Origin of the sequence: Streptomyces camponoticapitis (assembly GCF_014646115.1) — a bacterium.
GTDB lineage: Bacteria > Actinomycetota > Actinomycetes > Streptomycetales > Streptomycetaceae > Streptomyces > Streptomyces camponoticapitis.
The window spans coordinates 313,572-425,204 of record NZ_BMMV01000002.1; the positions used below are offsets into that span (position 1 = coordinate 313,572).

Consider the following 111,633-nt stretch of genomic DNA (forward strand, 5'->3'; position numbering starts at 1 on the left):
GAACGGCCCTCTCCCACGTGCCCTCGTAACCCAGCAGATCCGCGACCGCGTCGCACGTCCGCGGGTACGCGGCGAGCAGCGCGGCACCCGCGCCCGTACCGGCGCCTTTGCCGTCGGCGCGGGCCGACCGTGGCGCGGCTCCCGCGTCCGGTGACTCCCGCCAGGGCGGCACCCATGCGTCCAGCGCCGCGAGCCGGCCGGGGAAGACGCGTCCCGCCTCCCGGATCAGCAGCGGTGCCAGATCGGCGCCGTCGGACCGCAACGTGCCGATCAGGGTCGGCAGCCACGGCAGCAGCACCGGATCCGGCAGCCGTGCGAAGGCGTTGGACACCGCCTCCACGACGAAGTCCGCCAGCTGTGGGACGGGCTCCAGCGCGTGCAGGAACCCGCTGAGATAGCGCGGGTAGGCGGGCACCACCAGAGGGTTGCCGAGCAGTTCGTCGCACCGCGAACGCAACCGCGCCCGGGACAGCTGACCGAGCTGCACCTGAGCCGCCCACAGCAGCGCCAGCTTGGCCGGCTCCCGCGGATGCGACTGCGCGAACGCGAGCTCCAGCTGTGTCCGGTCGCAGCCGAGCGACAGCGCCAGACTCTCCATGCCGAACAGGAACCCCAGGGTCGCGGCCACCTGCCGGACCGTCGCGTCCTCGTCGGTGAACGCCGTCGGCAACAGGGTGCAGTAGTGCGCGTAACCCGTCTTGACGAAGGACTCGATCCATGGCGGCAGCACCGGCTCACTGGTCCGGTAGTACGCCAGCAGCCGGCGCACCCGGCGCAGCACCTCCGGCGCCCCGTCGACACCGCGCTCGGTCGCCAGCACCTCCAGGGCGCGCGTGCCCAGTTCGTCGGCGAGGCGGCGGCTGCGCAGATACAGTGTCGCGTCCTCCACCGCCTCCAGGACCGCCGCCGCGGTCGCCTGCGGGTCGTACGCCCGGCGCCGCAGACGCTGCTCCAGGACCTGCTCGATGCTGACGCCCTCGTAACCGAGCTCGATCAACGCCCGCTGATGCGTGCCCAGCGCCAGGTCCCACGACTCCTGGATGGGCTGCTCGCCGAGCCGTCGTTCGCCCATGATCGCCCGCGCGGCGCCCCACGGCAGCAGATGGCGCAGCATCCACAGCACGTCGGAGCACCGCCCCAGCTCCGGATTCGCCGCCATGTCCAGCAACGCCCGCTGCACACCGCGCTGTTGGAGCTTGAGGTTCAGCGGCGCGAGCCGGTCGTGGACATCACGCGCCAGCGGCGGCAGGGCGTCGTACCCGACCTGTCCGATCCGGTCGCCGCCCATCATGATCTCGACGATGCGACGCACGTCGCGCCGGCCCGGCACCTTGTCCTTCTCGATGCAGGTGATCGCCGCGTCCTGGAAGTCGTACGGCGTCGGCCTGGCCCGGTCGCGCATACCGGCCAGCAGGATCGACGTCTCGAACACGGCGACAGCGTCTGCGGTGGAGGCGAGATAGCCGTTGCGGCGCGCCGCGCGGACGATCTCCACGGACCAGCCGAGCAGTTCGGCCTCGTCCAGCGGATCGAGGACCGGCGCGCGCCGCAGGAAACCGGACAGCTTGTCCGAGAGGGCGTCCGCGATCCCGGGGACGGCCGGGACCTCGGTCTTCGCGGGTTTCGCCGCAGCCTTCTTCGCACCCGCCTGTCCCACGAGCCGGAACGGCTGGACCCGGGTGCGTTTGAGGTTCTTCGCCCACTGGGTCGCCGCGATGGACACCGAGCCGGCCGCGAGACCGAACTGGGCCTCGATGGCGGCATGGCTGGAGGGGATCAGGCCGTGCTGCCACACGCTCGCACTCGGCGGGCTGATCTCGAAGGTGTCGGCGCCGTCGACCCCGAACTCCGCGACCCTGCTGGCCGCGTGGAACGCGCCGCAGACATAGAGACAGTCCCCGGGATCGGTGCCGGACGCGGCGAGATGCTCGCGCATCCTGGTCCACATGTAGCGCTCGCGGTCCTCGTCCACCCGGACCCGGTCCTCCTTGCCGGGTGCCAGCCGCCGGAAGAGACTGCCGATCAGCAGCATGACCTGCCGGTAGGTGTCGTGATCGCTGTCGCCGAGCGGCAGCTCGACGTACTGATGCCACCACTCCGACCAGTGCCGCACCCGGCCGTGGCGCAGCAGATGCTCCTCCAACTCGGCGAAGCGCGGTCGAAGGTCGCCGATCTCCACGCCGACCGCGTCGCCGTGCAGCCCCGCCTCCTCCTCGGCCCCCGGGCCCGGCGGATCTTCGGATTCCGCCGACTCGGTCCCGGTCGCCTGCCACTGGAACACATGGTCCGAGGACCGGTCGACCAGGACCAGTTCCACGCCGGGGGTGTCCAGCGCGTAGGCGATCGCCTGATACTCGGCCGACGCCTCGGTGATCGGTGCGACGACCGACAGCGGCGCCCAGCCGGCGGGGAAGCCGTCGACCTCGCTCGCGAACGCCTGGACCGCCACCGGGAGACGGCAGTTGCGCAGCTCGGACAGGAGCGGAGCCATGTCCTCGCACAGCTCCAGATACACGACCTTCGGCCGCTTCTCCCGCAGCCGCCGGGCCATGGCGATCGCCGAGGCCGGTGAGTGGTGGCAGACGGGGAAGATCTCCAGCGGTTCGCGCACCGCGCGGTCGACGTCGTCCACGATGCCCAGGAGGATGCCCTCCAGCGCCTCAGGCCCGTCTGCCAGTGATGTGGCCGCCTCCCGCAACTGCGTGCGCAGTGCCTCGAAGGCCGCCCCCTCCCGCACCGCGCTCATGAGAGGGTCGCGATCGCGTCCCGGCCGCCCTCCAGGAACTCCGGCCAGGACCCGCCCTTTTCCTTGCTGCGCGGCTCCACGACACCGTGCAGGTACTTGTTGAGGATGGCCAGGTCCTCGGGCTCGCGCCGGGCCAGCGATCCCACGAGCGAGGAGGCGAGGGCTCGGGCCGTCAGCTCGCGCTCGCCGAAGAAGTTGCTGTGCAGGATCGCGTCCTCCAGTACGCCGATCTGCTCGGCGCTCGACAGCGCCGACTCCAGCTTCTCGTCGTCGCTGCCCGCGGCGGCCGCGGAGGCGCGCAGATCGGCGAAGCTCTGGAGCAGTACGTCCAGCAGAGTGGGCGGCACGTCCAGTTCGATCTGGTGACGGCGCAGCAGTTCCTCCGTACGGAAGCGGACGATCTCCGCCTCGCTCTTCCTGTTCGTCACCACCGGGATACGGACGAAGTTGAACCGGCGCTTGAGCGCCGAGGACAGGTCGTTGACGCCCCGGTCACGGCTGTTGGCGGTGGCGATGACGGAGAATCCGGGCTTGGCGAAGACGATGCTGTCGCTGTCCAGCTCGGGGACCGAGATGTACTTCTCCGACAGGATCGAGATCAGGGCGTCCTGGACGTCGCTCGTGGAGCGGGTGAGCTCCTCGAACCGGCCGATCGCACCGGTCTCCATCGCCGTCATGATCGGCGAGGGGATCATCGACTCGCGCGACTGGCCCTTGGCGATCACCATCGACACGTTCCACGAATACTTGATGTGGTCCTCGGTGGTGCCGGCCGTGCCCTGCACCACCAGGGTCGAGCTGCGGCATATCGCGGCGGACAGCAGCTCGGCGAGCCAGCTCTTCCCCGTCCCCGGATCACCGATCAGCAGCAGACCGCGGTCGGACGCCAGTGTGACGACGGCGCGCTCGACCAGGCTGCGGTCGCCGAACCACTTCTGCGGGATCTCCCGGTCGAGACCGTCGGAACGCTCGGACCCCAGGATGAACAGACGGACCATCTTGGGGGAAAGGCGCCAGGAGAACGGCTTGGGACCGTCGTCGACCGACTCCAGCCAGTCCAGCTCCTCGGCGTACTTGATCTCGGCGGGGGCGCGCAACAGGTCAGACATGACGGGGCCTTTCTAAGCGAGAAACGTCTTGAGTTCGTGGACGAGCTTGCGTATGTGACCGGAGATCACCGGTGTGCCGAGCGCCTTGAACCGCTCCCGGAACCAGGGGTTGACCTCCTGGCGGCCGGAGCTGGTCACCGAGCCGACCGGAATGAACTTCACCCCGGACCGGTGGACCGCCTCGATGCCCTCGAACAACGGCTGGGAGCGGCCGAATTCGTAGAAGTCCGAGATCCACACCATCACCGTGTCGCGGGGATCGGTGATCTTCGGGAGCGCCATCGCCATCGCGACGGGACCGTCGTTGCCGCCGCCGAGATTGGTGCGGAGCAGCGACTCGAACGGGTCGTGCACCCATGGAGTCAGGTCGATCGCACGGGTGTCGTAGGCGATCAGATGGACGTCCACCTTCGGCAGCCCGGCGAAGATCGAGGCCAGAATCGTGCAGTTGACCATCGAGTCGGTCATGGAACCCGACTGGTCGACCACCACGATCAGCCGCTGGGGCGTCGTCTTGCGCGCGGTGTGGCGGTAGAAGAGGCGGTCGACATAGAGCCGTTCCTCCTCGGGGCTCCAGTTGGTGAGGTTCTTCCAGATCGTGCGGTCGAGGTCGAGGTTGCGGAACACCCGCTTGGGCGGCACCGAGCGGTCCAGGGCGCCGACCGAGGCCTTCTCCACCTGCGTACGCAGCACCTCGGCGACCTCGTCGACGAAGCGCCTGATGAGCGCCTTCGCGTTGGCCAGGGCCACGCCGGACAGATTGTTCTTGTCGCGCAGCAACTGCTCGATCAGCGACATGCTCGGGGTGAGCCGCGCCGCGAGTTCGGGGTCGGCGAGCACCTCACGCAGGTGCATCCGCCTGACCAGGTCCGCTTCGATGGCGCCCAGTTCCGGACCGATCGTCGGGATCAGCCGGCTCAGGTCGGGTGTCGTACCGCCTCCGGAGGCGTACGGGCTGTCGCCGCGACCCGCGCCGCCCTGTGTGGAGCGGCCTCCACGCAGCGCGCCGGGCTCACAGCCCAGGGCGCGCTCCAGCCAGCCCGCGTCGGACTGCCACCGCGAGAGCTGGTCGGCGGTGACCGTGCCCGAGCCGGACCCGTAGACGTTCAGCAGCACCTTGGACACCAGCGCCGCGCGCCGTACCTCGGCGGGGCGATCACGTGTGTCGGCGCCCTCGGGCTCCGTGCCGGCGGGCTCGGGGGCGGGCACCATCAGACCGTCGAACTCGGCGGCCAGCTCGGGGTGGCGCTGTACGGTCGAGCCCACCGAGACCTTCGGGTCCAGCAGGGCCGAAGGCAGCCCGATGTCCTCGACGACGGCGAGGCTCGCCGACTCCAGCGCCGCCTGCTCCTCGGGATCGAAGAGCTGGGCGAGGAGTCGCCAGTACAGGACCTGGCGGCGGTTGTCGTGCGAACTCGCGCCGGTGTTGTCTCCGGTCATTTCCGCAACAGCCTTCCCGCCCGCTCGCGCAGCATCGTCCCGGCGTCGGTGGCGGCCTTCTCCGCCCTGGCACCGGCCTTGTCCGTCGTACCGCCGGCCCAGGCCCCGGCGTGGATCGCGGTGAGCTTCTTCCGTACGGTCGTCTCGACGGCGAGCGGCTGGAGGGTGAACTCCCCGGCGTCCCAGCGGAGCAGTCCGATGCACGCCCGCGACACGGCGACGGCCTCGGGGGTGAGCGGTCCGGCCGTCGGAATACGGTCGGTGTCCACGGCCAGGCGGTGGTCGGCGACCGTGAACGTCAGCCCGTCGTCGTCCTGTTGAGAGCTGTAGCCCTCCAGGAAGACCGGTGCCGCGATCCGCGCGGGATGCCGGTCCAGCGGCGCGGTCGCGGAGACCGAGGCGGTGGACAGCGCGACGCGGGCGGTGGCGAAGGCGTCGGCGGGCGCGCCCGCGCGTGCCCGCGCGTCGCTCCAGACCAGGTCGCCCTCGGCGGTGACGGGCATGTCGCTGAGGTCCATCGAGCGGCCTTCGCTCACGGCGGCCAGGAGAGACATGTGCGGTCGCAGGAGCTGCCACAGGCCGGCACCGACGATCGTGTCGGGCTTCGGCACCGACACGCATCCGCGCACGAGGCGTGACGCGCCACCGTCCGCGGGCTCGAAGACCGCGTGGACCTGGGCCTGTACGGCGGTCGCGTGCTCCTGCACGTCGACGCCCAGGGGCAGGAGCCGGCCCGAGACCATACCGGTCACGGGAACACCGGCCGCACCCGGAACCGTCAGCACCATCGCCCGCGACCACAGGTCGGCCCAGCGTCGTACCGGCACGCGCTCCAGCGCGGAGCCCGGGCAGGAGGCGGCGAGTTCGGCGGCGAAGCCGTCGAGCAGCGTCGCCAGACGGCGCAGGTCCGGGTCCGGCAGCATCGCGGAGACGACAGCCGCCGAGCCGGAGACCACCTCGTGATCGATGCCCTGCCAGCCGCAGCGCGCCAGGTCGGCCAGCCAGGAACGGGCGGCCACGAGCAGGTTCGCCGGGTGGGGTTCGGGCGGCTCCGGGACGCTTTCCCCGGCGTGTGACCGGCCGGTCGCCGCCTCGACGCGTTCCATGAGCGCGTCGTGGACGGAGCCGACCAGGGCGGTGCGGGCGGCGGCGAGGGCGACGAAGTGGTCCTCGCTCGCGGCACCGGCCGCCGCCTTCTCGGCCGCCTCGGCGACTCTGCCGGCCAGCGGCGTCCCCGCGACGGCGTCGGCCAGCTCGGTCAGACCGGCGGCCTGGACGGCGTGGGGACGGAGCAGGCCGACGACCAGAGCCCGGTCGAAGGCGTCGACGGCCGCCAGGGCCTCGTCGAGCCCAGCGACGGACTCGGTGAGCAGGTCGACGCGCATCACGCCACCGCCCTGGTGGGCGGGAACCACTGCATCTCCGGCACCGGCGCGGTGGTCGGGGCGAGCTCCAGATACGCGAGGTGACGCAGGAACCGGCTGAAGACGGAAGCCGCTGCCGCGTTGTCTCCTCGTGGTGGGCCGGTGGCGATCATGGCCACGGCGAGGGCGTCCTCGGTCGTCCCCCAGACGTCGGTGTCGAGCCGGAGGTAGCGGGCGACACGCTCGGGGCCGTACTGGAGTGCCGCCTCGTCGATCAGGGTCCGGATGTGTCTGCAGAAGCTGCCGCGCGCGCCGCCGCAGGGACGGTTGTTGTTGGTGCTGCACGCGAACGCGAATGTGCCGGCCGCGACGGACGAGACGTAGACCCGCTCGATGTCCGATCCACTGGACACCACACCCTGCACGCGTCCGTCGGCCAGCTCGACGAACGGGACCTTGGCGAGCTTGCGCGGCCGTGCGGGTGGGACCACCCGTGCCGTGCTCGACCTCTCCCAATCCGACACCGCACCATCTCCTTTTCCGCAGGGGGGACTTGGGGTCTGTTGTCTGGATCAGGCCCCGGGCGCCGCCAGAACGGCGGAACACGGATGAACCTACTGGCGGCCACTGACAACGGTGATCATGCGTCCACAGGGCGCGGGGGACAGGGGCCTCCCAGGACGGATCAGGACGGTCCGAGGCGGGGGCGCGAGGGTGTACCGGAGGGGCGTCGCCGGAGCCGATCGCGGATGACGACACGGGCGGTAGTACTTCCTGTGCGCCGCCAGGGTTGACCTTCAACCGCCCCGCGGACGCTGTTCCTCACGAGGGCTCGACGAGCCGCTCCGTGTGCAACTTCCGGTAGGCGGTCGGGGTCACCCCCACTTCCCGCCGGAAGATGCTCCGAAAGTTCGCGGCCGTACCGAAACCCGTCGCGCCGGCGATCCTCTCCACCGACCAGTCGGACTCCTCAAGAAGCCTTCGCGCACCGGTCAGCCTCTGGCGTGTGACCCAGTGCATGGGAGGCATGCCTGTCTCACGGGCGAAACGGCGGATGAAGGTTCTGCGGGAAAGCAGGCTGTGGTCCGCCATCTGCTGGACCGTGATCGGCGAACCGATATTGCTGATCACCCATTCCCGTGTCGCCCGCAGATCGGCGCGCGAAGGGCTGAGCGTGTCCGCGTACCGCGGCTCGTTCGCGGTACGGGCGGGAGAGACGACGACGTCCTTCGCCACCTCGTCGGCGACAGCCTCACCGAAATCGGCCTGGACGACATGCAGACACACATCCAGTCCCGCGCCGGCGCCCGCCGACGTAAGAATTGCCCCGTCCTCGACGAACAATCGATTCTCGACGACATCGACCCCGGGGTGCAACGTCCGAAGGAGATCGGTATATTTCCAATAGGTCGTCGCGGTCTTCCCGTTCAGCATTCCGCCGGCCGCCAGCGCGAAAACACCCGTACAGACGGCGACGATACGGGCACCTCGCTCGACGGAAGCCCTCAGTGCCTTGACATAGGATTCCGGGATGGGGAGACGCGGGTCCTCATAACCAGGAATCAGGACGATATCGGCGCGCTCCATGTCGGCGAGCGAATGGGTCGGCCTGATGTCGGCCGCGACATCGACGTACGGCGAGCTGTCGCTCGAACCGCCGGAGGATTCGAAGTCGTCATCTCCGCACACAATGACCTGATAGCCGGCGTGCTGACCGAAAACATGCGCGGGAATGCTGACGTCCAGCGCGTACAGCCGCGGCACCGCGAGGATCGCGACAACTATCTTGGCATCTCCGGACGGCAATTACGCTCCCTCGTCTCCGCGTTCCGTGTCCAGAGTAGCCCACGCGCGGGGCCACAAGACCGGTGCCGGTCGGCACGATCCTTGCTGTAAGTGGCACGGCCAAGTCTGGCCCTCGCGGACCAGTCGCCCTACCGTTTTGAAGGAACTCACCTTTCGATGATCGGAGCGTCATGAGCAATGCCAACGCCAACAAGGTTGAAAGTTTCGGAGTCCCGTGGGAGGAGAGTTACGGATACGCTCAGGCGGTCAAGCGCGGCGACACCATTTACCTCTCGGGCCAGGTGGCCCACAACGGCGCAGAATTCGTCGCCCCCGCGCCGGTCGGTGACGACGGACTGGTCACTGATTTCACCAACATGGGCGAGCAGTTGCGCCAGTGCTATGCGAACGCCGCTGAGTTGCTGGGGCGTTTCGGCGCATCGCTGGACGACGTGGTCGACGAGGTCCTGTATGTCCTGGACGCCGACGCGGGCAACGCCGCCGCGGGCCCGGTCCGCAAGGAAGCCTACGGCCGCCCGGACCCACAGGTGGCGAGCACGATGATCGGCACTCCTCGGCTGGCCTTTCCGGAGCTGCTGGTCGAGGTGAAGTTCATCGCCCGGGTCTGAGCCGGATCCCCGTCCGGACCCGTGCCCGTCACGGGGGCCGGCCGAGGACCCGGGCTTGTCAGTGGTGGCTGGGATGCTGCCGTGATGGACGAACTGATACGGCGGCGGGTGTACGGCGCCGACCACGACGACCCCGACCCCGGGCCACGACCCGGCCGCGTGTACCGGGAGCTGTGCGCGGGCCCGTTGGACGGGCTGCTGCTCGACGTGACCGGCTGGACGGACGAGGAGCTGGGCACGGGCGCGATGCTGGTCACGGAGATCGGGGCGTACGGCCCGGGCGGCCGCGCCGGCTACGGGCCGCGCGCCGGTGATCCGCGGCGATGGGACTGGGAGGGCGACAGCCCGTGAGGGTGATCGGCGGGTCCTCGGCCCGGGAGGAAGCCGTGGGGGCCACGGGCCGAGGGTGGTTCAGAGCACCGGCTTCCCCGCCTCGACACGGCGTAGCACCGGGGTCAGACGGTCCAGGTCGGGGCCGGTCTGGATCTGCCGTTCGTCCCACCACGTGGCGCCCGCGTCGTGCAGCGGCCCGATCACGTCCTTGGCCTTGGCGGCGTTCGGGGGCGTGACACCGCCGAGCACGAACTCGAAGGGCCGCTCGGCCCCGGCCGCCGTACGCTGCTCCCGGACGTAGCCGACCATCTCCCGTACCTCCGCCGTGTCCGGCACATGACCATGCCGGGCGGTCTCGAAGAGCGGCACCGCGCCGTCCCACCGCGCCGCACGCCGCATGGGCGCACGACGTGGCCAGAAACCGCCGATCCACACCGGCGGGCGCGGCCGCCGCACGGTGGCGGGCAGCAGCGTCACGTCCCGGACCTCGTAGTGGGCACCCCGGTGGTTCACCGGCGCGCCGGACCAGAAGCGTTCCAACAGGTCCAGCCCCTCGTCCAGCCGCTCGCCGAGCCGGCGCGGCTCGGCGGCGTCGCCGAAGCTGCGGTACTCGTCCTCCACCGGACCGCCCAGGCCCGCGGCGAAGATCACCCTGCCGCCGCTGAGGTGGTCCAACGTGGCCACCTGGCGGGCGAGTTGCTGCGGAAGGTAACGGGGGACGGGCGTCAGGAGCGTGCCCAGCCGGATCCGCGAAGTCGCCAGGGCGGCCGCGGTCAGCAGCATCCAGGGATCCCCGAAGGGACGCCCCTGGTGGTAACGGTGCAGCACGTGGTCCCAGACGAAGAGCCCGTCCCAGCCGGCCTCTTCGGCGGCTGCCGCCACGGTCGCGACGTTACGGGGGTCGGCGAAGTCGCCGAAGTTGGGGATGTTGACGGAGAAGCGCATTCCCGCAGGATGCGCAGTCGGCGGTGAAGGCGCAACGGGATTCGGATCCGGACGGCGTCGGCTCATCGTCCGGATCCGTGCCGCGGCGCGGGGCCCGGCAAAAGCTGCGTGGGGCCCCGAGCAGTGGTTGTGTGGAGATGCGGCGTGGGACAGCGCCCTTCGACGGATCGACGGTTCTCGATCGGGAATCGAGGGAGCAATGACTGAGACATCCGAAAGCCGGCGCGGCCAGGGCAGCGGCACCTACGACGTGGTCGTGCTGGGTGCCGGTCCCGTCGGACAGAACATCACCGATCGCGCCCGTGCCGCCGGTCTGACCGTGGCCGTCGTGGAGCGTGAGCTCGTCGGCGGCGAGTGTTCCTACTGGGCCTGCGTTCCCAGCAAGGCCCTCCTGCGGCCGGTGATCGCCGTCTCCGACGCCCGCCGCGTCGACGGCGCCCGGCAGGCCGTCACCGGTGCGATCGACACGGGCCAGGTCTTCGCCCGGCGTAACCGGTACGTCACCGACTGGGACGACACCGGGCAGGCCGAGGGGGTCAAGTCCAGCGGCGCCGACCTCTTCCGGGGCCACGGCCGCATCGACGGCCCCCGGCGTGTCACGGTCACCCGCGACGACGGCGCGCACCTCACCCTCACCGCCCGGCACGCGGTCGCCGTCGCCACCGGCAGCCGGCCCACCGTGCCCGACATCCCCGGCATCCGGGAGGCCCGGCCCTGGACGAACCGGCAGGGTACGGACTCCGGCGTCGTGCCCGCCCGGCTGGCCATCCTCGGGGGCGGCGGGGTCGGAGTCGAGATGGCCACCCTCTGGCAGGGGCTGGGCTCCCGGGTCACCCTGCTGGCCCGCCGTCGCCTCATCCCCCGCATGGAACCCTTCGCGGGCGAACTGGTCGCGGGCAGTCTCAGCGACGCGGGGGTCGACGTACGGACCGGCGTTGTGCCCACTGCGGTGCGCCGGCCGGATCCCGGCGGGCCCGTGACGCTCACCCTCGACGACGGCGGTGAACTGGAGGCGGACGAGGTCATGTTGGCCACCGGCCGTACCCCCAACACCGACGACATCGGCCTCGACACGGTCGGCCTCACCCCCGGCGCCTGGCTGGACGTGGACACCACCTGTCTGGTCCACGGCGCCGAAGGCGAGTGGCTGTACGCCCTCGGCGACGTCAACCACCGCGCCCTCCTCACCCACCAGGGCAAATACCAGGGCCGGACGGCGGGCGACGCCATCGGGGCCCGCGCCGCAGGCCGCCCTCTGGACGACGCCCCGTGGGGCGACCACGCGACAACCGCCGACCAGCACGCCGTCCCGCAGGTCTTCTTCACCGACCCCGAAGCCGCCGCGGTCGGTCTGACCGCCCAGCAGGCGGCCGACGCCGGTCACCGGATCAAGACCGTCGACCTCGACTTCGACGCCGCCCAGGGCGCCAACCTCTACGCCGACGGCTACCAGGGCCACGCCCGGATGGTGGTCGACCTCGACCGGGACGTCCTGCTCGGCGTCACCTTCGTCGGCCCGGGGGTCAGCGAACTGCTCCACTCGGCGACCGTCGCCGTCGCCGGAGAGGTCCCGCTCAAGCGGCTGAGGCACGCCATCGCCTGCTTCCCGACGGTCAGCGAGATCTGGCTCTTCCTCCTCGCCGCCCACCAGCGCGAACGCGACTGAGCCGCCCCGACGGGACGCACCTCCTGAGAGCCGCCCGGGCGACACTCTCGCTACGATCGCCGACGTGTGCGCAAACATCGTGGTCGCCGAAGACGACGTGAAACAGTCCGAACTGGTGCGCCGTTATCTGGAGCACGAAGGGCATACGGTCACGGTCGTCGGGGACGGCCGTACGGCTCTTGAGGAGGTACGCCGCGGGGAATCCGATCTGCTGGTCCTCGACGTGATGATGCCGCGGACCGACGGCCTCGACGTGGTACGGATCCTGCGCGCCGAGTCCCGTGACGTACTGGTGCTGATGCTGACGGCCCGCAGCACCGAGGACGATCTGCTGCTCGGTCTTGATCTGGGTGCGGACGACTACATGACGAAGCCGTTCAGCCCGCGGGAGTTGACGGCTCGCGTACGTACCCTCCTGCGCCGCAACAGACGCTCCGGCGTCGGCCCGGCGCCGGCGCCCGCCGCTGCCTCCGCCGACGAGGCGCTGTCGGTGGGCACGCTCAGGATCGACCCCGCCCGGCACGAGGTGTCGGTCGGGGAGACGCCGGTTGAGTGCACCCCCGGCGAGTTCCGCATCCTCACCGCGATGGCCATGGAGCCCGACCGGGTCTTCACCCGGCAGCGGCTCCTGGAGGAACTGCACGGCTTCGACAAGTACATCAGCGATCGCACGGTGGACGTGCACATCATGAATCTGCGCAAGAAGATCGAGCACGCGCCACGGCGGCCGACCCGGCTGCTGACGGTGTTCGGCGTCGGCTACAAACTGACGGACCCCGCGAAGAACGTACGCCATGCCCGGCCCTGAACAGCCGCGGCCACCGCGCCGGTCGCAGCGCCTACGGCTACGGGGCCGGCCGCGCCTGCCGCTGCGCAGGAGTCTGCTCGGCAGGCTGCTGACCGTGTCCGTGCTGGTGGCCTCGTGCTCGGTCGCCGCCACCGCCTGGCTCGCGGTCCAGACGACCTCCGGGGCGATACGCCAGGAGCAGGGGCAGGATCTCAGCTCCGACGCGAAGATCTACGACACGCTGCTGGAGTACGCCGCGACGCACCCCGGTTGGGAGGGCGTCGAGGACACGGTGCGGGAACTGGCCGCCAAGTCCGAACGCCGGATCGCCCTGACGACCGAGGACCGGCGCCTCCTCTTCGACTCCGCGGAGTCCTCCGCCGCCACTCCGGCCGTCCCGCCTCTTCCGGCCCAGGCCTCGGCGGTGGTCGACCCGCTCTCCGTCGACACCGTGCTGGTGCCCGAGGCCATATCCGCCGGTGCGGACCGTGTCGATCCACGGGCCGTTGGCCCCTTCCTGCTGCCCGCGGCGGAACGCGCCGAACTGCGTAAGAGCACCGCCGAGCACGTCGCGTGCCTGAGCGCGGTGGGTATCGCCGCCGACGTGGTCGAGAGCCCCAGCGGGCGGCCCCGTGTCGAGTTCGTCAGCAACGACACCGACCGCTCCCTGGAACTCAAGTGCCTGGCAGGCGAGTCGGGCACCACCCCGACCGAGAAGAAGGCCCTCGACGAACTCGACGAACTGGCCGACGCCTGTCTGAAACGCCAGGGGCGTACGGGAGTGACGCTGAATCTGGACCTGTCCTGGGACCGGGGGCACGACCAGCCCGCTTTCCCCGAGCCGAATCCCGGCACGGGCAGCGGCGTCGGCGTCGGCGAGACGGAGGCCGAACTGTCGGCCGCCGAGAAGATGGCGGCCGACAAGAAGAGGGCGGCGGAGATCGCGGCGGGTCCCAAGGGCCGGGTCGCCGGAGCCCATGACAGCGCGTACGACCGGGCCATCGCCTCCTGCGTCGGCAGCGCCCGCCGCGAGCAGCTCACGGCCTATGTCGCCGCGCCCGCGATGCTGTTCATCGAGGGCACCGGCGCCGTCAGCGTGCCCGGCTTCGACCTCTCACCCGCGAACACGGCACGCATCGTCGGCGTCACGGCCCTCGTCCTGGCTCTCACCGTAGGCGCCTCGGTGATCGCCGGAACCCGGCTCGTACGGCCCCTGCACGCGCTCACCGGCGCCGCGCAGCGGATGCGCGACGGCTTGGACTCGGCGCCGGTGCCGGTCGGCCCGGACAACGAGATCGGACGGCTGACCGCCGCCTTCAACGACATGGCCGTACACCGCGCCCGGCTGGAGGAGCAGCGCAAGGTGATGGTCAGCGATGTCGCCCACGAGCTGCGTACGCCGCTGAGCAACATCCGCGGCTGGCTGGAGGCGGCACAGGACGGACTGGCCGATCCCGACCCGGCGTTCGTCTCCTCGCTCCTGGAGGAGGCGGTCCAGCTCCAGCACATCATCGACGACCTCCAGGACCTCGGCGCGGCGGACGCGGGCGCTCTGCGTCTGCATCCGGAGTCCGTGAACGCCGACGAACTCCTCAGCCAGGTGGCGGCGGCGTACCAGGGCCCGGCGGAGACGGCCGGGGTCACCCTCACGGTTGCCCCCGCGGGGCCGGGCGGACCCGGGCCGTCGCTGTACGCCGATCCCGTTCGGCTGCGCCAGGCCGTCAGCAATCTCGTCTCCAACGCGGTGCGTCACACACCGTCCGGGGGCCGGGTGACGTTGCGTTCGTACGTGACCGGTTCCGGTTCCGGGGACGGGGACGGGGTGGCGCTGGAGGTGGCCGACACCGGCGCGGGTATCCCCGCGGAGGACGTTCCGCATGTGTTCGACCGCTTCTGGCGGGCGGAGAAGTCGCGGAACCGGAGTACCGGCGGCAGCGGCCTGGGCCTGGCGATCGTGCTCAAGCTCGCCGAGGCGCAGGGCGGGACGGCGGAGGTGGTCAGCACGGAGGGGCAGGGATCGGTCTTCACCCTGCGGCTGCCGGCGGCGTCCCCGGACGGCCCTGCCGCCGAGGAGAGCGGGGAGACCGAGGTGGGCGACGAGGGCACCGGCGGACCCTGATGCGATCGACATGACGCTCTGACAGCTTCTTCACAGGTTGGCGCCAGCCTGGAGCCCTGCCCGGAACCTGAGGCGATTCAGCGCCCGGGTACCACCGAGTTCGGGCTGGAACTGGAGCCATACATGTCACATCGTCACCGCCTGGGTCTCGCCGTACTGCCCGCCGTCGTGGCCGGCGCGATGTTCGTCCCGGTCTCCGCGGCCGTCGCCTCCGAAGCGGCCCGGACGCCGGTCATGTCGGCGGCCGACGAGCCGCCCACCGACGAGACGGCGGACGCGAAGAAGACCGCCGAGCAGAAGAAGGCGGCGGACGAGAAGAAGGCCGCGGAGCAGAAGAAGGCCGCGGAGCAGAAGAAGGCCCAGGCCGCGAAGGAGGGCGGGCTCTCCGCCGAGGAGAAGATGAAGGAGGATGCCGCGAAGAAGGCCGCGGCAGGCGAGAAGGCCGTCCCGCGTGGCGGCGTGGCCGCGGGCGAGGCCCCGGCCGGAGACAGCGGAACGACCACCCTCGTCGGCTCGGCCGCCGGAGCGCTGCTGCTCGCGGGCGCCGGCACCTTCGTGGTGCGCCGCCGCTCCGCCGGGCGGCGCGAAGTCTGACCCGGCACGACGTGGCGCCGTCCTTGCCGGGCGGCGCCACCTCGTAAGTACGAGGGGTTGGTGCCCGCCCGGGGCCCCTACGGCGACCGCTGACGCCGGCCGCTCATCCGGCCTGAGCCGATCACAGGCCCCTGACCCTCCCGGTCCTGTTCTGGAGCCCGCTGTGCCCCCTGCCCGCCTCGCCCGCTATGTCCCCGTGGTCCCCGTGGTCCTCACCGTGCTGACCGGCTGCTCGCCCGCGCCGGGCACGGCTCCCGACGACCCGGCCACCGGCAGCGGAGCCCGCGACCGTACCGCCGTCGGCACCCATTCGCCCGGTGACCGAGCGGCAGTTGGACGACCCGCGGCTCCGGTGGAGGTCCGGATCCCCTCCATCGGCGTGAGGAGTTCCCTGCTGGAGCTCGGTCTCAACACCGACGGCACGGTCGAAGTGCCGCCGCCCGACAAGGGCATGACCGCCGGCTGGTACACCGGCGGCGCCGCGCCCGGTGAGGCAGGCGCGGCCGTGATCATCGGCCACAACGACACACGGTTCGGCAAGGCTGTCTTCCACGACCTCAGAAAGGTCGCCAAGGGCGCGGACGTCGTGGTCCGCAACAGCCTGGGGGAGTCCATGCGATTCACCGTCACGGGCTCCGAGAGTGTCAGCAAGGACTCCTTTCCCACCGACAAGGTCTACGGCCCGACACGGGACCACGCCCTGCGACTGATCACCTGCGACGGCGACTTCGACGCCGAGGGCCACCCGGTGAACAACCTGATCGTCTACGCGACGCTGGACTGACACCCCACTCCGAAGCCCCCAGGGAGGCGCTGCCCGCCGTGGACGCCGGCCGGCTCGGGGTCCCCGGTCAGTCGGACACGATGTGGACGATCGCCGTACCGTTCTCGCCGGTCGCCGCCTGGATCACCACGGCGTCGGGCTGCTTGCCCGGCCGTTCGGCCTCACCGAGTCCGCCGCACGAGTTTCCGCTGCCGGTGGTACGGAGGACGGTGATGCATCCTTGCCCCGGACCGGTCGCGCCGCCCTCGGACCGGCCGTTGCCGGACTTCACCGTGTACTCGACCCTGTTCTTGCCGATCTCGGTCACCGACAGGGTCGCCTCACCGCCCGGACCCTTGAACGGGAACGTCACCGGCTCGGACACCGCGATCTCGCAGTCGCCGTCCTTACAGGCACCGACATCGCTCCCGTCCGCCGCCGAAACCGACGGCTTCGCGGGGGAGGGCCGGGCGGAAGGGGACTTCGAGGTCTGTTGCCCGGGCGGGGGAGCCGTGTCGGCCCCGCCCGCCCCATCGGTCTTGTCGGAGCCGCCGCACCCGGCCACCGTCAGAGCTGCCAGCGTGGCGAGCGCGACGCCCGTTCCCCACCGTTTCGCGCGTTGTCCTCGGGGCCTTCGGGTCGATGTGGTCGCGGCCATGGTCTTTCCCCCGTGTTCCGGTGTGCTGTGGTGCTGTGCTCGGCGGTCAGCGTCCAGGGTTCCCAGTCGTCACCCTCGTCACGCACCGTACCGGCCGCGAAGGCGCTGACGGGGGCGGTCCGGCAACGGCACCGAGCGCGTCCGGCGCACGCCGGGCACGCGCCCGTATCGGGGCGCGCCGTCTCCACCTCTCCCGGCCTCCACCTCTCCGTCGCACCGAGGGAACCGTACGGAGGAACTAGCCTGGTGCCATGGCGTACACACGCTGGGAGATCTAGTGGATGTCGATCTGCGCAAGCTGCGCTACTTCGTGGTCGTCGCCGAGGAACTGCACTTCGGCCGGGCCGCGGAGCGGCTGCACATCACCCAACCGGTGCTCTCCCGCCAGATCCGCGCCCTGGAGCACGAGCTGCGCGCGCGGCTGTTCGACAGGAACAAGCAGTCCACCGAGCTGACGGCCGCCGGTCGCCAGCTGCTGGAGGACGCCGGACCTCTGCTCGCCTCGGCCCAGGCCCTCACCCTCCGTGTGCGGCGGGCCGCCCACGAGGCGTCGACGTTCACGGTCGGCTTCATGCCCGGCATCACCGTGACCGGCCCCGTGCGGGCCTTCTCCGACCGGCATCCCGAGCTGACCGTGAAGGTGGTGCGCACCTCCTGGGGAGACCAGGTCCAAGCGGTGCACGAGGGGCTCATCGACGTGAGCTTCGTACGGTTGCCCGTCGACCATCGTGGTCTGACCCTGCGCCCGCTCTTCAAGGAACCCCGCGTCGCCGTCCTTCCCGCGCACCACCGTCTGGCCGGCAAGGAGTCCATCGGTATCGCGGACCTGGCCACCGAACGGCTGCTGCAGGATCCCGACGCCGTCCCCGAGTGGCGTGACCTCCCCGACCGCCTCGGCGTCGACGGCTCCGCACCCGCCTTCCGGAGCGTCGAGGAGAAGCTGGAACGCGTCGCGACAACCGGGGGCGTGATCGTCCTTCCCCTGTCGACCGCGGCGTACTACACCCATACCGATGTGGCCCATGTGCCCATCGACGACATCGGACCCAACGAGGTGTGCCTCGCCTGGAGCACCCACCGGAACTCCCCGCTGATGCCGGAGTTCGCCGAGATCGCCGCCACCCGGCACTGATGTCCTGAGGGCATCACCGATGGCGAAAGAGGTCTTGGACGCGGCGGGCGGCCCAGGTCCAGGGTGGAATCAGCGGCGGACCTCCCGCCACCATCCGAAAGGACCGTGAGGACGATGAAGGTCTTCATCACAGGCGGGTCCGGCTACCTCGGCCGCCCCACCATCCAGGCCCTGACCCGGCACGGCATCGAGGTGACGGCGCTGGCGCGCAGCGAGCGCTCCGCGCGCACCGTGGCCGAACTGGGCGCCACCCCCGTTCGCGGGACGCTGTCGGACACCGGTATCCTCCGGCAGGCGGCCCGCGAGGCCGACGGAGTGATCCACCAGGGAGTGGACTACGCCGAGGACACCGCCGACATCGACCGCGCGGCCGCGGCGGCACTGCAGGACGGGGCGGGAAGCCGCCCGTATGTGCACACCGGCGGGGCGTGGGTGTACGGCGACACGGACGGCGTCGCGGACGAGGACACCCCGATGAGCCCGCCACCCATCACCACTTGGCGGCTGGAGAACGAGAAGCGCGTACTCGCCCGTGCCGGGACCGGGGAGCGCCCGGTGGTCGTGATGCCAGGACTGGTCTACGGCCGTTCCGGCGGGCTGTCGCAGATGTACTTCGTCGAGCCGGGGCGGGCCGCCGGAGCCGTGCCCTCCATCGGGGACGGCTCCAACCACTGGGCCATCGTCCACGTCGACGACATCGCCGAGCTGTACGTCCTGGCGCTGAACGCCCCGGCGGGTTCCGTCTACATCGGCGCCGGCGGCCAGAACCCCCTGCTGGCGGACATCGCCCAAGCACTCAGCCAGGCCGCCGGCTGCCCGGGGAGGATCGAACCGCTGACCATCGAGGAGGCCGTGCGGCGGATGGGCCCGATCGCCGAGGCGTTCGCGCTCGACCAGCGGCTCTCCGGCGACCGGGCCCGCCGCGAGCTGGGCTGGGTACCCACGCGTCGCGACGCCCTGACCGACATCGCCCGGGGCACCTGAACCATCGGGACCTCCCCGGCGGCCCCTCAGCCCTTGTCGGGCGCGGTTCACGCGGGCGTCAGTGCGCGCGGCGCTTGCGTGGGGAGGTGCCCGACGCCAGGGGAGAGCGCGCCAGTTCGATGCAGCCGGCCGTGATGAGGGCGACCGCGAGGAGTGCCGGCAGCAGCCACCAGCCGGTGCGTACGCTCTCGCCGTACAGCGTCACCCCGTAGACGATGCTGATCAGCGCGTCGCCGAGCGTCAGCATCGGCTGCGACGCGACGAGGGACCCTGCCTGGAGGGCGTTCTGGAGGAGGAAGAGCGCACCGACTCCGGCGACGCCGGTGGCGTACAGCTGCCAGGAGGCGAAGAACGCGCCGATCCCCGCACCTTCCTCAAGGCTGGCCACGGCGTCCTTGAGAAGCGCGGCGGTCAGGGCGTACGCGCAGGCGGCGGCGAGTCCCAGCAGCGCGGCGCGCGTGTTCCTCCGCGTCCTGAGCGCGGCGGCGATCACCAGTGCCTCGAAGATCCCGGTGATGACCAGAGCCGGGAGCCAGGAGAAACCCTGCACGGTCTCGGTGCCGCCCGTGGGCGCGGCCGCGCCGAGTCCGAGCGCCAGACCGATGGTCACCGCGGCCACGCCCATCCAGGCGCTGAGCACCAGCCGGGTGCGGAAGGCGTAGCTCGCGATCAGCAGGGTCAGGGGCAGCTCGATGACGAAGATCGGCTGTACGACGGCGATGGGCCCGGTCGCGAGCGCCACCCCCTGGCAGATCGCGGCCACGATCACCAGCCCGATACCGGCGAGCCAGACGCGCTTGCGGAGCAGATGCCCGATGAGCGACAGCCGCATGGCGTCGGAGTCGGGCAGGGTGGAGGCGGCGCGCCGCTGGAGCACGGCGGCGCAGGCGTTGCTGATCGATGTCAGCACGGCGAAGAGGACACTGATCACCGGCCCATCATGCGGGCGGCGGGCGCCGGGGCTGCTCTCATCGCGGGCGATGCGGCCGCGCGGGGGCCGAACGGGTGAACGGCCGGGCGCCGACAGCGGCCCCGTCGCCGGGGGACCCGCGGCGTACGTCCGCCGCAGGCCCCCGACGCAGCTCTCGTCGACTGTCCGCCGGACAGGGCTTAGCTGACCGTGAATGCGGGGGAAGCCCCCGTGAACGGCGTGATCTTTCCGAGGAGGTTCTTCGAGTCGCCGTGGTGGACGATCCGGTAGGTACCGGGAGTGGTGTCCGCGCCGATGTCCCAGGTGATGGTGGCCTTCGACGTGCCGGTGAGACCGTTGATACGCGTCCACCGGTATGTGGTCCGCCAGTCGCCGTCGTCCAGCGTCCGCACCCATTTCCCGTTGACCAGCCTCTGTACCTCCAAGAAGGTGCCACCCCGGCGGACGTTGTTTTTCGGATGCCCGGTGGCGAACTCGACCGTCGCGGTCCGGCCGCGGGCGTACGACGGGTCCGGCGGGGTCATCACACCGCCGAACGCGGTACCGGGGGGCGGATTGTCGTAGACCACACCGGTCTGGAAGTTGAACTGCCGCCCCGACTCGTCCGGCGGCGCCGTGCCGCGGTCGAGCTCGCTGCCGTCGCGCAGGGACGCGGCGACCCGTGCGTACTCCTGCTGATAGGCGGGCAGCGTGTAGCGGCCGTAGAGGGTGGAGCCGCCCTCGTACTGCTGGCTGTCGTACTCCTCCGGTGTCGTCACGTACTGGCTGTAGGAGTTGGCGTACCCCTGGAGCAGCACCCGGTCGAGCGGGACACCGAGCTGCTCCGCGACGGTACGGCGGACACGGAGGCCGGAGGCGATGGTGAACTCGCCCGGGCCCGCGACGAGATGGAGCTCGCCGATCTTCATGATCTGCAGGGGCAGGATCTTCGGGGTGACCGGATGGACGTTGCTCAGCAGGCCCGTCGGGACCAGGCTCGCCTTCGGGTACTGGCAGGTCGCCAGCCAGGACGGGGTGTCGACGTGCAGCGCGTCGATGATGGAGGCGATCGGCGTGCGTGTGCCCTCGTTGAAGCCGGGAATCGCCGGACCGTCCTCGACGCTGCCCGCGAGCGTGGACGCGCCCACGACGGCGGGACAGGTGCGGTGCTCCTGCCCGTCCGGGGTGTACGCCCCGTCCACCGTCACGTTCTCCATGTCGACGTACGCGAGCCGTGAGTCGACACCGCCGCTGATCGGCTCCGCGGACCGGTAGATCGTGCGGGCCTTGTCGAGCTGGCGTTCGCCGATGATGCGCGCGTTCTCGAACTCGTCCTCGGTCGGGCCGGATCCCGGCTTCAGGTTGAGGTTGGGGGACATGTCGCCGGCGTTGGTGTTGGGGAAGGCGGCGACGAACCCGGGTGTGTTGTCGAGATAGCGCACACCCTCCAGGTCGTGCTCCCAGGAGTAGGAGGCGTAGCCCTTGTTGTCCGGGCTGATGAGCGTGTTCTTGTTGGTGATCGAGGTGTTGTGGGTGGCGAACCAGCTGATCGCGCCGGCTTCCTTGTCGCCCTGCCGGAACCGCAGCACGGTCATGGCGGGGTCGACGGCTCCGGGGAACGCGGCCCGGTCGGCCGCCGGATTGCGGTCGAAGGCGGTACGGGAACGGTTGACGCTGGCGTTGGTGAGCGTGCCCGTGCCCAGGCTGATGGTGCCGGGCTTCAGGTCCTCGTGCGCCTTGACGACGGACTCGACCATGCCGTCGACGATGGCCCGGTAGGTGCCGCTCTGGAAGCCGAGAACGGAGAGGTTGTACGCGACGTCGTGCGAGTAGCCACCGGGCCCCGAGTGGGTGTGGGTGGCGGACAGCAGCACGTTCTCTTCGCCGTAGAGGCTGCCGTAACGCTCCTTCAGGCGTGAGATGACGCCCTGCCGCACGGACTGGAAGACCATCGCCAGGTCGGCGTTGACGTACACGACGCGCTTCCCGGTCGCCGGGTCGGCGACGACGAACGCGCGCGACCGCAGGCGCTGGTGGATGCCGGAGGTCTTCTGGTCGAAGCTCGAATATCCCATCATCCCGGTCTCGGCGGCCTCGCCGGTGACGTCGGCGATGCCGCGCCCGACGAGGTACTCCCCGTCGGCGGCCGCGCCGGCGGAGGCGAGGGCCGGGGGAGGAGCGGTGAACGAGGCGGCTCCCAGGGCCGCGACGACGGCCAATATGGCGACTCTGCTTCTGGAGCGACGGGGGGTGGGGGGTGACATTGAACCTCCTGGGCGGGAGTACGACGGGAGTACGACGGGACGCCCGACCCGGGTCGGCGGGCCGGGAACGGTGCCCCGACGGTAGAGGCGGGCGCACTGCCGCGCATAGATCTCTACCGGCCAGTACACGGAAATCGCGGGACGGGCGGGCCGGTCGGAAACCGGGTGCCGACCGCCGGGGCTGTGGTGTGTGATCGGAGGTATGGCAATTGGGCTGTACAAGCCGGGAGTCGACGGGCTGAGCGAGGCCGTGGGAGCGCTGCGGGAGTGGCAGTACGACGGGGCGCCGATGCAACTGCATCCGGGCGACCTGGGCTGGTTCTGGCGGGCGGGCGCGGAGGCGACCGCCGCGGCGGTCAGGACCTGGAGCCGGGACGGAGAGACCCTCGCCGTCGGGCTGCTCGACGGCCCCGGGCTCCTGCGGCTGACGATCGCGCCGGACGCCCGGCGGGACGAGGAGCTGGCACGCCGGCTGGCTGAGGACGTGACCTCGCCGGAGCGCGCGGTCCTGCCCCGGGGGAGGGCGAACATCGAGGCGCCGGTGGGCGCGCTCGTACACGACCTGCTGTTCGAGGCCGGCTGGCAGGCCGACGAGCCGTGGACACCGCTGCGCCGCGACCTCACGGAGCCGGTGGATGACCCGCACGCGCGGATCGAGGTGGTCGGGCCGGAGCAGGCGCATGTGTTCGCCGCCGTCCACCGGGGAGCTTTCGACGGATCGAGGTTCACCGACGAGCGCTGGCACGCGATGGCGACCGGATTGCCGTACGCCGACGCCCGGTGTCTGATCGCGTACGACGACCGGGGCAACGCGGTGGCGGGGGTGACGGTGTGGTCGGCCGGCCCGGGGAGGCCCGGGTTGCTCGAACCGATGGGTGTGCACCGGGACCATCGCCGCCGCGGCTACGGCGAGGCGATCTCCGTCGCCGCGGCGTCCGCGCTCCGGAGACTGGGCTCGTCGAGCGCGCTCGTCTGCACCCCGAGCTCCAACGCGGGCGCTGTCGCCACTTACCAGGCGGCCGGCTTCCAGCGATGCGCCGAGGTTCGGGACCTGTACCGGGACGCCTAGGGCGTGTGGTGAAAGTCCCGTCTGCCCCACGGCGCCTGTCACGGCACCTCGACTCGTTGTCGGACTCGTCCAAGAACGTCCAGCCCCTCCGGCAAGACGCGCGGCGTTCCCCGGAGGCGGCGGGGCAACGCTTCCTGGCCACCGGGGAGTTCACATGGATGTCCACCCCTCAGATCCCGATCTCACTCCTCCGTCGGCCCGTGCCTCGCGACGGAGACCGTGTCCGGAGTCGCAGCCGAGGTCAGGCGTGGTGCTGGTGGCAGGGGTGTGTGCCGGGGGCGTGCCTCGAACGCCTCGATGACATAGGCCGCGAAGCGCCGGGAAGCCGCGACCTGCGCCTCGGCGGACGAGGCACGGATCCCCTTGTTGGCCATGAGCATCAGGATGAGATCGTCCAGCACGAAGTCCGCACGCAGGCGCCCCGCCTCTCTGGCTCGCCGGGCCAGCTCCGCCACGGCCCTGACCGTGTACTCGCGGCCCCCGGCGACTTCGGAGGCCCCCGGAAAGGCCGACAGGAACGCCTCCGTGAAGCCCCTGTCCCGTGCGTGCAGCTCGCAGATCCTCTCGATCACCAGACACAGGCCCTGCCACGGGTCAGGCGCGGCGGACCCCTCGTCGACGATGGTTCGGCACGCGCGCAGCTGGTCGGCGAAGGCAGCGGCGACGAGGTCCTGGCGGGCGGGGAAGCGGCGGTACACGGTGGCGGGCCCCACCCCGGCGCGCCGGGCGATCTTCCGCGTGGGCACGTTCAGGCCCTCGGCGGAGAGCAGCTCCCTCGCCGCGCCGAGGATGCGCTCGCGGTTGTCCAGCGCGTCCGCGCGCAGAGTCCGAGACATTCGGCGGTCATCGCTCTCACTTCGCTCAACCGGACGCGTGCGTCCGCTTACGGTTCCAGCCTAGATCCCCTGGAGGCGACATGAAAGCAATCGTGATCAAGGCGTACGGAGGGCCCGAAGGCCTGGCGGTCGTCGAGCTGCCCGCACCCGAACCCGCCCCGGGACAGGTGCTCATCTCCACGGAGGCCGCGGGCGTCGGCGGCGTGGACACGATGATCCGCAGCGGCGCCCTGGCCGACTACGGTTTCGCGGAGAGGCATGTGCCGGGCGGCGAGGTGGCCGGTGTCGTCACCGCGGTCGGCGAGGGGGTCGAGATGTCCTGGATCGGCCAACGCGTGTGGGCGCCCACGGGCAACGGCGGCGGGTACGCGGAACAGGCCGTCGCCCCGGCCCAGGAGATCGTCGCTCTGCCCGCCGAGCTGTCCGCCGTCGACGCGGTCACCCTCGGCAGCGCGGGTGCCGTGGCGCACTTCGGGCTCGCGCACGCCCGGTTCGCGCCCGGCGAAACGGTCCTGGTACGCGGCGCGGCCGGCAGCCTCGGCATCATGACGGTCCAGCTGGCAGCCCGCGACGGCGCAGCGGCTGTGGCGGTCACCACGTCGTCGCCCGCGCGTGGTGAGCGCCTGCGCCGCCTGGGCGCGACGCACGTGCTGGACCGCCTGGGCATGGGCACGGCGGACGACACCCCCTCGGCCTACGACGTCATCATCGACGTCGCGGCCGGCGAGAACATGCCGGCGTTCTTCGACCGGCTCAACCCCGGCGGACGCCTGGTCGCCGTCGGCGCCGTAGCGGGCCGGCCGCCCGCGACCTTCGGGGCCGGGCTCATGGCCGCGTTCCAGAAATCGCTGACCTTCTCCACCTTCAGCGCGGCCACCGTCCCCCCGGAGGAACTGCGTGCCGTACGCGGTGAGCACTTCGCCGCCGCGGGCCGCGGTGACCTGAAGGCGGTGGTCCACGACGTTCTCCCGCTGGACCGGGCCGCGCTGGCTCATCACGAGATGGATGCCGGTGAGGTCTTCGGCCGGATCGTGCTGACCCCGTAACGCGGGGCCAGTACGCCTCCCCGGGTCGGTTCGGCCACGTCGGGGGAATGGTGTATGCAGGAGGTATGCGTAGCTGGTCCGGGTTTACGGCTTTGAGGCCCCCTCCGATGGCGGGTGGGGCCCTGATTCTTGTGCCGCTGGCCATCGTCGTCGCGGTGCCTGTGATCGACATCTGGCTGCCCCGGAACCTTCACGTCGCGCCGCTGCTCGTCGTCGCGCCGACCTTCACCGCGGCGTTCGGCGGGCCCCGGCTCGTGGCGGCCATCGGGGGCCTTGCGGTGCTGTCCCAGATCGTCGCGGGTCTGGAAAGACAGGCGCTGGGCGATGAACGCGTCGTGCTGGAGATCGTCTCGCTGGTTGTCGTCTCGGTGCTCGTCACCCTCTTCTGTTATCTGCGCGAACGGCACCAGCGCCAGTTGGTCAGGGCCCAACTGGTCTCCGAGACAACCCAGTTGGCCCTGCTGCGGCCGTTGCCGCCGCACGCGGGGCCGCTCCGGATCGCGAGCGAGTACTGCTCGGCGGAGCCCGACAGCCGCATCGGGGGAGACCTGTTCGCGGTCACCCGCACCGAGCACTCGACGCGCTTCCTCATCGGTGATGTCCGGGGCAAGGGACTCACCTCCCTCAACGGCACGTCGATCATGCTCGGCGCATTCCGGGCAACGGCCCACCGGCAGGCGCCGCTGCCGGAGCTGGCCGCGTATCTGGAGGGCAGCGTCCACTGGGGTCTCTCGGAACTCGACCACGCGCAGGACGAGAGCGGCGAATGGTTCGTCACGGCGCTGCTGGTGGACATCCCGGACGACGAGCAGGCGGTCCACGTGCTCAACATGGGACACCCGCCGCCGCTGTTGATCCACGAGGCGGCAGCGACACCCCTCCTGGTCCGCAAACCATCGCCGCCCCTGGGACTCGGCGGGCTCGGCGAGGCGTCCTACGAGGAGGAGACCTTCCCCTTCCCCCGGGGCGACTCTCTGCTCCTCTACACCGACGGGGTCTCGGAGGCGCGGGACCGCGAGGGCAACTTCTACCCACTCGCCGACAGCGCGGCGGTGGCCGGGCGCTCGGCCGTCCGGTCGAACGGAGGCCCCTCCGCCCTGCTCAAGCACCTGTTGGACGACCTGCTCGCGTACGCGGGCGGCGAGCTGGGCGACGACATGGCGATGATCGCCGTCTCCTGGGGCGAACCGGGAGGCCCCGAGGACGTCCCACCGCCCGCCGACACCTGACCACGCACGCACTGGCGGTACGGGTTCCCCGTACGGTTCACCCAGCGCCGTACTCTCGCCGAAGAACACCACTGGCGCGCGGGCCGGCCGGGCGCGGATCAGCCGCCCGGGAGGGTGTACCCCGAGGTGATGTTCAGCGTCGTCGCGAAGGTCAGGTACATCAGCCACAGACCGGTGATCGTGTGGAAGAACCCCTGACCCCACTCGCCCGCGGTCGCCAGCGTCCCCCGGGTCCCACCCTGCCGGGGCCTGTCGAACGGCAGGCTGGTGAAGAACTTGGTGACGTACACACCGGTGAGGCCGGTGAAGAGCAGACCGACCGGCCAGGCCCCGGCGCTGTAGAAGACCACCATGCCCAGCACCGACAGGATGACGAAGGCCACGCACATACCGGCATCCGTCTTCACCCCGGTCCGCTGGAAACGGTTCCAGCCCAGCGCGAACCAGTGAATGCCGTACGCGCTGAACGCCAGCGCCGCCATGAACAGCGCCTTGTCGTGGAACACCTGGAACCAGGTGAGCCCGACGAAGAGATAGATCCCGGCGAGCAACTGGCACAGGCCGGGCATGAAGATTCCCCATACGCCCATCGCCCGGTCGACATCGGCATTCCGCCGCGGAGCGCGGAGCAGCTCCTGCGGACCGTAGATCAGATAGCCCGTGCCGAGGCCGAAGAATCCCAGCACCACAGGCACGAACGCCGAATCGGGGAAGATCACGGCGAATTTGCCGGGGTCCATCGCGCACACCTCCACCATAAAGAAGTCGGACCGGTGAGATCACCGGCCGGCCGGGCTTAGAAATGTGAGACCGAATCAATCCCAGAACGTTGACCGCTGCCACTCGGATGTGCCATCCGTGTCGGCTGGGCCATCCGCCCCACTTCCAGGAGCGGCCCCGGGCACATTTCCCTAGGCTGTCGCTGTGCCGGGCTTTCTTTCGGCCCGGTCTCTGTCGGGCGATTGCCACAATCCGGCGCGGAGGGATCGGGACATCCATGACCACCATCGAGGCATCCTCCGACGTGGACGTTCCGGTCCGCGTGGCCTACAACCAGTGGACGCAATTCGAGAGCTTTCCCCGCTTCATGGACGGTGTGCAACGGATCGACCGGCCACGCTCGACGATGACCCACTGGGTGACCCGGCTGGGTCCGATGACCCAGGAGTTCGACGCGGAGATCGTGGAGCAGAGCCCTGACGAGCGGGTCAGCTGGCGCAGCATGGGCCGGCCCGTTCATTCGGGCACCGTGACGTTCCTGGAACTGGCCGAGGACCGTGTGCGGGTGACGCTGCGGATCGACTTCGCACCCCGCGGATTCGTCGAGCGCTCCGGTAACGCGCTGGGCGTCGTCCACCGCCGGGTGCACAAAGACCTGAAATCCTTCAAGGAATATATCGAGGGCCAGGGACGAGAGACCGGGGAGTGGCGCGGCGCGATCCGCGACAGCCATGTCCGGCCGAACTCGGGACAGAAACATCCGCACGTCCCCAACTGGCCGACCGGCTGAGGCGAAAGGCAATCCGGGTGAAGAGGCGACCGGCCGATGAACCGAGCGAAAACGAACTTGATATCACTCCGCCCAAGAAATGGGCGGCGGGCGTTCCCGCCGTCGCCCACGCGCTCAACTATTCCCTCGCGGAGACCTCCGCCCGGCACACCGCGCTGACACTGCTGAACCTCAATCAGGTGGGGGGTATCGACTGCCCCGGCTGTGCCTGGCCGGACCCCGAGCCGGGGAGCCGGCACCGTAACGAGTACTGCGAGAACGGCGCCAAGCACGTCAACGACGAGGCGACCGAGCGACGCGTCACCCCCGAGTTCTTCCGCCGTCATTCGGTGACCGAACTGGGCCGCCGGTCGGACCTCTGGCTCAATCAGCAGGGACGGCTCACCGAACCCATGGTGAAGCGGCCGGGCTCGGACCACTACGAGCCGATCAGCTGGCACGAGGCGCTGGGCCTGATCGCCGACGAGCTACGGAGCCTGGACTCGCCCGACGAAGCCGCCTTCTACACCTCGGGACGGGCCGGCAACGAGGCGGCCTTCGTCCTCCAGCTCTTCGCCCGCGCCTTCGGGACCAACAACCTTCCCGACTGCTCCAACATGTGCCACGAGTCGAGTGGCGCCGCCCTGCACGAGACGCTGGGCACCGGCAAGGGCAGTGTGAGCCTGTCGGACATCCACCACGCCGATCTGATCCTCATCCTGGGCCAGAACCCCGGCAGCAATCACCCCCGGATGCTCTCGGCCCTGGAGGAGACCAAGCGCAGGGGTGGCCGTATCGTCGCGATCAACCCGCTGCCCGAGGCGGGCCTGATGCGGTTCAAGAATCCGCAGAAGCCCCGGGGTGTGGTGGGCCGGGGGACCGTGATCGCCGACGATTTCCTGCAGATCCGTCTCGGTGGCGACCTCGCCCTCCTCCAGGCGCTGAATCTGCTGCTGCTGGAGGCCGAGGACGCCAAGCCCGGCGCCGTGCTCAACCGTGCCTTCATCGACTCGCACACCAAGGACTTCTCCGAGTTCGCCGAGCACATCCGCTCGACCGTCTCATGGCCCGATGTCCTCAGGGCCACCGGACTGACCCGCGCCGGGATCGAGCGGCTGCGTGACGCCGTGCTCGGGAGCGAACGGGTCGTCGTCTGCTGGGCGATGGGGCTGACACAGCAGAAGCACGCCGTGGCCACCATCCGGGAGATCGTGAACTTCCTGCTGCTGCGGGGCAACATCGGCAAGCCCGGGGCCGGGCCGTGTCCCGTACGGGGCCACAGCAACGTGCAGGGCGACCGGACCATGGGTATCTGGGAGAAGATGCCCGAGACGTTCATGGAGGCCCTCGGCCGCGAGTTCTCGTTCGAGCCCCCCGCCGCGCACGGTCTGGACACGGTGGATTCCATCAGGGCGATGCTCGACGGGCGGATCAAGTTCTTCCTCGGCCTCGCTGGCAACTTCGTACGGGCCACTCCCGACAGCCCGGTCACCGAGAAGGGGCTGCGCCGCTGCCGTCTCACCGCCCAGATCTCGACCAAGCTGAACCGTACGCACACCGTCTGCGGCGACACTGCGCTGATCCTTCCCACGCTCGGGCGGAGCGAGAAGGACATCCAGGCGGGCGGGGAGCAGTTCATCACCGTCGAGGACTCGATGAGCCAGGTCCACAGCTCCCACGGACGCCTGGAACCCGCCTCCAAACAGCTGCTCAGCGAGGTGGCGATCCTCTCCCGGCTGGCCCGCATGACGCTGGGGGACCGGGTGCCCGTGCCCTGGGAGGAGTTCGAGGGGGACTACGGAACGATCCGTGACCGCATCGCCCGCGTGGTACCGGGCTTCGACAACTACAACGCGCGGGCGACCCGTCCCGGGGGCTTCCTGCTGCCGAACCCGGTCAACGAAGGGGTTTTCCCCACCGCCGTCGGAAAGGCGCTCTTCACCCGCAACGCGTTCGAGATGCTGGACGCCCCCGAGGGGCATCTCGTACTGCAGACGCTGCGCTCGCACGATCAGTGGAACACCATTCCGTACACCACGGACGACCGCTACCGGGGCATCCACGGTTCACGCCGGATCGTGATGGTCAATCAGCGCGACCTGGACGCGCTCGGCCTGAGCGACGGCGACGAGGTGGACCTGGTCACTGTCTGGCACGACGACATCGAACGCCGCGCCGAGGGCTTCCGCCTGGTCGCCTATCCGACGGCGGTCGGGTGCGCCGCCGCGTACTACCCCGAGACCAATGTGCTGGTGCCCCTGGACAGCGTGGCCGACGTCAGCAACACGCCGACGTCGAAGGGTGTCGTGATCCGTCTTGAACCGGTACGCGCGGGAGCGACGGTCCCGCGGTGAGATCCGGTCTCTCCGGGATCCGGTCTCTCCGGGCGCGACGCGATCGTCACGACGGTCGGCCGGCGGCGCGCGCCGGCCGCGGGCGATACGGCCACGGCCGGCGAACGTACGTGCTGTCAGACGGACTTGACCTCGCCACCGTCCATCCGAAGCGTCGACCCGGTCATCCAGCGCGCCGCGGGCGAGACGATGAAAGCCATCAGCTCGGCGAGCTCCTCCGGCCGGCCGAAGCGTCCGATCTCGGCCTTCCGCGGGAACTCCTCGATCGCCTCCTCCACGGTCATGTCGTGGAGCGGCGCCCAGTGTTCGAGGTACGAACGGCGCCGGTTCGTCATCACCGGGCCGGGCAGGACGCTGTTGACCTGGACGCCGTCGGCGATGCCACGGTCGGAGAACGCCTTCGCGAGGGCGGCGATCGCCGCGTTGATCGTGCCGACCGCCGCGTAGGGAGCCTTGGGGAAGATCGCGGAGTTTCCCGACATCAGTACGACCGATCCCTGTGACTCCATTAGCGCGGGCCAGGCCGCGACCGTCAGCCGCCGCGCTCCGTGGAGCTTGAGGGCCAGGCCGGCGTCCCACTGCTCGTCCGTCATCTCGAACAGGTCGATCTGCGGTACGGCGCCCGCGATGTTGACCAGAGCGTCGATGCGGTGGAACGCCTCCAGGGTCTGCTCGACCACCGTCCCGGCCGCCCCGCTGTCGGCGAGGTCCAGGTCGATCACCAGGGCCTCGGCCCCGGCCTTCCGTACCTCGGCGGCGGTGTCCTCCAGATTGGCCCGGTCGCGCGCGACGAGGACGATCGAGGAAAAGTCCCGCGCCAGCCGGATCGCCGTGGAACGCCCCATACCCTGACTGGCTCCGGTGACCACTGCTACGGAGTTCGGCATGTCACTTCTCCTTCGCCGGAATCGACTCGAAGGGACTCGAATCGACCGGAGTCGAGTTGTCGGCCGCCGCCGGGCGCGCCGGCCGGCTGGTGAGGAAGCCGCCAATCGCCGCCGCGATCTCGTCGGCGTGGGTCTCCAGCGCGAAGTGGCCGGTGTCGACCAGACGGACGTCGGCGTCGGGGATGTCGCGCTTGAATGCCTCGGCCCCGGCGGGGAGGAAGAACGGGTCGTTCCTGCCCCACATCGCGAGCAGCGGTGGCCTGTTCGTCCGGAAGTACTCCTGGAACACGGGGTACAGGGCGACGTTGCCCGCGTAGTCCAGGAACAGGTCGAGCTGGATCTCGTGCGCGCCGTCGCGTGCGAGATAGTGGTTGTCCAGGCCGTATCCGTCCGGGCCGACCCGCGTCACCTCCGGGACACCGTGCTCGTACTGCCAGACCGTCGTCTCCGGCCGCAGGAGCATCCGGACAGCCTCCCGGTTGGCCGCCGACGGGTCCTTCCAGTACGCCTGCACCGGGGCCCAGTTCTCGCTCAGCCCTTCCTCGTACGCGTTGCCGTTCTGCGTCACGATCGCGGTGATCCGTTCCGGGTGCCGGGTGGCGATACGGAATCCGACGGGTGCGCCGTAGTCGAAGACGTACAGCGCGAACCGGTCCAGGCCCAGTACCTCGGTCAGGCCGTCCATCACATCGGTGAGGTGCTCGAAGGTGTAGTCGAAGTCCTCCCGCGCGGGCATGTCCGACCTGCCGAAGCCGGGCAGATCGGGAGCCACGATGTGGAAGCGGTCGGCGAGCAGCGGGATCAGGTCGCGGAACATGTGGCTCGACGACGGGAAGCCGTGTAGCAGAAGCAGTGTGGGCGCGTCGGGCGCTCCGGCCTCCCGGTAGAACACCTTCAGACCGTCCACCTCGGCCGTGCGGTATGCGATGTCAGCCATGACGTTCACCTTTCTCGGAGAGGCGGCCGACGGCCCACGGCCACCGCCGCCTCAGGACTGCTCCATGTAACTGCTCAATTGCTGCCGGGAAGGTTATTTACCGCATGTGTTTCCCGGAGTGCTCCATTGATCCCGCAGTTGGCTCAATGGCGGGGGTAACTGCTCTGCTTCCACTAGCAAGGTTAGGAATCGCACCGTAACTTGTCAACGCGGCTCAAGGGGGTTACTCTCTCGTTCGAGAGTTGACGCCACGCGCTCGCGCGACAGGAAGGGGTGGTGACATGACCCGGGACGCTCCGGCGCTGTTCCTGGCCGACACGCTCGGCCTGGACTTCCTCAACTCCGTTGCCACGCCCGTCGACACACCGGTCGACTGGATCGAGGACGGTGACGGACTGCTGGCCTGGCTGGAGCAGGCGGAACTGGTGTCGCCCGACACGCTCGTGTCCCTGCGTGAGCAGGCCCTGCCCGGCGAGCTCGACAGTGTCGCCGCCCAGGCCCGGGGTCTGCGGGAGGAGTTCCGCGCCTTCGTACGCGCGCACAGGGGCAGGCCCCTGGGTGCGCGGGACCTGGCGGAGCTGGCGCCGCTGAACCGGCTGCTCGCGCGCGACGAGGGATTCCTTCAACTCGGCGTCGCGGAAAGCGGGAACGCCCCCGGTCTTCAGCTGCGGACGCTGCGCCGCTGGCGCTCGCCGGAGTCGCTGCTGCTGCCCATCGCCGAGGCGCTCGCGAGATTCCTCAGCGAGGAGGACCTCTCGGACGTCAAGGCGTGCGAGGGCCCGGCGTGCACGCTGATGTTCGTCGACCACACCCGGGGGCGCGCCCGCCGCTGGTGCAGCATGGCGATCTGCGGCAACCGCGCGAAGCAGGCCGCGCACCGCGACCGGGTCAGGAAGAGCCGGGGCGATCTCCCGTAGGGTCACGCGCGTACGCAGGGCTCCACCGGCCCGGTTCCCGCGCGCGGTGCCACCGGTGCGGCTTTACGTTGGACGTATGACCAAGCAGAAGGTGAGGAGACCGGAGGAGCACCTGCGCCGCGCGGACCCGGTGCTGGGTTCGGTCATCGATGCCGTGGCACGCGGGGGCGGACCCCGCCCCTCGCTGCCGCCGGATTCGTCGATGTCGAACGATCCGAAGATGCCGACGGATTGCTACGGCGCCCTCATCAGGGGCATCGCCAGCCAGAACATCTCGTCCTTCGCCGCCCGTGCGGTCTACCGCAAGATCATCGAGCGCTTCGGCGGCCGGACTCCCACACCGCGGCAGGTCCTCGACGACGATCCCGAAGCACTGCGTGTCGCGGCCGGACTGTCCCACGCGAAGACGGAATCCCTGCGCTCGCTCGCGGAGCACATCCTGTCCGGCGAGCTCGAACTCGACCGTCTGCACGACCTTCCCGACGACGACGTCATCCATCAGCTCGTCGCTGTGAAAGGCATCGGGACGTGGACGGCCCATATGTTCATGATCTGGCACCTGCACCGGCCCGATGTACTGCCCGTCGGTGACCTGGGGATCCGTCAAGCGGTCAAGAAGCTCTACGACCTGCCCGGACTCCCGGCACCGGTGGAGACGACACGCATCGGAGAGCCGTGGCGCCCCTACCGGACGCTCGCGTGCCTCTACCTGTGGCGTCTGGAGGAGTCGGAACCCCAAGTCTGACGTGACAGTTCGTGCCCACGGTGGCGCCGGTGACAGGAAGCAGGTACGGCGATGGACATGGAGATGGGTGACAGGACCGCCGTGGTGACCGGCGCCAGCAAGGGGATCGGTCTGGCCGTCACCCTCGCTCTCACCGGCGCCGGGGCGCATGTCGTCGCAGGATCGCGATCGCTGAGCGACGAGCTCGGGGAACTGGTCGAAGCCGGCAAGGTCACCTTCGTACGAGGCGACCTGACCGAGCCGTCCGGGCCGGCCGAACTGGTCGAGGCGGCGGTGAAACGCGGAGGCGTCGACATCCTGGTCAACAGCGTCGGTGCGGTGACTCCCCGCCCGGACGGATTCCTCGGCATCACCGAGGACGACTGGAACACGTCGTGGGCGCTGGGATTCATGACAGCGGTGCGTACGACGCGGGCGGCGGTCCCGGACATGGTCGGGCGGGGCGCCGGGGTGATCGTGATGGTGGGTTCCGTGAACGCGTTCCTGCCCGACCCGCTGGTGCTGGACTACTCGGCGGTCAAGGCGGCCCTGACGAACCTCGCCAAGAGCCTGTCGAAGGAACTGGGCCCGCGGGGCGTCCGCGTGGTCTCGGTCAGCCCCGGCCCGGTGGCGACGGACCTGTGGCTCGGCGAGAGCGGCATGGCGCAGACGATGTCGCGTGCCACCGGCAGGCCGGCCGAGGACGTCGCGGCGTCCGCGGTGGGAGACACACCGCTCGGACGTTTCACCACCCCCGAGCAGGTCGCCGACCTGGTCACCTTCCTGGCGGGTGAACGCGCCGCGAACATCACCGGCGCGGACGTCACGATCGACGCGGGTCTGATCACCACGATGCGCTGAGGGCGGCGGTTCCAGCCGCAGGACGGGTTCTAGCCGCAGGACGGGCACAGACCCCGGTACGTGACCTCGACGTCGGACACCGTGAAACCGAACCGTTCCGCCGCCGGGAGGACCGCCAGCGGATCGCCGTTCGGGTGGACGTCGCGGACCGTACCGCAGCCGGAACACACCAAGTGCTGATGCGGATGGCGGGCGTTGGGGTCGTAGCGCATCGCGCGGCCCGCCGTGGAGACCTCAATCACCTCGCCGAGGGAGACCAGTTCGCCCAGGGTGTTGTAGACGGTCGCCCGGGAGATCTCGGGCAGCCGCCTCGCCGCGAGCGCGTGCACCTCGTCGGCCGTCAGATGCACGTGGTCACCGTCGAGCACCTGCGCGACGACGCGGCGCTGGGAGGTCAACCGCCAGCCACGTCCTCGCAGTCGCTCCAGCAGGTCGCTCATGTCAGTTCACCTGTTCAGTGTTCGCGGGATCCCGAGTCGCTTCCGAGGGTGCCCAGTTGGCCGGATTCTTACCGGATGTACTTTTAGTTCACTTCTTGACTTGGACTCTGTCCATCGTAGGATCGGTTCCGGTCGACAGCCAAGAAGCAGCGTGTGACGGCTCCCGGCCGCACCGAGCACCGTGATCCGCCAGGTCCAGAAGGATTCCCATGTCTGAGAACCATGATGCAATCGTCGTAGACGCGAAGGAGGAGGGTGAGGGCGGCTGCCCGGTCGCACACGGACGTGCCCCTCACCCGACCCAGGGCGGCGGAAACCACAAGTGGTGGCCGGAGCGGCTCAATCTGAAGATCCTCGCCAAGAACCCCGCCGTGGCCAACCCCCTCGGTGAGGAATTCGACTACGCCGAGGCGTTCAAGACCCTCGACCTGCCCGCCGTGAAGCAGGACATCGCGCAGGTGCTGACGACCTCGCAGGACTGGTGGCCCGCCGACTTCGGCCACTACGGCCCCTTCATCATCCGTATGGCGTGGCACAGCGCGGGTACGTACCGGATCAGCGACGGCCGCGGCGGCGCGGGTGCGGGCCAGCAGCGCTTCGCCCCCCTCAACAGCTGGCCGGACAACGGGAATCTGGACAAGGCCCGCCGACTGCTCTGGCCGGTCAAGAAGAAGTACGGCCAGAGCCTCTCCTGGGCCGACCTGATGATCCTCGCCGGCAACGTCGCCCTGGAGACCATGGGCTTCGAGACCTTCGGCTTCGCCGGCGGTCGCGCGGACGTCTGGGAGCCCGAGGAGGACGTGTACTGGGGTCCCGAGACCACCTGGCTCGGCGACGAGCGCTACACCGGTGACCGCGACCTGGAGAGCCCCCTCGGCGCCGTCCAGATGGGCCTCATCTACGTCAACCCCGAGGGCCCGAACGGCACTCCGGACCCGCTCGCCTCGGCGCGCGACATCCGCGAGACGTTCCGCCGGATGGCGATGAACGACGAGGAGACCGTCGCCCTCATCGCGGGCGGCCACACCTTCGGCAAGACCCACGGCGCCGGCCCGGCGGACAGCGTCGGCGCCGACCCGGAGGCCGCCCCGATCGAGCAGCAGGGCTTCGGCTGGAAGAACAGCTACGGCACCGGCAAGGGCGGCGACACCATCACCAGCGGCCTTGAGGGCATCTGGACGAACACTCCGATCACCTGGGACAACAGCTTCCTGGACATCCTTTACGGCTACGAGTGGGAGCTGTTCCGGAGCCCGGCGGGCGCGAACCAGTGGCGGCCGAAGGACGGCGCCGGAGCCGGCACCGTACCGGACGCCCACGACGCGTCGAAGACCCACGCGCCCACCATGCTGACGAGCGACCTGGCGCTGCGCGTCGACCCGGCGTACGACGAGATCGCCCGCCGATTCCACGCCAACCCCGACCAGTTCGCGGACGCCTTCGCCCGCGCCTGGTACAAGCTGACCCACCGCGACATGGGCCCGATCGTGCGCTACCTCGGCTCCGAGGTCCCCTCCGAGACGCTGGTGTGGCAGGACCCGCTGCCCGCCGTGACGCACGAGCTCGTCGATGCCGCCGACATCGCCTCCCTCAAGGAGCAGGTCCTCGCCTCGGGTCTGCCGGTGTCCCAGCTCGTCTCCACCGCGTGGGCCTCGGCCTCGTCCTTCCGCGGCAGCGACAAGCGCGGCGGCGCCAACGGTGCTCGCATCCGCCTGGAGCCGCAGCGCGGCTGGGAGGCCAACGACCCCGACCGGCTGGCGACGGTGCTGGGCACCCTCGAAGGCATCCAGGAGTCGTTCAACTCCGCCCAGGGCGGCGGAAAGCGGATCTCGCTGGCCGACCTGATCGTGCTCGCCGGTGCCGCCGCCGTCGAGAAGGCGGCCAGGACGGCCGGCTTCGACGTCGAGGTCCCCTTCACCCCGGGCCGCGCGGACGCCTCCCAGGAGCAGACGGACGTGGAGTCCTTCGCGGCGCTGGAGCCGGCCGCCGACGGATTCCGCAACTACCTCGGGAAGGGCCAGCGGCTGCCCGCCGAGTACCTGCTGCTCGACCGGGCGAACCTGCTGACCCTGAGCGCCCCCGAACTCACCGTTCTCGTGGGTGGTCTCCGCGTCCTGGGCGCCACCTACCAGGAGTCGTCGCTCGGCGTCCTCACCGACACCCCCGGGTCGCTGACCAACGACTTCTTCGTCAATCTGCTCGACCTGGGTACGACGTGGACGGCGACGTCCGAGGACGCGAACACGTTCGAGGCGCGCGACACCGCCACCGGCGAGGTCAAGTGGACCGGCAGCCGCGCGGACCTCGTCTTCGGGTCCAACTCCGAGCTGCGCGCGGTCGCGGAGGTCTACGCGAGCGACGACGCGAAGGAGAAGTTCGTGAACGACTTCGTCGCGGCGTGGAACAAGGTCTCCAACCTGGACCGGTTCGACCTCGTCTGATCGGCTTCCCGGCCGATCGCTCCGGACCTGCCTGAAGTGCAACGGCCGGGTCGCCCCCGCGGACACCGCGCGGGGGCGGCCCGGCCGTCGGCCGTCCACCTCGTGGGCGGCACGCCGGATTCCAGGACACCGCCCCAACCGGCTGACGCGGCGCTACAGATAATCACCGGCCTCGGCTCCCAGCACGTTCGGAAGCATCGGCAGCCGCCGCGCCAACCCCGCCCTCCCCGCGTACGGCGCCATGAAGCGCGCGCTCAGCAGCATCACCGAGACCGCTGCCGTGACCTGGGGCCGTCAGGGCATCCGGGTGAACGGCATCACCCCCGGCGGAACCGCCACGGAGATGATCGACAAGTGGGAGGCGGGTGACCGGCGCGATCGTGCCGGTCGACGGCGGCGCCGGCGCCTGAGGAGGAGGGCCTCAGGCGTTGCGCGTGTCGTAGGTGTCCTGGTGGCGGCGGATCTCCGTCTGCCGGTCGGCGGACCAGGCCGCCAGCTCCAGCACGGTGGTGAGCAGCGATTTCCCGAGAGCCGTCAGGGAGTACTCGACGCGGGGCGGGACCTCCGCGTACGCCGTGCGGTCGACGAGCCCGCTGCGCTGGAGCTGCTTGAGCGTGAGGGTGAGCATCCGCTGGGAGATCCCGGGGATGGCGTACGCCAGGTCGGAGTAGCGCACGGGTCCGTCGGAGAGGGTGCCGATGATCAGCACGCTCCACTTGTCGCCGACCAGGTCGAGGGTCTCGCGGATGAAGTCGGCGTCCTGATCGTTCCAGTGCGCGCACGGCCCGGGGATCTGGCGCACGTTCGCCCGCACGTTCGTGCGCCCCCGCCGGATCTCCTTCTCGACGGCCACGGTGACCAGCCCTTTCCCAGACTCACGCACATGAATGTGCCTTTTGTGTCACTCGTCATCCTAATGCACAGTGTGGCTACGAACAGATAGTGAGTTTCGAGAGGGGTCCACCGTGAAGATCGAATTCTGGTCGGACATCGTCTGCCCGTACTGCGGGCTGATGGACAACCGGCTCCGGCTGGCACTGGAGCGTTTCGAGCACGCGGACGACGTCCGGGTCACCCACCGTTCCTTCCAGCTCCACCCGGATCTGCCGCGCGCGGGCATCACCCAGCGGAAGCTGCTGGAGACGCACGGCATCTCCGCGGCGGACGGAGAGGGCATCTTCGCTCCCATCGAGGCTGCCGCCCGCGCGGAGGGACTGGATCCCTACCGCGCGCTGGAGCGGACCCTGGGACCGACCGACCTCGCCCACGAGCTGCTCGCCCACGCCGCCGACAAGGGACGGGGCGAGGAGACCTGGACGGCGATGTTCCGCGCCCACTTCGGCGAGGGGCGGCGCCTGTGGACCGAGGACGAGGTACTCGGCTTCGCCGCCGAGACCGGACTTGACCGTGCCGACGCCGCGCGGGCCCTGCGCGAGCGGCGTTACCGCGACCGGGTGGCCGCCGACCAGCGTGAGGCCGAGCGGCTCGGCGCCGGCGGCACACCGTTCACGGTCCTCGACGGGCGCTACGCCCTGCGCGGGGCGGTCAGCACCGACGAACTCCTGGCCGCGATGACCACGGTCTGGGAAGCCACCCACCCCGAGCCCGCGCCACTGCGGGTCCTCGGTGAAGGCGAAGGCGAGGGCGTCTGCGGACCCGACGGCTGCGCCGTTTTGCCCCATCCCCTCTCCTGAACCGATCCCTTCCGTACATCCGTACTCCGCCCCACAGAACGAAAGGCAGCCCCCATGTCCTACCTGCTGCGCATTGACGCCTCCGCCTCCGGCGCCTCGTCCATCTCCCGCCAGGTCGCCGACTCCTTCACCGCCGCCTGGACCGGCGACATCGTCCGGCGTGACCTCGCGCTCGACCCCGTCGACCACCTCGGCGCCCCCGGTATCACCGCCCGCACCACCCCCGCCGACGAGCGGACCCCCGAGCAGAAGGCGGCGGCCCTGCTCCAGGACGAGCTGGTCGAGGAGTTCCTCGGCGCCGGCGCGTACCTCTTCGCCGTACCGCTCTACAACTACTCGATGCCCTCGGTCTTCAAGGCGTGGCTCGACCACACCATGGTGGTCGGCAGGACCATCGGCCTGGGCGACGCCGTGCGCACCGCGGGCCGCCCCGCCGTCGTCGTATCCGCCCGCGGTGGTGGTTACGGCCCCGGCTCGCCCCAGCACGGGAAGGACTTCCTGGTCCCCACACTGGAGACCGTCCTCGGCGACCCGAACCTGATGTCGCTGGACGTCCGCGCCATCACACCCGAACTGACGTACGCCCCCATCATGGAGCCGCTCCGGCATCTGCTGCCCCAGCACCACGCCTCACTGGAGGACGCGCACAAGCAGGCGCGTCGGCAGGCCGAGGAGATCTCCCGCACCCTGGGCGTCCGCACCGAGACCGGCGGGTCGGCGGGGACCGCGGATGCGGCGCTCGGCCGAAGGTGATGGCGGACCGCTCGCCGGCCCGGCGGGATGCGCGACGCGCCCCGTTTGTGTGTCAGTGGTGGTGACCCCGGCGGCCGAGTGTTTTCACGGGGGCCGCGCCGGGGCGGGCCCATTGCGGCACGGGGCGGCTGGTCGGGCCCCAGGTGGCGTGTCCTTCGGCGTCCGAGCGCCAGGACCAGCAGGACTGGCGGGCCTCGGCCGGATAGCCCTCGCGGACGTCGCCGATCACCGGCCACCCTTCGGGGTTGTCCTCCCAGCCTTCGCCGCGCCCGTAGGGCGTCATGTCGAGCAGTCCGAGGGACCCGTTGACCCGCTCGTTGCCACGGGCCGTCGTGGAGTAGGTGAGGAACGCGCGGTCGCCCTCGCGCAGAAAGCTTGTGAGGTAGCCCATGGGGTCGCCGATCGGCGCGTTCGCGTCGCGTACCGAGTACCAGGGCTGGGTGTAGCCCATGAACTCCACGCGTCGCGGCCCTGGAACAGGTCCAGGAACGGGACCGGGCCCTCGGGGCCGACGCCCTCGACGGTCCCGTCGAACTCCACCAGCGGCAGCCTGCGGCGCGCCGCCGCGATCGCGTCGCCCTCGCGGGTGTGCGCCTTCTCGCGGACCAGGAGCTCGTCACGGGCGGCCTGCCAGGTGGCCGGATCGACGATGGGCGGGCGGCCGGGGGCGGGGTGGTGGTCATGGTGTCCTCCGTGGTGTCCGGGAGCCGTTGTGAGGCGGTCACCAGGACAGACTCGCGACGCGGTGGGAACTCATCGCGGCCCTGTGGCCTGTCCGCTTTCGGTGAGTCTGTCCTAGTTAGTCCGGGTAGGGTGAAGTCATGCCGTTGGACGGTGTGTGGAGGCGGGGTTCTCAGTCGCTGTGGCGTGGCCGGGCGTTCGTGGGCGCGGCGTTCGTGGTTCTGGTTCTGGTGCTGGTGGCTGACTTGTTCGGTGGGTCGGTGGTGCGGCTGGGCGGGATGATGCTGGCACTGCCGGCTCTGGCGGCGGTCTTCACCGGCCCCGGGCCGGTGCTGGTGATCGCGGGGTTGATGTTGCCGGCGTTCGTGGTCTCGCTCTCGGCGAACGGGCGTCTGAACTGGTCGGAGGCGCCGGTATCCCTCGCGACGGCGGTGGTCATCAGCGCCGCCGCGGCGGGTGCGGCGGCGGTACGGGAGAAACGTGCGAACGAACTGGCGCAGTCGCGTCGGGTGACGGCGCGGACGCAGGCGACGTTGCTCCGTCCGTTGCCGTCGCGGTTGGGCCCGGTGGAGATCTCGTCGGCGTATCTGGCGTCGGACGAGGAGTCGACGATCGGCGGGGATGTGTACGCGTGCGCGGTTGTCGGCGGGCGTCCGCGGGTGATGGTGGGGGATGTGCAGGGGAAGGGGTTGTCCACCCTGGAAGTGGTGCTGTTCCTGCTGACCGCCTTCCGGCAGGCTGCCCGGCAGGGTGTGGCGCTGGATGATCTGCCGGTATTTCTGGACGACGCGGTGCGCCGCGATCTGGCTCGCGCGAGGGACACGGCGCGGGAGGCCGGTGAGGTGGGGGAGGGCGGCGAGGCGCGGGAGGCCGGTGAGGTGGGGGAGGAGCCTGAGGCGGGGCGGCGGATGCGGGAGTGTTTCGTGACGGCGGTCGTGGTGGAGGTGGTCGGTGAGGGTGAGGAGGTGCGGCTGGTCAACTGCGGCCATCCGGCGCCGCTTCTCCTGCACGCGGGGACGGTGCGGGAACTGTCGGCGTCCAGACCGGCGCTGCCGGTCGGGCTCCTCAGCCTCGACAGCGACCCCGTGAGCGTCGACACCCACCGTCTGGAGGCGGGTGACACCCTGCTGCTCTACACCGACGGCCTCATCGAGGCCCGCGACGACGCCGGTGTGTTCTACCCGCTGGCGGAGCGTATCGGTGCCTGGACGGCCCGTCCCCCGGCCGCCATGCTCGACGCCCTCCAGAGCGATCTGCGCGGGCATGCCCGTCTTGAGGACGATGTCGCGATGGTCACCGTGCGGCGCCCGTTCGCCCCGCGTGGTGACGGGTGAGTGCCCTCCGCTCTTCGTATTGACCGGCTTCTCGACAGCGGTTCGGGTCGAGAACGGCCCGGCGGGTCCGGGGGCACCGTTCCACACGGCGGGATCCGGCCGCTTCCGGCTACCTGACGAGGCCGATGGGCAGGTTCGCCGGCCCCACCCGGCGCGGCCACTGGTGTCCGACCGCCGCGTACGCCAGGAGGAGGGCGGTGGCGTCCTCCGCCAGGGCGGCGGGCCAGTCGGGACGGCCCGCGTCGGCGACCGTACGGCGCCAGTACGCCCCGCCGAACGTGCCCGCCAGTGAGGCGGCGGCGCCGATCGTGGCGGGCACGGCCGGCGGGGCGCCGCCCGGTTCGCGGGAGGCGAGCGCCACGGCGGCGAGTGCGCCGAACGCCATCCGGGACGTGATCCCGGACGGGCTGAGACGGCTCGGCGTCTTCGGCAACTTGTCCCCGACCAGTTCGCCGAGGGCGGCTGTGGCGGTGATTCCCTTGGCCCACACCCCGGCGAACAGGTTCGCCGGCCGGGCCCGTTCGCCGGGGTCCGTGGTCAGTGCGACGGCGGCTGTCCCGAGCTGGCTGCGCAGGCCGGCCACCACGCCCACCAGGATCAGCCGTGTCACGCCCTTGGGCATACAAATACCTTCCCGGTTCATGCAGCCCTGGGTGCCCGGGCGCAATCCCGGGGAAACGGTCGGCGCACCGGGTCACCTCAATGCCCGCAACCCGTCCTCCCGGCGGCTGGACCATGTGATCGTGGGTGAGGCAGCCCCGCCACCGGCCAGGGACAGGAGGCGTCCATGTCTGACAACGCCCAGTACTTTCCACAGATGATCGTCCCGGTTGGCCATGTCGAACCGGTCGCCCGCCGTATCCGCGCCTTTCTGGCCGGCCGGCTGGTGTTCGACACCGTGCGGGCTCTCTACGTGTGGGAGTGGCCCGGCTATCCGCAGTACTGCGTTCCGGCGGAGGACTTCATCGAAGGAGCTCTCATCGACGAGGACCACACGCAGAAGCTGAGCCTGGGGGTGGCACGCCGCCACGGGCTGCGCGGCGGCGGGGTCGAACGGCCCGGCTCGGCCCGGCTCTGGACCGAGGAGGCGCCGCCGGGTCTCGCGGGCACCGTACGGATCGACTGGGCAGCCCCCGACGCGTGGTTCGAGGAGGACGAGCAGGTGTTCGTCCATCCCCGCAGCCCCTACACGCGGGTGGACGCGCTCCGATCGAGCCGCACCGTCCGCGTCGAACTGGACGGGGAGGTCCTCGCCGAGGCGCCCTCGACCGTCATGGTGTTCGAAACCGGCCTGCCGACCCGCTACTACCTCGACCGCGTCCACACCGATCTCACCCGGCTGGTGCCCAGCGAGACCGTGACCGCCTGCCCGTACAAGGGCAGCACCAGCGCCTACTGGTCCGTCACCACGAAAGCCGGAAGCTACGCGGACATCGCCTGGGCCTACGATTTCCCGACCCGCCAGCTCGCACCCATCGCCGGGCTCGTGGCCTTCTACAACGAGCAGACGGACATCTTCCTCGACGACCGCCCGCTCCCACGCCCGGCGCCCATCAACCGGACCGCCCGGCCCAGGTCACGGCCCTAAGACTGGGCGAGAGGGGGCCAGGGAAGCTCGATCCGGTCTCTCTCGGCGTTCATCTCCCACAGCTGATCGGCGAGTTGGACCGGCTCCACGCTCGGGATGCCGGCCGCGAGAGCCGCTGCCTCGTCCATGGCCCAGCGCGGGGTTGTCAGCGAGCGGGAGTGACTCCGTACGACCAGTTGTGTCCCATCTCGGTCTCGCGCTCACCGACGACCTTCAGCGCGTCGAGCCGCGCGAGCTCCGCGTCCGTGAGGGTGAGTTCAGCGGCGGCCGCGTTCTCCTCCAGACGGGAGATGTGGAGGGTTCCGGGAATCGGGACGACGCCGGGCGCCTTCGCGAGCAGCCAGGCCAGGGCCACCTGGCCCGGTGCGGCCTCGTGCGCCCGGGCGATTTCCCTGACGACATCGACGGCGGCGAGGTTGGTCTCGAACGCCTCACGGGCGAAGCGGGGCATGTTGCGGCGGTAGTCGTTCTGCGGGAGGTCCCTGAGCGAGGTGATCTGTCCGGTGAGCATGCCTCTGCCGAGCGGGCTGTAGGGCACGACCCCGATGCCGAGTTCGCGGCAGACCGGGAACACTTCCTCCTCGATGTCGCGGGACCACAGGGACCACTCGGTCTCCACGGCCGCGATGGGGTGCACGGCCTGCGCCCGGCGGATGGTGTCGGCAGCCGCCTCGCAGAGCCCGAGGTGGCGCACCTTGCCCTCGGCGACCAGTTCCGCCATGGCACCGACCGTCTCCTCGATCGGGACATCGGGATCGACGCGATGCTGGTAGTAGAGATCGATGTGGTCGGTGCCCAACTGGGTCAGAGAACGCTCGGCGCGCTCACGCACATACTCCGGTCGGCCGCTGATGATCGGCGGCCCCTCCGGACCCAGAGACCGTACGATGCCGAACTTGGTGGCGATCACCACCTGGTCCCTGCGCCCCGCGACGGCCTTGCCGATGATCTCCTCGCTGGGGCCGTAGACGTCGGCGGTGTCAATGAGCGTGACGCCGCGCTCCAAGGCCCGGCCGATCAGGTCGTCCGGGGTGTCATCGGTGTCGTTGTCGGTCTGCCCGTAAGGCTTCGCGAAGCTCATGGCCCCATATCCGATCGCCCCGACAGTGGGGCCGGCCGTACCGAGAACGCGCTGAGAAATGGGCATGGTAAACCCTCATGGATCGGTTGGCTCTGGACATACAAGCGCATGTCCACTACTGAGGACATGCTATGTCCACACTGGTGGACATGTAAACGGGGCAGGCGGCCGCACCACGGCGACCTCGTACCCTGGACACCATGAGTGAGGATGATCTCCCCCCGGTGCCACCTCCCCGTCGCAGGGACGCCGCCGCCACCCGCGCGAGCATCCTGCGGGCCGCCCGTGACGCCTTCACGCGACTCGGGTACGACGGCGCGGGGGTGCGCGAGATAGCTCGCGCGGCCGACGTGGACACGCGGCTGATCAGCCGGTACTTCGGCTCGAAGGAAGGGCTCTTCGCCGAGGTGGTCGATCTCGCCTACGAGAAGTCGCTGATGATGACGCCCGAACTCAACGCCGACGCGGCACACGCCCTCCTGATCGAAACGGACCAAGGCGCCGTCGACGGGCTGCTCCTGACGCTCCGTTCCGCCTCCAACGCCCGCGCGGCCGCCATCATGCGGGACAGCATCGAGCGCAATTACCAGACCCGGCTCGCCGAGGCGCTGCCCGGCACCGACACGATGGCCCGCTCCGCCCTGCTTGTCGCCCTGTGCTCGGGCGTTCTGCTCACCCGGACCCTTCTGGGCAGCACCGCGCTGAACGACGCGCAGGTGGAGCGGATGGTCCCGTATCTGCGCGCCGCCCTCGACGCCGTCGCGGTAGCCCCCGCGGAGGACGGGGACGACTGACGCGGGAACGCTCCCTGGGCCAGTGGCCGAGTCGCCGTCCGTATGCGTTCGGCCGAACGCGTGATTAGGCTGAAATCAGTGGATTTACTCAGACCTGTCGCGAGGAGGCGTGTGATGGCGAAGGTGCTCTTCATAGTGAGCGGAGCGACCTACTGGGTGCTCAAGGACGGCACCAGGTACGCGACAGGTTACTGGGCCGAGGAGTTCGCGAACCCGTACAAGGCGATCACGGACGCCGGGCATGAGGTCGTGGTCGCGACTCCCGGCGGCGTGACGCCGAATGTCGACATGATGAGCCTGCGCCCGGCAATGGCAGGCGGAGAAAAGGGAGCTCTCGAACTGGAGGCCGTCATCCGCGACGCGGAGGTGATGCGGCGGCCGCTCAAGCTGTCGGACGTGCGTCTCGAAGACTACGACGCGGTCTATCTGCCGGGTGGCCACGGTCCGATGGCGGACCTGGCGTTCGACGCCGACGCGGGCAGGCTGCTGACGGCGCAGCTCGCCTCGGGCAGGCCGCTCGCGATCGTGTGTCACGCCCCCGCCGCGATGCTGGCCACCAGGATTCACGGAGAGTCGCCGTTCAAGGGCTGGAAGGTCACGGGCTTCGCCAACGAGGAGGAGGAAGGGGTCGGGCTGGCATCGAGGGCGACATGGCTGCTTGAGGACGAACTGAAGGACAAGGTCGGCGTCGAGTACAGCCGAGGCGAGACCTGGAAGCCGTACATGGTGGAGGACCGCAACCTCGTAACCGGGCAGAATCCCGCGTCCGCCGCCGTTCTGGGAAAGCGACTGCTGGAGATCCTCGGGTGAGTTCGTCGCCCGCGAAGGATCCGAACGACGCGCGCTCCGCGAGCGCCTGAGCCGGCCCCGCCGCAAGATCCCCCGCGCGGGCTCTGGTTGCGTCCGGCGACGACCGCCCCGTCGAGGGTGGGTGTCAGTTCTGGTGGCAGGAGTCACCGCAGTGCGTGAGCACGTCGTGGCCGGGGCCACCGTGCGACCCCTCGCCGTACGCGCCCCCGCCACCGTCGAGTTGATCGTCGCCTTCTCCGCCGTAGAAGACGTCGTAACCGCTGCCGCGAAGAACGTCGTCTCCGGGGCCGCCGTCGATTCTGGTGTACGCGTGACTGCTTGCCGCCATCGTCAGACGGTCGTCGCCGTCGTTCAGGTCGACGACCAGTGAGGTGAGGTCGGACGCCCGGTCACCGGGCGGATAGCTCGTACACATCACCGTGGTCCGGTCACTGCGATCGGGGTAGGTGCAGCCGGAGCCCACGGAAATCAGCACCTCGTCGCGGATGGTGAACCGGTACTTCTCGCCCGCCGCGAAACCGACGGTCGTCTCGTTGAGCTGGCCGGCGGCGGCGGTGTAGTGGACCACGTTGTCTTCGGTGACGGAGGCGGATGCCTCGTGTGTCGTGGTCGACGGGACTTCGACGGCCCCACCACCCTTGCCGGGCGCCGCAGTTGGACCGCTCGCCTCGATGTTCGATGTCAGTAGCGTGATGGCGACGACGACGAGTGCGACGGCGGCGCAGACCACGAGACGGGTCCGGCGCGCCGTATGAACCGTTGGCACGAGAGCCTCCTCCGACGAGTCATCTGGGCTGCCACCCAGCCGTTGCCGCCGGTCAAAAATGGACGTCGCGGACGGTGGCGGGACCACCGGCAGGTGAACAACGGGATTCCGCACCGGGTACGGACGGTCACGCGGGCGCCGGCCCGGGACCCCTGCGTACCGGCACTCGGTCTACGGCAACGGAGGCTGCCGGCGATCGAGATACGTGAGTACGGCCTAGACCCGGCGGTGTCCGCTGTCCGTGGGGGACAGGCCGAGCTTGGCGAAGATCCCGCCGATGTGTTTGTGCACCGCGTTGAGGGTGATGGCCAGCCGGTCGGCGACGGCGGTGTTGTCATGGCCCTCGGCCACGAGAGCGAGCACCTGGTGTTCACGGGGGGTGAGGGCGGCGAGGGGATCCCGGTCGCGCCCCAGGAGGAGTTGGGCGATGACCTCGGGGTCCATGGCGGTGCCGCCCGCGGCGACGCGACGCAGCGCCCGCGTGAACTCCGCGACTCGTCCCACGCGGTCCTTGAGCAGATAGCCGATACCGCCCCGCCCGTCGGAGAGCAGTTCCCTGGCGTACTCCCGCTCCACGTACTGCGACAGCACCAGCACCGGCAGGCCGGGGTGGTCGGCGCGGGCCCGCAGAGCGGCGCGTATCCCTTCGTCCTTGAAAGCCGGCGGCAGCCGCACATCGACGATCGTCACCTCGGGCCGGTGCTCGTCGACAGCGGCCAGGAACCCGGGGCCGTCGGTGGCGATCGCGGCGATCTGGAAGCCCCGAGCGGTCAGCAGCAGTTCCAGACCACTGGAGAGCAGCACGTTGTCCTCGGCGATCACGACCCGCACGGCACCTCCACCGCGATCGTGGTCGGGCCGCCGGGCGGGCTGGTGACCAGGACGCTGCCGTCCAGGGCGAGGACGCGGCGGCGGATCCCGGCGATACCGGTGCCACGCTCCTCGTCCGCGCCACCGATCCCGTCGTCCGTGATCCGCACCGACAGCCCGGCGCCGGTCCGCCCCACCCGTACCTCGGCCCGCGGGGCGCGGCCGTGCCTCGCGGCGTTGCTGAGCGCTTCGGCGACGACGAAATAGGCGACCGCCTCCACGGCGGCCGGGACCGGGCCCACGTCGCCGAAGCGGACCCGGGCCGGTACGCCGCAGCCGGCGGCCAGCGCCGTCAGCGCTCCGCCCAGGCCACGGTCGGCGAGGATCGGCGGGTAGGCGGTGCGGATCACCTGACGCAGCTCCGTCATCGCCTCCTCGACTCCCTCATGTGCCTGCCGAATCAGCTCGCGCACGTCGTCGGGGGCGTCCGCCAGTGACTCGCCGGCCACCCCCAGCCGCATCGCGACGGCCACCAGCCGGGCCTGTACGCCGTCGTGCAGGTCGCGCTCGATCCTGCGCAGCTCCGCCGCGTGGGCGTCCAGGGCTTCGGCGCGCGTACGGGTCAACACCTCCACCCGCCGGGTGAGTCGCTGGGCGGCGGACGGCGACAGCATGGTCAGGCAGATACGGGCGTGCGCGCGTGCCAGGGGCGGGCCGCCCCACCATGCCACCGCGGTCAACAGGCCGATCTGCGCCGGTGCCGCGGTCAGCGCCACCGCCCAGCCGTCCACGGTGATGTCACCCAGAAGCTTCGGCACAGCCTCCTCCGGCAGCGCCCACCACAACGTCATGGCCCACCAGCCCGTGACGACGTTGCCCAGGCACACCACGGCGGCCAGGCCGAACGGCAGGGCCGTGACCATATGCACCGGCAGCCACAACAGATCGCGGCGCGCGTGGGGGTCCGTACGAAGCCGGCGCCACCGGGCGCGGGGGCCGTCGGCCTCAGGCGCGGAGCGCTCCGGGACCGGGACGCCGAGCAGCAGCCCGGCACGGCGCCGGTGCCAGTCGGCCCAGGCGTGCGCCGGAGCCGGCAGGACAAGCAACGGCAGTGCGACGAGGGCGGTGGCGGCGGTCGTCAGGCTGCCGAGCAAGTAGCGCGCGGCGCGGGGGCGTTGAGCCCGGCTTCCGCCCATGTCCGCACCTCCGTCCACGAGTCGGGGACTCAGTATCCGGCACGGCGATCGGCGAGGCACTACAGCGGGCTGTAGTGCCGGCAGGCAGTGGGCACCATTCCCGCGCGTGGTGCGCCGAGCCTAGCTTCGCGGTCATGACGACGAAGCGGGGCACGAAGCAGGCCAGGAAGCAGATCAGGAATCAGACCAACAAGCGGCCGCGGACCGGGAGTCAACGTCCCGGCGTGGCAAGGCGATTGGGCGCACCCGCCGTGGCACTGATCATGGCGGCCTCCGGTACCGCCGCGGGCCCGGCGACAGCCGCCGCGACAGGCGGTGCGGCGCACGCCGTGCGGCCCCCCGCCCCCGGCCTCGCCGCGTACTACGGCCAGCCCCTCACCTGGGCGGACTGCGGGCAGGGCCCCGACGACGAAGTGGGCACGGCGCTGGACCGCGACGGCGCCCGGTGCACCCGGGTCACCGTTCCGCTGGACTACCGACGGCCGACCGGCCGGACCATCGAACTGGCCGTGTCGCGGCTGCCGGCGAGCGACCCGGCACGCCGGATCGGCACCCTGATGCTCAACCACGGCGGCCCCGGTGAGCCGACCCTCGGTATGCCGCTGGAAACGCACGCGCACATGGGCGAGACCGGCGCCCGCTACGACCTGGTCGGGATGGATCCGCGTTTCGTGGGGCGCGGTACGCCGCTCGACTGCGGCTGGCCCTCCGGTATCTGGCTCCGCGCGGCCGGACAGGACCGGGCCGGTTTCGACCGCCAGGTCGTCTTCCAGAAGGAGTTGGCCGAACGGTGTGTACGCCGCCACGGCGACGTACTGCCCCACGTCTCCACCCGTAACACCGCCCGCGACATGGACGTCGTCCGCGCGGCGCTCGGTGAGCGCCGGGTCTCCTACCTCGGGTACTCGTACGGCGCCTACCTCGGCGCCGTCTACATGCGGATGTTCCCGGGCCGGACCGACCGGGTGGTCCTCGACAGCGCCGGTGATCCACGCCGGACGGGACCCCGGCTGCTGCGCGGCACCGAGCCCGCCTCGGAGCGGGCGCTCAACGCCTGGGCGTCATGGGCCGCGGCGCGGCACCGCGTCCACGGCCTGGGCCCCACCCGTGAGGCGGTGCTCGCCACCGTGCGGCGGATCATCGAGGCGGCGTCGGACCGGCCGCTGCCCGTGGGCTCCTACCGGGTCGACGAGCATGTGGTCCCGTACCTGATCCATCTCGGCGTCGGCAGCGACCGCGAGGACGCGCGGGCCGTATTCGCCTCCACCGTAGGGGTGCTGGACAAGGCGGCGCGGGGGATTCCCGTCGAGCCGACCCCGCGGCTGGAGGGCTTACTGCGCTTCGTCCTCGACGGCGCGAGCTCGAAGGATGTCAGCCCGGCGGCCGCGATCATCTGCGGAGACCGCGCCGCGCCGCGAGACACCGAGGTCTACTGGCGCGACATCCGGCGCAGCCGCCGGCACCACCCGCTCTTCGGGCCGGTCACCAACAACATCGACCCTTGCGCCTTCTGGCCCGCCCCGCACGAGCCGCCGACGTCGGTCACCAACGGCGCGCCTGCCCTGATCGTCTCCGCCACGGGCGACACGGCGACCACCTACCGCGGCAGCCGCGCCATGCACCGCCTGCTGACGGGCTCCCGGCTGCTCACGGTGCGCGGCGTGATCGGTCACGGCATGTACGGCGAGTACGGCAACGCCTGCGTGGACGCCGAGGTGAACACCTACCTGAAGTCGGGAGACCTGCCGGCCGAAGACCCCACCTGCCGGAGGTGACACCCGTTTCCCGGCCCCGGCGCCGGCCCGGCGGCACTCCGACAAATTAGTTGGCCGGGTTCGATCGAGCTGCGAACACCCTGCCCGTGCGTGCCCGCCTCTTCTGGCCGACCGGACCCCTGAAAACGCCTCCTGACCCAGGAGATCACCTCGTGAGGAGTCCTCAGTGCACAAGAGCCGGGCTTTGAAATACGATTGCCGAGCGCCGGGCAACGCTGGGACGATTCTCGGCGTGATCGCGAACTCCTTCCCGCCCGGCGGGTCTTGTTCGTCGTTCTCGCACCGGGCATCGAGGTGTGCCGGTACCGAAACACCATCCGTGATCCCCGGGAGCGGTTCGACTTCGACGGCTACGAAGGTCTCGACGCCGCCATGAAGCGCGAACTGGGCGATACCGGCTGGTGGTTCGACACCGCCGCCCTTACTCCCGAGGAGACCGCTGACCGCGTCGTCCGGGAAGCTCAACGTCGCGCCCCGGCGAACTGACCACTCACGCGCGCTACAGAAAACGCCGGATGGGCTGGACGGCGACCTCGCCGGCCCGCTGCAGCATGGAGCGCCGCTTCCAGCGTCCCGGCCGAATCGGCATGGCGGCCTCCAGGTCCTCGTCGAAGTGGCTGTCGAGGGTGGCTGTGAACTCCTGGTCCAGTACGGCGAGCATGATCTCCTCGTCGTGGTCGAGGGACCGGCGGTTGAAGTTGGTGGAGCCGACCAGGGCGGCGACGGCGTCCACGGTGATGATTTTGGCGTGCATCATCGTCGGCTGGTACTGGTAGATCTTCACCCCGCTGGCGGTGAGGTCCTCGTAATAGTGCTGACCGGCCAGCTGGCAGACCCGCTTGTCGGTGTGGGGGCCGGGCAGCAGGATCTCCACCTCCACACCCCGCCGGGCGGTGGCACACAGCAGCTCGATGAAGTACGCGTCGGGTGAGAAGTAGGCGGTGGCCAGCCGGAAGCGGTCCTCGGCCGACTCCAGCATCACCCGGATCAGGGTCTGCATGTCCTGCCAGCCGAAGCTGGCCGATCCGCGCACCACCTGCACCACCGCGTCGCCCTCGGGACGGTGCTGGACGAACCGGTCGCAGTCGTCGAAGAGGTCGTCGTGGCATTCGGCCCAGTTCTGCGCGAAGGCCGCGGCGATGCCGTCCACGGCCGGCCCGCGGACCTCTACGTGGGTGTCGCGCCATTCGTGCTCGTTGCCCGCGTTGCCGCACCACTCCTCGGCGATGCCGACCCCGCCGGTGAAGGCCGTCTGCTCGTCCACGACGAGGACCTTGCGGTGGCAGCGGTGGTTCTGCTTGAACGGCGAGAGTGCCAGAGGTCTGCGGAACCAGGCCACTTGGACACCGGTCTCCTCCATCTCCTCCAGCAGCTCCTTCTCGATCAGCCGGCTGCCGAACCCGTCGAGCAGCAGCCGCACCCGTACGCCCGCCCGGGCCCGTTCGGCCAGGGCGCGGGCGAACTCGCGGGCGATGTCTCCCCGCCAGTACACGAACGTCATCATGTCCACGGTGTGCTCGGCTGAGCGGATGGCGGCCAGCATCGCCGGGAAGATCTCGTCCCCGTTGCGCAGAGCGGTGAGCGAGTTGCCCTCGGTCGCCGCGATGCCGATCAGCCGTTCGAGTCGGCGGCGTATCCGCGTGGTGCGTTCTTGAGTCGTCGCCGGTGCCGGTGTCCCGGCGCCGGGGGAGGCCGACTGGGGTCGGTCCTGAGTACTACTGGTCACGGTGTTACCTGGCCGGCGCCCGCAGGAGACAGGAGCCGCGCGCCCGGTCCGGCGCGGGGCGCGGCGAACGGAATGTACCCCCGGATCGCGGTCCGAGACGCGCGGGCGGCGACAGGTTCCCGCGCCCCGTCCCGGGCGTCTCCACCTGCGAGAAGGAGCGCAATGGAGTGAACCGCGTGAACGGTGCGTACGGAGCGTTTGGGGTGATCCACGCGGCCATGGTGAACAAAGCGTTCTGCGAGGATGGTCGTATGACAGTTCGCAGCAGGAACCATGTGACGGTGACCGGCCGGCCCGGGGGGCCGGTGGTGATGCTGGCGCATGGTTTCGGGTGCGATCAGAACATGTGGCGGCTCGTGGTGCCCCTTCTGGAGCGCGACTTCACCGTGGTCCTGTTCGACCACGTCGGGGCGGGCCGTTCGGAGCTGTCGGCGTGGAGCCGGGAACGCTATTCCACCCTGGAGGGCTATACCGAGGACGTAGTGGAGATCTGCCGTGAGCTGGCGCTCGGCCCGGTGACCTTCGTGGGGCACTCGGTGAGCGCGATGATGGGGGTGCTGGCCGCCGCGCGGGAGCCGGAGCTGTTCGCCGGGCTGGTGCTCCTCGCCCCGTCGCCGTGTTTCATCGACGATCCGGACAGCGGCTATCGCGGCGGGTTCAGCGCCGAGGACATCGACGAGCTCCTGGGATCGCTCGAGGCGAACTATCTGGGCTGGTCGGGAGCCATGGCCCCGGTGATCATGGGCAATCCCGGGCGGCCGGAGCTGGGCGAGGAGCTGACCAACAGCTTCTGCCGTACCGATCCGGACATCGCCCGTGTCTTCGCCCGGGTGACGTTCCTCTCCGACAATCGCGAGGACCTCGCGCGGGTCACCGTTCCCACCCTCGTCGCACAGTGCTCCAGCGACGCGATCGCGCCGCCGGAGGTGGGGGCATTCGTACGGTCGAGGATCGCGGGAAGCCGGCTGGTCACCCTGAACGCGACCGGACACTGCCCCCAGCTCGCCGCCCCTGAGGAAACCGCCGCCGCGATCACCGAGTTCGTCACGGCCGCGAGATGATGTGCGAGAGGGAGGACGGCGGGAGCGCCGAACCCCCCTTCGGCGAACCCCCGCTCGGCGACCGCCCGCCCGGCGAGGGGCAGCCGGAGGACGGTGCGGCATTCGCCGCCCTGCTGGAGGACAGCGCGGAGGACCTGTACGAGCACGCGCCGTGCGGATACCTCTCCACGCTGCTGGACGGCACGATCGTGAAGATCAATACGACTCTGCTGGACTGGCTCGGCCACAAGCGCGGCGACCTGGTGAGCCGTAGGACCTTCTCCGACCTGCTCACCGTGGGCGGCCGTCTCTACCACGAGACCCACTTCGCACCGCTGCTGCGGATGCAGGGCGAGATCAGCGGCATCGCCCTGGAACTCAAGGCGGCCGACGGCAGCAGGCTGCCCGTCCTCGTCACCTCCACCGTCAAGACCGGCGGCGACGGGCAGCCGCTGCTCATCCGCACCACCGTCTTCGACGCCCGCGACCGCCGCGCCTACGAGAGCGAACTGCTGCGTGCCCGAACGCAGGCGGAACGCGAACGTGAAGAACTCCAGCGCCTCAACGCCGTCCTCCAGCAGACCCTCCTGCCCCCCGCCCTGGTGAAAGTGCCCGGACTGGACGTGGCAGCGCATTACCACATCGCCTCCACCGACAAGGTCGGCGGCGACTTCTACGACCTCTTCCCCCTGACCGGCGGCACCTGGGGGCTGTTCCTCGGCGACGTGTGCGGCAAGGGCGCCGCGGCGGCGGCCGTCACGTCCCTGGCGCGCTACACCCTGCGCGCCGCCGCCGTCTACGACCCCGACCCGGCCGCCGTACTGAGCAACCTCAACACCGTCCTCAACCACGAATACAACGGCGAGGACCCGCGTTTCTGCACCGTCGTCTTCGGGCTGGTCACCCCCGCCGAGCGGGGCGGCTTCGACATCACCCTCGCCAGCGGCGGCCATCCTCCGGCGCTGCTGATGAGCGCGGACGGAACCGCCCGCTATCTGCCCACCCCCGGCGGACAGCTCATCGGTGTCCTGCCCGACGCCCACATCGTCACCACCACCCTCCACCTGGGGGCGGGCGACACCATGCTGCTGCACACCGACGGCCTCACGGAGGCACGCGCGGCCTCGGACAGCCTCAGGCAGGAGGACCGCTACGGCGACGAGGCCCTCCTGGACTTCGCCCGGGGTCTCGCTCCCACCACCCCCTCCGGCGCCGTCGCCGCCATCCGTGACCTTCTCGACTCCTTCGGCACCGGTGTCGACGACGACACCGCTGTCCTCGCCATCGGCGTCCCCCGCCCCAGTGAAGAGCATCTGTGACTCACCTCGCGATCCGCACCCGGACCACCGTCGCCGGGCCCGTCCTGGAACTGACCGGAGAACTCGACCACGCCAGCTGTTCCCAGGTACGCGACCTTCTCCCCGGCCTGGTCCTTCACCGGGGCCAGCAGCTGGTCATCGACCTCGCCGGTGTCACCTTCTGCGACTCCAGTGGCATCACCGCCCTGATCGCCGCCCGCAACCACACGCTCGCCGCCGAGGCGGACATCGCCCTCGCAGCCGTTCCCCACCACATCCGCAGAATCTTCAGCATGGTGGGGCTCGACCAGGTCTTCGCCGCCCACCCCACGGCCCGCGCGGCCGAAGCCGCCTGGACACCGCCGGCCCCCCGGCCCTGAGCCGAGGTGCGGCTGCGACAGCTGGTCCGGGATCACACCGGATCTCCGAGAAGGCGGAGCCAGTGGTGGTACACCGAGGCAAAAGGCTCGGCGCCCTCTCCACCGCGACGGCCCGCCTGCATCAACCACGCGCAGGTTCGCCGGGCGTTGTCGACAAGGTCGTCGGGGTAGCCGAAAACCACTCGATGTTCGTCGAACTCGTCTTCGTCCTGGACGTACGCGTCGCCACCACGAGGCCGTACGACATCGAGATCGAGGTCGATGGTTCGAAGGACGGACCCGTCCGCGTTCCACTCGGGCACGGTGGACACGTCGCAGTACATCTCGGGCCCCGGGGCCGCGCAGAACGTGGCTGTCCACCACTCGTCGCGCGGGACCACCATCACGTACGCGAACCGGGTCGTCCAGCCGCCCCCGGCCGAACCGACGGGAACGCCCCGCGCCGTACCCAGCCACACGCCGTGCGCGTCCTCACCGAGCCGGGTGGCGGTCCACAGCGCGCTCGACCTGCCGTCGTACTTCCGTATGTCGACCAGCACGGAGTTGCCTTCTGTGGTCATGCCAGGACGCCTACCCGTCCACGAGCGCGGCCGTCCATGCCGCCCTACCGAACGCGGATGACGGCGATGCCGTCCTCCACGGCCAGCGCCACCCGGGTGCCGTCCGGGTGGACGGCCGTGACGGGGGAGTCCCCCGGATCCCCGCCGTACGCGCCCTGCCGCCGGGACATGGCCAGCTCCGGCCACTCCGCCACGAGTCCGCCCGTACGGATGTCGAAGAGACGTGGGTGCCCGTACAACGCCAGGACCGCGTCGCCGCACCCGAGGATCGTGCCGACCGGTCCGGGGAGGTCGTGGCGGTAGAGCCAGGTGGCCGAGGAGAGGGACCGCACCCCGAGCTGGTGCCGGCCCAGGTCGATGTCGTCGTCCTCCTCGTCGTCCTCGTCCGGTTCGCCGCCGAAATCGCCGGTCACCAGGGCCACTCGGTCTCCGTCGAGCCAGCAGGCGGAGTCCACCTCGGCATCGGTCAGCGGCCAGTGGGGCACGAGGCCGCGTCCGTCCAGTACGGAGCTGTCCGCCAGCGCGCGGTTCAGGTCGTAGACCGGGCAGACGCCCGCCGGGGTCCACACCCAGCCGGCGGACAACATCCACCGCCCGCCCGGACTGACGGCGGGCCGTGAGTGGAACAGGCTCGACATCGGCTCTCCCGAGCCCGTGGCCAGGCACTCGCCCGTGGCGACGTCCTCGATCCGGAGCCGGCTGAACCTCTCCGGGCAGTGCACCAGCACCTCCCGGCCGTCCGCCAGCATCCCGAGGCCCACCGGGTAGTCGAACTGCGAGGCGCGGTAGTCGTCCCTGCGCAGTTCCCGGACCGGTCGCCGCCCGTCGAGCAGCAGGCCCTTGGTCCCGCGCTCCGCGTACACCACGGTCCAGCGGCCGGACGGCGACGTGACGGCGCGGTCGTACGACCTGCCGTACGGTCGCCGCGCACGGCGGTGCTCGGTCCCGTCGGGCGACCAGCGGCGCCAACCGCCCACCGGGTCCAGCAGATCGTCCCCGTTCCACACGAGCGAGCGGACCTCGCCCGTGTGTACTCTCGTTCCGCGTACCGCCACACTGTCGTCCATCGAAGCCCCCCAGGCATGCCGCCCCCCGGCGGCATGTCCCCATCCTCGCCGACCGGCCGTCACACGGGGGGCGCGTTCCCGGAGCTTGTTCAGCGGTCGGTGCGAACGAGACTGGCCTGACTCAGGTGCCGGCTCCGGCATTCAGCGGCACTCTCCGCACCGGAGGACCGTGCCAGTCCAGACAGACCACGGTGGCGTCGTCCTGAAGGTGACCGTTGTAGACATCGGAGACCACCGAGGCCATAGTGCGCACCACCTCGCGCGGGTGCTCGGCGGCGGTGTTACGGATGAGTCCGGGCAGGTCGACACTGCTCGCCCGGCGTTCCTGCATGCCGTCGGTGTAGAGCACGAGGCGATCACCGGGGCGAAGGTCGATATCCTGCACCTGGTACCGGTCCTCCCCGGCGACTCCGAAGGGCAGGTTCACGGACAGCTGCACTTCGCCGACCCTGCCGTCGCGCAGCCGCAGGGGCCAGAGATGGCCCGCGTTGACGAGCTGGGCACTGGACCCGTCCAGGGCGATGCGCAGGAGCTGGCCTGTGGCGAACGTCCGGTGGCCGTGGTCGAGCATGGCCCGGTCGATCCGGCGTGCCTGTTCGGCGAGGTCCGTCCCGTCCCGGCGGGCGCTGCGTGAGGCGTTGACCAGGAGGGTCGCCATCAGCGCGGCATCGACGTCGTGCCCTATGGCGTCGGTGACGGACAGGTGCAGGGTGTCGTGGTCGACGGTGTAGTCATAGGTGTCACCCGCCACGGTGTCGGCCGGCACCAGGGCACCGGCGAGGGCGAACTCGGGAGCCTCGCAGGAGGAGGCCGAGGGCAGGAGCTGGCGCTGGATCTCCGCGGCCAGGCTTACCGCGGTCGTGCGCTCGCCCCAGTGGTACAGATCGGTGAAGCGGCGGTTGGTGACAATGATGTACGCCAGCGCGTGCGCGGTCTCCTCGATCCGCTCCAGCGCTTCCGGTGTCACCCGGGACAGGAACATCTCCAGGAGCCCGATGGTGTCGCCGCGGTTCATGACAGGAGCGAGCACCCGCTGCCCCTCGCCGTCCGCCGAGATCTGCACCAGCTTCTGGGTGCGCAGGACCTCTTCGTAGACACTGCCTGCGAGGAGAATCTGTTCGGCTTCGCGCCCCCGTTGCGTGACCGCCGCCTCATTGACGCGCACGACCCGTCGGCCGACGACATCGACGAGGAGGAACGACACGTGTCGCGCGCCGATCCCGTCACTCAGACTGCGCGCCACCACATCGATGGAGCGCACCGGCGGGGTACCCTCCGCCGCTGCCAGTACCTCGGTAAGTCCGATCCGATCACGCGGCACGTCCACCTCCTTACGTTGTGGACCTTCCTTCCCGCAGACGCCGCACGAATCACAACCCTCCCGGATGGCTCAGCGCGTGCGTGGCGAGAGAGCTTGTCCGCCGACCTTTCTCACCTGTACGCGCTGCGAGGCGCACCAGCGGGACAGGACGGCAACTGACCCGCCGTGAGGGAACGTCCTTCAGGCATGACGTACCCGAACCCCGTTTCCGCTCCGCCGCCGGACTGGTCGTACTGCGGTCATGGCGCCGACCCCACGGACGATCCGGTGGGCTGTCGTGGCATTCATGTCGCGGGCACTTTGGCCTGTCTGGTCCACATGGAGGAGACCGATCGTGCCGCCTATCTCGGCACACTGACTCCCGGTGCGCCGATCGACCACCGCGGCACCCCTTTCGACCAGGACCTGCTGCACCGCCTGCTCGACGCGCTGAGTGATCCCGCCCCTGGGCGCCCCACACTCGGGAGCGCCCGGTTCGACGGAGCCACTTTCAGCGGTCACGTCTCCTTCGACGGGGTGACCTTCACCGGCGACGCCGGCTTCGGGAAGGCTGCTTTCACCGGCGATGCCTCGTTCGACGATGCCACCTTCACCGGCAACGCCTGGTTCGGGGAAGCGATTTTCGCCGGCGACGCCAGGTTCCGCGGGGTGACCTTCGCCGCCGGATGCGGGTTCCGCGGGGTGACGTTCACCCGCGACGCCTCGTTCAACGGAACGCGGTTCGCGGAGGCATCGCGTGTGGGGCCGCTGGTGTGCGGCGGCAGGGTCGTCATGGACGGTGTGGTGTTCGGCGCGCCGGTCATGCTGGAGATCGCAGCCCGCGCGGTGAGCCTCACGCGTGCGCGCTGGGATTCAAGAGCCGCGCTACGGCTGCGCTACGCCGAAGTTGATCTGAGCGACGCGGTCCTGGAGTACCCGGTCACGGTCACCGCACACCCCACGGCGTTCCCCCGCCGCCGGGACGAGCCGGTGCCGGAGGGGGAGCTGGTCGGGCGCGACGCCGGTGTCCGGCTGACGTCGGTGAGCGGCGTCGACACCGCGCATCTGGCGTTGCACGACATCGATCTGAGTGGCTGCCGGTTCGCGGGCGCGGTGCACCTGGACCTGATGAAGGTGGACGGCTGGTGCACCTTCGCCCCCACACCCACCCACTGGAACCGCCGCTACCCCTGGTGGTGGAGCCGCCGCAACACCCTGCCGGAGGAACACCACTGGCGGGTACGGACCGCCCGCCACTCCAGCACAGCCCGCGGCTGGACACCCCCGCCACCGGACGCCCCCGAACTGAGACCGGCGGCCGTGGCGGCGCTGTACCGGCAGATGCGCAAGTCCCTGGAGGACAGCAAGAACGAACCGGACGCAGCCGACTTCTACTACGGCGAATGCGAGATGCGCCGCCACGACGCCACCCGGCCCCGGGGAGAACGGTTACTGCTGACCGCCTACTGGGCCCTGTCCGGATACGGACTGCGCACCCTTCGCGCCCTGGCCTGGCTGGGCACCGCCATGATCACCACCGTCCTGCTGCTCATGGCCTTCGGGATCCCCCAGGACTCCCCGAAGCAGGAAGCGACCGGCACCGTACCGGCCGGCGGCGGCAAGATCGCCCTGGAGATCGACAAGGCCGACCCGCGGAACCCCACCGGGGCCAGGTTCACCGGCGAACGCTTCGAGAAGGCCCTGAGCGTCACGCTCAACTCAGTGGTCTTCCGCTCCTCCGGCCAGGACCTGACGACCTCCGGCACCTACATCGAGATGGCCTCCCGCGTCACCGAACCCGTCCTTCTGGGCCTCGCGGTCCTCGCGATCCGCAACCGCGTCAAACGCTGACACCGCCCGGCACCACCGGGAAGTGCGTGCCGCGGGCTCGGCGGATCGTGCTTCAGTGGGTGCGCGAGCCAGTGGCGGTCACCGGCGCATCGGGAGATCACGTTGGTTGACCGCCCACGGCTCGGTGGAACGGGCGTACCGCACGCCCGCGGAGTCCTCACGGAGGCACTGGATGAACGACGGCAAGCGCCGACGGACGGCGATCGGTACCGCCGCAGGGGGTGTCGGTGCGGCACCGGCCGCGGCACCGCTGATCGGCGGCCCGCCGCAGGACGGCGGCGACCGCTGATATGACTGGCCTTCATGCCCCTTACGAGTTGCGCGTCGGCGTCCCTTCCGTCGAGCTCTTCCGCCGCCTTCGCGTCGATGCCGGTCTCTCGGACAAAGCCCCCGAAGCGGTTGCCCTCGCCCTGCCCCACACATGGCACGGGGTGATCCTCCATCACGACGGTGAGCCCATCGGTATGGGCCGCATCATCGGTGACGGCGGCACCGCGTTCCAGATCGTCGACATCTGCGTACACCCCGCACACCAGGGGCGTGGCCTCGGCAAGCACATCATGGCCGCTCTCACCGAGGAACTGGAGCGCCGGGCGCCCGCCACCGCCTACGTCTCGCTGATCGCGGACGGCCCCGCACGCTTCCTCTACGAGAAATTCGGCTTCGCCGACACGGCCACGCACGGTTCGATCGGCATGTACCGCGTGATGGCGGGCAACCCCGGGACCGGCGGACCACCCCGCCCGGCGTTCCGGGCCCACGAAGATCCCTAGGTCGTGTCTTCAACGAGGACGATCCTCCGCCTTGCGATCGCACGCACCATCGAGACATCAGCCGCTGCCGCGGCGGGCGCTCCCTGATCCGGCCTGATCCGAACGACAGACCCTAGGGGAGGGGAGTGCCGCCGGTGGCGTTGACGATCTCCCCGGTGATGTAGCTGGCCCGGGGCGAGGCGAGGAAGACGTACGCGGGGGCCATCTCGGCTGGCTGGGCCGGCCGTCCGAGGGGGGACTGCTTCCCGAACTCGACGGTGTCGGGCATCGTCGCGGGGATCAGCGGCGTCCAGACCGGACCGGGCGCCACCGCGTTCACGCGGATGCCGTCCTGCGCCACCATCTGGGCGAGCCCCTGCGTGAAGTTGACGATCGCGCCCTTGGTCATGGCGTAGTCGAGCAGGTGGGGACTGGGCTTGTACGCCTGCACGGAGGCCGAGTTGATGATGCTTCCGCCCTTCGCCATGACTGGCAGGGTCATCTTGCAGAGCCAGAACATGGCGTACAGGTTGGTGCGTACGACCCGGTCGAACTGCTCGGTGGAGATGGACTGGATACCGTCCGGCTGCGACATCTGGAAGGCGGCGTTGTTGACCAGGATGTCGATGCGCCCGAACTCCGCGACGGCCCGGTCGACGATTTCCCGGCACTGCGCTTCCTCGCGGAGGTCGCACGCGAAGGCGACCGCCCTGCGCCCGGCCTCCTCCACCAGCCGTACCGTCTCCCGGGCGTCTTCCTCCTCCGCCTCCAGATAGCTGAACAGCACATCGGCGCCCTCGCGCGCGAAGGCCAGCGCCACGGCCCGACCGATGCCGGAGTCCCCGCCCGTGACCAGGGCCTTGCGGTCCATGAGCTGGCCGTGACCCTCGTACGACTCCTCGCCGTGGTCCGGCGGCGGGTCCATCGGGCCGCTCCACCCCGGATGTGCCTGTTCCTGCTCGGGGAAGTCCGGCTGCGGGTGCTTGCTGACCGGGTCCTTGGGCTTCTGCGTGTCGCTCATCGCGGGTCTCCTGTGGGTAGAACGGGGCACTCATCTGTTCCCGCAACCGCGCCGCCGAATCCGGCGGCACCCCCGCATGCGGGGGAGTGGGGCGCCCCAAGGGGCGCACATGAATGCCCTCGCCCGAACGAGGAGGCCTCTCACCGGTGCACACGTGCACCGCGGCAGACGCGGCACGGCGCCACACCCGATGGAGGCAGGAGCCCCGGCACACTCCACGGCGTACCGGCTAGGCGTTCACCCCGGCGGTGTGCCGGTGGAATCCGCTCGTCGTCCAGGTGGAGCCGTCCGCCGTGACCGCGAAGCCCTCGGTGTCCGGCAGGGCCTCCAGCCAGTCCCGGGCCCGGTCACCCATGGCGTACGCGGCCGTTGCCCGGGTGTCGGCGGTGGTCAGCCCCGCCGGGCAGACCACCGTGATCGAGGCGAGGCCGCCGACCGGGGCCTCACCCGTGCGGGGGTCGATCACATGGCACCCTCGTTCGGCCGGACCCGAGGTGGCCACCCCCAGATCACCGTGGGCCCCGACCACCAGCGCCAGCGCCCCCGGACGCAACGGGTCGGCGATCCCCACCCTCCAGGGCCCGCCCAGCAGTTGGACGTCACCGCCGCCGTTGAGACAGACCCCGCCGGCACCGGAGGCGGCGATCGTACGGGCCGCGCGTTCCACCGCCCAGCCCTTCACCAGCCCTGTCGGGTCCAGACCTCCCGCGTAACCCGTGGTGAACCAACCCTCGCTCTCCCGTTCCGCCGCCGCGCACAGCTCCAGGACCTCGACGACCTCGGGCGCACAGTCGGAACGGTCCAGCTCGCCCCGCCCGAGCCGCATGATCTGGCTGTCCGGGCGGTATGTCGAGAAGATCTCGTCGGTGCGGTGCAGAGCGAGCACCGCCGCCCGGAGCGCGGCCCGGACCTCGGCCCCGTCCCGCGAGCCACGGATGTCGAACGAGAAGACCGTGCCCATCGACTCCTCGACGTGGCGCAGCCGTTCGATGCCCGCCCCCACTCAGACGCCGGCCTTGTCGAGGGCGCTCTGGAGCGAGTCCTGATAGCCCTTGCTGGTGTAGCTGGCACCGGAGACGGCGTCGATCCCCGCGCTCTGCGCCGTGATCGCCGCCTGGTTGAGTTTCGGTACGGCGTTGGCGCTGACCGATTTGCTCTGAGCGTCGGAGTCCGGTGCCTGACGTGCCTCCGCCTTGACGATCCTTCCGCCGCTGAGGGTCAGCTGTACCTGTACGGGGCCGTACTGGGTGTCCACCGCGTCACCGAGCACCGTCCGCCGATCCGGGGCCGCGTCGGCGGCCGGCGGGGGCTCGTCCGCGGGAGCCCCGGCCGGGGGCGCCTCGCCCGGTGGGGCAGCGTCCACCGGGGCACCGTCCGGCGGCGGAACCTCGTCCACCGGGGCTCCCGCCCCGGCCACGGGCACGGACGCCCCCACCCCACCGGCGGGCGGCGCGGCCACTCCCGCCACCGACGACCCGCCGGGCTGCTTCAGGGCAAGCAACAGGACGATGCCCGCCGTGGTCGCCGCGGCACCGAGCATGACCCGCCGGAGCGGATGCTTCCTCTTCATCGGCTGTCTCTCACATCTCGAAGGATTCATGGTGGATACGGCGGTCGGGCACACCCGCCTCGCGCAGTGCCTCGTACGACTGGCGGGCCAGCCCGGCCGGCCCGCAGACATAGACGTCGTGGTCGTCGATGTCCGGCAGCAGCTCACGCAACCGTTTCGGAGTGATCTCCGGCCGGACCCCGTCCGGTCCGTTGACCGCGTACAGCAACCGCGCGCCCCGCGCCGCCGCGATCTGCCGAAGCTCCCCCCAGAGCGCCAGGTCCTCCGTCTTGCTGGCCCGGTAGAGCAGGGTCAGGTCGCCCGGCTCGCCGGGGAGCGTTTCGAACAGCGCCCGCATCGGGGTGATACCGGCACCGCCCGCGATCATCAGCACCTTCTCCTGGCTGCGCCGGGCAGCCGTCATCGCTCCGTAGGGACCCTCCGCCCAGACCCGGGTGCCGGGCCGGAGCCGCGACACGGCCTCGCTGTGCTCACCGTTCGCCTTGACGGTGATCCTCAGCAGATCGGGTCGCGGCGCCGCAGACAGGGAGTACGGATTGGAGCTCCAGCGCAGCCCGTCCGTGAGGAACCGCCAGCGGAAGAACTGGCCGGGCTGCGCGCCGAGCCGGTGCAGCCGGCGCCCGGTGATCAGGACGGAGACCACGCCCGGCGACTCGTACACCGTCCTCTCGACCCGCATGCGATGGCGCCGGTTGAGCCGGATCGGCGCCAGCACGCGATACCAGATCAGCAGGAGACCGGCCACGCCGTACAGGACGTACCAGAGGGTGCGCGCGGTCGGGTTCGCGACGAACTCGGCGCCGGCGGCCAGTTGATGCCAGAAGGACAGATACACCGCGACGTAGGTGAGCAGATGCAGGTAGTACCAGATCTCGTAGCGCATCCTCCGGCGCACCGCCCGCGCGGAGATGAAGCCGATCACCAGCAGCAGCGCGGTGCCGACGGTCGCCTCGATCATCCGGGGGAAGTCGAGGACGATGACGAGAGTCTGCTCCACCAGACCGGTGTTGGCCTGGACGGAATAGCCTCCGATCGTCAGCAGAAGATGGGCGAGCACCAGACTGACGGCGAAACGACCGCTCATCGCGTGCCAGCGCGCCACCCGGTCCGAACCCACCCGCCGCTCCAGCGCCGGGACCCGGGCCATCAGCAGGACGACGACCGCGATCGTGTAGCCGCCCAGCAGTCCGGTGAGGCGGCCCGATCCGAGCAGCCACTCGGCCAGGTCGATGTGGACGACCGGCGTGTTCTGCCACCACAGGGCCATGACACCGATCGCGCCCGCCCACCACATCGCCAACAACGGGCGCGCGCCTTGCCGTTGCGGGCGGATCGCGCGCATGGTCTGCCGTCTGGCGGCTCGGCCGTTGTGCATGATCGCCAAGGGACAGCTCCTCGATTCTCCTCGGTGCCCGTCCATACGGATGAGAGCGACCTCGAGTTCAATCGCGGAGCGGACAGGTACGACGGATCCGGAGCACAACTGCCGCCCCACGTCGCCCCCGAGGCCCCGAACCCCGCCCCGGCGGTCGCCGCCCACGTCCCGTCCACCGCCGGCGGGGCGGCCTCCCCAACAAGAGGCGCGTGCCTATCGGGGCAGGCGGACCAGTACGGCGCGTAACCTTTCCCGTCCCGCCGTGGGCCGGCGGGCGCGGTGGTCCGACCGGCGGGCTGATTGACTGTGCGGTGTGACTGAGATGATCAACCTTCCGGATCCTGAGGCGAATTGGGCGCCCGCCGTGTCCTCGACTCCTGTGGGTGCGGGCAATCCGGCACGGCAGTGCTCGGTGTTCCAGGCCGCCACCGAGCCGCTGATCGCGCTGGCGCTCCTCGCCGTGGACCTGGACTCGGTGGCTCGGCGGCTGAGACTGACGATCGAGGAATCATGGGACGAACACGGCGCTGTGCGCGCCGCGTTCTTCGTCCTCGACGGCACGGACTTCGTCGTCACCCACCACGAGCGTGACAGCTCGGGAACGTACGTCTGGGTCAGGAGGTCCGGCCCTGTCAATCCCGCTGAGCGCACGACTGTTCTCCTCACCGCCCTCGGCGTGGGCACCGACGCGGTGATCTACTCCACCTGGGGCCTGGGCGCCGACCTTTCCCGGGTGCCGGATGCCTGGAGCTGGCCCGTCGAGTCACACCAGCGATTCTGGGAGAACTTCCGGAAGCGGCTGGGCATGTACGTCGGTCGCGTCACGTACGAGGGAGTAACGGCCTACCTCAACGGTTACGACCATGCCTCCGGCGGTGCGCTGCTCAGCGGATTGCGACAGTGGCTCGCGGACACCCACCGGGTCGGTCAGAACCTCGTCTGGCCCGCCCAGGTCGTCCAGATCGTGTTCCCCGAGGGCCGGCCGGCCGAGCCGTGGTCGCAAGACGAGCACCGCCAGGCCGTCGCCGGGCTCCTCGCCCTCCTGGAGGCGTTCTTCGAGTTCAGCACGGCGGGGTCGGCGGCTCTCAGGAGGGAGGGGGCGCCGGCTGGGCCGGGGGCGGGGGCTTCGACTGCTGGTCCGTCGTGAGCGGGCGCTGGCTGTTGGGGGCCTTCTTCGTGCCGTGGTAGTCCCGCTTCCTGCGACGTACCTGGCCGGGCTTCTCGGTGTTCGGCGGGGTCTCCTCCGCCGGTTCGGGAGTGTCCTGCACTCGAACTCCTCGTGGCGTGGGTAGGTGCGTTGATGTCATTGAAGCGCATCGCGCCTCGGTCCCGCTCGGCACAGAAAGCGGTCCATGCTGCCGTCCACGATCCTCGGTCTCGTCCTGCTCATCGTCGTGCTCCTACCGGGAGCGGCCCATATCAAGGTCCGGCAGCTCCGGTGGCCCGAGCGGGACGTCTCCCCGCTCTGGGAGACGCTCCGCCTGATCACCATCAGCGTCGTCGCCGACGCTCTGGCGCTGCTGCTGTTCGGCCTGTGCCGGGTGTGCGCGCCGGGTTCGACCCCGGATGTGGGGGCCCTGGTCCGCGAGCCGGGCCCGTACGCCCGCTCCCACTACGTCTCCCTGTTGTGGTGGTCACTGGTCCTGCTCCTGGTCGCCGTCTGCGGCGCGGCCTGGTGCGGAACGGAACGCGCCGCCCGGCTGGCCGCGCGGCTGCCGGTCGTCGGACGCCACGTGCCCGAGCAAGAGCACCCATCCAGGGTCTCCGCCTGGTGGCAGGCGTTCAACGAGTGGCCGGAGGCGCGCGTTCAGGTCGGCTGTCTGCTGGAGGACGGCGCCTACTGGTCCGGGTGGCTGCGCTCGTACTCGAACCGGGTGTCGGACGACGCGGAGCGCGAACTCGTCCTCGGCGGGCCCCTCCAGTACCGTCCACCAGGTGCCGTCGAGGCGGCCGAACTGCCGGACACCGGCGCGGTGATCCTGAGCGCCCGCCGGATCACCGCGATCACCGTCACCTATGTGGTGTCTCCCACGTCGGCGCCCTCGGCCTCGTCCGCGTCCCCCTCCTCAACGCCACCACCGTGACAGTGAGTTGTCAGCACCCGTGGAAGGAGAGAACGGCCCAGCAGAACGTGCTGGCGTCCTGCCGCGCCGACGCCCAGGGGCCGGCCTCCTCCCCTGACTCCGGTGCCAGGGCCGGGAGTTGGGGATACGCGGCGTACTTCTCCGCGTTGGTGGAGTCCCGTACCCAGATCTGAGCCTGTCTCAGCGCCTGCTCCGGCTCCAGCCCGTCGCCCAGCCAGTGGGTGTAGAACCTGTCGGTGATGAGCGAACAGACCCAGCCGTCCGCGTCCCATCCGGTCGCCATCACCCCGGCGTAACCGCCTTGCAGGAACGCGGAAGGCATCCCCGCGGCCTCGTCGAGTACCGCCTCGTCCAGCGCCCCGGTGCGGCAGGTCGGCAGGAGCGCCAGGCGCGCGTCCCGCGAGGCGAGTCTCAGCACGTCCCGCACCGTCAGCAGCCGCCCCCGTGCCATGACGAGCCCTCCGTCCAGCGGCGAGCCGTCCACCACCGTGCCGTGACAGACGAAGTGCTGGACCGAAGCGTGCGGCAGCGCCGCGAGTACGGCCTCGCGGGTGGCTTCCGAGCCGCTCAGGGAGGTTCCCGTCCCGCTCGGGAAGTGCTGTCGCGCCAGGGATATTTCCCACTTCGCGGAGGGCATCGGGTCGTGCGTCGGCACCGGTTCCGGCTCCTGCACCGTCAGCAGGGTGTGGTTTCGGCCGGTGCGGGAGCGGATGGCGCGGGCGGCGCCGAGGGCCCTTACGTTGGGCTGGTAGCTGACGGCCAGGTCGTCGATCACATACCGGTGGCCGGTCGGAGCGGTGGGGTCAGGGCGGCGGGCCGCGTGTAGCGGGAGCAGGCCGAGCCCGCCCACCGCGGTCAGCGATACCTTTGCCACACCGCGTAGCCGGCGCAGGACGGGAGCCATCACGTCGGTCCACAGCCGGTCGGCGACGGCGTCGCACTTCGCCTCGCGCTCCTCTTCGTCCGGCGTGTCCAGAGCGTCCCGCCAATCCGCGACCAGCCCGTCCTGGACCGAGGTCGTGAGTGAGGGCAGGGGTATCCGGAGCGGTCGCGCGTTGCCGGTCGCGGGCAGCGAGAGCGCGACACCGCCGCGGTCGGTCGCCAGGAGGTAGACCACGTGCGTGCCCGACTCCCTTACGGTCCGGGCCAGTTCGCCGTACGAGGGAGGCGGCAGGAAGCTTTCGAGCCCCACCGAATCGCGGATCCGCGCGACCACCGCGTCGAACCGGTCGCGTACCCGCGCGGCCCGCGTCGCGTCCCTCCCGGTGCCCGTAGGCGTTCCCGCGTCGGCCTCCACCCCGGCCCCCACCCCGGCGCCCGAGTCGGTCGACCAGTCGGCCAGAAGCTCCGCGTCGGTGCTCGCCACCTCGGCGGCCGCGGCCCGGAACGCGTCGGCGAGATCGGAACGCCCTGCCTGCCTGAGCCGGTCCAGGTCGGCGGCCCTTCGTTCCAGGGCCTCGGTGAGCATCAGCGCCCGGCCCGACTCGACGGCGACGACGGAACGGCCGAGCATTCCGGACTCGGCGAAGGCGTAGGCCGCGCGAGCTCCCATCCCGTCGGCGCGGGACAGGACCGACTTCTTGTCGCCGCGCGTGACCTGGACACGGCTGAGGTGGTGCAGTGCGCTCAGTCCGTGGCGGTACGCCTCGGCCGCCTCCAGCAACGCACCACGGCTCCACGCCCAGTCGCCCCAGGCCCGCGCCGTACTGTGCTCGACGGCGGGGCTGAACTCGGCCGCGGCGTCGCACGCGTGCTTCGCGGCTTCGGTGGCCCGTGCCTCGTCGTCCGGGGCGCCGCTGATCTGCGCCTTGGCCAGCCGTACTCGGAAAACCTGCGCGAGGAGCACCGACCGGTTGGCACTGCCGGCCGGTAACTGACCATCCAACGCGGCGAGTTGTACGGCAGCGGCCTCAAGGCCGGGCAGGTCGCGGCGGACGGCCGCGAGGCCGAACCGGCACTCCGCCTGAGTCACGCCCGCGAGCAGTGCTTCACGTTCGTTGAAGGTGCCGCCGCCCAGTGCTTCCGTGATCCTGTCGAGCGCCTCCTCGAACAGCGGCTCGGCGGACTGCGGCCGGATGCGGGCGAGATCCAGCAGGCAGTGGGCGGACATGCGCAGTGCATTCGCGCGCAGGGGCCCGCCGCCCGAGAGATCGGTCGCCCGGGAGGCCAGGGCCAACGCGTCGTACAGATCCTGTGAAGCGGGCTCGCCGGCACCCCCGCGCACCTGATGGCGGCGGAAGAGGGCGAAGCTCTGATTCAGCAGATAGGCCGGATCGGTTGACGCCTCCCCGTCGTTACGGAGGATGTCGACGGCCTCGTCACCGGCCTGCAGACGGCCGTCGCGGCGCAGGCGGATCTCCGCGAGCACGGCCTCCACGCTTCTCGTCCGGTCGCCGATGATTCCGTGCAGGGGACCCTGGTCGGCGGACTGCCGCCTGAGCGACTCCTCCGCCTCGGCCAACGGGCCCGTGTCGCTGGTGCGTTGATGACGTACGAAGGCGATCTGCGACAGCACGAGCGAGCGCACGGCGGCATAGCCGGGAACGGCCGGGCCTTGGCCCGAGGCGTCCAGCTCCTCGATGATGCCGTGGGCTTCCGTCAGGTGCTGGTCGACGGACGTGCCGACTCGGGTGACCCAACTCATCAGCGCGTTCGCCAGGTTGGACCGGGCCACCAGGCGCAGTGGGCCGTCGGACGAAGTCTCCAGGAGCCGTCCGGCCTCCCGGCACCGTTCGATCGCTCGCGCCAGCAACTCCTCACGTGCGGAGACTTCCCATTCGCCGTAGTCCACCGCGGCCAACTGGAGGAGAGCGCCCGCGCGTTCCTCGATCCCGGCTCCCGGGCGACGGTACGCGCGCTCCAACTGCTCGCGCGTCGACTCCCCGCTCGCCACGGCTGAGGGGCCGGAGCCGGCTCCGGAGCGGCCGGGGAGGTAGGACCGGAACACGTTGATGTTGTGCTCGATGTCCCGGGCCGCTTCGGCGGCGTGCAGTCCTTGGGCGCTACCGCCCAAGCGAGCTGCCTCCGCCGCGGCGAGGTCCCGGGCCTCCGTCAAGTGGCCTATCGCCTCATGGAGTTGATCGAACTGATCCGCCCGCCCCTGACAGCGGTAGGCACAGTAGAGACTCGTCGCCAGATTCCCCAGGGCCGGTATGCGCTGATCAGGGCGCCGCCCAGCCGCCGCGAGCGCCGCCCTGTCCTCCCGTACCGCCGCGTCGACCTGATCGCACGGCATGTTCTCGTCACGCGGCTCGTGTCGCGGTCTGCCCAGGTGCATTCTCCACGCCCTCATGCCTGGTCCCGGTTCCGCTCCCGGCCCGGCAGGGGCCGCATCACCGGAACAACCACCCCGAAGCGCCTGCCGAGTTGACGGCGAGCCACTCAGGGCGATCAGCATGGCCCCGGGAAGCTGTCCGCGCCATCCCGAACAACCATTCGGAGCGACGAACTTCTCGGCGGGCGGAGTCGACCGGCGTACGAGACCTCGTGGGCACCCGCACGCCCGAGTCAACTCCGACCGCGAAGCCGCCGTCGCCCGCCTCACCCTGAACGAAGCGAACCGCCCGTGTGCCCTACTGGTTCGGGGACTTGTTGAGTGCCGGAGCGCGGGCGGAGCACCGTCAGGGTGCCGTCAGCATCGGCAGGGAGGAGAGGTGTTCCTCGGGGATGTCGAAGGCTTGTGTCAGCGCCGGCAGATGTGGGGCGAGCCGGGCGGTCAGGCTCTCCAGGGTCCGGGGGAGTGAGCGGACCTGCTCCTCGGTGAGCGCCTTCTCGACCAGGAGCAGTCCGCTCCTGGAGGCGACCCGGACCAGCAGGAACAGCGAGTACAGGTCGTCCAGGACGGCGCGGGTGCGAGGGTCGGTGACACGGGCGAGGGCCGAGGCGAAGGCGTCGGCGGCCTGGCCCACCGAGTAGGCCTCGACCAGGCTCAGGGCCGCGGCTGACGCGTTGTTCCAGCGCCCGAGTGCGTCCCCCTTGTCGCCGCGCCGCAGGTCACGGCGCGCGGTCGTGTGCCAGTGACGCTCGGCGGCGGCGACGGCCCCTCGCAGGAAGCCGGGGTCGGTCAAACTCTCCTGGCCTGTTGCCTCCTGGGGCTCAGGCGCGAGCGTACGACCGAAGATCATCTCTGCCCCCGCCTTGCACCAGATCGCCAGGTTGTCCCCCTCCGCGGTGATGGCCCCGTCCACGTTCGCGGCGAACTCCGCCAACCCGTTGACCGGGAACAGCGCCCGGGCGCCGCAGCGCTCCCGGCTCTCGATCACGATCTCCCGGGCCTGCCAGGAGATCCACCCCTTCGCGACGGCCACGAGACGTTCGGTCTCCGCCCGGTCCTCGGGCTCGTGGGTGATCCAGCGCTCGGTGACCGCGCGGTGGAAGAAGGTCATGGCGTAGGCCGTCGCCACGCGTTGGAGCAGCCGGGCGTGATGGCTGCGGTGCGCGGCCAGCGGAACGCGCCGCCCCGCCACCGGGCCGGAGATCCGCCGGGTGTACGCGTAGCGGACAGCGATCGCCAGCGCCGCCCGGCAGCCGCCCAGGGTGCTCGCGCTCATACAGAGCTTCCCGACGGTCACCCGCCGGATCGAGTGCAGGAACCGTTTGCGCGGACTGCCCACGTCGCTCGTGAAGGTACCGTCCGGCAGCAGCCGTCCGTGATCGCCCTGGATGAGGGCCGTCCTGGGGAGGCGTACCTGGTCGAAGCTGGTGGCGCAGTGGTCCACCGGGCTGCCGATTCGTTCGGGCAGAGTCACCACGGTGATGCCCGGCAGGGTTCCCCGGCGGTCGCTCAGCGGGGTGAGGAAGAGAAAGACGCCCTGGTCCTGCTCGTCGATCAGCAGTCGGGCCGCCACCACCGCCGTCTTCGGTCCGCCCGCCGCACTGGTGTTGGGCATGTACTTCTGGGCGCCCTCGTGGGGGGTGTGCAGCACGAACTCGTCACGTGCGCGGTCGAATCGGGCGACGGTCTCCAACGCGGCGGCGTCGTTGCCGTGGGCGCGTTCGGTGCACAAGAAGACGCCGGTGCGGGCGAGCGCGGTGAAATCGCTCAGGTCGCGCGACGGTGAGAGGTGGTCGTCGAGCAGGCTCCCGAGGAAGAGGTTGTAGTGGATGCCGGCCACGGTGGAGGTGGCGCCGTCCACCACCGATACCCACTCGTGCAGGGCGGCCAGAACGCGTGGGTCGCGGGCCAGGTGTTCGGGGGCGAACAGCTCTTCGTTCAGGGCCCGCAGCCGGTCGTAGGAGAGCTGCCACCTCTCCTCGACGGAGGCGTCGGTGCGGTGACGGAACAACTCGGTCGAGATGGCCTTGCGCCAGCGCTCGTGGGAATCGGTGCCTTCGGGGCCGTCGAGGAAGAGCAGTTCGGTCAGCCTGGCGCTGTCGAGGGCCAGGTGGGAGCCGGTTACGGCCTCAGTGATGATCAACACGCCCGAAACAACGACACAACCCTCGAATGGAATCGCCCGCTCGCGAACTGCCCGGCAGAACCGGAGCCGGCTGGACAAGGACGGCGACTGTGCCGGATCATGCCCCCGACCAGCGTCGTCACCCGCACGGGACCGACCGCCTCGAAGGGCCGCCGCACCGGATCTCCTGGTTGAGCGCCGAGTCGGGGCACGGGTCAGGCGGACACCAGTTGCTGGCCGCCGTCGATGTCGTACGTCGCTCCCGTCATGGCTTCGTTGCGCATGATGTGTACAGCGAGAGCGGCGATGTCCTGCGGGCCGACGACCCGTCGGATGGGCAGCGAGGCGCGGAGTTCTTCCCGCCGCGCTTCGAGCTGTTCGCCCAGGAGCGAGGCTGACAAGGGTGTGTCGACGAATCCGGCGGCGATGAGGTTCACCCGGATCGGCGCCACTTCGAGTGCCAGGCTCGCGGTGAGGGCGGGGAGCGCCGCGGTCAGCGCCGAGGTGACGGCCATGCCCTTGCCGGGGCGCCGGTGCCACCGATGAACAACAGCGTTCCCCCGTCCCGGACCTTGCCTTGGCTGTACTTGGCCATCCCGACCGTCATGGCGAGGCGTTCGCCGAAGTGCCGACTGGTCTGCGCCAGGTCCATGTCGGCCAGCGGCGCGTACGAGGGACCGCCGGCTGTCGATATGACGTGGTCGACGGTGCTGGGGAGTTCACTGAAGAACTGCCGGAGACGCTCGGGGTCAGTCGCGTCGAACGACGTGGTGCTCAGCGGCTGGACTTCCTCCGCCGCTCGCTCCAGTCGCCCCGGGTCCCGCCCCACCATGACGACCTGGCCTCCGAGCGCACGGACGTGACGAGCGGTTTCGAGTCCGATTCCCGAGCTCGCGCCTATCACCACGACGGTTTGGCCGGCCATCTCCTGGTGTTGGTTCGGCTTGCTGCCCGTCATCAGTGCCTCCCATGATCGGGTCGCGGCAACGAGGCGGCGTAGTCCCCAATAGGTGGGCGCTCCTCCGGTCGGAGCTGCCGGATCCTGATCTGCCGGTTTTCGTCGGCGCGCACCCCGGATTCAATACCGGACCGGCTACGTTCGCGGCCAAGTAGGTCGACGGCGGCCGACAGCCCGGTCGTGAGGCCCCGCCTCAGCGTGTCCGGCCTTCCGAAAGTACCTCGCATGGTTGTCCGCCACCACCCGGCACAGGCGTCCCCGCAAGGGTGAGGCCGAGACGGGAGCGGGACAGGACCGCCGCCCGTCCTTGCCGGCCGGGTGGTGGCCGGGGAGCGGACCTTCCGCAAGTGGGCCGCGCCGCTGTCAGGCGGCCAGGGAACTGATCCGGCAGCGGGGATACAACGCGACCGCCTTCTCCGACGTGCTCAGGGAGAGCGGTACCTCGCGTGGCTCGGTGTACTTCCATTTTCCCGGCGGGAAGACGCAGCTGGTGATCGAGGCGGCCGAGGCGCACGTCCGCGAACAGATCGAGATCATCGACAGCGCCGCCGCCCTGGCCGGGTCGGTGGTCGAGTTCATCGATCTCTACGTCACGCTCGGCCGCGACGGCATGGTGTCCAGCGACTACGCGCGAGGATGCGGTGTCGCTCCGCGGGTCACCGAGGGCGCCGCGAAGGAGTCGGCCGAGGTGAGTGGGACCGTCCGCGGCGCATTCTCGCGGATGACCGACAGGCTGGCGTTCCACCTCGCCGCCTTCGGCGTGGAGCAGCAGGCCTCGGCGCGGGGGCTGGCGGAGGCCGTCCTCGCGGGTGTGGAGGGAGCGATGGTGACCTCCCGTGCTCTGCGCAGTCCCGCCCCCTACGACTCGCTCCGTACGGTCATGACCATCGCTGCCGAGGCCGCCCGCTTCGACGTGGCGGCGCACCCGGGGCAGTCGGATGCCACCTCGTCCGATGCCGAGACACCCGCCGACACCGTCCCGGCGGCCCGGCCGGGGCAGGAAGAGGCCTCTTCCGGATCCACGCAGGCGGGACCGGACGGCTGAGCCCAAGGCGCTTTCCCGGGCCGGAGCGCCGCACCCCGCCGTCTCCACCGGCGGATCCGGAGCGCCGCACGCCCGGAAGCCCGCGGGGACGGAGGAGTCGCGGAAGTCGGACACGGGAGACCGCGGCCTCAGACGGTGTCGAGCTCCCTCAGTTCCGCATCGCTCAGTACGAGATCGACCGCCGCCGCCGAGTCCCGTACGGTCTCCGGTCGCGTAGATCCGGGGATCGGGATCACCATCGGTGACTTGGCCAGCATCCAGGCCAGGCTGACCTGCTGGGGGCTCACCCCGTGCGCCTCGGCGATCCGGGCGTAACGGTCGTGTACGGGGCTGCTGCCGCCGGCCGGCCGGGAGACGCCGCGGAGCGGGCCCCAGGCCATGAACGCGATACCCATCGCGTCACACCGCTCCAGCTCGGGCTCGCTGGACCGGAACCCGGGGGAGAACCGGTTCTGGACCGCGACGAGCCGTCCATCCAGTGTCTCGTTGGCGGACTCGATCTGGGCGGGATCGGCGTTGGAGATGCCGGCCATCCGGATCTTGCCGGCGTCGAGCAGGTCACGGACCGCACCGACGGAGTCCGCGTACGGGACGTCCTTGTCGGTGCGGTGCAGGAAGTACAGCCCGATCGCCTCCACGCCCAGCCGCTTGAGCGAGCCCTCGCAGGCCGCTTTGATGTGCTCGGGGCGCCCGTTGACCGGCCAGATGTACGGACCGGGGTTGAGATCGGGACGCGTATGGCCGCCCTTGGTGGAGACCATCACCTCGGATCCGCGGCTGTGGGAGGAGAGTGCCTTGGCGATCAGTTTCTCGTTGTGCCCGAGTTCGTCGTGGCCGGCCAGGTGATAGGAGTCGGCGGTGTCGATGAGGTTCACGCCGGCATCGATCGCCGCGTGGATGGTGGCGATCGACCGGGCCTCGTCAGGCCGGCCCTCGATCGACATGTTCATGGCGCCGAGCCCTACGGCGCTGACCTCGACGGTGCCGATATGACGTGTCTGCATCCTGATGCACACCCTTCGAGCGAAAAGTTCTCTTTGCGGCTTTCGTTCTTCGATCTTAGAGGGCTTATGGACCCCGGCTCCTTTCGCGGCTCGCCTGAACGTGTGGGCCTGCGCGGGAAAGGGGCCGGACGGCGGGTCTGGCCGAACCGGTGGGCGGGCGCACTCCGGGTCTTGACGGTTTCGGCTTCGGATACGAAGAATGAGCGTGATGTTGACAACGTTGTCTTCGGTCCCGTCCCAGGAGGCGTATCCGCGTGAACCACCCCAAGGCCAAGCTGAGTAGACGACGATTCGCCCAACTGACAGGCGTATCCCTGGCGTTGGCGACGACTTCGTCTCTCGGCGTGCCGTCGGCCGTGGCCGACGGCCGACCGGCCATGCGTCGCCCGGCCGCTCCCGACGGCATCGCTGACATCTACTACCGCGTACTGCTCACCCATACCCGCTGGTCCGAGACCCAATGGGACGCGGCCAAGGGGTACTACACCGCGAAGGACTTCGGCTTCGCCGTCGTCCTCGGCAACGCGCTGCTGCTCACCCGCGGTACGTACGACGCCGAGCGGGCCGGTATCGACGAGAAGACCCTGCTCTCCCGCACCATCGACACCATCAAGCACTTCGCGGCCTCCAACCGCCTCACCGGTGGCACCGAATGGGGCCGCACCCTCTTCTTCGACACCACCTTCCAGCTCTACTTCGTCCTTGCGGCGCGCCTGCTCTGGGACCGGCTGGACAGCGCGACGCGCGACAACGTGGACACGATCGCGCTTGCGCAGGCCGAGTACACCACCGGTCTCGGCACGGGTGACGACCCCGCGTCGGGAGACTGGACGCCGCGCGGTCTCACCGGCGGATTCGTGGGCGACACCAAGCTGGAGGAGATGGGCGTCTACGCGCAGTCGCTGGCTCCCGGTCTCGCCTGGGCGCCCGAGAGTTCGGGATACCAGCGGTGGAAGGACGCCTTCGGCAGGTGGAGCCGCAACGAGACCGGACTGCCGGCCGCCGACCGCGTAAATCCGGCCCTGGTCGACGGTGTTGCCGTCAGCGACAACACCGCGCAGAACCTCTACGACACCTTCATCGTCGAGAACCACGGCTCGTTCGGGCCGCACTACCAGTCAGAGCTGTGGCGGACGTCCGGGCGTAACGCCGCGCACTTCGTCACCGCCGGCCGGCCGATGCCGGAGGTCCTGACGTCCCAGCCCAATGCCGGTCTCCTGTGGGAAACGCTCCTCCTGGTGATGAGCGACTCGGGTGAGCCGCTGATGCCGATGGTCGACGACCGTGAGCACCTCTACGGACGCGACGTCATCCCCGTCGCGTTCCTCGCCCAGGTGGTCGGGGACCGGGCCGCCGCCCGCGCCGAAGCCGCGCTGGCCGAACGCCTGGAGGCCTACCAGGCGTACCCGCCGGTCAACCGGCTCACCAAGTTCTCCGGGGAACCCAAGTACGAGCCGGAGGCCCGCGCCGAGATCGCCATCAGCTATCTGTTGCACGAGTGGCGGGCCGCTCAGGGCAGGGCCGTACGCCCGCTCACGGAGCGGGAACTGTTCGAACGGGCCAGCGGCGTAAGGGACTTCGGCAGCGGACCGGGTCTCGTCGCGCACCAGTCGCCGGCGGCCTGGGCCGCGGCGGTCAGCAAGCCGGGCTTCGTCAAGTTCGCCTGGCAGCCCGCCCACGACGACTGGCTGTTCGCGCTCGGCGGGACCACACCCATGTTCCTTCCCGCGACGAGCGCGAAAGCCGCCGGCCGTTCGGTCACCACGTACAGCGAACCGCGTGACGGCTTCGACGCCAGCGCCACCCTTCTCACGCTGCCCACGGGCTTCGCGGGTTTCACCACCCTTCCCTCGGGTGATGTCGTCTACGCGACCAGCGGCACCTCGGCCGGCGAAGGCCGCCTCGACGTGCACAACTTCACCATGCCCGGTGTCGCCGGTCTCGACGGCGGCCGTACCTACACCGCAGCCGAGGGAACGACCACCGTCGCCGCCAAGGACAGCGGCGCCGCGAACCCGCCGCCTGCCCCCGGCGGGCGCACGGACAACACGACCATCACCAGGGCCTCCTACCGGCACGTGCGGATGCAGGGGATCCTCCCGGACCCGAAGTACGGCTACTCCCTGTACGCGATCGAGGTCCGCGACGGTGCCGAGGGCGCGGACCTCGCCAGGGGTGCGACCGTGACCGCGTCGTCCGCCGACGCGGGCAAGGGCGCGGCTCTGGCGGTCGACGGCGACCCTGCGTCGCGCTGGGCCGTGGCTGTCGCGGACCGCACACGGGCGGACAGCTGGATCACGATCGACTTCGGACAGGAGCGGGAGTTCGACCGTCTCACCCTGCGCTGGGAGTCCGCCGCGGGCCGTGCGTACGCACTCCAGGGATCGGCCGACGGAAAGACGTGGACGGACCTGGCGCGCTACCCGAAGGCCGACCTCGTCAGTACCGGTGGCTGGATCTCGGTGGACGGGCGGGCGGGCCTCGTCGTACGCGGTGGGAAGAACGCCCTCGCCGTCTACGGCGACACGCTCATCCTCTCGGACGGGCCGGCCGAGGCGGTCGTCGTGGAGGGCTACGCCAACGGTGGTCCGGCCGAGGTGAAGGCGGCGGCGGGGCGCGAGGCGCCCGGCGCGGGCCATCCCGGCGTACGGGCGAGCACCGCGGGAGGGCATCTCAGCCTGTTCAACCTGTCGGCCGCGGCGGTGACCACCACGGTGTCCGTGCCGCAGGACACCCGCTCGGTGCGGTTGTACGCGGGCACGCAGACGGTGACGTCCGACGGTACCGACTACCGTGCCGAACTCCCCGCCGCCCGCGCGGAGGTGAGGCCCGCGCGCTTCGTTCTGCGTCCGAGTTCGGGTGGGCGCGTCCCGGCGGGGCTGCACGTCGAGGTGGTCGACGCGGCCACGCTGCGTCTCACCGGGCCTTCCTGCCGTCTGCTGGTCACTCCGGTCGGCGGGCGTGCGACGCACGTCAGCGTGCGCCGCGGACGCACCGAGCATGTGACCGTGCCCGGTGCCACCGCGTATCCGCTCACCGACATGGCGCTGGGCCGGGTCACCTTCCCGACGGCGCCGCTCCCGGCGGGCATGTCCGATCCCGCGGCGGCGGTCGACGGTGACCGGCACACGTCCTGGCGTCCCGGGGCCGGCGGCCGCATGGTGGTCGATCTCGGGGAACCGACGGCGATCGGCGAGATCCGGATCAGCTGGACGGGAGGCCGTGTGCCGTCGGCGGAAGCCGAGTTCAGCACAGACGGGCTGTCGTACGAACCGGTCGGGACCTTCCGTACGAGGGGCCGTGACGCGACGCTCGACGCCAAGGGCACGGCCCGCTATGTCGCCCTCCGGATCCGGGACCGGGCCGGTCACGACGCGCGTGTGGTCTCGCTTTCCGTGCTGCCCGCCTGACTCCCGCGTCGGGTGATCTCGCCGAGCGGGCAACGACGGCCACGGCACCTCGCCGTGGCCGTCGTTGGGCACGCGGGACGGCGGAGGCGGCCGAGCGGAGACCACCGCCGACGCTGGGGCTGATGGACGTCACGTCCGACCACGGCTGCGGTGTCAGTCTGCTGAAGTATGGTCCCCGCCACCGCACACCGACTGTGAGGACCAAGAGAATTGACTGGCCTGTCCGCTTTCCCGCTGCCCTTTCATGCTTCGCGTTCCATATCGTTCGCGACACCCCGAACCTTGCGGGAACTTCAGATGATGGAGTGCAGCTCACACATTCGGGAGAAGCCCGGGTGGTTCGACAAGATGAACGATGCCGGCATCCGCGACAGGTGGAAGCGAGAAGCGATCGCGCAGGGCCTCACCGAAGCGCAGGTTCGATATGTGCTTGCCGAACTCCCGCATTACGCCGCACTGCGGGACGCGCGAACCGGCGTCGAGGTGTCCGCCGTCGACGGGGTGTGGCACTCGGACACCCTGGTCGACGACGCGCTGCGATCCCGGCTGCGCGAGGCGGTCCGGGTTCTGGAACAGGTCCCCGAGGCAGAAAGGGACTGGCATCCCGGGTCCGACGGCCAGGTACTGGACCTGGTTCATCCCTCTCTGTTCTGCCTGGTGAGAGAGGCCGGCGGTGCGCACGAGCGGGCTTGGCAGAACCCGACGGACCGTTATACGAGGTACGAGTTCTCGGAGAGATTCCAGTGGCTGCCCACGGACGTCGACGTCAGTGACGACGGCGATGTCTCCTTCCGTTCGTACGTCAACAACGTCCACCCCGAGACTCATCGCGAACTGGCGTCCGTCCTGCCTGACTTGTTCGCGCGCATGCGCCCGCTGCTGGAGAACGTGCTCACGGATCTGCGTCATCCGCGACCCCTGCGGATCGAGGCCGATCCCTTCGGGTGGTACGACCCGGAGCCGGAGCGTCCGGACAAGTCCTCCTACGGTGATGACGGGGCCTACGCGGAAGCCGTCCGTGCGTGGGACGAGGCCCACGACCACTGGTGGGAGAACCGCCGCCCGGTCATCCCGGACGCCCCGGCCTTCACCCCACCCGAGTCGCCCGCCGAATCCGCCCGGGTCGACCTGCGCGGCCGCCGTCTCCAGGTCATCGTCAAGCTCGCCACCATTCATCTCACCCCGGACAAGCCCGAGTACGCCGGTGGTTCCTGGCATGTCGAGGGGATGATGAACGAGCGGATCGTCTCGACCGCCATCTACTACTGGGACAGCGAGAACATCACCGAAAGCAGGCTGAGTTTCCGCGCGGCACTTGACGACCCGGACTACGAGCAGAGCGATGACAACGGCCTGCGCGAGGTCTACGGCCTGGAGGACGAGGACGCTCTGAACCAGACGCTGGGATCGACGTCGACCCCGGCGGGCCGCTGCCTGGCGTTCCCGAACATCCTGCAACACCGCGTCGGCTCATTCCGTCTCACGGATCCCGCCCGACCGGGACATCGCAAGATTCTCGCGTTCTTCCTGGTCGACCCGTCGGAACGGATCGTCTCGACATCTGATGTGCCACCGCAACAGCCATGGTCCGACACCTCGACCATGACGCTGGAACAAGCCCAGAACTACCGCGAACAACTCATGCGGGAACGCAAGTTCTTCGTCGACGAACACAACGAGCAGCTATACGAACGAGAATTCTCCCTCTGCGAGCACTGAGCCTTTTCTGTCCTGAATACATGCGGGTCAGAAGGTCGGAAGGTCAGGAGGGTGTGGACGGCCCGGAGGACGGCGCCGACGCGGCGGGTGGTGGATGAGGTCCCGGCGGACTTGACGTGGGCGTGGGCGCCCCGGCGGCAGCGGTCGGCCGCCGGGTTCCTCAGGTGTCGTCCTCGATCTTGATGGCCTCCCTCAGGCTGTGCACGGCCGTGCCCGGCTTGCCTTCCTGCGTTTCGAGGAGAGCCGCCGCGATGGCGTCCAGCTTCAGCTGGATGGCGTGCTCCGCGCGTCGCTCGGAGTTTTTCAGCAGGGCAAGCAGCAGCAGCGTCACGGCGGTCATCGACTCGCCGGCGAGCAGCAGCCAGGTCACGTCGAGCTTGGCGAAGTGCGCGCCGATGACAATGCCGACGAGGACCATGCAGACCCCGAAGAATGCCGGTGAGCTGGAGAAGTTGGAAGCGTACTCCGCGAGGCGGGCGAACCGTCCGGGTCTGTCCCCGCCACGGTCCGCGGGATGTTGAAGCGTCATGCGCCCGACCGTACACACGTTCTTTCCACGTCGGCGTCCGGGCCTCCCCCAGCCGTGAACGCGCCCTCATGCGCCCGCCGGGGAATTACGGGACAGCCCCCACTGGCAGGCTGTGCCCACGGACATGGAGGTGCTCAGCGCCGATGACTACGAGTCGGTGCATCGGGCAAGCCGAGGTGTGGCGGCGCGGTACGGGATGGGTGGTGGCGGATCGTCTTGCCCGCGTGTACGTCTCCTTCGACGCCGAGCCCGGCGAGCAGCGTGACGGACTCGTGCTTGCGGCCTCTGTGGACCGTGCGACGTCCGCGACCCGTACCGGCAGCTACGGGTTGACATGCCTGTGGGGCGGACCGGTTGTTGCCCGGTCCGCCCCACACATGCTGTGGCTCGACGCGTCAGCGAGGGCGGTGGCCTTCGTAGTAGGTGCCGAGCTGCTGGTGATAGCCCACATCGCCAAGGTGCTTGTCCTTGTCGAACTCCGGAGACTCCTTGATCTGCTCCTTGGTCAGCTCGACGAAGACCGTGCGGGCCGCCTGGTCGACCGTCCGGACGACGCCGGCCGGCAGCAGAACGTGCTTGCCGAAGATCCAGACGCCCGTGTCGACCACGAGGTACGCGGAACTGACGTCGTCCGAGTGCTTGTCGATCTTGCCGATACTGCCGTCGGTCGCCTCGACCTTGTATCCGATGAGGTCGGTACCCGCGGTGTGGCCGGCGGTCGGCTGGTAACCCCAAATGTTATTGCTCATAAAAGTGTCCCCTTCACGCATAGAAATTCTTTCCCGTCAGCAGAAAACGCGAAAGACCGAGCAGGTTCACGCCCCGCCCGTACGGCGGCGATGCTTTCTTCAATTCATCGCGTGCCCGGGGATCCAGGTCTCACACTCCCTGTCCTGGGAGTGAATTGAGACAGTCGTCGCACCGGCCTGCCTCCGCCGATCCGAAAATGTCTGTTTCCGCAGGTGAGGGGTGGATAATTTCCCTGCGGCAACTGTTGGGCCCGAGATGCGGCGGTGGCCGTCGTGGGCCCGTCCCGAACGAGCGGATGCACGCGCGCGGTTGAGCTCGCGCGGGGCGAACCGTCCGATGCCCTCAGGAGAGGGGGCCGGGTGGCGGGAGGAGTGTCGCTACGGCGGCTGTCACCGCGGCCCTGTGGTCGGGGCCGGTTTCGTCACGGTTCTCGGGTTGCAGCTCTTTGAGTGACCGGGTGCCTACGGTCCCGACGGCAACGCACTCGTACCGGTCGACGACTTCGCCATCCCGCGCAACGCCACCCCGGAGGAGATCGCCGACTTCATCCTCTTCGCCGCTTCTGACGAAGCCCGGTTCGCCACCGGCGCCGAAATCGTCGCCGACGGAGGCTTCACACTCGGTGCCCTCGCCTGAAAGCCCTCCTACGCCGACGCATCGGGGGCCACGCCGTGCTGGGCAGGGCCCCCGTCCCGTCGGCGATGGCTGGTCGATGGCCTGCGGTGGGGGTCACGGCGCGTCGGGCGCATGACGAGGGTCTGCCCCAGCACGGACTGGGTAGTTGTCTCACGCGCACGTGAGCGGACTCACGGAAGCGCGCAGCGCTGGCGCGTGGCAGCAGGAGCGTCACCGGCTACCTATTGATCGAGGAGGCCGCACGTGCCGCCAACAGAGCGATCACACGAATTCGCCGACGTCGGCGACAGCGAGGCGCAGGTGATCGTGGTGGGTGCGGGCCCGGCGGGTTCGACCGCGGCCCTCTACCTGGCACGGGCCGGCGTGGACGTATTGCTGCTGGAAAAGGGCACGTTCCCGCGGGACAAGGTGTGCGGTGACGGCCTCACCCCGCGGGCCGTACATCAACTGGTCCGAATGGGTGTCGACATCGATGCTCCCGGCTGGCAACGCACCAAGGGAATGCGCTGGATCTGCGACGGACGCCAGGTACACATCGACTGGCCTCGCTCCGGCAGTCACCCGGACTTCGGCCTCACCCGCAGTCGGCACGACTTCGACGACATCCTGGCCCGCCAGGCGGTGGCCGCCGGAGCCCGGCTGCGTCTGGATACGAAAGCGACAGGTCCTCTGACCGACCGCGGCGGGCGCATCGTCGGCGTGTGCGCGATCACCGGTGCTGACAAGCAGCCACAGACGTACCGCGCCCCCGTGGTGATCGCCGCTGACGGCGCGTCAGCGAGAACAGCCCTGGCCATGGGGCTGGAACGCGATCGAAGCAGGCCGATGGCCACCGCCGCTCGCCGTTACTACCGCAGCGGTGTCCGCACGAACGACCCGTACCTGGAGCTCTGGGCCGATCTGCTCTGCTCCCGTACCGGCCGCGACCTGCCAGGATACGGATGGATCTTTCCGCTCGGTGACGGCCGCGTCAATGTGGGCCTGGGCGCACTTCCCCACCGGCGGCACGGAGCGGTCGATCTGCGGGCCACCATGGACGAGTGGCTCCTCCGGCTGCCTCCGGACTGGGGGCTCAGGGAGGAGAACGCCGACTCCCCGCTGCGGAGTGCCGCGCTGCCCATGGGCTTCAATCGCAGGCCCCAGTACCACCGCGGCCTGCTCCTCATCGGCGACAGCGCGGGCATGATCAGTCCGTGGAGCGGCGAGGGCATCGTTCAGGCGATGGAGGCGGGGGAGGTCGCCGCCGAAACTGTCGCGCTCGCTCTGCACCGCCCCGGCGGGACGCCGCGTGAGCAGGCTCTGCACCAGTACCAGCGAGAGGTGAACCGCCGCTGGGGGCGGTACTACCGGCTCGGCAACTCCGTTGCCGACCTCGTACTCGCCCGTTACGGCTATCGGCCTCTCCTCAACCGCCACGTCATGGCCACGCCCGCTCTGGTCCGCACTCTCGCGCGACTCCTGACCCACGGTTCCGACGCGCCCTCGGACGACCTGATCGACACGGCGGTGCGAACGCTCGTACGGATGGTGCCCGCGCAGGTTCAACGCACCAGGTCCAAGCGCTGACGCGCGAGGCCAGGTCCGCAGACCCCAGGTCAGTTCAGACAGTCCAGGTGCTCCGGGTGGGCCAACTCCTGCGGCCAGAACCGCACTTCGCGGCGGCCGCGTTCGGGCTGGGCCACGCCCGTCGCCAACCCTCGCTGCCGACCTCGATCAGAAACCGGAACCGGAACTGATCACCAACAGCCAGGAGGCATGCCGCGACTCGGGGGATCTTGAGGCATCCGAGCCCGGCCTGACCTGCATGGATGAGGTTCCGGGCCGGGTCGCGGGGAGCGCTGCGTCATTGACGCGATTTACCGATAATCGTAGGCTGCCTCGCCGTCTACTCCGACCATGTCCCTGACACAACTCCTCGCGTATGCGGGGCCGTTACCGTCGCCTCCCCCACGGCAGGTCAAGGCCTCCGCCCGACCGGTGCATCCGCACCACCACGCACCCACAACTCTGGGAGACGCATGTGAAAAGACGTCGCTCGGCCACATGGGCCGCCTCAACACTCGTCGCGGCCCTCGCGTTGACCGGCACGCTCACCGGCCCCGTCGCCGCGGCCGAGGATCGCGCGGTCGCGGGCGAGGTCGCCACCGCGACCGACCCCGTCACGCACGCGGAGAACGACCGCGTCCCGGAGGGGTCCGTCTGGACGCAGAGCTACTTCCCGTCCTCGGACCGCTCCGGCACCGAACTGCACGCCGACGTCCTCCTCCCCGAGGCACTGCCCAAGAAGAAGCGCGTTCCCGTCATCCTCTCGATCGGCCCCTACTTCGGGCACTCTGGACAGACCGGTACCGAGGACTGGACGCACACCGGCCCCTCGTCCCGCTTCCAGGACTTCATCGAGGGCACCGACCTGTTCGACGAGGGGTACGCCTTCGTCATGGTGGACCTGCGCGGCTTCGGCGGCTCCACCGGCTGCCTCGACTGGGGCGGGCCGGGCGAGCAGGCCGACGTCAAGGCCGCCATCGACTGGGCGGCGAAGCAGCCGTGGTCCACCGGTGCGGTGGGCATGTACGGCAAGTCGTACGACGCCGTCACCGGCCTCATCGGCAACAACCTGGATCAGAGGGCGCTCAAGGCCGTCGTCGCCCAGGAGCCCGTGTGGGACATGTACCAGTACATCTACTCCAACGGGGTGCCCCGCCCGAACGTCACCGGTACCGCCAACGCCTACAACTCCATCGCCACCCTTGGTCAGATGGCGGACGACGACGCGCGCTACCAGGCCAACGCCCGGTGGGAGGAGACCCACCCCGAGTGCCTCACCGAGAACTCGGCCGGATACCGAATAGCCGACCAGCGGGACAAGCACTGGACCTCCCGCGACCTGGCCAAGATGGCCAAGCGCACCGACACTCCACTGTTCGTCACGCAGGGCTTCATCGAGAACAACACCAAGCCCGAGGAGATGCAGGAGTACCTCGCCAATCACAAGGGCCCGGAGCGGGGGTGGCTCGGCCAGTGGGACCACGTGCGGGGCGGTGACCGCACCAGCGACGGGCGTCTGGCCATGGGACGCGAGGGCTGGTACGACGAGACGCTCTCCTTCTACGACCAGTACCTCAAGGGCATCAAGCCGAAGGTCAACTACCCGGCCTACTCGGTCCAGGACTCCACCGGCACCTGGCGTGCCCAGAAGACGTGGCCCGTCGTGGAGCGGCCCGTGACCGTCAAGCTCGGCGACGGCTCGTACGTGGACGACGGCGGTGCCTCGGCGCGCGTAGGCCTGGCCCCGTCCGGCGAGGCGACGCCGCGGTCACGCGAACAGGCTCCCGGCGAGTGGGACATGGAGAACGCGCCCGCGCTCGACCCGGCCGCGCCGAACGGCCTGGCCAAGGGACAGGCGAAGCGCCAGAAGGCCGGTGAGATCACGTCCAGCTTCTTCGTGTGGTCCAAGCCGGTCAAGGAAGCCGTGCGCGTCACCGGGACCCCACAGGTCTCCCTGACCGCCAAGGGCCAGGGCAACGTCATGGTCAAGTTGTACGACGTCGCTCCCGACGGCACCGCCGTCATGTTCGACGAGCAGGTCTCCCTGCTGGACTCGGGCAAGTTGACGGTCGACCTCAAGGCGACCGACTGGACCCTGACAACCGGGCACGTCCTGGCGGTGGAGATCGGCTCCATCCAGACGGGTTCATGGCGAGACACACCCTCCGGCGAGACGATCAAGGTCAAGGACGCACGGGTCGAACTGGCCCTGGACGACCCGGCCGACGACCGCGCCACCGGCGGGGCCCGCTCACCGTTCCTGGACACCTACCTGGCCCAGTACACGGTGGACCTGCCGGCCGGTCCCGCATCGTTCACGCTGCCCTCCGGCGGTCGCCGCTGACCCTCCGGTCGAGGTCGGTGGGTCCGCTCATGTAGCCGCTCCGCCGCCGAAGGTCTCCTTCGGCGGCGGCGCCGCTGGGGCGGTGCGCGGCGGCCGGGTGCGGAAACCACTTCGCGGACCAGTCACGCGACCGGACGCGCCGGTTCTGTTCCAACGCGTGCGCGAGCCGTACGACGGTCGCGGCGTATCGGGCCGGGGCGGAGAAGAACTCATAGGTCCTGTTTGAGAAGTGGCGTCGTCCGCCCGCAGGGCGGGGCCGTACTTGGACGACTCCGACAGCGCAGGGGGCACCTCCCGTGCCCGAAGGGCGACGAGGCGTCGCCGGCAGATGATCGCGCGGGAGTCTTCGAGGATCCGCCGGGCCGGATGGCCCGTCAGGGACGGTTCTGCGGAGTGAGCAGCACGATCGGGATCTCGCGGGCCGTCTTCTGCGCGTACTCGTCGTACAGCGGGAAGATGCGCGCCATCTGGCGCCACAGGGCCTCGCGTTCGGCTGGGGACGCGACCCGGGCGCGAGCGGTGAATCGACGGCCGCCGGCCTGCACCCCGACGCTGGGGTCCGCCTGGAGGTTCTTGAACCATGCCGGATCCTCGTCGGCACCTCCTTTGGAGGCGACGACGACGAAGTCCTCGCCCGCGGTGCCGTAGATCAGGCATGTGCGGCGCGGTATGCCGGTCCTGCGTCCGGTCGTGGCGAGTACGAGCGTGTAGACGCCGTTCGACTCGTGTCCCTCGGTGCCGCCCGAGGCCAGATACGTACGAGTCTGCTCGGCGACCCAGTCCCATTGCGAGTCGGTGGCGTGGTCGAGGTCATCGGCGACAGCCATGACGGTGGGTCCTTTCCGGAAGGGAATCGTTGCGTAACGTGCTGACTGGCTTGTTCAGTTGAGCTCCCCGGCCGACCCGACGACCGTGCCGTCGGGGCCGCGGGCGTAGCAGTACCGGTGGATGCTTGTTGCGGCTGCTCGTGCCCCTGGGATGGAGCTGACCCGGAGTTCTCGACACGACAACGCCTGTGACGGCAGTCACAGTTCCTGCCGGGCGGGACGAGGCTGGAGAGCCCCAGGCAGCGAGTCGGCCTCCGCAGGGCCGCAGTTGGAGCGCCCGGCTTCGGCGGGATTCCTCACACCGTCGGAGCCGGCACACCTCACGCGGCTGGACTTCACCTCATCAAGTGAACTGCCGTCACCGCCCGGGCGTGCCGCGGTGCGCCCACCTGATGGTGGAGGTGATCCCGACCAGTACGGGCTCCGTACGGAACAAGGTGTTGAGGCCATGCGCGCAGAGGCAGTGTCCCGCGTCAAACTCGTCTTCTCCCTGCTCGACGCGGACGGTAACGGATATCTGGAGGCCGAGGACTTCGACCTGATGTCGAGTCGTGTCACCGCGGCGGCTCATGGCTCCGGGGCGCCGGCGAAGGAGGCGATGCGGCTCGCGTTCCAGCGGTACTGGACAACTCTGAAGACCGAACTGGACGCCAACCGCGACGGCCGGGTGAGCTTCGACGAGTACGTGGGGTGCGTGCTCAGCCCAGAGCGATTCGACGCGACGATCGGCGAGTTCGCGGAGGCGCTCTCGGCGCTCGGCGACCCCGACGGCGACGGACGGATCGAGCGCGCCCTCTTCACCGACCTCATGCTGGCGATCGGATTCTCCCCGGCCAACATCGACGCTCTCTTCAACGCCTTCGGCCCGGACAAGGACGACCGGATCACGGTCCCGACCTGGTCGGAGGGGATCAAGGAGTACTACGCCCCCAACCGCGCGGGCATCCCCGGCGATCACTTGGTGGCGGGCGTGCCGAGCTGAACCGGCCCCAGAAAGGGGGGAGTGGAGTGTCACGCGTGACACTCCACTCCCGGCCCATCCAGAAACGACCGGCCGACCGGCTCAGCGGCCCACGGCCTTGCGCAGTTGCTCCTTGTTCATGGACGAGCGCCCTTCGACGTTCTTCTTCTTCGCCTCCGCGTAGAGCTGGTCCCGCGTCGGGCCCTGAGGCCCCTTGTGGGAACGCTCACCCCCACGCTGCGAGGCGGACTTGGGGTCTCGTGTGGACGTCTTGCTTGCGGACTTGGCCTCACCCGACCGGGCGCGTTCCTTGTTGACCGTGCGCGAGGCGATCTCCTTCGCACGGCCTTCCGGCGTACCGCGCTTCTCGGCGCCCTGCTTGATGTGCTCGTACTGCCGCTCTCGCTTGGGACTGGATCCTGCGGGCACGACGGGCCTCCTTTTCGACCTGTTCGGGTGTGACCGCTATAGGTACCCCCGCGCCCACCGGTTCTCACGACGCGGGGCGTGTCGGCCTCCGGCAGTGGGGTGCGGTGTAACACGAGAATCGAATGTGCGTTCTAATATTGGGATGGACGCCCACTCTCTGCCTGAGGACCTGGTGAAGGCCCGCCGTGCTTTCACCGCCACCTACGAGGCGCTTGCCGCGCCGTGCCCCGGGCAGGACCGGGCCGCTCTGCGCCGTCGGCTGCTGCGATTGTCGGTACGGATCTGGTGGCACCCGTACTGGACCACCAGCCGCACGGGACCGGCGGCCAGGGTGCGACTCCGGGAACTGGCCCGCACCTCCACAGGCCCGGAGGGTCCGGGGGAGAGGTGAGAAGTCCGCCGCCCGAGCGACAGCCGTGACGACGAGCGGTCAGTTCCCAACAGGCGCCCCGTTCAGGGGTGTTCACATCTCTGGCACCCGATACAGTGAAGCAGTGCCCCGGTTGCCGAAAAACCCGCTGCGACTGATCCGGGATGACGACCGCGACACGGCTGTGGAGCGCCTGCGGGATGCGTACGCCGAAGGGCACATCACACACGAGGAGTTGGACGGACGTCTCGGCCGGGCGCTCACCGCCAGGACACGTGGCGAGCTCCTGTCGTCTCTGGACTCGCTCCCGGAGGCGGACGCCGGCACGACCTCCACGATCTCCGCCGCCGCCGGACGGATCCAACGGCGTGGCGCCTGGCGGGTACCCAGGAGCCTCAAGGTCGCGTCCGCGTTCGGAAGGGTGCACGTGGCCCTGGCCCGCCCCGGCGCTCAGACGGACGCGCTGCGCGACGTGTTCAGTTCGCTCATGGTCTTCGACGAGGTCAATGGGTACCTGCGCGGCATGATCACCGGACTGGACATCCGGTACCCGGGCGGAGGCGACCACCCTCTGGCGGGCCGCCGGGTTCCCGACGCCGACCTCAAGACGCCCGACGGCGCCACCCGCGTCTACGAACTGCTGCACGCCGCCCGCCCCGTACTGCTCGACCTGCGCGGCAGCGCCGAGTTGGCGGCTGCTGCCGAGGGCTGGGCCGGTCGCGTCGATATCGTCGAGGCGCGGAGCGAGGACGACAACTGGACCGTTCCGGCCGCCGGTGAGATCCCCGCCCCCGCCGCTCTCCTCATCCGCCCCGACGGCCATGTCGCCTGGGCGGCCGGGCCCGGCGGCGCGCTCGACACCTCGGCGCTCCGGACCGCTCTCACCACCTGGTTCGGCCCGGTCCTGCAGGGGTGAGGCACCGCCCGAGTGGCGGTAGGTCGGGGTCGGTCAGTCGGGCGGCTCGGGCTGAGGAGGCCCAGCCGACTCGCGCGACACCAACCTGCGACAACTTGGCGCCGCCACCTCACCCCCCATTTGACCTGCAACAACAGATCGGCCTGGCGCCACGTAATGCCATCTGCGCCATGTTTCCGACCTTCGGGCTTGCCAATGGCGCAACAGTGGTGCCACTATTGCGTCATGGACCTCACGCCGTATGTCGAGACACTCCGCAGGGAACTGACGGTGGCCGCCGAGGCAGCGGGTGACGAAGCCCGTACGCTCGCCGAGCGGCTGACCGCGCCGCTGGAGTCGGCCACCCGCCTGACCCTGCTCAATGTGTTGTCCGCCGCCATGGACGAGATCACCCGTGAACTCGCCCCTGGTTCGGTCGACGTACGGCTGCGTGGCCTCGAACCCGACTTCGTGGTGGTGCTGCCGCAGTACGACGAACGGGCCGAACCGGTCGACACGCCGGCGCCCGCACCGGCCCCGGTCCCCGCCGACACGGACGACGGCGGTACCGCCCGTGTCAATCTGCGTCTGCCCGCCCACCTCAAGACCCGCGCGGAGGAGGCCGCGGGCCGCCAGGGCCTGTCGGTCAACGCGTGGCTCGTACGCGTCGTGTCGGCCGCGGTCGACACGGGCGGCGCCGCCACCCCCCGCGCTCCCGAGAGGGCCAGGACCATCGGCCAGGGCTTCACGGGCTGGGTGCGTTGACCAGTTGATTTGAAACGGCTTCACCCACACCACGTCCCACCAGCGGAGACGTCACGAACACCCAAGAGGACGGTAGAGCCATGCCTTCTTTCGACACTCCCGAGCCGATCTCGGTCACGGCGCATGTGGAGGCCGGTTCCATCCAGTTCACCGCGGGCGACCGCCCCGACACCGTCGTGGAGGTGCAGCCCCGTGACCCGAAGAAGGACAAGGACGTGCGGGCCGCCGAGCAGACCGAGGTCTCGTACGCGAGCGGCGCACTGACCGTCAGGACTCCCAAGTCCAATCTGCTCGGCCGCACCGGGATTGTTGACGTGACGGTCGAACTGCCCGCGGGCTCGGACCTCCGCTTGACCGGGGCCTGGGCGCAGGTGGTCGGTGAGGGCCGGCTGGGTGAGGTTCGTGTGAAGACCTCGTCCGGTGATGTCCGGCTGGACACCACCGGTCCGTTGCAGCTGACGGCGTCGCACGGTTCGATCACGGTGGACCGGGTCGAGGGCATGGCCGAGATCACCACCAGTTCCGGCAGTCTGCGCGTGGGCCTGGTCGACGGCCCCGCGGTACTGAAGAACTCGCACGGCACAACGACCGTCGGCGCCGCGACCGGTGAGCTGCGGGTGAGTGGCGCCAACGGCGACATCGAGATCCAGCGCGCGGAGGACTCGGTCACCGCCACGACCGCCCACGGCACCCTGCGTGTGGACGAAGTGGCTCGCGGCACCGTCCAGTTGGAGACCTCTTACGGTGCCATCAATGTTGGCATCCGCGAGGGCACCGCCGCCTGGCTCGACGTCAAGTCCGACCGCGGGCAGGTGCGCAACACGCTGACCGCGTCCGGAACCCCGGACAAGTCCGAGGACAGCGTCAAGATCCGCGCCCGCACCCGCTGGGGCAACATCGACATCCGCCGCGCTCGCTGAGAGTCCAGCTTTCAATCCATTCGATCCTTCGAACGGGAGGGCCCATGCCTTCACCTGTCATGCCCACGTCCAAGCGTGCCAATGGCAAGGACGGGACTGCCGCCGTCTCGGCTGTCGGTCTGCGCAAGTCGTACGGTGAAAGGCTCGTCCTCGACGGGATCGATCTGCGCATCCCGGCCGGGTCCGTGTTCGCGCTGCTCGGGCCGAACGGCGCCGGCAAGACCACCGCCGTCAAGATCCTGTCCACGCTCATCACCGCCGACGCCGGTGACCTGCGTGTCGGCGGGCACGATCTGGCCGCCGATCCGCAGGCGGTGCGTGCCGCGATCGGGGTCACCGGGCAGTTCTCCGCCGTCGACGGTCTGATCACCGGTGAGGAGAACATGCTCCTGATGGCGGACCTGCACCACCTCTCCCGCGCCGAGGGACGCCGCTCCGCCGCCGAACTCCTGGAACGCTTCGATCTCACCGACGCCGCGAAGAAGCCCGCCTCCACCTACTCCGGCGGCATGAAGCGCCGCTTGGACCTCGCCATGACGCTGGTCGGGGGGCCGCGGATCATCTTCCTCGACGAACCGACCACCGGGCTCGACCCGCGCTCCCGCCACAACATGTGGGGCATCATCCGCGGCCTCGTCTCCGACGGCGTCACCGTCTTCCTCACCACCCAGTACCTGGAGGAGGCCGACGAACTCGCCGACCGCATCGCCGTGTTGAACGACGGCAGGATCGCCGCCGAGGGAAGCGCCGAGGAACTGAAGCGGCTCATCCCGGGCGGGCACATCCGGCTCCGCTTCACCGACCCGGCCACCTACCAGTCCGCCGCCTTCGCCCTGCGTGAGGTCACCCGCGACGACGAGGCACTCGCGCTCCAGATCCCCAGCGGCGGCAGCCAGCGCGAACTGCGCTCCATCCTCGACTGGCTGGACTCGGCCGACATCGAGGCCGACGAACTGACCGTCCACACCCCCGACCTCGACGACGTGTTCTTCGCCCTGACCGGCCCCGCCAACATCCCCAACCAGACCAAGGAGGATGTCCGATGAGCTCCCTGTCCCTCGCCGTCCGCGACTCGAACACGATGCTGCGCCGCAACCTCCTGCACGCGCGCCGCTACCCCTCCCTCACCCTGAACCTGCTCCTCACGCCGATCATGCTGCTGCTGCTCTTCGTCTACATCTTCGGCGACGTGATGAGCGCGGGCATCGGCGGCGCGGACCGCGCCGACTACATCGCCTACATCGTCCCGGGCATCCTGATGCTCACCATCGGCGGCACGACGGTCGGGACCGCGGTGTCCATTTCCATGGACATGACCGAGGGCATCATCGCCCGCTTCCGAACGATGGCGATCCACCGCGGGTCGGTACTGATCGGGCACGTCATCGGCAGCGTCCTGCAGTCGATCATGAGCGTGGTCTTCGTGGGCGCCGTCGCCCTGGCCATCGGCTTCAGGTCCACGGACGCAATGATTCTAGAGTGGATTCTCGCGATCGGGCTGCTGACGCTCGTGGCCCTGGCACTCACCTGGATCGCCGTCGGCATGGGCCTGGTCAGCCCCAACGCGGAGGCCGCCAGCAACAACGCGATGCCGCTGATTCTCCTCCCGCTGCTTTCCAGCGCGTTCATCCCGGTCGACACGATGCCCGGCTGGTTCCAGCCGTTCGCCGAGTACCAGCCGTTCACCCCGGCCATCGAGACCCTGCGCGGACTCCTCCTCGGCACCGAGATCGGCAACAACGGCTGGCTCGTCATCGGCTGGTGCCTGGTGCTCGCGGTGCTCGGATACCTCTGGTCGAGCTCGGTGTTCAACCGCGACCAGAAGTAGACGCAACGGGCGCGCGGACCATCTCCCGCGGCTCTCGTCCCGCCCCAGGGCGGCGTACTCCGACCTCACGTCGGCGTCCGCCGCCCGGTCGGCGTGCGGGACGGCCGCAACGGGTCCTTCGGAACCGGCGCGGGGCGGTCGTCGCCAGCGTCGTACGTCTTCCTGGTGCCACCGCGGCGCACCAGGAGCACGCTGGGAAGGGAGAGGCCCGGAGTTCCGAGAGGTGATCATGAGGCGTTCGCTCCGCGACGTGGCCGCCCTGGCCGCCGGATTCGTCGCCCCCCTGGCGACGGCGCTGGTGTTCGTGCCGTTCCGTACGAGCCTCACCCACACCAATCTCGCGCTGGTGTTCATGGTGGTCGTCGTGGCTGTATCGGCCCTCGGGAACCGTCTCGCCGGCGCGGTCGCCGCTCTGTCGGCCGCCGCCTGGTTCGACTTCTTCCACGCCCGGCCCTACCTGAGCTTCGACATTCACGGACGCGCGGACGTCGAGACGGCGGTCCTGCTCCTCGTCGCGGGACTGATCGTGTCGCAACTGGCCGCAAGAGCCCGCGTCCTGAAGCGTGTCGCGGTCACGGACGCCTCCCACCTGGAGCGGCTGCACGGCACGACCCGGCTGGCGCGTTCCACCGCGTCCTCCGACGAGGTCGTCCGGCGCACGAGGCGGGAACTGATCGAGCTGCTTGACCTGAGCGCCTGCCGTTTCGAGTACGGGACGCTCCTCGGGCGCCCGCCACGGCTCGACCCGGACGGGACGGTCAGGGTGGCCGGCTGGATCTGGGACCTGGAGCGGCAGGGGTGGCCCGAGGGTGAGATCGAACTGCGCGCCGGCGTCCGCGGCCGGTACCAGGGCCGCTTCATGATCACCCCGACACCTGACACCCTCCCGCCGTCGCTGGAAGCCCGCCTGGTCGCCGCCGACCTGGTGGCCCAGGCCGCCATCGCCCTGGACGACGACACCGGGGAGGGTGCCCGGCGGGCCTGACGGTCCCGGAGCGCCGTCAGTCCTCCTCGCGCAGACCCCACGGTGCGCCGTACTTGGTGAGGAGGTCGAGGAACGGGCGGGGCGGCAGGGCCTCGGGGCCGAGGACCCCGCTGCCGGTCCATACGCCACCGGCGATCAGTTCGAGGGCGACGACCGGATTGACGGCGGTCTGCCAGACCACGGCCTGGGAGCCGTACTCGCCCATCGACCACTGGTTGTCGACCACGTGGTAGAGGTACACCTCCCGCGCGGCTCCGTCCTTGACGCCCTTGACCCACGTGCCGGCGCAGGTCTTGCCGGACATGCGGTCGCCGAGCGTGGCCGGGTCGGGCAGACAGGCGGCGACCACATCACGGGGCGAGACCTGGACCGGCCCGCTCCGCCCGGGGACCGTGACCTCGGCGGTGGAGTCCAGCCCCAGCTCGTGGAGGACCTTGAGCTTGGCGATGAAGTCGTCGCCGAGTCCGTACTTGAACGTCACCCGCCGCGCGTCGACCCAGCGGGGGATGAGCAGCACCTCCTCGTGTTCCACGTTGACGCACTCCACCGGACCGATCCCCTCGGGAAAGTCGAAGACCTCCGGCTCGCTGAACGGCGCGGTGGTGAACCAGCCGCGCTCCTTCTCGTAGACCACCGGCGGATTGAGGCATTCCTCGATGGTGGTCCAGATGCTGAAGGAAGGCGCGAAGTCGTAGCCCTCGACGGTCAGGTTGGCGCCGTCCCGTACGCCGATCTCCTCGATCTCGTCGAAGAGTTCGTCGGCCGCGTACCGCGCGAAGACATCGGACAGCCCCGGCTCCACACCCATGCCGACCAGAGCCAGGCGGCCCGACCGTTCCCACTGGCCGGACAGCTCGAACTGACCGTCGCCGAGCTTCACACCACAGCTCTCGTAGGGGCGGGTGGTGTGCGGTGAGGACAGGGACATCGCCATGTCCAGGTAGTGCGTGCCCGCCGCGAGAGAGGCCCGGAACAGCGGCATGACGAATCGCGGATCGGTGGCGTTGAGCAGCACATCGCATCTCTCCTCGACGAGCACCCGGCGCACCGCTTCCTCGTCGGAGGCATCCAGGCGCCGTGCGCTGAAGCGGTCCCCGTGCTCGCCGAGCGCGGCGACGGCCGTCTCGGCGCGGGAGAGGTCGTAGTCGGCCACGGTTATATGGGTCAGGAAGTCCCGGCGGGCCGCGATCCGGGTGACGGCGGTTCCGACGCCGCCGGCGCCAACGAGCAGTACACGCATGTCGCACACCCTTTCGTCCCCGCGGGCCGGCGCCTGCGGGGTGCCCCGATGCAACGGGATGGCGGCGGTTGGCGTCAACTGTGTTGGCATAAGAGCACCCGGTGGGGCGGCTCACCAGGAACAGAGGAGGAACGCGATGCCGAAACAGGTGGTGCCGGAGCAGGCGCGACGCAGGCGCCGTAAGACCCGGCAGGGCTCCGTACTGTCCGAGACACTGATCGTGCAGACCGCGCTCCGTGTGCTGAGAGAGCACGGCAGCACCGGGCTGACGGCCCGGCGACTGGGCGCCGCCCTCGGCGCCGACCCGAGCACCCTCTACCGGTACTTCGCCGGAATGGACGATCTGACCCGGGCCATCGGCGAGGAACTCATGGGACGGGCGCTGGACGACTGGACGACCACGGGGAGCTGGCAGGTCGACCTGCGCGCCCTGGGGCTCGCCATCCACTCCTCCTACCTCCAACATCCGCAGGCCGCCGTACTGACCGTCAGCCGGGTCACCGGCCGCCCCCGTGAGATCGCGGCGGACGAGGCGATCCTCGGCGTCCTGCGCGGCGCGGGCTTCCCCGACGCCACGGCGGTCCGCGTCTACCACGCCTTCATCGACTCGACTCTGGCCTTCGCCGCCCTCGACGCGGGATCGCTGGCCCTCACCGACGAGGCCCGCGAGACGGACGAGGAGATGTGGAGCTCCACGTACGCCCGGCTTCCCGCCGCCACCCACCCCCACATCGCCGCCACCGCACGACTGCTGGCCGGCCGTATGACACACAGCGTCTACCCGGTCGTCCTGGACACCCTGCTGAACGACGCGGCGGCGCAGCTCAGGACCGCCCGCCGCCACCGGGCCGCCCAGGCCCGCGCCGAGCGGAGCAGGTGAGGCGGTGCGGCGGGCGCGCCGTTCGCATGCGGTGCGCGGCGCCGCGCCGTTCACACGCGGGGCGGACCGGCGTCGACGACTGCCATCGAGAGATCCAGCGGGTCGAAGTGAATCAGTGACTCCAGCCACCAGGTCATGCCGGCCTGGGCGAGTCCCTTGAGGTCCACGTTCTTGTCCTCCTCCCACGCGGGACTCGCGTTGCCGCGTACGGCGATGTCGAACGGCCGGTCGGCCGGCAGACCGGCACGGCGCAACGCCTCGCGGATGTCGCCGACTTCCCCAGGGAGGAGCTCGTGGTCGTCCGGATTGGGGAAGATCCCGTCACAGCCGGCGGCCCGGCTGATCACCCGCGGGTTGTTGGCCGAACTGGCCATCCAGACCGGGATGCGATGCGGCTCCGGTTCCGTGGCCGCCAGATGAACCTGATAGTGCGGGCCGTTGTGCTGGACGGCCTTGCCCGCCCACATCGCCCGCATCAGCCCAAGCCCCTCGGTGAGCATCGCCGCGCGGGTCGCCAGTTCGGCGGGCTCCCCGAAGCTGCTGAAATCACCGGACTCGTCCACGCCCACTCCGGTGCCGACGACAAGCCGTCCGCGGGCGAGCCTGCTGACGGTGGACGCGTGCCGGGCGACCATCCACGGCCGGCGCCGGGCCAGCGGCGTCACCATCGGGCCGAGCAGCAGATTCTCGGTGGCGTGCGCGATCGCGGCCAATGTCGTCCAGGGATCAGCGATCGGCAGCGCGTCGGTGACCACGTGGTCCCAGAGGAACACGCCGTCCCACCCGGCTGCCTCCGCTCGCACCGCCAGTTCGACGAGAACACCGGGGTCACCGAACGGACCGAACGGCGGCAGATAGATACCAAAGCGCGGGTTCTCGTTCATGAGGATCTCTCCACAGTCGGCTGTCGGGACGAGCAAGGATCGGACAGCGATCCATCCCGTTCAGTCTGGAGGGCCGACTCCGCGGCGGGTGAATTGGGTCACCGCATCTCGCGACTCGCTGCTCGACGCCGAGCTCGCGCTCGCCACCGACGGACCCTCCGCCGCCTAAAGTGCGGGGCGGCCCCGCTTGTACTCTGCAGACCTGCACATCTGAAAGGAAAAGCGTCGTGAAGACCTTCACCATGCCCGGCACCGACATCCTCGCCCCGAACGTCGTGCTCGGCCTGATGCGTATCGCCGACAAGACGGACGACGAAGTCCGCGAACTCGTCCGCACCGCGCGCGATGCGGGCATCGACTTCGTCGACCACGCCGACGTCTACGGCGCCGAGCTGCACGACTGTGAACGCCGCTTCGCGGACGCGATGGAGCTGAGCCCGTCCCAGCGCGACGAGATCACGATCCAGACCAAGGCCGGAATCGTGCCGGACGGGCCGTACTACGACTTCTCTTACGAACACATCGTCAAGTCGGTCGAGGGCTCACTCGCGGCCCTGCGGACCGACCGCATCGACATCCTGCTGCTCCACCGCCCCGACGCGCTCGTCGAGCCCGAAGAGGTGGCCCGCGCCTTCGACGAACTCCACTCCTCGGGCAAGGTGCGCGCCTTCGGTGTCTCGAACCAGACCCCGCGCCAGATCGACCTGCTCCGCAGGTACGTGCGTCAGCCCATCGTGGCCAACCAGCTTCAGCTCTCGATCACACACGAGCCGATCATCGCTCAAGGGGTCTCCACGAACATGCTCGCGGAGCAGCAGTCGGCCAGCCTCGACGGCGGAGGGATCGTGGACTACTGCCGCGTGAACGACATCACCATCCAGGCGTGGTCACCCTTCCAGGCCGGCTTCTTCACGGGTGTCTTCCTCGGCTCGCCGGACTACCCCGAACTCAACGCCGTCATCGACCGCCTCGCCGGCCTGTACGACGTCCCCGCCATCGCGATCGCGACCGCCTGGATCACCCGCCACCCCGCTCGGATGCAGGTCGTCCTCGGCACCACCAGCCCGGAGCGCGTCGCGGGCGCCGCCCAGGGCTCCGAACTCCCGCTCACCCGGGCCGAGTGGTACGAGCTGTTCCGCGCCGCGGGCCACCTCGTTCCCTGAGTCAGGGTCTCTGCCCACTCCGCGCCCCACCCGGTCGCCGAGCAGTCGAAGAACCACCGGTACTCCACCGCCCATCAGGCGGTCGTCGACGCCGATAGCCAACGCGTCGTAGCGGTTGTCCGACCTCTGCCCGGCGACCGGTCCGGTCATCCCACGGTTCGCGCCGGACCCGCCTGGCTCGCGAGACAACACAGCAGCGAACGGACCATTGTTCCCCGGAGCCGCCGCGCGCACGATGGGAGTACCGCGGCGGAGAGGGGGGAGCGTGGGGTGGGTCATCGCGCGCTGCTGCGTGCTGATACTCGGTCTGGCGGCTGTATGGACGGGTGTCGATCTGGCGGGGGAGCCGTACCGGCAGGCGGTGGAGTTCCGGAACGCCAAGACGTGTACGGGTGGGAACGAGCCGCCGGAGTCGAGCAAGTGCCTTGTGCGGGAGAGCGCCCGGGTGACGGACAGGGGCACCCGGGAGGTCGTCACCGGCGTCGGCGAGGACCAGAACGTGAAGACCGAGTACACGCTGTCGATCAGACGGACGGCAGGGGAGACCGAGGTGTATGACGTCTCCCAGGGGCTGTACGGGGCAGCGAGCCAGGGGGACCCAGCGGATCTGGAGATCTGGCGCGGCGAGGTGGTGGTGATCGGAGTCGGCGACGAGCGGGACCGGTTCACCCCGTCGTCCGCCTCCTCGCTGGTGCGGGAGTTGATGCTGGCCTGGATCGGGGCGGGGCTGGTGCTGTCGTCCGCGTTGCGTATGCGCGGCAGCGGCACCCGGTCCGAGGGCCCGGTGATGGTGGTGATCCGTGCGGGATGCTGGCTGGTTCTCGGCCTGGCAACGCTGGTGCCGACATCCGAGATCGTCGCGCACGGCAGTGTGGGGTGGAAGCTGGTGGGGTGGGCGGTGATCTGGTTGGTGGTCGCGGCGGTAACCGTACCGTTGATGCTGAAAAACGACATACGTCGATCGCGACGGTGGCTTCCCTGGCGCCGAGGTGGGGGACCGGCTCGTTAGTCGTCCCGCCGTGGTGGGTTGTCCGTACCGCGAAGCCACTCCGGGGCGCTGACCGGTCAGTACGCGTACCGCTTCACGGTTTCCGGGTGGATGACCAGGCGGACTTGGTCCTCGGCCAGGATCCCGGCGAGGTCGGCGGCTCGGGTCGGGTCGTCGAGGTCCCAGTAGCGGGCTGCCAGGCGGGCCGCCAGGTCGTGCGCTCCGTCGCGTTCGATCGTGACGCCGCCCGCGATCGAGACCCAGCGCTCGCGTTCACCCACCGGGGCCGCGACGACGATCGAGGCGCGGGGATCGCGGCGCAGGCGCCGCACCTTGAGCGTGTCCGGGCCGGTGAACAGCTGGACCGTGCCGTCGGCGGTGGCCTCGAACCACACCGGTCGAGGCTGCGCGGGGATCGGGCCCGCGGCCACGGACAGGAGCCCGTGCAGGGGGCGTCGGAGGAACTCCAGGTCTTCGGTGGTCAGCGAAGTGGCGTCGGTGCTCATCACGGTCCTTCCGATGGGTGCGGGGCGGCGATCCGGCTGATTCGCCAAGGGTCCAGTGTGCTGCCACAGGACGCGACAGGTCGTCAGGCCAGGCCCGGCTTCACCCGGGTGTAACGATCACGAAGAGGAGGGAAGGTGATGACAGTTGAAACGGGGGGATCATGGGAGATATCGAAGGGCGGTGTTCGCCCGAGGAGTTACTGGAAATACTGCAGTGGCACATCCTCCGATGCGATCAACTGCGGTCGGCGGTGGCGAATCGTGCGGCTGTCCTGCTCAGTGCCAATGCCTTTACGGCCGCCGGCGTGGTGGCGATGTCGTTCAGCAGCGCGACACCGCAGAGCAAGTTGGCCTCGGCGTGCGTCTTCGTGGCGGCGGCGTCCACTCTGATTTTCGCCGCGCTGTCTGTCGCGTCCGCCACCAGGTCGTTGATCAATCAATCCGGCTGGACTGCCCGGGAGGGCGGCGATCTGACTCCTTTCGCGCCTGCTTTCAGTCACTCCGACACGATGCGCTGGGTGACAACGCTGACTGATTTCCGGCAGACGCAGCTCAGCCTGCGGCGATCCGACGCGATCGATCACGCGACGTCGGAGTTGTGGATCGTGATCAGGTCGCACCACAGGCGGTACATGCATATGCAGAGGTCCGTGCGCTTCTTCCACGGGTCGCTGGCGTCGTTCGCTGTCTCCTCGCTGCTCGCGCTCCTTTTCAGACTTGCGGCGGCGTGAGTTGATCTCCCCTTGGCGGGTGTCTCCGCACCCGCGGGCTCACCTCTCGGAAGATCTGCCGACCTCGTCGCCGAGGAAGCGCTGGGCGATCGCGAAAGCGGTGTTGGCGGCCGGGACGCCGCAGTAGACGGCGGACTGCAGGAGGACCTCGCCGATCTCTTCGGGGGTGAGGCCGTTGGTGAGGGCTGCCCGGATGTGCAGGGCGAGTTCGTCGTGGTGGCCGTGGGCGACGAGGGCGGTGAGGGTGATGCAGCTGCGGGTGCGCCGGTCCAGTCCGGGCCGTGTCCAGATCTCACCCCAGGCGTAGCGGGTGATCAGGTCCTGGAAGGCCGCTGTGAGCGGGCTGGTGCGGGCATTCGCCCGGTCGACGTGCGCGTCGCCGAGCACCTCACGGCGAACGGTGGTCCCGGCGTCGTACCGGTCGGCCCGGCCGGCGTCCAGATGGGCCAGCAGCGCCGTGGTGACCGGGGCCGGGGCGTCGATGCCGGCGAGATGGGCGGCGCCGGCGATCTCGGTGAGACCGGCGTGCGGGATGGCGTCGGCCAGCTCACGGGCGTGCGCGGGCGGGGTGGCCGGGTCCTGGCGGCCCGCGACGACCAGGGTACGGGTACGGATCCGGGGCAGGGCCGCGCGCAGATCGTAGGTGGCCAGGGCGTCGCAGCAGGCGGCGTACGCGGCCGGGTCGGTGCCCGCGAGGTCGGCCAGAAGGGCCTTGCCGGCGAGGGTGATCGCCGTGGCGGGGGCGGCGAACCAGCGCGGGGGAGCGGTGTCGAGGAGGGGGCGCGTGCCTCGTTCGCGTACCAGCGCGGCCCGTTCGTGCCAGGCGGTGGGTTCACCGAAGCGGGCGGAGGAGCACACCAGGGCGAGCGAGGCCAGGCGCCGGGGGTGACGCACGGCCAGATGGGCGCCGATGGCACCGCCCAGGGAGACGCCCGCGTAATGGAAGGTCTGCCATCCGTGGTGGTCGGCGAGATCCAGGGCGAGGCGGGCCAGGTCGTCGACGGTGGTACGGCCCGGCCGTGGATCCGGCAGCGTGGCCGCGGGAGAGGCGCCGTGCCCGGGGAGGTCGTAGCGCAGGACGCGGTAGTGCCGGGCGAGGGCGGTGAGTTGGGGCTCCCACAAGGCCAGTGAGGTGCCCAGGGAGGGGCCGAGGATCAGTGGGGGCGCACCGTCGGGTCCGTCGAGGCGGTGGTGGAGCAGCCGGCGGGCCGGGGTCATGGTGTGTTCTCCTGCCGTGTGGCGGGACGGTTCTCGATCTCGGCGGGATCATCCGCGGACATCCCCAAGTGGCCGGGGCGCGTAGGGGAAGTCGAGGAACACCGTTTCGTCTTCGCCCTGAAGGCGGATGTCGAAGCGGTACAGCGCGTCTCGTTCGCGCCGCGCGAGGAGTGTCGCCCGGCGCTCGGGTGTCAGCGTCGCCAGCGACGGGTCGCGGGCCAGGGCGTCGGCGTGCTCGGGCAGGTAGACGCGGGTGAAGAGGTGGTGGAGCAGTCCGCGGGCGAAGACGGCGAGGGAGAGGTACGGGACGGCGCCGTCGTGATGCGGGCCGGGGGCGAGGGTGCGGGCGGCCCAGTGGCCGTCGGCGTCGGTCGGTACGCGGCCGAACCCGGTGAACTCCACGCCGTCGCGGCCGATGCCCCGTCCTGTGACGGGGTCGCGGCGCATGGAGCCGGGCGCCCCGGAGAGCGAACCCCGGGGGTCCGCCTGCCAGATCTCGATGATCGCGTCCGGTACGGGCTGTCCGGCGCCGTCGTGGACATGGCCGTGGAGGGTGATCGTGTCCGCGTGGCCGGCCGGGGCGATGTCGCCGCCGCCCGGGAAGGGCAGCGCGTAGCCGAAGAACGGACCGACCGTCTGGGAAGGGGTGTGCGGCCGGGGCGTCATCGGACCTCCTCTTCCGCCGGCCGGGATCCGGGCTCGAACAGGGTGGCGGCCGGGCCGTCGAGGACGACGTCCCAGCGGTAGCCCAGGGACCACTCCGGGACGGACCGTTCATGGTCGTAGGCGGCGACGAGCCGTTCCCGGGCGGCGTGATCGGTGACGGCGCGGAGCACCGGGTCGTAGGGGAACAGGGGATCACCGGGGAAGTACATCTGCGTCACCAGCCGCTGGTTGAAGGCCGTGCCGAAGAGCGAGAAGTGGATGTGCGCGGGCCGCCAGGCGTTCACGTGATTGCGCCAGGGGTAGGCGCCGGGCTTGATCGTCGTGAAGCTGTAGCTCCCGTCGTCGCCGGTCAGGCAGCGGCCGAAGCCGGTGAAGTTCGGGTCCAGCGGCGCCCGGTGCTGGTCGAGCTGGTGGGCGTAGCGCCCGGAGGCGTTGGCCTGCCACAGCTCGACGAGCTGGTGGCGCACGGGCCGGCCCGCGCGGTCCAGGACCCGTCCGCTGACGGTGATGCGCTCGCCGAGCGGTTCGCCCTGGTGCTGCCGGGTCAGGTCGTGGTCGAGGGTGGTCACGTCGGTGACGCCGAAGACGGGGCCGGTCAGTTCGACCGCTTCCGGGTCGCGGACGGGGATCGGGGGCTGCTTGGGGTGGCGGAAGTGGCTGCTGCGGTAAGGCGGGTAGTCGCGCGGTGGATGGTGCGGCGGGTGGGACGCCGTTTGGGCCTTGGCGATCTCGGCGTCGATCTCCTGCTGGGACAACCCCTCGGGCAGGGCGTGTGTGGTCATGCGGCAACTCCGTGAGGTGCGTGGAGGGTCAGCGTTCGAGGGCGTGGACCCCTCCGGCGATTTCGCCGGACGCGGCGATGTGGACCGCGGCGGCCGTCCGCTCCGCGATGCCGTCGGCGGTGACTCCGGGGGCGGTCTCGACGAGCTGGAAGCCCTCCGGTGTCACGTCCAGCACACCGAGGTCGGTGATGACGCGGCTGACGCATGCCCTGCCGGTGAGCGGAAGGGTGCACGTTTCGACGAGTTTCGGGCTGCCGTCCTTGGCGGTGTGGGTCATGGTCACGATGACGCGGCGTGCGCCGTGCACCAGGTCCATGGCGCCTCCGATGCCGGTGATGAGCCTTCCCGGCACCGCCCAGTTGCTGAGGTCGCCGGTGGCGGACACCTGCATGGCGCCGAGTACCGCGGTGTCGATGTGCCCGCCGCGGATCATGGCGAAGGAGAGCGCCGAGTCGAAGAAGGAGGCCCCGGGCAGGACCGTGGTGGTCTCCTTGCCGGCGTTGATGAGGTCGGGGTCGACCTCGCCCTCCTCGGGAAAGGGGCCGGTGCCCAGGATGCCGTTCTCCGACTCCAGGACCACCTCGACGCCGGGGGGCAGGTGCCCGGGGATCAGCGTCGGCAGTCCGATGCCGAGATTGACGTACTCGCCGTCGCGCAGCTCTGCTGCCGCACGGGCGGCCATCTGCTCGCGTGTCCAGGGCATCAGCTCCGCGCCTCCCGGGTCGTGCGGCGTTCGATCCGCTTCTCCGCGGCCTGCGCCGCGGTGAGCGGGAGGACGCGCTGCACGAAGATCCCCGGCAGATGGACCTGGTCCGGGTCGATCCCGCCCGGTTCGACCAACTCCTCGACCTCCGCGACGGTGATGCGCCCGGCCATGGCGGCGAGGGGGTTGAAGTTGCGGGCGGACTTGCTGAAGACGAGGTTGCCGTGCCGGTCGCCCCTGGCCGCCCGTACGAGGGCGAAGTCGGTGCGGATGGCGCGCTCCAGGACGTAGGAGGTGCCCTCGAAGTCGCGGACCTCCTTGGGCGGCGAGGCGAGGGCGACGCCGCCGTGGCCGTCGTAGCGCCAGGGCATGCCGCCGTCGGCGACCTGGGTTCCCACACCGGCGGGGGTGTAGAAGGCGGGGATGCCGCTGCCGCCGGCCCGCAACCGCTCGGCGAGTGTGCCCTGCGGGATCATCTCGACCTCCACCTCGCCGGCGAGGTACTGGCGGGCGAACTCCCTGTTGGCACCGATGTAGGAGCCGGTGACACGGGCGATACGGCCGGCGGTGAGCAGGAGCGCGAGACCGCGTTCCATGGCGCCGCAGTTGTTGGAGACCACATGCAGGGCGCCGGTGCCCGCCTCGTACAGCGCCTGGATCAGTATGTCCGGCACCCCGCTGAGCCCGAAGCCGCCGACGGCCAGGGACGCGCCGTCCGCTATGCCCTCCACCGCCTCGGCCGCGGTGGTCACCACCTTGTCCATCCGCTCCCACCCTGTTCGTTAGATGAACTATCGTTCATGCGTGAGCGCGCTTGCAGTGTTGTCCGAACGGCTCGGCCGTGTCAACGGTCTCGGCCCCACGGGTAGCGTGCGCCCCAAGGACGAAAGCAGGAGGGCATCCGATGCCGCGTACCCCCACCGCCGCCGAGGCGGTCCAGCCGCCTGCCGAACCGGCTGTCGAGCCGGGCGGGGAGTCCGTGGCCACCCTGGAGCGCGGGCTGGCCGTTGTCGGCGCCCTGTCGGCCGACCGCGGAGGGCGTATGCGCCCCAGCGATTTGGCCCGCGCCACGGGGCTGGCGCGGTCCACCGTCGACCGGATCGTCAGCACCCTTGTCCGGCTCGGTTATCTGCGCGCGGAAGGCCGTGACGTGCTGCTCGCCCCGCGACTGCTGGAGCTGGGCAACGCCTATCTGGCCGCGAGCCGAGTACCCGATGCCGTGGACCGGTGCGCCCTGCGGCTGGCCGACGCGCTCGACGAGTCGGTGTCGGTGTGCGTCCCCGACGGCGACGGGGCGCGTTTCGTCACCCAGTTCGCCAGGCGGCGCACGATGGTGGTCAGCTTCCGCGTCGGTGACCTCCTGCCTGCCGAACGCTGCGCACCGGGCGCCCTGTTCGCCGCGGACTGGAACGAGGCCCGGTGGACCGGCTGGCGGCAGCGGCTGGGTGAGCGGCCGAACCAGGCGGCCTTCCCGGCCCTGCCCCCGAGCCGTGGCCCGGCGGTTGGCACCGCGGACTTCGAGCGCCGGGTGGCCGCCGCGCGGGATGCCGGCCACGCCCTCGACGACCAGCTCATCGAACCGGGCCTGATCGCCCTCGCGGTGCCGGTGTACGACCTGGACGGTACGGTCCTCTGCGCGGTCAGTGTGGTCAGCCACACCAGCCGGCACACCGCCGACAGCCTCGCCGAGCACGCGCTGCCCCAACTGCGCGACTGCGCGGCCGAGATGGCGGCGGAGCTGGCGCGCCCCGGGGGCGAGGCGAGGGCCGCGGCGCTGTCGCCGATGCTCGACGACACGTATCTGCGCGCCGTCAAGGACGAACTGGGACCGGACTTCCTCCAGTCGCTCGCCCGGGGCCTGGCCGTCCTGAGCACCCTGCGTTCCCCCGGCGGCCTCACCTTGACCGATGTCGCCGAGGCCACCGGTCTCGCCCGCGCCACCGCACGGCGCTGCCTGCTCGCCCTGAGGCACCTGGGATACGTCCGCGTATCCGCCGACGGGCGGCGCTTCACCCCGCTTCCCCGGGTCCTGGAACTGGGGTACGCGCCCCAGTCGCGGCTCACCTTCGACGAACTCGCCGCCCCGCACCTGGCGGCCCTGGTCCAGCGGGTGCACGACTCCGCCTCGGTCGCCGTACTCGACGGCGCGGAGATCAGGTACGTGGCCAGGGTCGCGGCCACCCGCGTCATGGGCGTCGACCTCGCGATCGGCACCCGGCTGCCCGCGTATGCCACATCGATGGGACGGGCAGCACTGTCCGGGCATTCCGACGAGGAACTGGCGGCCCGGATTCCCCGGGCCCTGACGCCCCTCACCTCGTACACCCGCACGTCCCGTGCCGCCGTCGGCAAGGCGGTCAGGGCCGTTCGGCGTGATGGATACGCCCTGGTCGACCAGGAGTTGGAGGAGGGACTGCGCTCCATCGCCGTCCCCGTCAGGGACCGTGACGGCCGCATCGTGGCCGCCGTGAACGTCGCCGCACACGCGGCACACCGCAGCGCCGACGAACTGCGCACCGATGTACTCCCGGAGCTGGCCGTCACCGCCGGGCGGATCGAGACCGATCTGGCGGCCGCGATCGAGCGGCACCCGGCAATCCTCGGCTGAGGCCGGCGCGGCCGCCAAGAAACGTATGACGCAAAGGCGTTGACACCTCCGACGGCGCTGCCCCAAACTCAACCCCCGATAGTGGACCATAATTCACCTGGCGAACGTCCGGGCATGCATGTGCGGGGACCGGTGACGGATGCGTACTGAGGTGGGAATCATCGGCGCCGGCCCTGCCGGTCTTCTGCTGGCCCGGCTGCTGCACCGCGCCGGCGTCAGCTGTGTGGTGCTGGAGAGCCGCGACCGCGCCTATACGGAGCAGCGCCAGCGGGCCGGGATGCTCGAACAGGGCACCGTCGATGTACTCCGGGCCGCGGGCGCCGGTGAACGGCTGAACCGCGAGGCCCTTGAGCACGACGGAATAGAGCTGCGCTTCGACCGCCGTTCGCACCGGTTGGACTTCCCGGCCCTGACCGGCGGGCGTTCGGTGTGGATCTACGCGCAGACCGAGATCGTCAAGGACCTGATCGGCCTGCAGCTGAAGGACGGCCCGCCGCTCGTCTTCGGGGCCGAGGCGGTGGCCGTGACGGGCCTGGACGGGCGACTCCCGCAGGTCCACTATCGAGACAGCGCCGGCGAACACACCCTCACCTGCGACTACATCGCGGGTTGCGACGGCCACCACGGCATCACCGGATCAGCGCTGCCGGCCTCGGTCGCCCGCACCTTCGAGCGCACGTACCCCTACGCGTGGCTGGGCGTCCTGGCCGACGCCCCGCCGTCCTGCGAGGTGCTCGTCTACGCCCACTCGCCACGCGGCTTCGCCCTGCACAGCATGCGCTCGCCCACCGTGAGCCGGCTGTATCTGCAGGTGCCGGCGGACACGGATGTCTCGGCCTGGCCCGACGACCGGATCTGGGACGAACTCGACGCCCGTTTCGCCGTCGACGGTGACTGGAGCCTCACCCGCGGTCCCATCACCTCGAAGTCCGTGCTGCCCATGCGGAGTTCGGTGACGGAGCCCATGCGCCACGGCCGGCTGCTGCTCGCCGGGGACGCCGCACACATCGTGCCCCCGACCGGCGCCAAGGGTCTCAATCTGGCCGTCGCGGACGTGGTGGTTCTCGCCGAGGCGCTGGCCGACTGGAAGGACAGCGGATCCACCGCCCTGCTGGACGCGTACTCCGACACCTGTCTGCGCCGCGTCTGGCGTGCCGAGCACTTCTCGCACTTCATGACCACCACCTTGCACACCGACCCGGGTCAGAGCCCGTTCGACAGCCGGCTCCAACTGGCTCAGCTCGACCGCGTCACCACCTCCCGGCACGCGGCCGCCGAACTGGCGGACAACTACGCGGGACTTCCCATCAGCCGTCAAGGACCTGACCACTAGGGGCTACACATGCGTCGTCTGCTCACTGTGATCGCCGTCGCCGCGCTGACTGTCGGCGGACTCACGGCGTGCTCGGACTCCGAATCCACCGGCGGCGGCGACCCGGCGGCCGGTGGCTCCGGCAAGACCACCGCCGTCAAGGTGGGCGTCATCCCCATCGTCGATGTCGCACCCATCTACCTGGGCAAGGAGAAGGGCTTCTACGAGAAACACGGCATCGGCCTCACCCTGACCCCGGCACAGGGAGGGGCCGCCATCGTGCCCGGGGTCGTCAGCGGCGACTTCCAGTTCGGCTTCTCCAACGTCACCTCGCTGCTCGTCGCGCAGAGCAAGAAGGTGCCGCTCAAGGCGGTCGCCAACGGCGTCGCCTCCACCGGCGAGGAAGGAGCCGACTTCGGCGGCATCACGGTGAAGAAGGACAGCCCGCTCAGGTCGGCCGCGGACCTGGAGGGCAAGAAGGTCGCCGTCAACACCCTCAAGAACATCGGGGACACCTCGGTGAAGGCATCGGTCGAGAAGGCGGGCGGCGACCCCTCCCGGGTGGAGTTCGTCGAGCTCCCCTTCGACCAGATGCCCGCGGCCCTGGACGCGGGACAGGTCGACGCGGCCTGGGTGGTCGAACCGGGACTTGCCACGATCAAGGCCCAGGGAGGACGGGTGATCGCCTCGAACTACGTCGACGTCGCTCCCGATCTCACCGTCGCCATGTACTTCACCTCCACCGCCTACGCCAAGCAGAGCCCCGAGGTGGTGAAGGCGTTCCAGGACGCTACCCGCGAATCCCTCGCCTACGCCGACAGCCACCCCGACGAAGTACGCCGTGTGATCACCACCTACACGAAGATCCCCGAAGCGACACTGAAGAACGTCACCCTGCCCAAGTGGCCCGCCGAACCCAACCGCTCCTCCATCGACACCCTCGCCGAACTGGGCAGGCAGGACGGCCTGTTCACCGAGGTGCCCGACCTGGACGAGCTTCTGCCGTGACTCCGCCTCCCTCCGCGACCAGGCCGGGCGCGGCGGCCCTGGGCCTGGCCGGCCTGCTCGGACTCCTCCTCACCGTCGAGGTACTGCCGCGCAGCGGAGTCGTCTCCGCCGACTACCTGCCGCCCACCTCCCGGATCGTCCGGGCACTGGCCGTCGAGCTCAACGACCGCGCCTTCTGGCGAGCACTCGGCGACACCCTCACCGGCTGGGCTCTGGGCCTCGCCATCGCGGTGGTCGCGGGCGTGGTGGCCGGCGTGCTGATCGGAAGCGTGCCGTTCCTGAGGGCGGCGACCGCGTCCACGATCGAGTTCCTCCGCCCCATCCCGTCGGTCGCGCTGATTCCTCTCGCGGTGCTGCTGTTCGGCACGGGTCTCGGCTCGACGCTGCTGCTCGTTGTCTACGCCGCCTTCTGGCAGGTGCTCGTCCAGGTGCTGTACGGCATCCAGGACGTCGACCCGGTCACCCGGGACACCGCCCGCTCCTACAACCTGGGCACATGGGCGCGCGTACGCCATGTGCTGTGGCCCACCGCGCTCCCGTACGTGATGACCGGGGTGAGGCTCGCCGCCTCCGTCGCCCTGATCCTCGCCATCACCGCCGAACTGGTCATCGGTTCCCCCGGACTCGGTTCCCGGATAGCCGTGGCCCAGACGTCCCAGGCCGTGCCCGAGATGTACGCCCTCATCATGATCGCCGGCCTGCTCGGGCTGCTCATCAACCTCGCCGCCCGGACGGTGGAGCGCCGCGCGCTGTTCTGGCACCAGTCCGTACGCGGGGAGGCGGTCCTGTGACCCGCATCGTACGACGCCTGCTCTACGCCCTGGCCCTGCCCGCGCTCCTGGCCTCGCTGTGGTGGCTGGGCTCCCGGGGAAGCCAGAGCATCTACGCCCCGCCGCTGTCCACCATCCTCTCCGTCACCGACGACGTATGGACCACCGACCGGCTCACCCGCGATGTCCTGCCCAGCCTGCTCCGTCTGACCGGCGGCTACACCCTGGCGGCGCTCGCCGGGATCGGACTCGGGGTGCTCATCGGCACCTACCGCGCCGTACGCGCCCTCACCGAGCCGGTGCTGGAGTTCTTCCGCGCCGTACCGCCGCCGGTGCTGATCCCCGTGATCATGCTCTTCGCCGGCATCGGCGACACGATGAAGGTCACCGTGATCGCGGCCGGGTGCGTATGGCCGATCCTGCTCAACACCGTCGAAGGAGTGCGCGCCGTGGACGGCGTGCTCGCCGAGACCGCCCGCTCCTACGGCATCACCGGCGTCTCGCGACTGCGCCGGTTGGTGCTGCCCGCGGCCGCGCCGCAGATCTTCGCCGGACTGCGCCAGGCGCTCTCCATCGGGATCATCCTGATGGTCATCAGTGAGATGTCCGCCGCCAGCAACGGCCTCGGTTTCACCGTCGTGCAGTTCCAGCGCAGCTTCGCCATTCCCGAGATGTGGAGCGGAATCCTGCTGCTCGGCACGATCGGCTTCCTGCTGTCGGTCGTGTTCCAGGCGGTCGAGCGCAGGGCGCTCGCCTGGTACCACGGCCTGCGCGCCTCCAAAGGATCGGGCTGAGCCGTATGACACCGAAAGAAGGACGCCACCCGATGCTCGACGTACGGGGCCTGAGGAAGATCTACGGGGGACACGGCCGAGAGGTGGAGGCGCTGCGCGATCTCACCTTCACCCTCGATCCGGGCGAACTCGTCTGCCTGGTCGGCCCATCGGGCTGCGGCAAGACCACGCTGCTGAAGTGCGTCGCTGGCCTGCTCGCACCGACCTCGGGCGAGGTCCTGCTGGACGGGAGCCCGGTGACAGGACCACGCCCCGGGATGGCCGTGGTCTTCCAGGAGTACAGCCGCAGCCTCTTCCCCTGGATGCGGGTGCGCGACAACGTCGAACTGCCTCTCCGGCAGAAGAAGTCCCTCGGCCGGCAACGCCGCCACGCGCTGGTCGAGGACGCGCTGGAGGCGGTCGGGCTCACGGCGTCGGCCGGCGCCTATCCCTGGCAGCTGTCCGGCGGTATGCAGCAGCGGGTCGCGATCGCCCGGGCGCTGGCCTACGAGCCGGAAGTCCTGCTGATGGACGAGCCGTTCGCCGCGGTTGACGCGCAGACCCGTGCGGGGCTTGAGGACCTGGTCAGGAAGTTGTGGCAGGAGCGCGGAATGACGATCCTCTTCGTCACGCACGACATCGACGAAGCCGTGTACCTCGGACAGCGCGTGCTCACGCTGTCGGCGTCCCCCACCGTGGTCCAGGACGAGCTGAAGATCACTCTGCCCCACGAGAGGGACCAGCTGGAGAGCCGCGCCGACGCCCGTTTCGCCGAACTCCGCACGCATGTCTACGCCCAGATACGGGCCGCCGGAACCAGACCCGCTCCGACGGCGTAGCCGGCGGCAGAACAGAGCTGCCGCCCAGGGCGCGCCCATGGCCGGTGGCATGAATGCCGCTCCGTTTCCGGGCCGTGCGCGGCGTGCCCTCGGAGCAACGTGATACTTCGCTCCGTACTGTGCCGGGCATGGCTGAACGAATGAGTGAGGACATGTGGAAGGCCTTCATCGAAGAAGGCACTCGCACCGGCAAGCTGTCCACCGTCCGGGCGGACGGCAGCCCGCACATCGCGCCCATGTGGTTCCTGCTGGACGGCGAAGATCTCGTTTTCACCACCGAGGACACGACGGTGAAAAGCCACAACCTTCTCCGGGACGAACGGGCCGCGCTGTGCGTCGACGACGAGCGGCCGCCCTATTCCTTCGTGGTGCTGCGGGGACGCGTGAAGATCTCGGAAGACCCCGGGCAGTTGCTCACCTGGGCGACGAGTATCGCCGCGCGTTACATGGGCGAGGACCGTGCACGGGAGTTCGGGGAG

At 70.1% G+C, this 111,633-nt stretch carries 105 protein-coding genes and 4 pseudogenes (2 of these 109 running past the window's edge); 61 read left to right on the plus strand and 48 right to left on the minus strand.

Annotated features, from left to right (window positions below; genetic code table 11):
• The 6 genes from IEY79_RS04070 to IEY79_RS04095 all read right to left on the minus strand — a co-directional run.
• Nucleotides 1–2,746, minus strand: the 5' portion of a protein-coding gene (locus tag IEY79_RS04070) for a DUF5682 family protein (protein WP_189105868.1). It extends 80 nt beyond the left edge of the window; the window shows 2,746 of its 2,826 coding nt (coding positions 1–2,746); it begins with the start codon at nt 2,744–2,746; the stop codon falls past the left edge of the window.
• Nucleotides 2,743–3,855 (minus strand): ATP-binding protein, encoded by a 1,113-nt coding sequence (locus IEY79_RS04075; RefSeq protein WP_189105869.1) that lies wholly within the window; start codon nt 3,853–3,855, stop codon nt 2,743–2,745. Before IEY79_RS04075 ends, IEY79_RS04070 begins: the two co-directional genes overlap by 4 nt.
• Before the next feature lie 12 nt (nt 3,856–3,867).
• Nucleotides 3,868–5,295, minus strand: a complete 1,428-nt coding sequence (locus IEY79_RS04080; RefSeq protein WP_189105870.1) for a VWA domain-containing protein — start codon at nt 5,293–5,295, stop codon at nt 3,868–3,870.
• Nucleotides 5,292–6,710 carry a hypothetical protein gene (locus IEY79_RS04085; RefSeq protein WP_189105871.1) on the minus strand — a complete coding sequence of 473 codons (1,419 nt, stop codon included), beginning with the start codon at nt 6,708–6,710 and terminating at the stop codon, nt 5,292–5,294. The genes IEY79_RS04080 and IEY79_RS04085 overlap by 4 nt, the downstream gene beginning before the upstream one ends.
• Nucleotides 6,680–7,183 carry a hypothetical protein gene (locus IEY79_RS04090; RefSeq protein WP_189105872.1) on the minus strand — a complete coding sequence of 168 codons (504 nt, stop codon included), beginning with the start codon at nt 7,181–7,183 and terminating at the stop codon, nt 6,680–6,682. The genes IEY79_RS04085 and IEY79_RS04090 overlap by 31 nt, the downstream gene beginning before the upstream one ends.
• Before the next feature lie 298 nt (nt 7,184–7,481).
• Nucleotides 7,482–8,465 carry a GlxA family transcriptional regulator gene (locus IEY79_RS04095; protein ID WP_229700612.1) on the minus strand — a complete coding sequence of 328 codons (984 nt, stop codon included), beginning with the start codon at nt 8,463–8,465 and terminating at the stop codon, nt 7,482–7,484.
• Nucleotides 8,466–8,635: 170 nt separating this feature from the next.
• On the opposite strand from IEY79_RS04095, the gene IEY79_RS04100 reads away from it, so the two are divergent.
• Together IEY79_RS04100 and IEY79_RS04105 are read left to right on the plus strand one after the other, a co-directional pair.
• Nucleotides 8,636–9,073, plus strand: a complete 438-nt coding sequence (locus tag IEY79_RS04100; protein WP_189105873.1) for a Rid family hydrolase — start codon at nt 8,636–8,638, stop codon at nt 9,071–9,073.
• Nucleotides 9,074–9,157: 84 nt separating this feature from the next.
• Nucleotides 9,158–9,424 (plus strand): hypothetical protein, encoded by a 267-nt coding sequence (locus IEY79_RS04105; protein ID WP_189105874.1) that lies wholly within the window; start codon nt 9,158–9,160, stop codon nt 9,422–9,424.
• A 60-nt stretch (nt 9,425–9,484) separates the two neighbouring features.
• Here the strand turns inward: IEY79_RS04105 and IEY79_RS04110 are convergent, their stop codons facing one another.
• On the minus strand, nt 9,485–10,351 hold the full coding sequence (locus tag IEY79_RS04110) for an LLM class flavin-dependent oxidoreductase (protein ID WP_189105875.1): 867 nt from the start codon (nt 10,349–10,351) through the stop codon (nt 9,485–9,487).
• 199 nt (nt 10,352–10,550) lie between these two features.
• On the opposite strand from IEY79_RS04110, the gene IEY79_RS04115 reads away from it, so the two are divergent.
• From IEY79_RS04115 to IEY79_RS04135, 5 genes are all read left to right on the plus strand, one after another.
• On the plus strand, nt 10,551–12,017 hold the full coding sequence (locus tag IEY79_RS04115) for a dihydrolipoyl dehydrogenase family protein (RefSeq protein ID WP_189105876.1): 1,467 nt from the start codon (nt 10,551–10,553) through the stop codon (nt 12,015–12,017).
• Between the two features lie 64 nt (nt 12,018–12,081).
• A complete protein-coding gene (locus IEY79_RS04120) occupies nt 12,082–12,825 on the plus strand; it encodes a response regulator transcription factor (RefSeq protein WP_189105877.1) in 744 nt (247 codons plus the stop codon).
• On the plus strand, nt 12,812–14,923 hold the full coding sequence (locus IEY79_RS04125; RefSeq protein WP_189105878.1) for a sensor histidine kinase: 2,112 nt from the start codon (nt 12,812–12,814) through the stop codon (nt 14,921–14,923). Before IEY79_RS04120 ends, IEY79_RS04125 begins: the two co-directional genes overlap by 14 nt.
• Before the next feature lie 123 nt (nt 14,924–15,046).
• On the plus strand, nt 15,047–15,517 hold the full coding sequence (locus tag IEY79_RS37195) for a hypothetical protein (protein WP_229700613.1): 471 nt from the start codon (nt 15,047–15,049) through the stop codon (nt 15,515–15,517).
• A 163-nt stretch (nt 15,518–15,680) separates the two neighbouring features.
• A complete protein-coding gene (locus IEY79_RS04135) occupies nt 15,681–16,301 on the plus strand; it encodes a class F sortase (RefSeq protein WP_189105879.1) in 621 nt (206 codons plus the stop codon).
• Nucleotides 16,302–16,368: 67 nt separating this feature from the next.
• Here the strand turns inward: IEY79_RS04135 and IEY79_RS04140 are convergent, their stop codons facing one another.
• Entirely contained in the window at nt 16,369–16,938 is a 570-nt protein-coding gene (locus IEY79_RS04140; RefSeq protein ID WP_189105880.1) for a hypothetical protein, read from the minus strand.
• Between the two features lie 277 nt (nt 16,939–17,215).
• On the opposite strand from IEY79_RS04140, the gene IEY79_RS04145 reads away from it, so the two are divergent.
• Both IEY79_RS04145 and IEY79_RS04150 read left to right on the plus strand, forming a co-directional pair.
• Nucleotides 17,216–18,070, plus strand: coding sequence for a LysR family transcriptional regulator (locus IEY79_RS04145; RefSeq protein WP_189105881.1), 855 nt, complete (start codon nt 17,216–17,218; stop codon nt 18,068–18,070).
• Between the two features lie 114 nt (nt 18,071–18,184).
• Nucleotides 18,185–19,054: an NAD-dependent epimerase/dehydratase family protein gene (locus IEY79_RS04150; protein ID WP_189105882.1), complete on the plus strand. Its 870-nt coding sequence runs from the start codon at nt 18,185–18,187 to the stop codon at nt 19,052–19,054.
• Nucleotides 19,055–19,112: 58 nt separating this feature from the next.
• On the opposite strand, the gene IEY79_RS04155 is transcribed toward IEY79_RS04150, so the two are convergent.
• Both IEY79_RS04155 and IEY79_RS04160 read right to left on the minus strand, forming a co-directional pair.
• Complete coding sequence (locus IEY79_RS04155; RefSeq protein ID WP_189105883.1) at nt 19,113–19,985, minus strand: DMT family transporter; 873 nt, start codon at nt 19,983–19,985, stop codon at nt 19,113–19,115.
• 179 nt (nt 19,986–20,164) lie between these two features.
• Nucleotides 20,165–22,228, minus strand: coding sequence for a neutral/alkaline ceramidase (locus IEY79_RS04160; RefSeq protein WP_189105884.1), 2,064 nt, complete (start codon nt 22,226–22,228; stop codon nt 20,165–20,167).
• Nucleotides 22,229–22,430: 202 nt separating this feature from the next.
• Between IEY79_RS04160 and IEY79_RS04165 the strand changes: the two genes are divergently transcribed.
• Entirely contained in the window at nt 22,431–23,297 is an 867-nt protein-coding gene (locus tag IEY79_RS04165) for a GNAT family N-acetyltransferase (protein ID WP_189105885.1), read from the plus strand.
• A 182-nt stretch (nt 23,298–23,479) separates the two neighbouring features.
• Here the strand turns inward: IEY79_RS04165 and IEY79_RS04170 are convergent, their stop codons facing one another.
• Nucleotides 23,480–24,133: a TetR/AcrR family transcriptional regulator gene (locus tag IEY79_RS04170; RefSeq protein ID WP_189105886.1), complete on the minus strand. Its 654-nt coding sequence runs from the start codon at nt 24,131–24,133 to the stop codon at nt 23,480–23,482.
• 80 nt (nt 24,134–24,213) lie between these two features.
• On the opposite strand from IEY79_RS04170, the gene IEY79_RS04175 reads away from it, so the two are divergent.
• Together IEY79_RS04175 and IEY79_RS04180 are read left to right on the plus strand one after the other, a co-directional pair.
• Nucleotides 24,214–25,179, plus strand: coding sequence for a zinc-binding dehydrogenase (locus IEY79_RS04175; RefSeq protein ID WP_189105887.1), 966 nt, complete (start codon nt 24,214–24,216; stop codon nt 25,177–25,179).
• A gap of 107 nt (nt 25,180–25,286) precedes the next feature.
• Entirely contained in the window at nt 25,287–26,408 is a 1,122-nt protein-coding gene (locus IEY79_RS04180; protein ID WP_189105888.1) for a PP2C family protein-serine/threonine phosphatase, read from the plus strand.
• Nucleotides 26,409–26,506: 98 nt separating this feature from the next.
• Here IEY79_RS04180 and IEY79_RS04185 read toward each other — a convergent pair whose 3' ends face one another.
• On the minus strand, nt 26,507–27,148 hold the full coding sequence (locus IEY79_RS04185; RefSeq protein WP_189105889.1) for a hypothetical protein: 642 nt from the start codon (nt 27,146–27,148) through the stop codon (nt 26,507–26,509).
• A 257-nt stretch (nt 27,149–27,405) separates the two neighbouring features.
• Here IEY79_RS04185 and IEY79_RS04190 point away from each other — a divergent pair, with 257 nt between their 5' ends.
• Nucleotides 27,406–27,918, plus strand: coding sequence for an SRPBCC family protein (locus tag IEY79_RS04190; protein ID WP_189105890.1), 513 nt, complete (start codon nt 27,406–27,408; stop codon nt 27,916–27,918).
• 17 nt (nt 27,919–27,935) lie between these two features.
• Nucleotides 27,936–30,251 carry an FdhF/YdeP family oxidoreductase gene (locus tag IEY79_RS04195; RefSeq protein WP_189105891.1) on the plus strand — a complete coding sequence of 772 codons (2,316 nt, stop codon included), beginning with the start codon at nt 27,936–27,938 and terminating at the stop codon, nt 30,249–30,251.
• A 116-nt stretch (nt 30,252–30,367) separates the two neighbouring features.
• Here IEY79_RS04195 and IEY79_RS04200 read toward each other — a convergent pair whose 3' ends face one another.
• Nucleotides 30,368–31,138, minus strand: a complete 771-nt coding sequence (locus IEY79_RS04200; RefSeq protein ID WP_189105892.1) for an SDR family oxidoreductase — start codon at nt 31,136–31,138, stop codon at nt 30,368–30,370.
• A gap of 1 nt (nt 31,139) precedes the next feature.
• On the minus strand, nt 31,140–32,075 hold the full coding sequence (locus tag IEY79_RS04205) for an alpha/beta fold hydrolase (protein WP_189105893.1): 936 nt from the start codon (nt 32,073–32,075) through the stop codon (nt 31,140–31,142).
• Between the two features lie 281 nt (nt 32,076–32,356).
• Here IEY79_RS04205 and IEY79_RS04210 point away from each other — a divergent pair, with 281 nt between their 5' ends.
• The 3 genes from IEY79_RS04210 to IEY79_RS04220 all read left to right on the plus strand — a co-directional run bounded on the left by IEY79_RS04210 (nt 32,357) and on the right by IEY79_RS04220 (nt 34,577).
• Nucleotides 32,357–32,992, plus strand: coding sequence for a CGNR zinc finger domain-containing protein (locus tag IEY79_RS04210; protein ID WP_189105894.1), 636 nt, complete (start codon nt 32,357–32,359; stop codon nt 32,990–32,992).
• A gap of 76 nt (nt 32,993–33,068) precedes the next feature.
• Entirely contained in the window at nt 33,069–33,737 is a 669-nt protein-coding gene (locus tag IEY79_RS04215; RefSeq protein WP_189105895.1) for a DNA-3-methyladenine glycosylase family protein, read from the plus strand.
• Nucleotides 33,738–33,800: 63 nt separating this feature from the next.
• Nucleotides 33,801–34,577, plus strand: a complete 777-nt coding sequence (locus tag IEY79_RS04220; RefSeq protein ID WP_308426645.1) for an SDR family oxidoreductase — start codon at nt 33,801–33,803, stop codon at nt 34,575–34,577.
• Between the two features lie 29 nt (nt 34,578–34,606).
• On the opposite strand, the gene IEY79_RS04225 is transcribed toward IEY79_RS04220, so the two are convergent.
• Nucleotides 34,607–35,017: a Fur family transcriptional regulator gene (locus IEY79_RS04225; RefSeq protein ID WP_189105897.1), complete on the minus strand. Its 411-nt coding sequence runs from the start codon at nt 35,015–35,017 to the stop codon at nt 34,607–34,609.
• Nucleotides 35,018–35,226: 209 nt separating this feature from the next.
• Here IEY79_RS04225 and katG point away from each other — a divergent pair, with 209 nt between their 5' ends.
• Nucleotides 35,227–37,458 (plus strand): catalase/peroxidase HPI, encoded by a 2,232-nt coding sequence (katG, locus tag IEY79_RS04230; protein WP_189105898.1) that lies wholly within the window; start codon nt 35,227–35,229, stop codon nt 37,456–37,458.
• A 193-nt stretch (nt 37,459–37,651) separates the two neighbouring features.
• Nucleotides 37,652–37,879: pseudogene (locus IEY79_RS04235) on the plus strand (SDR family oxidoreductase); the annotation flags it as partial.
• On the opposite strand, the gene IEY79_RS04240 reads toward IEY79_RS04235, so the two are convergent.
• Nucleotides 37,880–38,341 (minus strand): winged helix-turn-helix transcriptional regulator, encoded by a 462-nt coding sequence (locus IEY79_RS04240; protein ID WP_308426646.1) that lies wholly within the window; start codon nt 38,339–38,341, stop codon nt 37,880–37,882. It lies immediately after the preceding pseudogene.
• 82 nt (nt 38,342–38,423) lie between these two features.
• On the opposite strand from IEY79_RS04240, the gene IEY79_RS04245 reads away from it, so the two are divergent.
• Nucleotides 38,424–39,152 (plus strand): DsbA family oxidoreductase, encoded by a 729-nt coding sequence (locus IEY79_RS04245; protein ID WP_189105899.1) that lies wholly within the window; start codon nt 38,424–38,426, stop codon nt 39,150–39,152.
• 54 nt (nt 39,153–39,206) lie between these two features.
• Nucleotides 39,207–39,905 (plus strand): FMN-dependent NADH-azoreductase, encoded by a 699-nt coding sequence (locus IEY79_RS04250; RefSeq protein ID WP_189105900.1) that lies wholly within the window; start codon nt 39,207–39,209, stop codon nt 39,903–39,905.
• Between the two features lie 52 nt (nt 39,906–39,957).
• Here the strand turns inward: IEY79_RS04250 and IEY79_RS04255 are convergent.
• A pseudogene (locus tag IEY79_RS04255) lies at nt 39,958–40,556 on the minus strand (DUF899 family protein).
• Nucleotides 40,557–40,726: 170 nt separating this feature from the next.
• Between IEY79_RS04255 and IEY79_RS04260 the strand changes: the two are divergent.
• Entirely contained in the window at nt 40,727–41,920 is a 1,194-nt protein-coding gene (locus IEY79_RS04260) for a PP2C family protein-serine/threonine phosphatase (RefSeq protein ID WP_189105901.1), read from the plus strand.
• A gap of 109 nt (nt 41,921–42,029) precedes the next feature.
• On the opposite strand, the gene IEY79_RS04265 is transcribed toward IEY79_RS04260, so the two are convergent.
• Entirely contained in the window at nt 42,030–42,542 is a 513-nt protein-coding gene (locus tag IEY79_RS04265) for a hypothetical protein (protein WP_189105902.1), read from the minus strand.
• Between the two features lie 165 nt (nt 42,543–42,707).
• Between IEY79_RS04265 and IEY79_RS04270 the strand changes: the two genes are divergently transcribed.
• A complete protein-coding gene (locus IEY79_RS04270) occupies nt 42,708–43,508 on the plus strand; it encodes a DUF427 domain-containing protein (RefSeq protein ID WP_189105903.1) in 801 nt (266 codons plus the stop codon).
• A gap of 145 nt (nt 43,509–43,653) precedes the next feature.
• Here IEY79_RS04270 and IEY79_RS04275 read toward each other — a convergent pair whose 3' ends face one another.
• Nucleotides 43,654–44,655, minus strand: coding sequence for an aldo/keto reductase (locus IEY79_RS04275; protein ID WP_189105904.1), 1,002 nt, complete (start codon nt 44,653–44,655; stop codon nt 43,654–43,656).
• A gap of 134 nt (nt 44,656–44,789) precedes the next feature.
• On the opposite strand from IEY79_RS04275, the gene IEY79_RS04280 reads away from it, so the two are divergent.
• Together IEY79_RS04280 and IEY79_RS04285 are read left to right on the plus strand one after the other, a co-directional pair.
• Nucleotides 44,790–45,383 carry a TetR/AcrR family transcriptional regulator gene (locus IEY79_RS04280; protein WP_189105905.1) on the plus strand — a complete coding sequence of 198 codons (594 nt, stop codon included), beginning with the start codon at nt 44,790–44,792 and terminating at the stop codon, nt 45,381–45,383.
• Nucleotides 45,384–45,497: 114 nt separating this feature from the next.
• On the plus strand, nt 45,498–46,193 hold the full coding sequence (locus IEY79_RS04285; protein WP_189105906.1) for a type 1 glutamine amidotransferase domain-containing protein: 696 nt from the start codon (nt 45,498–45,500) through the stop codon (nt 46,191–46,193).
• 124 nt (nt 46,194–46,317) lie between these two features.
• Here IEY79_RS04285 and IEY79_RS04290 read toward each other — a convergent pair whose 3' ends face one another.
• The 3 genes from IEY79_RS04290 to IEY79_RS04300 form a co-directional block, all read right to left on the minus strand.
• Entirely contained in the window at nt 46,318–46,959 is a 642-nt protein-coding gene (locus IEY79_RS04290) for a hypothetical protein (RefSeq protein ID WP_189105907.1), read from the minus strand.
• Nucleotides 46,960–47,175: 216 nt separating this feature from the next.
• On the minus strand, nt 47,176–47,790 hold the full coding sequence (locus IEY79_RS04295; RefSeq protein WP_189105908.1) for a response regulator: 615 nt from the start codon (nt 47,788–47,790) through the stop codon (nt 47,176–47,178).
• Nucleotides 47,778–48,965, minus strand: coding sequence for a sensor histidine kinase (locus tag IEY79_RS04300; RefSeq protein ID WP_189105909.1), 1,188 nt, complete (start codon nt 48,963–48,965; stop codon nt 47,778–47,780). The genes IEY79_RS04295 and IEY79_RS04300 overlap by 13 nt, the downstream gene beginning before the upstream one ends.
• Nucleotides 48,966–49,099: 134 nt before the next feature.
• Here IEY79_RS04300 and IEY79_RS04305 point away from each other — a divergent pair, with 134 nt between their 5' ends.
• Nucleotides 49,100–50,740, plus strand: coding sequence for an alpha/beta hydrolase (locus IEY79_RS04305; protein WP_229700615.1), 1,641 nt, complete (start codon nt 49,100–49,102; stop codon nt 50,738–50,740).
• Nucleotides 50,741–50,935: 195 nt separating this feature from the next.
• On the plus strand, nt 50,936–51,226 hold the full coding sequence (locus IEY79_RS04310; RefSeq protein WP_229700616.1) for a hypothetical protein: 291 nt from the start codon (nt 50,936–50,938) through the stop codon (nt 51,224–51,226).
• Between the two features lie 13 nt (nt 51,227–51,239).
• Here the strand turns inward: IEY79_RS04310 and IEY79_RS04315 are convergent, their stop codons facing one another.
• The gene (locus IEY79_RS04315) at nt 51,240–52,466 is read right to left on the minus strand and encodes a phospholipase D-like domain-containing protein (RefSeq protein ID WP_189105910.1); all 1,227 of its coding nucleotides are present in this window, start codon (nt 52,464–52,466) and stop codon (nt 51,240–51,242) included.
• Nucleotides 52,467–52,717: 251 nt separating this feature from the next.
• Here IEY79_RS04315 and IEY79_RS04320 point away from each other — a divergent pair, with 251 nt between their 5' ends.
• Genes IEY79_RS04320 through IEY79_RS04330 form a run of 3 tightly spaced genes read left to right on the plus strand, consistent with a single transcriptional unit; the run spans nt 52,718 to nt 55,184 of the window.
• Nucleotides 52,718–53,527, plus strand: coding sequence for an alpha/beta fold hydrolase (locus IEY79_RS04320; protein ID WP_189105911.1), 810 nt, complete (start codon nt 52,718–52,720; stop codon nt 53,525–53,527).
• A complete protein-coding gene (locus IEY79_RS04325) occupies nt 53,527–54,825 on the plus strand; it encodes a PP2C family protein-serine/threonine phosphatase (RefSeq protein ID WP_189106046.1) in 1,299 nt (432 codons plus the stop codon). Before IEY79_RS04320 ends, IEY79_RS04325 begins: the two co-directional genes overlap by 1 nt.
• Entirely contained in the window at nt 54,822–55,184 is a 363-nt protein-coding gene (locus IEY79_RS04330; RefSeq protein WP_189105912.1) for an STAS domain-containing protein, read from the plus strand. The genes IEY79_RS04325 and IEY79_RS04330 overlap by 4 nt, the downstream gene beginning before the upstream one ends.
• A gap of 32 nt (nt 55,185–55,216) precedes the next feature.
• Here the strand turns inward: IEY79_RS04330 and IEY79_RS04335 are convergent, their stop codons facing one another.
• The 3 genes from IEY79_RS04335 to IEY79_RS04345 form a co-directional block, all read right to left on the minus strand.
• Complete coding sequence (locus tag IEY79_RS04335; protein WP_189105913.1) at nt 55,217–55,744, minus strand: DUF402 domain-containing protein; 528 nt, start codon at nt 55,742–55,744, stop codon at nt 55,217–55,219.
• A 44-nt stretch (nt 55,745–55,788) separates the two neighbouring features.
• Nucleotides 55,789–56,811, minus strand: a complete 1,023-nt coding sequence (locus tag IEY79_RS04340; protein ID WP_189105914.1) for a hypothetical protein — start codon at nt 56,809–56,811, stop codon at nt 55,789–55,791.
• A 121-nt stretch (nt 56,812–56,932) separates the two neighbouring features.
• Nucleotides 56,933–58,132 carry a PP2C family protein-serine/threonine phosphatase gene (locus IEY79_RS04345; RefSeq protein ID WP_189105915.1) on the minus strand — a complete coding sequence of 400 codons (1,200 nt, stop codon included), beginning with the start codon at nt 58,130–58,132 and terminating at the stop codon, nt 56,933–56,935.
• 186 nt (nt 58,133–58,318) lie between these two features.
• Here IEY79_RS04345 and IEY79_RS04350 point away from each other — a divergent pair, with 186 nt between their 5' ends.
• Nucleotides 58,319–59,962 carry a pentapeptide repeat-containing protein gene (locus tag IEY79_RS04350; RefSeq protein ID WP_189105916.1) on the plus strand — a complete coding sequence of 548 codons (1,644 nt, stop codon included), beginning with the start codon at nt 58,319–58,321 and terminating at the stop codon, nt 59,960–59,962.
• 290 nt (nt 59,963–60,252) lie between these two features.
• A complete protein-coding gene (locus tag IEY79_RS04355) occupies nt 60,253–60,735 on the plus strand; it encodes a GNAT family N-acetyltransferase (RefSeq protein WP_189105917.1) in 483 nt (160 codons plus the stop codon).
• A gap of 112 nt (nt 60,736–60,847) precedes the next feature.
• Here the strand turns inward: IEY79_RS04355 and IEY79_RS04360 are convergent, their stop codons facing one another.
• The 4 genes from IEY79_RS04360 to IEY79_RS04375 form a co-directional block, all read right to left on the minus strand.
• Nucleotides 60,848–61,735: an SDR family oxidoreductase gene (locus tag IEY79_RS04360; RefSeq protein WP_189105918.1), complete on the minus strand. Its 888-nt coding sequence runs from the start codon at nt 61,733–61,735 to the stop codon at nt 60,848–60,850.
• A 229-nt stretch (nt 61,736–61,964) separates the two neighbouring features.
• Nucleotides 61,965–62,696 carry an FAD:protein FMN transferase gene (locus tag IEY79_RS04365; protein ID WP_189106047.1) on the minus strand — a complete coding sequence of 244 codons (732 nt, stop codon included), beginning with the start codon at nt 62,694–62,696 and terminating at the stop codon, nt 61,965–61,967.
• Between the two features lie 42 nt (nt 62,697–62,738).
• Nucleotides 62,739–63,305, minus strand: a complete 567-nt coding sequence (locus tag IEY79_RS04370; protein WP_189105919.1) for an FMN-binding protein — start codon at nt 63,303–63,305, stop codon at nt 62,739–62,741.
• A 10-nt stretch (nt 63,306–63,315) separates the two neighbouring features.
• Entirely contained in the window at nt 63,316–64,680 is a 1,365-nt protein-coding gene (locus tag IEY79_RS04375) for a ferredoxin reductase family protein (protein ID WP_229700643.1), read from the minus strand.
• Between the two features lie 364 nt (nt 64,681–65,044).
• Between IEY79_RS04375 and IEY79_RS04380 the strand changes: the two genes are divergently transcribed.
• Together IEY79_RS04380 and IEY79_RS04385 are read left to right on the plus strand one after the other, a co-directional pair.
• Entirely contained in the window at nt 65,045–65,827 is a 783-nt protein-coding gene (locus tag IEY79_RS04380) for a hypothetical protein (RefSeq protein WP_189105920.1), read from the plus strand.
• Between the two features lie 205 nt (nt 65,828–66,032).
• Entirely contained in the window at nt 66,033–66,764 is a 732-nt protein-coding gene (locus IEY79_RS04385) for a DUF6338 family protein (RefSeq protein ID WP_189105921.1), read from the plus strand.
• A 10-nt stretch (nt 66,765–66,774) separates the two neighbouring features.
• Here the strand turns inward: IEY79_RS04385 and IEY79_RS04390 are convergent, their stop codons facing one another.
• From IEY79_RS04390 to IEY79_RS38170, 4 genes are all read right to left on the minus strand, one after another.
• Nucleotides 66,775–69,777 carry a CHAT domain-containing protein gene (locus IEY79_RS04390; RefSeq protein ID WP_189105922.1) on the minus strand — a complete coding sequence of 1,001 codons (3,003 nt, stop codon included), beginning with the start codon at nt 69,775–69,777 and terminating at the stop codon, nt 66,775–66,777.
• A 607-nt stretch (nt 69,778–70,384) separates the two neighbouring features.
• Nucleotides 70,385–72,184, minus strand: a complete 1,800-nt coding sequence (locus IEY79_RS04395) for an acyl-CoA dehydrogenase family protein (protein WP_229700617.1) — start codon at nt 72,182–72,184, stop codon at nt 70,385–70,387.
• A gap of 194 nt (nt 72,185–72,378) precedes the next feature.
• Nucleotides 72,379–72,678: an SDR family oxidoreductase gene (locus IEY79_RS38165; RefSeq protein WP_308426647.1), complete on the minus strand. Its 300-nt coding sequence runs from the start codon at nt 72,676–72,678 to the stop codon at nt 72,379–72,381.
• On the minus strand, nt 72,657–73,121 hold the full coding sequence (locus IEY79_RS38170; protein WP_308426648.1) for an SDR family NAD(P)-dependent oxidoreductase: 465 nt from the start codon (nt 73,119–73,121) through the stop codon (nt 72,657–72,659). Before IEY79_RS38170 ends, IEY79_RS38165 begins: the two co-directional genes overlap by 22 nt.
• 307 nt (nt 73,122–73,428) lie before the next feature.
• Between IEY79_RS38170 and IEY79_RS04405 the strand changes: the two genes are divergently transcribed.
• Complete coding sequence (locus tag IEY79_RS04405; RefSeq protein ID WP_189106050.1) at nt 73,429–74,166, plus strand: TetR/AcrR family transcriptional regulator; 738 nt, start codon at nt 73,429–73,431, stop codon at nt 74,164–74,166.
• A gap of 128 nt (nt 74,167–74,294) precedes the next feature.
• Here the strand turns inward: IEY79_RS04405 and IEY79_RS04410 are convergent, their stop codons facing one another.
• The gene (locus IEY79_RS04410; protein WP_189105923.1) at nt 74,295–75,170 is read right to left on the minus strand and encodes an aldo/keto reductase; all 876 of its coding nucleotides are present in this window, start codon (nt 75,168–75,170) and stop codon (nt 74,295–74,297) included.
• 254 nt (nt 75,171–75,424) lie between these two features.
• On the opposite strand from IEY79_RS04410, the gene IEY79_RS04415 reads away from it, so the two are divergent.
• Nucleotides 75,425–78,580, plus strand: coding sequence for a discoidin domain-containing protein (locus IEY79_RS04415; RefSeq protein WP_189105924.1), 3,156 nt, complete (start codon nt 75,425–75,427; stop codon nt 78,578–78,580).
• 210 nt (nt 78,581–78,790) lie between these two features.
• Nucleotides 78,791–80,299, plus strand: coding sequence for a DUF4246 domain-containing protein (locus IEY79_RS04420; protein WP_189105925.1), 1,509 nt, complete (start codon nt 78,791–78,793; stop codon nt 80,297–80,299).
• 160 nt (nt 80,300–80,459) lie between these two features.
• On the opposite strand, the gene IEY79_RS04425 is transcribed toward IEY79_RS04420, so the two are convergent.
• From IEY79_RS04425 to IEY79_RS04430, 3 genes and pseudogenes are all read right to left on the minus strand, one after another.
• Nucleotides 80,460–80,828, minus strand: coding sequence for a low affinity iron permease family protein (locus tag IEY79_RS04425; RefSeq protein ID WP_189105926.1), 369 nt, complete (start codon nt 80,826–80,828; stop codon nt 80,460–80,462).
• 173 nt (nt 80,829–81,001) lie between these two features.
• Nucleotides 81,002–81,088: pseudogene (locus IEY79_RS38300) on the minus strand (MOSC domain-containing protein); the annotation flags it as partial.
• Between the two features lie 135 nt (nt 81,089–81,223).
• Nucleotides 81,224–81,577, minus strand: coding sequence for a PRC-barrel domain-containing protein (locus IEY79_RS04430; RefSeq protein WP_189105927.1), 354 nt, complete (start codon nt 81,575–81,577; stop codon nt 81,224–81,226).
• A gap of 508 nt (nt 81,578–82,085) precedes the next feature.
• Here IEY79_RS04430 and IEY79_RS04435 point away from each other — a divergent pair.
• From IEY79_RS04435 to IEY79_RS38305, 4 genes are all read left to right on the plus strand, one after another.
• On the plus strand, nt 82,086–82,214 hold the full coding sequence (locus IEY79_RS04435; protein ID WP_189106051.1) for an SDR family oxidoreductase: 129 nt from the start codon (nt 82,086–82,088) through the stop codon (nt 82,212–82,214).
• 243 nt (nt 82,215–82,457) lie between these two features.
• The gene (locus tag IEY79_RS04440; protein WP_229700618.1) at nt 82,458–83,780 is read left to right on the plus strand and encodes a geranylgeranyl reductase family protein; all 1,323 of its coding nucleotides are present in this window, start codon (nt 82,458–82,460) and stop codon (nt 83,778–83,780) included.
• 454 nt (nt 83,781–84,234) lie between these two features.
• Entirely contained in the window at nt 84,235–86,103 is a 1,869-nt protein-coding gene (locus IEY79_RS04445; protein WP_189105928.1) for a CocE/NonD family hydrolase, read from the plus strand.
• A gap of 74 nt (nt 86,104–86,177) precedes the next feature.
• Nucleotides 86,178–86,318 (plus strand): CGNR zinc finger domain-containing protein, encoded by a 141-nt coding sequence (locus IEY79_RS38305; RefSeq protein WP_189106053.1) that lies wholly within the window; start codon nt 86,178–86,180, stop codon nt 86,316–86,318.
• Between the two features lie 159 nt (nt 86,319–86,477).
• Here the strand turns inward: IEY79_RS38305 and IEY79_RS04455 are convergent, their stop codons facing one another.
• The gene (locus IEY79_RS04455) at nt 86,478–86,930 is read right to left on the minus strand and encodes a nitroreductase family deazaflavin-dependent oxidoreductase (protein ID WP_189105929.1); all 453 of its coding nucleotides are present in this window, start codon (nt 86,928–86,930) and stop codon (nt 86,478–86,480) included.
• Between the two features lie 448 nt (nt 86,931–87,378).
• Here IEY79_RS04455 and IEY79_RS04460 point away from each other — a divergent pair, with 448 nt between their 5' ends.
• Nucleotides 87,379–87,912 carry an EF-hand domain-containing protein gene (locus IEY79_RS04460; RefSeq protein ID WP_189105930.1) on the plus strand — a complete coding sequence of 178 codons (534 nt, stop codon included), beginning with the start codon at nt 87,379–87,381 and terminating at the stop codon, nt 87,910–87,912.
• Nucleotides 87,913–87,993: 81 nt separating this feature from the next.
• Here IEY79_RS04460 and IEY79_RS04465 read toward each other — a convergent pair whose 3' ends face one another.
• The gene (locus IEY79_RS04465; protein ID WP_189105931.1) at nt 87,994–88,320 is read right to left on the minus strand and encodes a plasmid stabilization protein; all 327 of its coding nucleotides are present in this window, start codon (nt 88,318–88,320) and stop codon (nt 87,994–87,996) included.
• 142 nt (nt 88,321–88,462) lie between these two features.
• Here IEY79_RS04465 and IEY79_RS04470 point away from each other — a divergent pair, with 142 nt between their 5' ends.
• The 7 genes from IEY79_RS04470 (at nt 88,463) to IEY79_RS04500 (ending at nt 94,083) form a co-directional block, all read left to right on the plus strand.
• Entirely contained in the window at nt 88,463–88,711 is a 249-nt protein-coding gene (locus IEY79_RS04470; protein WP_189105932.1) for a DUF8825 domain-containing protein, read from the plus strand.
• Nucleotides 88,712–88,814: 103 nt separating this feature from the next.
• A complete protein-coding gene (locus IEY79_RS38310; protein WP_189105933.1) occupies nt 88,815–89,606 on the plus strand; it encodes an aromatic-ring hydroxylase C-terminal domain-containing protein in 792 nt (263 codons plus the stop codon).
• Between the two features lie 225 nt (nt 89,607–89,831).
• On the plus strand, nt 89,832–90,350 hold the full coding sequence (locus tag IEY79_RS04480; RefSeq protein ID WP_189105934.1) for a hypothetical protein: 519 nt from the start codon (nt 89,832–89,834) through the stop codon (nt 90,348–90,350).
• 80 nt (nt 90,351–90,430) lie between these two features.
• Entirely contained in the window at nt 90,431–91,270 is an 840-nt protein-coding gene (locus IEY79_RS04485; RefSeq protein WP_189105935.1) for a DUF4097 family beta strand repeat-containing protein, read from the plus strand.
• Nucleotides 91,271–91,314: 44 nt separating this feature from the next.
• Complete coding sequence (locus tag IEY79_RS04490; protein WP_229700619.1) at nt 91,315–92,316, plus strand: ATP-binding cassette domain-containing protein; 1,002 nt, start codon at nt 91,315–91,317, stop codon at nt 92,314–92,316.
• Nucleotides 92,313–93,098: an ABC transporter permease gene (locus IEY79_RS04495; RefSeq protein WP_189105936.1), complete on the plus strand. Its 786-nt coding sequence runs from the start codon at nt 92,313–92,315 to the stop codon at nt 93,096–93,098. Before IEY79_RS04490 ends, IEY79_RS04495 begins: the two co-directional genes overlap by 4 nt.
• Before the next feature lie 229 nt (nt 93,099–93,327).
• Nucleotides 93,328–94,083 (plus strand): DUF4118 domain-containing protein, encoded by a 756-nt coding sequence (locus IEY79_RS04500; RefSeq protein ID WP_189105937.1) that lies wholly within the window; start codon nt 93,328–93,330, stop codon nt 94,081–94,083.
• Between the two features lie 16 nt (nt 94,084–94,099).
• Here IEY79_RS04500 and IEY79_RS04505 read toward each other — a convergent pair whose 3' ends face one another.
• Nucleotides 94,100–95,323, minus strand: a complete 1,224-nt coding sequence (locus IEY79_RS04505) for a saccharopine dehydrogenase family protein (protein WP_189105938.1) — start codon at nt 95,321–95,323, stop codon at nt 94,100–94,102.
• A 136-nt stretch (nt 95,324–95,459) separates the two neighbouring features.
• On the opposite strand from IEY79_RS04505, the gene IEY79_RS04510 reads away from it, so the two are divergent.
• Nucleotides 95,460–96,203 carry a TetR/AcrR family transcriptional regulator gene (locus IEY79_RS04510; protein WP_189105939.1) on the plus strand — a complete coding sequence of 248 codons (744 nt, stop codon included), beginning with the start codon at nt 95,460–95,462 and terminating at the stop codon, nt 96,201–96,203.
• Nucleotides 96,204–96,253: 50 nt separating this feature from the next.
• Here the strand turns inward: IEY79_RS04510 and IEY79_RS04515 are convergent, their stop codons facing one another.
• On the minus strand, nt 96,254–97,087 hold the full coding sequence (locus tag IEY79_RS04515; RefSeq protein WP_189105940.1) for an LLM class flavin-dependent oxidoreductase: 834 nt from the start codon (nt 97,085–97,087) through the stop codon (nt 96,254–96,256).
• 227 nt (nt 97,088–97,314) lie between these two features.
• On the opposite strand from IEY79_RS04515, the gene IEY79_RS04520 reads away from it, so the two are divergent.
• The 3 genes and pseudogenes from IEY79_RS04520 to IEY79_RS04525 all read left to right on the plus strand — a co-directional run bounded on the left by IEY79_RS04520 (nt 97,315) and on the right by IEY79_RS04525 (nt 99,259).
• Complete coding sequence (locus IEY79_RS04520) at nt 97,315–98,250, plus strand: aldo/keto reductase (protein WP_189105941.1); 936 nt, start codon at nt 97,315–97,317, stop codon at nt 98,248–98,250.
• A gap of 27 nt (nt 98,251–98,277) precedes the next feature.
• Nucleotides 98,278–98,392: pseudogene (locus IEY79_RS37210) on the plus strand (IS5/IS1182 family transposase); the annotation flags it as partial.
• Nucleotides 98,393–98,515: 123 nt separating this feature from the next.
• Nucleotides 98,516–99,259 (plus strand): hypothetical protein, encoded by a 744-nt coding sequence (locus tag IEY79_RS04525; protein WP_189105942.1) that lies wholly within the window; start codon nt 98,516–98,518, stop codon nt 99,257–99,259.
• A 56-nt stretch (nt 99,260–99,315) separates the two neighbouring features.
• Here IEY79_RS04525 and IEY79_RS04530 read toward each other — a convergent pair whose 3' ends face one another.
• Complete coding sequence (locus IEY79_RS04530; protein ID WP_189105943.1) at nt 99,316–99,744, minus strand: pyridoxamine 5'-phosphate oxidase family protein; 429 nt, start codon at nt 99,742–99,744, stop codon at nt 99,316–99,318.
• A gap of 161 nt (nt 99,745–99,905) precedes the next feature.
• Between IEY79_RS04530 and IEY79_RS04535 the strand changes: the two genes are divergently transcribed.
• On the plus strand, nt 99,906–100,475 hold the full coding sequence (locus tag IEY79_RS04535) for a hypothetical protein (RefSeq protein ID WP_189105944.1): 570 nt from the start codon (nt 99,906–99,908) through the stop codon (nt 100,473–100,475).
• Between the two features lie 39 nt (nt 100,476–100,514).
• Here the strand turns inward: IEY79_RS04535 and pcaDC are convergent, their stop codons facing one another.
• From pcaDC to IEY79_RS04560, 5 genes are read right to left on the minus strand one after another with little or no spacing between them, the layout of a single operon-like run.
• Nucleotides 100,515–101,693 carry a bifunctional 3-oxoadipate enol-lactonase/4-carboxymuconolactone decarboxylase PcaDC gene (gene pcaDC / locus IEY79_RS04540; RefSeq protein WP_189105945.1) on the minus strand — a complete coding sequence of 393 codons (1,179 nt, stop codon included), beginning with the start codon at nt 101,691–101,693 and terminating at the stop codon, nt 100,515–100,517.
• A 48-nt stretch (nt 101,694–101,741) separates the two neighbouring features.
• Nucleotides 101,742–102,359: a protocatechuate 3,4-dioxygenase subunit alpha gene (pcaG, locus tag IEY79_RS04545; RefSeq protein ID WP_189105946.1), complete on the minus strand. Its 618-nt coding sequence runs from the start codon at nt 102,357–102,359 to the stop codon at nt 101,742–101,744.
• A complete protein-coding gene (gene pcaH / locus IEY79_RS04550; protein ID WP_189105947.1) occupies nt 102,356–103,141 on the minus strand; it encodes a protocatechuate 3,4-dioxygenase subunit beta in 786 nt (261 codons plus the stop codon). Before pcaH ends, pcaG begins: the two co-directional genes overlap by 4 nt.
• A 28-nt stretch (nt 103,142–103,169) precedes the next feature.
• Nucleotides 103,170–103,844 carry a CoA transferase subunit B gene (locus IEY79_RS04555; protein ID WP_189105948.1) on the minus strand — a complete coding sequence of 225 codons (675 nt, stop codon included), beginning with the start codon at nt 103,842–103,844 and terminating at the stop codon, nt 103,170–103,172.
• On the minus strand, nt 103,844–104,608 hold the full coding sequence (locus IEY79_RS04560) for a CoA transferase subunit A (RefSeq protein ID WP_189105949.1): 765 nt from the start codon (nt 104,606–104,608) through the stop codon (nt 103,844–103,846). The genes IEY79_RS04555 and IEY79_RS04560 overlap by 1 nt, the downstream gene beginning before the upstream one ends.
• Before the next feature lie 140 nt (nt 104,609–104,748).
• Here IEY79_RS04560 and IEY79_RS04565 point away from each other — a divergent pair, with 140 nt between their 5' ends.
• The 7 genes from IEY79_RS04565 to IEY79_RS04595 all read left to right on the plus strand — a co-directional run.
• On the plus strand, nt 104,749–106,452 hold the full coding sequence (locus IEY79_RS04565) for an IclR family transcriptional regulator domain-containing protein (protein ID WP_189105950.1): 1,704 nt from the start codon (nt 104,749–104,751) through the stop codon (nt 106,450–106,452).
• Nucleotides 106,453–106,591: 139 nt separating this feature from the next.
• The gene (locus IEY79_RS04570; protein WP_189105951.1) at nt 106,592–107,785 is read left to right on the plus strand and encodes a 4-hydroxybenzoate 3-monooxygenase; all 1,194 of its coding nucleotides are present in this window, start codon (nt 106,592–106,594) and stop codon (nt 107,783–107,785) included.
• A gap of 9 nt (nt 107,786–107,794) precedes the next feature.
• Nucleotides 107,795–108,772 carry an ABC transporter substrate-binding protein gene (locus IEY79_RS04575; protein ID WP_189105952.1) on the plus strand — a complete coding sequence of 326 codons (978 nt, stop codon included), beginning with the start codon at nt 107,795–107,797 and terminating at the stop codon, nt 108,770–108,772.
• The gene (locus IEY79_RS04580; RefSeq protein ID WP_189105953.1) at nt 108,769–109,563 is read left to right on the plus strand and encodes an ABC transporter permease; all 795 of its coding nucleotides are present in this window, start codon (nt 108,769–108,771) and stop codon (nt 109,561–109,563) included. The genes IEY79_RS04575 and IEY79_RS04580 overlap by 4 nt, the downstream gene beginning before the upstream one ends.
• Nucleotides 109,560–110,336, plus strand: coding sequence for an ABC transporter permease (locus tag IEY79_RS04585; protein ID WP_189105954.1), 777 nt, complete (start codon nt 109,560–109,562; stop codon nt 110,334–110,336). Before IEY79_RS04580 ends, IEY79_RS04585 begins: the two co-directional genes overlap by 4 nt.
• A 32-nt stretch (nt 110,337–110,368) precedes the next feature.
• Entirely contained in the window at nt 110,369–111,154 is a 786-nt protein-coding gene (locus IEY79_RS04590) for an ABC transporter ATP-binding protein (protein WP_189106055.1), read from the plus strand.
• Between the two features lie 128 nt (nt 111,155–111,282).
• Nucleotides 111,283–111,633, plus strand: partial view of a PPOX class F420-dependent oxidoreductase gene (locus tag IEY79_RS04595; protein WP_189105955.1) — the 5' portion only. 75 nt of this gene lie beyond the right edge of the window; the window shows 351 of its 426 coding nt (coding positions 1–351); it begins with the start codon at nt 111,283–111,285; its stop codon lies beyond the right edge, outside the window.

What these genes read in the sequence shown, in the direction of transcription:
- IEY79_RS04075 (WP_189105869.1), bottom strand. Translation starts at nt 3,855, where the DNA reads ATGTCTGACCTGTTGCGCGCCCCCGCCGAGATCAAGTACGCCGAGGAG.
- IEY79_RS04080 (WP_189105870.1), bottom strand. Translation starts at nt 5,295, where the DNA reads ATGACCGGAGACAACACCGGCGCGAGTTCGCACGACAACCGCCGCCAG.
- IEY79_RS04100 (WP_189105873.1), top strand. Translation starts at nt 8,636, where the DNA reads ATGAGCAATGCCAACGCCAACAAGGTTGAAAGTTTCGGAGTCCCGTGG.
- IEY79_RS04105 (WP_189105874.1), top strand. Translation starts at nt 9,158, where the DNA reads ATGGACGAACTGATACGGCGGCGGGTGTACGGCGCCGACCACGACGAC.
- IEY79_RS04110 (WP_189105875.1), bottom strand. Translation starts at nt 10,351, where the DNA reads ATGCGCTTCTCCGTCAACATCCCCAACTTCGGCGACTTCGCCGACCCC.
- IEY79_RS04115 (WP_189105876.1), top strand. Translation starts at nt 10,551, where the DNA reads ATGACTGAGACATCCGAAAGCCGGCGCGGCCAGGGCAGCGGCACCTAC.
- IEY79_RS04125 (WP_189105878.1), top strand. Translation starts at nt 12,812, where the DNA reads ATGCCCGGCCCTGAACAGCCGCGGCCACCGCGCCGGTCGCAGCGCCTA.
- IEY79_RS37195 (WP_229700613.1), top strand. Translation starts at nt 15,047, where the DNA reads ATGTCACATCGTCACCGCCTGGGTCTCGCCGTACTGCCCGCCGTCGTG.
- IEY79_RS04140 (WP_189105880.1), bottom strand. Translation starts at nt 16,938, where the DNA reads ATGGCCGCGACCACATCGACCCGAAGGCCCCGAGGACAACGCGCGAAA.
- IEY79_RS04150 (WP_189105882.1), top strand. Translation starts at nt 18,185, where the DNA reads ATGAAGGTCTTCATCACAGGCGGGTCCGGCTACCTCGGCCGCCCCACC.
- IEY79_RS04160 (WP_189105884.1), bottom strand. Translation starts at nt 22,228, where the DNA reads ATGTCACCCCCCACCCCCCGTCGCTCCAGAAGCAGAGTCGCCATATTG.
- IEY79_RS04165 (WP_189105885.1), top strand. Translation starts at nt 22,431, where the DNA reads ATGGCAATTGGGCTGTACAAGCCGGGAGTCGACGGGCTGAGCGAGGCC.
- IEY79_RS04170 (WP_189105886.1), bottom strand. Translation starts at nt 24,133, where the DNA reads ATGTCTCGGACTCTGCGCGCGGACGCGCTGGACAACCGCGAGCGCATC.
- IEY79_RS04175 (WP_189105887.1), top strand. Translation starts at nt 24,214, where the DNA reads ATGAAAGCAATCGTGATCAAGGCGTACGGAGGGCCCGAAGGCCTGGCG.
- IEY79_RS04180 (WP_189105888.1), top strand. Translation starts at nt 25,287, where the DNA reads ATGGCGGGTGGGGCCCTGATTCTTGTGCCGCTGGCCATCGTCGTCGCG.
- IEY79_RS04185 (WP_189105889.1), bottom strand. Translation starts at nt 27,148, where the DNA reads ATGGACCCCGGCAAATTCGCCGTGATCTTCCCCGATTCGGCGTTCGTG.
- IEY79_RS04190 (WP_189105890.1), top strand. Translation starts at nt 27,406, where the DNA reads ATGACCACCATCGAGGCATCCTCCGACGTGGACGTTCCGGTCCGCGTG.
- IEY79_RS04200 (WP_189105892.1), bottom strand. Translation starts at nt 31,138, where the DNA reads ATGCCGAACTCCGTAGCAGTGGTCACCGGAGCCAGTCAGGGTATGGGG.
- IEY79_RS04205 (WP_189105893.1), bottom strand. Translation starts at nt 32,075, where the DNA reads ATGGCTGACATCGCATACCGCACGGCCGAGGTGGACGGTCTGAAGGTG.
- IEY79_RS04210 (WP_189105894.1), top strand. Translation starts at nt 32,357, where the DNA reads ATGACCCGGGACGCTCCGGCGCTGTTCCTGGCCGACACGCTCGGCCTG.
- IEY79_RS04215 (WP_189105895.1), top strand. Translation starts at nt 33,069, where the DNA reads ATGACCAAGCAGAAGGTGAGGAGACCGGAGGAGCACCTGCGCCGCGCG.
- IEY79_RS04220 (WP_308426645.1), top strand. Translation starts at nt 33,801, where the DNA reads ATGGGTGACAGGACCGCCGTGGTGACCGGCGCCAGCAAGGGGATCGGT.
- IEY79_RS04225 (WP_189105897.1), bottom strand. Translation starts at nt 35,017, where the DNA reads ATGAGCGACCTGCTGGAGCGACTGCGAGGACGTGGCTGGCGGTTGACC.
- katG (WP_189105898.1), top strand. Translation starts at nt 35,227, where the DNA reads ATGTCTGAGAACCATGATGCAATCGTCGTAGACGCGAAGGAGGAGGGT.
- IEY79_RS04250 (WP_189105900.1), top strand. Translation starts at nt 39,207, where the DNA reads ATGTCCTACCTGCTGCGCATTGACGCCTCCGCCTCCGGCGCCTCGTCC.
- IEY79_RS04260 (WP_189105901.1), top strand. Translation starts at nt 40,727, where the DNA reads ATGCCGTTGGACGGTGTGTGGAGGCGGGGTTCTCAGTCGCTGTGGCGT.
- IEY79_RS04265 (WP_189105902.1), bottom strand. Translation starts at nt 42,542, where the DNA reads ATGCCCAAGGGCGTGACACGGCTGATCCTGGTGGGCGTGGTGGCCGGC.
- IEY79_RS04270 (WP_189105903.1), top strand. Translation starts at nt 42,708, where the DNA reads ATGTCTGACAACGCCCAGTACTTTCCACAGATGATCGTCCCGGTTGGC.
- IEY79_RS04275 (WP_189105904.1), bottom strand. Translation starts at nt 44,655, where the DNA reads ATGCCCATTTCTCAGCGCGTTCTCGGTACGGCCGGCCCCACTGTCGGG.
- IEY79_RS04280 (WP_189105905.1), top strand. Translation starts at nt 44,790, where the DNA reads ATGAGTGAGGATGATCTCCCCCCGGTGCCACCTCCCCGTCGCAGGGAC.
- IEY79_RS04285 (WP_189105906.1), top strand. Translation starts at nt 45,498, where the DNA reads ATGGCGAAGGTGCTCTTCATAGTGAGCGGAGCGACCTACTGGGTGCTC.
- IEY79_RS04300 (WP_189105909.1), bottom strand. Translation starts at nt 48,965, where the DNA reads ATGGGCGGAAGCCGGGCTCAACGCCCCCGCGCCGCGCGCTACTTGCTC.
- IEY79_RS04305 (WP_229700615.1), top strand. Translation starts at nt 49,100, where the DNA reads ATGACGACGAAGCGGGGCACGAAGCAGGCCAGGAAGCAGATCAGGAAT.
- IEY79_RS04320 (WP_189105911.1), top strand. Translation starts at nt 52,718, where the DNA reads ATGACAGTTCGCAGCAGGAACCATGTGACGGTGACCGGCCGGCCCGGG.
- IEY79_RS04325 (WP_189106046.1), top strand. Translation starts at nt 53,527, where the DNA reads ATGTGCGAGAGGGAGGACGGCGGGAGCGCCGAACCCCCCTTCGGCGAA.
- IEY79_RS04335 (WP_189105913.1), bottom strand. Translation starts at nt 55,744, where the DNA reads ATGACCACAGAAGGCAACTCCGTGCTGGTCGACATACGGAAGTACGAC.
- IEY79_RS04340 (WP_189105914.1), bottom strand. Translation starts at nt 56,811, where the DNA reads ATGGACGACAGTGTGGCGGTACGCGGAACGAGAGTACACACGGGCGAG.
- IEY79_RS04350 (WP_189105916.1), top strand. Translation starts at nt 58,319, where the DNA reads ATGACGTACCCGAACCCCGTTTCCGCTCCGCCGCCGGACTGGTCGTAC.
- IEY79_RS04355 (WP_189105917.1), top strand. Translation starts at nt 60,253, where the DNA reads ATGACTGGCCTTCATGCCCCTTACGAGTTGCGCGTCGGCGTCCCTTCC.
- IEY79_RS04360 (WP_189105918.1), bottom strand. Translation starts at nt 61,735, where the DNA reads ATGAGCGACACGCAGAAGCCCAAGGACCCGGTCAGCAAGCACCCGCAG.
- IEY79_RS04365 (WP_189106047.1), bottom strand. Translation starts at nt 62,696, where the DNA reads ATGGGCACGGTCTTCTCGTTCGACATCCGTGGCTCGCGGGACGGGGCC.
- IEY79_RS04370 (WP_189105919.1), bottom strand. Translation starts at nt 63,305, where the DNA reads ATGAAGAGGAAGCATCCGCTCCGGCGGGTCATGCTCGGTGCCGCGGCG.
- IEY79_RS04375 (WP_229700643.1), bottom strand. Translation starts at nt 64,680, where the DNA reads ATGCACAACGGCCGAGCCGCCAGACGGCAGACCATGCGCGCGATCCGC.
- IEY79_RS04385 (WP_189105921.1), top strand. Translation starts at nt 66,033, where the DNA reads ATGCTGCCGTCCACGATCCTCGGTCTCGTCCTGCTCATCGTCGTGCTC.
- IEY79_RS38165 (WP_308426647.1), bottom strand. Translation starts at nt 72,678, where the DNA reads ATGGCCGTCACCTCGGCGCTGACCGCGGCGCTCCCCGCCCTCACCGCG.
- IEY79_RS38170 (WP_308426648.1), bottom strand. Translation starts at nt 73,121, where the DNA reads ATGACGGGCAGCAAGCCGAACCAACACCAGGAGATGGCCGGCCAAACC.
- IEY79_RS04410 (WP_189105923.1), bottom strand. Translation starts at nt 75,170, where the DNA reads ATGCAGACACGTCATATCGGCACCGTCGAGGTCAGCGCCGTAGGGCTC.
- IEY79_RS04425 (WP_189105926.1), bottom strand. Translation starts at nt 80,828, where the DNA reads ATGACGCTTCAACATCCCGCGGACCGTGGCGGGGACAGACCCGGACGG.
- IEY79_RS04430 (WP_189105927.1), bottom strand. Translation starts at nt 81,577, where the DNA reads ATGAGCAATAACATTTGGGGTTACCAGCCGACCGCCGGCCACACCGCG.
- IEY79_RS04455 (WP_189105929.1), bottom strand. Translation starts at nt 86,930, where the DNA reads ATGGCTGTCGCCGATGACCTCGACCACGCCACCGACTCGCAATGGGAC.
- IEY79_RS04460 (WP_189105930.1), top strand. Translation starts at nt 87,379, where the DNA reads ATGCGCGCAGAGGCAGTGTCCCGCGTCAAACTCGTCTTCTCCCTGCTC.
- IEY79_RS04470 (WP_189105932.1), top strand. Translation starts at nt 88,463, where the DNA reads ATGGACGCCCACTCTCTGCCTGAGGACCTGGTGAAGGCCCGCCGTGCT.
- IEY79_RS04480 (WP_189105934.1), top strand. Translation starts at nt 89,832, where the DNA reads ATGGACCTCACGCCGTATGTCGAGACACTCCGCAGGGAACTGACGGTG.
- IEY79_RS04485 (WP_189105935.1), top strand. Translation starts at nt 90,431, where the DNA reads ATGCCTTCTTTCGACACTCCCGAGCCGATCTCGGTCACGGCGCATGTG.
- IEY79_RS04490 (WP_229700619.1), top strand. Translation starts at nt 91,315, where the DNA reads ATGCCTTCACCTGTCATGCCCACGTCCAAGCGTGCCAATGGCAAGGAC.
- IEY79_RS04495 (WP_189105936.1), top strand. Translation starts at nt 92,313, where the DNA reads ATGAGCTCCCTGTCCCTCGCCGTCCGCGACTCGAACACGATGCTGCGC.
- IEY79_RS04500 (WP_189105937.1), top strand. Translation starts at nt 93,328, where the DNA reads ATGAGGCGTTCGCTCCGCGACGTGGCCGCCCTGGCCGCCGGATTCGTC.
- IEY79_RS04505 (WP_189105938.1), bottom strand. Translation starts at nt 95,323, where the DNA reads ATGCGTGTACTGCTCGTTGGCGCCGGCGGCGTCGGAACCGCCGTCACC.
- IEY79_RS04510 (WP_189105939.1), top strand. Translation starts at nt 95,460, where the DNA reads ATGCCGAAACAGGTGGTGCCGGAGCAGGCGCGACGCAGGCGCCGTAAG.
- IEY79_RS04515 (WP_189105940.1), bottom strand. Translation starts at nt 97,087, where the DNA reads ATGAACGAGAACCCGCGCTTTGGTATCTATCTGCCGCCGTTCGGTCCG.
- IEY79_RS04530 (WP_189105943.1), bottom strand. Translation starts at nt 99,744, where the DNA reads ATGAGCACCGACGCCACTTCGCTGACCACCGAAGACCTGGAGTTCCTC.
- IEY79_RS04535 (WP_189105944.1), top strand. Translation starts at nt 99,906, where the DNA reads ATGGGAGATATCGAAGGGCGGTGTTCGCCCGAGGAGTTACTGGAAATA.
- pcaDC (WP_189105945.1), bottom strand. Translation starts at nt 101,693, where the DNA reads ATGACCCCGGCCCGCCGGCTGCTCCACCACCGCCTCGACGGACCCGAC.
- pcaG (WP_189105946.1), bottom strand. Translation starts at nt 102,359, where the DNA reads ATGACGCCCCGGCCGCACACCCCTTCCCAGACGGTCGGTCCGTTCTTC.
- pcaH (WP_189105947.1), bottom strand. Translation starts at nt 103,141, where the DNA reads ATGACCACACACGCCCTGCCCGAGGGGTTGTCCCAGCAGGAGATCGAC.
- IEY79_RS04555 (WP_189105948.1), bottom strand. Translation starts at nt 103,844, where the DNA reads ATGCCCTGGACACGCGAGCAGATGGCCGCCCGTGCGGCAGCAGAGCTG.
- IEY79_RS04560 (WP_189105949.1), bottom strand. Translation starts at nt 104,608, where the DNA reads ATGGACAAGGTGGTGACCACCGCGGCCGAGGCGGTGGAGGGCATAGCG.
- IEY79_RS04565 (WP_189105950.1), top strand. Translation starts at nt 104,749, where the DNA reads ATGCCGCGTACCCCCACCGCCGCCGAGGCGGTCCAGCCGCCTGCCGAA.
- IEY79_RS04570 (WP_189105951.1), top strand. Translation starts at nt 106,592, where the DNA reads ATGCGTACTGAGGTGGGAATCATCGGCGCCGGCCCTGCCGGTCTTCTG.
- IEY79_RS04575 (WP_189105952.1), top strand. Translation starts at nt 107,795, where the DNA reads ATGCGTCGTCTGCTCACTGTGATCGCCGTCGCCGCGCTGACTGTCGGC.
- IEY79_RS04590 (WP_189106055.1), top strand. Translation starts at nt 110,369, where the DNA reads ATGCTCGACGTACGGGGCCTGAGGAAGATCTACGGGGGACACGGCCGA.